This window comes from Enterobacter cloacae complex sp. (assembly GCF_900322725.1).
Lineage (GTDB): Bacteria > Pseudomonadota > Gammaproteobacteria > Enterobacterales > Enterobacteriaceae > Enterobacter > Enterobacter quasihormaechei.
On the sequence record NZ_LT991957.1, the window covers coordinates 458,078 to 570,438 of the forward strand.

The 112,361-nt window shown below is 55.6% G+C and carries 117 protein-coding genes (2 of these 117 running past the window's edge); 48 read left to right on the plus strand and 69 right to left on the minus strand.

Translation table 11 applies throughout. The features are described 5' to 3' along the window. A protein-coding gene (zipA, locus tag DBR02_RS02150) for a cell division protein ZipA (protein ID WP_107533454.1) crosses the window boundary here: on the minus strand, nt 1-466 show its 5' portion. It extends 554 nt beyond the left edge of the window; only the first 466 of its 1,020 coding nucleotides appear in the window; its start codon is at nt 464-466; its stop codon lies beyond the left edge, outside the window. Nucleotides 467-695: 229 nt separating this feature from the next. Between zipA and cysZ the strand changes: the two genes are divergently transcribed. The 5 genes from cysZ (at nt 696) to crr (ending at nt 5,487) form a co-directional block, all read left to right on the plus strand. Beyond that, complete coding sequence (gene cysZ, locus DBR02_RS02155) at nt 696-1,457, plus strand: sulfate transporter CysZ (protein ID WP_107533455.1); 762 nt, start codon at nt 696-698, stop codon at nt 1,455-1,457. Nucleotides 1,458-1,620: 163 nt separating this feature from the next. Next, the gene (cysK, locus tag DBR02_RS02160) at nt 1,621-2,592 is read left to right on the plus strand and encodes a cysteine synthase A (RefSeq protein WP_006811453.1); all 972 of its coding nucleotides are present in this window, start codon (nt 1,621-1,623) and stop codon (nt 2,590-2,592) included. A gap of 317 nt (nt 2,593-2,909) precedes the next feature. Then, nucleotides 2,910-3,167, plus strand: coding sequence for a phosphocarrier protein Hpr (gene ptsH, locus DBR02_RS02175; RefSeq protein WP_000487600.1), 258 nt, complete (start codon nt 2,910-2,912; stop codon nt 3,165-3,167). Between the two features lie 45 nt (nt 3,168-3,212). Beyond that, entirely contained in the window at nt 3,213-4,940 is a 1,728-nt protein-coding gene (ptsI, locus tag DBR02_RS02180) for a phosphoenolpyruvate-protein phosphotransferase PtsI (RefSeq protein ID WP_006811455.1), read from the plus strand. 43 nt (nt 4,941-4,983) lie between these two features. Then, entirely contained in the window at nt 4,984-5,487 is a 504-nt protein-coding gene (gene crr, locus DBR02_RS02185; protein ID WP_022648946.1) for a PTS glucose transporter subunit IIA, read from the plus strand. 44 nt (nt 5,488-5,531) lie between these two features. Here crr and pdxK read toward each other — a convergent pair whose 3' ends face one another. The 10 genes from pdxK to DBR02_RS02240 form a co-directional block, all read right to left on the minus strand. After that, entirely contained in the window at nt 5,532-6,368 is an 837-nt protein-coding gene (gene pdxK / locus DBR02_RS02190) for a pyridoxine/pyridoxal/pyridoxamine kinase (RefSeq protein WP_107533456.1), read from the minus strand. Nucleotides 6,369-6,373: 5 nt separating this feature from the next. Further along, nucleotides 6,374-7,285: a cysteine synthase CysM gene (gene cysM, locus DBR02_RS02195; protein ID WP_107533457.1), complete on the minus strand. Its 912-nt coding sequence runs from the start codon at nt 7,283-7,285 to the stop codon at nt 6,374-6,376. Between the two features lie 113 nt (nt 7,286-7,398). Next, nucleotides 7,399-8,493, minus strand: a complete 1,095-nt coding sequence (gene cysA / locus DBR02_RS02205) for a sulfate/thiosulfate ABC transporter ATP-binding protein CysA (protein WP_063868097.1) — start codon at nt 8,491-8,493, stop codon at nt 7,399-7,401. Continuing rightward, nucleotides 8,483-9,358 (minus strand): sulfate/thiosulfate ABC transporter permease CysW, encoded by an 876-nt coding sequence (cysW, locus tag DBR02_RS02210; RefSeq protein ID WP_063868095.1) that lies wholly within the window; start codon nt 9,356-9,358, stop codon nt 8,483-8,485. The genes cysA and cysW overlap by 11 nt, the downstream gene beginning before the upstream one ends. Beyond that, the gene (gene cysT / locus DBR02_RS02215; protein WP_107533459.1) at nt 9,358-10,191 is read right to left on the minus strand and encodes a sulfate/thiosulfate ABC transporter permease CysT; all 834 of its coding nucleotides are present in this window, start codon (nt 10,189-10,191) and stop codon (nt 9,358-9,360) included. Before cysT ends, cysW begins: the two co-directional genes overlap by 1 nt. Continuing rightward, nucleotides 10,191-11,204 carry a sulfate ABC transporter substrate-binding protein gene (locus DBR02_RS02220; protein ID WP_063450461.1) on the minus strand — a complete coding sequence of 338 codons (1,014 nt, stop codon included), beginning with the start codon at nt 11,202-11,204 and terminating at the stop codon, nt 10,191-10,193. The genes cysT and DBR02_RS02220 overlap by 1 nt, the downstream gene beginning before the upstream one ends. 175 nt (nt 11,205-11,379) lie before the next feature. Further along, the gene (locus DBR02_RS02225) at nt 11,380-12,279 is read right to left on the minus strand and encodes a Dyp-type peroxidase (protein ID WP_063450462.1); all 900 of its coding nucleotides are present in this window, start codon (nt 12,277-12,279) and stop codon (nt 11,380-11,382) included. Between the two features lie 92 nt (nt 12,280-12,371). Beyond that, nucleotides 12,372-12,947: an RpoE-regulated lipoprotein gene (locus DBR02_RS02230; RefSeq protein ID WP_063868091.1), complete on the minus strand. Its 576-nt coding sequence runs from the start codon at nt 12,945-12,947 to the stop codon at nt 12,372-12,374. Nucleotides 12,948-13,009: 62 nt separating this feature from the next. After that, on the minus strand, nt 13,010-13,459 hold the full coding sequence (locus tag DBR02_RS02235) for a DUF2919 domain-containing protein (RefSeq protein ID WP_107533460.1): 450 nt from the start codon (nt 13,457-13,459) through the stop codon (nt 13,010-13,012). Beyond that, nucleotides 13,446-13,871, minus strand: coding sequence for a GNAT family acetyltransferase (locus DBR02_RS02240; RefSeq protein WP_003861292.1), 426 nt, complete (start codon nt 13,869-13,871; stop codon nt 13,446-13,448). The genes DBR02_RS02235 and DBR02_RS02240 overlap by 14 nt, the downstream gene beginning before the upstream one ends. A gap of 212 nt (nt 13,872-14,083) precedes the next feature. Between DBR02_RS02240 and amiA the strand changes: the two genes are divergently transcribed. Both amiA and hemF read left to right on the plus strand, forming a co-directional pair. Beyond that, a complete protein-coding gene (gene amiA, locus DBR02_RS02245; protein ID WP_107533461.1) occupies nt 14,084-14,959 on the plus strand; it encodes an N-acetylmuramoyl-L-alanine amidase AmiA in 876 nt (291 codons plus the stop codon). After that, nucleotides 14,959-15,858: an oxygen-dependent coproporphyrinogen oxidase gene (hemF, locus tag DBR02_RS02250; RefSeq protein ID WP_107533462.1), complete on the plus strand. Its 900-nt coding sequence runs from the start codon at nt 14,959-14,961 to the stop codon at nt 15,856-15,858. Before amiA ends, hemF begins: the two co-directional genes overlap by 1 nt. Nucleotides 15,859-15,917: 59 nt before the next feature. On the opposite strand, the gene maeB is transcribed toward hemF, so the two are convergent. After that, nucleotides 15,918-18,197: an NADP-dependent oxaloacetate-decarboxylating malate dehydrogenase gene (gene maeB / locus DBR02_RS02255; RefSeq protein ID WP_102751463.1), complete on the minus strand. Its 2,280-nt coding sequence runs from the start codon at nt 18,195-18,197 to the stop codon at nt 15,918-15,920. A gap of 286 nt (nt 18,198-18,483) precedes the next feature. Between maeB and tal the strand changes: the two genes are divergently transcribed. Together tal and tkt are read left to right on the plus strand one after the other, a co-directional pair. Then, on the plus strand, nt 18,484-19,434 hold the full coding sequence (gene tal, locus DBR02_RS02260) for a transaldolase (RefSeq protein WP_063868086.1): 951 nt from the start codon (nt 18,484-18,486) through the stop codon (nt 19,432-19,434). 19 nt (nt 19,435-19,453) lie between these two features. Further along, nucleotides 19,454-21,442: a transketolase gene (gene tkt / locus DBR02_RS02265; protein WP_063868084.1), complete on the plus strand. Its 1,989-nt coding sequence runs from the start codon at nt 19,454-19,456 to the stop codon at nt 21,440-21,442. An 81-nt stretch (nt 21,443-21,523) separates the two neighbouring features. On the opposite strand, the gene DBR02_RS02270 is transcribed toward tkt, so the two are convergent. From DBR02_RS02270 to aegA, 3 genes are all read right to left on the minus strand, one after another. After that, complete coding sequence (locus DBR02_RS02270; RefSeq protein ID WP_107533463.1) at nt 21,524-22,567, minus strand: DUF1176 domain-containing protein; 1,044 nt, start codon at nt 22,565-22,567, stop codon at nt 21,524-21,526. Between the two features lie 110 nt (nt 22,568-22,677). Further along, a complete protein-coding gene (nudK, locus tag DBR02_RS02275; RefSeq protein ID WP_107533464.1) occupies nt 22,678-23,268 on the minus strand; it encodes a GDP-mannose pyrophosphatase NudK in 591 nt (196 codons plus the stop codon). A gap of 67 nt (nt 23,269-23,335) precedes the next feature. Then, nucleotides 23,336-25,312 (minus strand): formate-dependent uric acid utilization protein AegA, encoded by a 1,977-nt coding sequence (aegA, locus tag DBR02_RS02280; RefSeq protein WP_107533465.1) that lies wholly within the window; start codon nt 25,310-25,312, stop codon nt 23,336-23,338. A 152-nt stretch (nt 25,313-25,464) separates the two neighbouring features. Between aegA and narQ the strand changes: the two genes are divergently transcribed. Next, nucleotides 25,465-27,159, plus strand: a complete 1,695-nt coding sequence (gene narQ / locus DBR02_RS02290; RefSeq protein WP_107533466.1) for a nitrate/nitrite two-component system sensor histidine kinase NarQ — start codon at nt 25,465-25,467, stop codon at nt 27,157-27,159. A 141-nt stretch (nt 27,160-27,300) separates the two neighbouring features. Continuing rightward, nucleotides 27,301-30,414, plus strand: a complete 3,114-nt coding sequence (acrD, locus tag DBR02_RS02295) for a multidrug efflux RND transporter permease AcrD (RefSeq protein ID WP_063868071.1) — start codon at nt 27,301-27,303, stop codon at nt 30,412-30,414. Between the two features lie 108 nt (nt 30,415-30,522). Here the strand turns inward: acrD and ypfM are convergent, their stop codons facing one another. Continuing rightward, the gene (gene ypfM, locus DBR02_RS02300) at nt 30,523-30,582 is read right to left on the minus strand and encodes a protein YpfM (protein ID WP_102751470.1); all 60 of its coding nucleotides are present in this window, start codon (nt 30,580-30,582) and stop codon (nt 30,523-30,525) included. A 387-nt stretch (nt 30,583-30,969) separates the two neighbouring features. On the opposite strand from ypfM, the gene DBR02_RS02305 reads away from it, so the two are divergent. Genes DBR02_RS02305 through DBR02_RS02315 form a run of 3 tightly spaced genes read left to right on the plus strand, consistent with a single transcriptional unit; the run spans nt 30,970 to nt 32,679 of the window. After that, nucleotides 30,970-31,326 carry an ArsC family reductase gene (locus DBR02_RS02305; RefSeq protein ID WP_107533467.1) on the plus strand — a complete coding sequence of 119 codons (357 nt, stop codon included), beginning with the start codon at nt 30,970-30,972 and terminating at the stop codon, nt 31,324-31,326. 3 nt (nt 31,327-31,329) lie between these two features. Beyond that, a complete protein-coding gene (gene dapE, locus DBR02_RS02310; RefSeq protein ID WP_063450476.1) occupies nt 31,330-32,457 on the plus strand; it encodes a succinyl-diaminopimelate desuccinylase in 1,128 nt (375 codons plus the stop codon). 24 nt (nt 32,458-32,481) lie between these two features. Next, the gene (locus tag DBR02_RS02315; protein WP_000383991.1) at nt 32,482-32,679 is read left to right on the plus strand and encodes a YpfN family protein; all 198 of its coding nucleotides are present in this window, start codon (nt 32,482-32,484) and stop codon (nt 32,677-32,679) included. 64 nt (nt 32,680-32,743) lie between these two features. Here DBR02_RS02315 and ypfH read toward each other — a convergent pair whose 3' ends face one another. The 6 genes from ypfH to dapA form a co-directional block, all read right to left on the minus strand. Beyond that, a complete protein-coding gene (gene ypfH, locus DBR02_RS02320) occupies nt 32,744-33,439 on the minus strand; it encodes an esterase (RefSeq protein ID WP_107533468.1) in 696 nt (231 codons plus the stop codon). Nucleotides 33,440-33,512: 73 nt separating this feature from the next. Then, on the minus strand, nt 33,513-35,459 hold the full coding sequence (locus DBR02_RS02325; RefSeq protein WP_107533469.1) for a tRNA(Met) cytidine acetyltransferase TmcA: 1,947 nt from the start codon (nt 35,457-35,459) through the stop codon (nt 33,513-33,515). Further along, nucleotides 35,459-36,328 carry a KPN_02809 family neutral zinc metallopeptidase gene (gene ypfJ / locus DBR02_RS02330; protein WP_063450479.1) on the minus strand — a complete coding sequence of 290 codons (870 nt, stop codon included), beginning with the start codon at nt 36,326-36,328 and terminating at the stop codon, nt 35,459-35,461. The genes DBR02_RS02325 and ypfJ overlap by 1 nt, the downstream gene beginning before the upstream one ends. 120 nt (nt 36,329-36,448) lie before the next feature. Continuing rightward, a complete protein-coding gene (gene purC / locus DBR02_RS02335) occupies nt 36,449-37,162 on the minus strand; it encodes a phosphoribosylaminoimidazolesuccinocarboxamide synthase (protein WP_107533470.1) in 714 nt (237 codons plus the stop codon). Nucleotides 37,163-37,271: 109 nt separating this feature from the next. Continuing rightward, nucleotides 37,272-38,306 (minus strand): outer membrane protein assembly factor BamC, encoded by a 1,035-nt coding sequence (gene bamC / locus DBR02_RS02340; RefSeq protein ID WP_107533471.1) that lies wholly within the window; start codon nt 38,304-38,306, stop codon nt 37,272-37,274. A 16-nt stretch (nt 38,307-38,322) separates the two neighbouring features. Beyond that, nucleotides 38,323-39,201, minus strand: a complete 879-nt coding sequence (gene dapA / locus DBR02_RS02345; RefSeq protein WP_063450481.1) for a 4-hydroxy-tetrahydrodipicolinate synthase — start codon at nt 39,199-39,201, stop codon at nt 38,323-38,325. A gap of 145 nt (nt 39,202-39,346) precedes the next feature. Here dapA and DBR02_RS02350 point away from each other — a divergent pair, with 145 nt between their 5' ends. After that, nucleotides 39,347-39,916 carry a glycine cleavage system transcriptional repressor gene (locus DBR02_RS02350; protein ID WP_000213743.1) on the plus strand — a complete coding sequence of 190 codons (570 nt, stop codon included), beginning with the start codon at nt 39,347-39,349 and terminating at the stop codon, nt 39,914-39,916. Next, nucleotides 39,916-40,386 (plus strand): thioredoxin-dependent thiol peroxidase, encoded by a 471-nt coding sequence (gene bcp / locus DBR02_RS02355; protein ID WP_045141746.1) that lies wholly within the window; start codon nt 39,916-39,918, stop codon nt 40,384-40,386. The genes DBR02_RS02350 and bcp overlap by 1 nt, the downstream gene beginning before the upstream one ends. An 82-nt stretch (nt 40,387-40,468) precedes the next feature. Here bcp and DBR02_RS02360 read toward each other — a convergent pair whose 3' ends face one another. Then, nucleotides 40,469-41,533 carry an AI-2E family transporter gene (locus tag DBR02_RS02360; protein WP_107533472.1) on the minus strand — a complete coding sequence of 355 codons (1,065 nt, stop codon included), beginning with the start codon at nt 41,531-41,533 and terminating at the stop codon, nt 40,469-40,471. Between the two features lie 220 nt (nt 41,534-41,753). Here DBR02_RS02360 and bepA point away from each other — a divergent pair, with 220 nt between their 5' ends. Further along, a complete protein-coding gene (gene bepA, locus DBR02_RS02365; RefSeq protein WP_063450483.1) occupies nt 41,754-43,217 on the plus strand; it encodes a beta-barrel assembly-enhancing protease in 1,464 nt (487 codons plus the stop codon). Between the two features lie 13 nt (nt 43,218-43,230). Then, the gene (arsC, locus tag DBR02_RS02370; protein ID WP_107533473.1) at nt 43,231-43,587 is read left to right on the plus strand and encodes an arsenate reductase (glutaredoxin); all 357 of its coding nucleotides are present in this window, start codon (nt 43,231-43,233) and stop codon (nt 43,585-43,587) included. Here arsC and DBR02_RS02375 read toward each other — a convergent pair. Then, entirely contained in the window at nt 43,584-44,408 is an 825-nt protein-coding gene (locus DBR02_RS02375; RefSeq protein ID WP_107533474.1) for a helix-turn-helix domain-containing protein, read from the minus strand. The genes arsC and DBR02_RS02375 overlap by 4 nt on opposite strands. Nucleotides 44,409-44,555: 147 nt before the next feature. On the opposite strand from DBR02_RS02375, the gene celB reads away from it, so the two are divergent. Genes celB through DBR02_RS02390 form a run of 3 tightly spaced genes read left to right on the plus strand, consistent with a single transcriptional unit; the run spans nt 44,556 to nt 48,253 of the window. After that, nucleotides 44,556-45,875, plus strand: a complete 1,320-nt coding sequence (gene celB / locus DBR02_RS02380; protein ID WP_107533475.1) for a PTS cellobiose transporter subunit IIC — start codon at nt 44,556-44,558, stop codon at nt 45,873-45,875. Nucleotides 45,876-45,878: 3 nt separating this feature from the next. Further along, on the plus strand, nt 45,879-46,835 hold the full coding sequence (locus tag DBR02_RS02385) for a N(4)-(beta-N-acetylglucosaminyl)-L-asparaginase (RefSeq protein ID WP_107533476.1): 957 nt from the start codon (nt 45,879-45,881) through the stop codon (nt 46,833-46,835). Then, nucleotides 46,835-48,253 carry a leucyl aminopeptidase family protein gene (locus DBR02_RS02390; RefSeq protein WP_107533477.1) on the plus strand — a complete coding sequence of 473 codons (1,419 nt, stop codon included), beginning with the start codon at nt 46,835-46,837 and terminating at the stop codon, nt 48,251-48,253. Before DBR02_RS02385 ends, DBR02_RS02390 begins: the two co-directional genes overlap by 1 nt. A 130-nt stretch (nt 48,254-48,383) precedes the next feature. Here DBR02_RS02390 and DBR02_RS02395 read toward each other — a convergent pair whose 3' ends face one another. The 4 genes from DBR02_RS02395 to DBR02_RS02410 form a co-directional block, all read right to left on the minus strand. Then, complete coding sequence (locus DBR02_RS02395) at nt 48,384-49,085, minus strand: DnaA inactivator Hda (protein WP_211482948.1); 702 nt, start codon at nt 49,083-49,085, stop codon at nt 48,384-48,386. Nucleotides 49,086-49,181: 96 nt separating this feature from the next. Further along, on the minus strand, nt 49,182-50,471 hold the full coding sequence (gene uraA / locus DBR02_RS02400; protein WP_107533478.1) for a uracil permease: 1,290 nt from the start codon (nt 50,469-50,471) through the stop codon (nt 49,182-49,184). Between the two features lie 82 nt (nt 50,472-50,553). Further along, nucleotides 50,554-51,180 carry a uracil phosphoribosyltransferase gene (gene upp / locus DBR02_RS02405; protein WP_040074548.1) on the minus strand — a complete coding sequence of 209 codons (627 nt, stop codon included), beginning with the start codon at nt 51,178-51,180 and terminating at the stop codon, nt 50,554-50,556. Nucleotides 51,181-51,397: 217 nt separating this feature from the next. Beyond that, on the minus strand, nt 51,398-52,828 hold the full coding sequence (locus DBR02_RS02410) for a 6-phospho-beta-glucosidase (RefSeq protein ID WP_107533479.1): 1,431 nt from the start codon (nt 52,826-52,828) through the stop codon (nt 51,398-51,400). A gap of 266 nt (nt 52,829-53,094) precedes the next feature. On the opposite strand from DBR02_RS02410, the gene purM reads away from it, so the two are divergent. The 4 genes from purM to ppx all read left to right on the plus strand — a co-directional run bounded on the left by purM (nt 53,095) and on the right by ppx (nt 58,601). After that, entirely contained in the window at nt 53,095-54,132 is a 1,038-nt protein-coding gene (purM, locus tag DBR02_RS02415) for a phosphoribosylformylglycinamidine cyclo-ligase (RefSeq protein WP_063450491.1), read from the plus strand. Beyond that, nucleotides 54,129-54,770 (plus strand): phosphoribosylglycinamide formyltransferase, encoded by a 642-nt coding sequence (purN, locus tag DBR02_RS02420; RefSeq protein ID WP_107533480.1) that lies wholly within the window; start codon nt 54,129-54,131, stop codon nt 54,768-54,770. Before purM ends, purN begins: the two co-directional genes overlap by 4 nt. A 228-nt stretch (nt 54,771-54,998) precedes the next feature. Next, nucleotides 54,999-57,059 carry a polyphosphate kinase 1 gene (gene ppk1, locus DBR02_RS02425; protein ID WP_006811494.1) on the plus strand — a complete coding sequence of 687 codons (2,061 nt, stop codon included), beginning with the start codon at nt 54,999-55,001 and terminating at the stop codon, nt 57,057-57,059. Between the two features lie 3 nt (nt 57,060-57,062). Then, entirely contained in the window at nt 57,063-58,601 is a 1,539-nt protein-coding gene (gene ppx / locus DBR02_RS02430; protein WP_063868035.1) for an exopolyphosphatase, read from the plus strand. Nucleotides 58,602-58,605: 4 nt separating this feature from the next. Here the strand turns inward: ppx and DBR02_RS02435 are convergent, their stop codons facing one another. Then, on the minus strand, nt 58,606-60,846 hold the full coding sequence (locus tag DBR02_RS02435; protein ID WP_107533481.1) for an EAL domain-containing protein: 2,241 nt from the start codon (nt 60,844-60,846) through the stop codon (nt 58,606-58,608). 366 nt (nt 60,847-61,212) lie between these two features. On the opposite strand from DBR02_RS02435, the gene DBR02_RS02440 reads away from it, so the two are divergent. Then, entirely contained in the window at nt 61,213-61,383 is a 171-nt protein-coding gene (locus DBR02_RS02440) for a YfgG family protein (protein WP_064910267.1), read from the plus strand. 287 nt (nt 61,384-61,670) lie between these two features. On the opposite strand, the gene DBR02_RS02445 is transcribed toward DBR02_RS02440, so the two are convergent. Then, nucleotides 61,671-62,507, minus strand: a complete 837-nt coding sequence (locus tag DBR02_RS02445) for a MipA/OmpV family protein (protein ID WP_107533482.1) — start codon at nt 62,505-62,507, stop codon at nt 61,671-61,673. Nucleotides 62,508-62,710: 203 nt separating this feature from the next. Between DBR02_RS02445 and DBR02_RS02450 the strand changes: the two genes are divergently transcribed. The 3 genes from DBR02_RS02450 (at nt 62,711) to DBR02_RS02460 (ending at nt 65,409) form a co-directional block, all read left to right on the plus strand. Then, complete coding sequence (locus DBR02_RS02450; protein ID WP_107535611.1) at nt 62,711-63,388, plus strand: response regulator; 678 nt, start codon at nt 62,711-62,713, stop codon at nt 63,386-63,388. Beyond that, entirely contained in the window at nt 63,388-64,776 is a 1,389-nt protein-coding gene (locus DBR02_RS02455) for a sensor histidine kinase (protein WP_107533483.1), read from the plus strand. The genes DBR02_RS02450 and DBR02_RS02455 overlap by 1 nt, the downstream gene beginning before the upstream one ends. Nucleotides 64,777-64,929: 153 nt before the next feature. After that, on the plus strand, nt 64,930-65,409 hold the full coding sequence (locus DBR02_RS02460) for an RrF2 family transcriptional regulator (protein ID WP_107533484.1): 480 nt from the start codon (nt 64,930-64,932) through the stop codon (nt 65,407-65,409). Between the two features lie 66 nt (nt 65,410-65,475). On the opposite strand, the gene oqxB is transcribed toward DBR02_RS02460, so the two are convergent. Together oqxB and DBR02_RS02470 are read right to left on the minus strand one after the other, a co-directional pair. Continuing rightward, nucleotides 65,476-68,628, minus strand: a complete 3,153-nt coding sequence (gene oqxB, locus DBR02_RS02465) for a multidrug efflux RND transporter permease subunit OqxB (protein ID WP_063868027.1) — start codon at nt 68,626-68,628, stop codon at nt 65,476-65,478. A 23-nt stretch (nt 68,629-68,651) separates the two neighbouring features. Then, complete coding sequence (locus tag DBR02_RS02470) at nt 68,652-69,827, minus strand: efflux RND transporter periplasmic adaptor subunit (protein ID WP_107533485.1); 1,176 nt, start codon at nt 69,825-69,827, stop codon at nt 68,652-68,654. A 335-nt stretch (nt 69,828-70,162) separates the two neighbouring features. Here DBR02_RS02470 and DBR02_RS02475 point away from each other — a divergent pair, with 335 nt between their 5' ends. Beyond that, on the plus strand, nt 70,163-70,516 hold the full coding sequence (locus DBR02_RS02475) for a helix-turn-helix domain-containing protein (RefSeq protein WP_107533486.1): 354 nt from the start codon (nt 70,163-70,165) through the stop codon (nt 70,514-70,516). A 218-nt stretch (nt 70,517-70,734) separates the two neighbouring features. On the opposite strand, the gene DBR02_RS02480 is transcribed toward DBR02_RS02475, so the two are convergent. The 4 genes from DBR02_RS02480 to DBR02_RS02495 are packed head-to-tail and all read right to left on the minus strand — an operon-like array spanning nt 70,735 to nt 72,514. Beyond that, nucleotides 70,735-71,217 carry a DUF2514 domain-containing protein gene (locus DBR02_RS02480; protein WP_107533487.1) on the minus strand — a complete coding sequence of 161 codons (483 nt, stop codon included), beginning with the start codon at nt 71,215-71,217 and terminating at the stop codon, nt 70,735-70,737. Continuing rightward, nucleotides 71,214-71,840, minus strand: coding sequence for a glycoside hydrolase family 19 protein (locus DBR02_RS02485; RefSeq protein ID WP_107533488.1), 627 nt, complete (start codon nt 71,838-71,840; stop codon nt 71,214-71,216). The genes DBR02_RS02480 and DBR02_RS02485 overlap by 4 nt, the downstream gene beginning before the upstream one ends. Beyond that, nucleotides 71,830-72,123: a phage holin family protein gene (locus DBR02_RS02490; RefSeq protein ID WP_047052275.1), complete on the minus strand. Its 294-nt coding sequence runs from the start codon at nt 72,121-72,123 to the stop codon at nt 71,830-71,832. The genes DBR02_RS02485 and DBR02_RS02490 overlap by 11 nt, the downstream gene beginning before the upstream one ends. Beyond that, nucleotides 72,110-72,514 (minus strand): putative holin, encoded by a 405-nt coding sequence (locus DBR02_RS02495; RefSeq protein WP_077579864.1) that lies wholly within the window; start codon nt 72,512-72,514, stop codon nt 72,110-72,112. Before DBR02_RS02495 ends, DBR02_RS02490 begins: the two co-directional genes overlap by 14 nt. Nucleotides 72,515-72,667: 153 nt before the next feature. Here DBR02_RS02495 and DBR02_RS02500 point away from each other — a divergent pair, with 153 nt between their 5' ends. From DBR02_RS02500 to DBR02_RS02510, 3 genes are read left to right on the plus strand one after another with little or no spacing between them, the layout of a single operon-like run. After that, the gene (locus DBR02_RS02500; protein WP_047052272.1) at nt 72,668-73,030 is read left to right on the plus strand and encodes a GtrA family protein; all 363 of its coding nucleotides are present in this window, start codon (nt 72,668-72,670) and stop codon (nt 73,028-73,030) included. Next, nucleotides 73,027-73,944 carry a glycosyltransferase family 2 protein gene (locus tag DBR02_RS02505; protein WP_107533489.1) on the plus strand — a complete coding sequence of 306 codons (918 nt, stop codon included), beginning with the start codon at nt 73,027-73,029 and terminating at the stop codon, nt 73,942-73,944. Before DBR02_RS02500 ends, DBR02_RS02505 begins: the two co-directional genes overlap by 4 nt. After that, the gene (locus DBR02_RS02510) at nt 73,941-75,398 is read left to right on the plus strand and encodes a glucosyltransferase domain-containing protein (protein ID WP_107533490.1); all 1,458 of its coding nucleotides are present in this window, start codon (nt 73,941-73,943) and stop codon (nt 75,396-75,398) included. Before DBR02_RS02505 ends, DBR02_RS02510 begins: the two co-directional genes overlap by 4 nt. Before the next feature lie 30 nt (nt 75,399-75,428). Here DBR02_RS02510 and DBR02_RS02515 read toward each other — a convergent pair whose 3' ends face one another. Beyond that, on the minus strand, nt 75,429-78,134 hold the full coding sequence (locus DBR02_RS02515) for a right-handed parallel beta-helix repeat-containing protein (RefSeq protein ID WP_059585504.1): 2,706 nt from the start codon (nt 78,132-78,134) through the stop codon (nt 75,429-75,431). Between the two features lie 195 nt (nt 78,135-78,329). Between DBR02_RS02515 and DBR02_RS02520 the strand changes: the two genes are divergently transcribed. Next, nucleotides 78,330-78,590 carry a hypothetical protein gene (locus DBR02_RS02520; RefSeq protein ID WP_032671830.1) on the plus strand — a complete coding sequence of 87 codons (261 nt, stop codon included), beginning with the start codon at nt 78,330-78,332 and terminating at the stop codon, nt 78,588-78,590. Between the two features lie 223 nt (nt 78,591-78,813). On the opposite strand, the gene DBR02_RS02530 is transcribed toward DBR02_RS02520, so the two are convergent. From DBR02_RS02530 to DBR02_RS02600, 15 genes are read right to left on the minus strand one after another with little or no spacing between them, the layout of a single operon-like run. Further along, nucleotides 78,814-81,570 carry a hypothetical protein gene (locus tag DBR02_RS02530; protein ID WP_107533492.1) on the minus strand — a complete coding sequence of 919 codons (2,757 nt, stop codon included), beginning with the start codon at nt 81,568-81,570 and terminating at the stop codon, nt 78,814-78,816. Then, the gene (locus DBR02_RS02535; protein WP_107533493.1) at nt 81,570-83,135 is read right to left on the minus strand and encodes a hypothetical protein; all 1,566 of its coding nucleotides are present in this window, start codon (nt 83,133-83,135) and stop codon (nt 81,570-81,572) included. The genes DBR02_RS02530 and DBR02_RS02535 overlap by 1 nt, the downstream gene beginning before the upstream one ends. After that, the gene (locus DBR02_RS02540) at nt 83,135-85,663 is read right to left on the minus strand and encodes a hypothetical protein (protein ID WP_107533494.1); all 2,529 of its coding nucleotides are present in this window, start codon (nt 85,661-85,663) and stop codon (nt 83,135-83,137) included. Before DBR02_RS02540 ends, DBR02_RS02535 begins: the two co-directional genes overlap by 1 nt. Before the next feature lie 12 nt (nt 85,664-85,675). Further along, on the minus strand, nt 85,676-86,215 hold the full coding sequence (locus DBR02_RS02545) for a virion core protein, T7 gp14 family (RefSeq protein WP_032671835.1): 540 nt from the start codon (nt 86,213-86,215) through the stop codon (nt 85,676-85,678). Then, a complete protein-coding gene (locus DBR02_RS02550; RefSeq protein ID WP_107533495.1) occupies nt 86,215-86,679 on the minus strand; it encodes a hypothetical protein in 465 nt (154 codons plus the stop codon). The genes DBR02_RS02545 and DBR02_RS02550 overlap by 1 nt, the downstream gene beginning before the upstream one ends. Beyond that, nucleotides 86,679-89,156, minus strand: coding sequence for a hypothetical protein (locus DBR02_RS02555; RefSeq protein ID WP_107533496.1), 2,478 nt, complete (start codon nt 89,154-89,156; stop codon nt 86,679-86,681). Before DBR02_RS02555 ends, DBR02_RS02550 begins: the two co-directional genes overlap by 1 nt. After that, on the minus strand, nt 89,156-89,761 hold the full coding sequence (locus DBR02_RS02560; protein ID WP_040117947.1) for a hypothetical protein: 606 nt from the start codon (nt 89,759-89,761) through the stop codon (nt 89,156-89,158). The genes DBR02_RS02555 and DBR02_RS02560 overlap by 1 nt, the downstream gene beginning before the upstream one ends. Continuing rightward, nucleotides 89,761-90,084, minus strand: coding sequence for a capsid staple protein (gp10, locus tag DBR02_RS02565; protein WP_045342894.1), 324 nt, complete (start codon nt 90,082-90,084; stop codon nt 89,761-89,763). The genes DBR02_RS02560 and gp10 overlap by 1 nt, the downstream gene beginning before the upstream one ends. A gap of 51 nt (nt 90,085-90,135) precedes the next feature. After that, on the minus strand, nt 90,136-90,522 hold the full coding sequence (locus DBR02_RS02570) for a hypothetical protein (RefSeq protein ID WP_063921810.1): 387 nt from the start codon (nt 90,520-90,522) through the stop codon (nt 90,136-90,138). A gap of 4 nt (nt 90,523-90,526) precedes the next feature. Continuing rightward, nucleotides 90,527-90,967, minus strand: a complete 441-nt coding sequence (locus DBR02_RS02575) for a Bbp16 family capsid cement protein (RefSeq protein ID WP_032634949.1) — start codon at nt 90,965-90,967, stop codon at nt 90,527-90,529. Between the two features lie 51 nt (nt 90,968-91,018). Continuing rightward, nucleotides 91,019-92,005, minus strand: a complete 987-nt coding sequence (locus tag DBR02_RS02580) for a major capsid protein (protein ID WP_045342886.1) — start codon at nt 92,003-92,005, stop codon at nt 91,019-91,021. Nucleotides 92,006-92,022: 17 nt separating this feature from the next. After that, on the minus strand, nt 92,023-92,721 hold the full coding sequence (locus tag DBR02_RS02585; RefSeq protein WP_063928596.1) for a peptidase: 699 nt from the start codon (nt 92,719-92,721) through the stop codon (nt 92,023-92,025). Between the two features lie 2 nt (nt 92,722-92,723). Beyond that, entirely contained in the window at nt 92,724-93,020 is a 297-nt protein-coding gene (locus DBR02_RS02590) for a Bbp19 family protein (protein WP_032636545.1), read from the minus strand. Next, nucleotides 93,017-94,687, minus strand: coding sequence for a portal protein (locus DBR02_RS02595; protein WP_107533497.1), 1,671 nt, complete (start codon nt 94,685-94,687; stop codon nt 93,017-93,019). Before DBR02_RS02595 ends, DBR02_RS02590 begins: the two co-directional genes overlap by 4 nt. Before the next feature lie 14 nt (nt 94,688-94,701). Continuing rightward, on the minus strand, nt 94,702-94,908 hold the full coding sequence (locus DBR02_RS02600; protein WP_032636549.1) for a hypothetical protein: 207 nt from the start codon (nt 94,906-94,908) through the stop codon (nt 94,702-94,704). A gap of 773 nt (nt 94,909-95,681) precedes the next feature. Between DBR02_RS02600 and DBR02_RS02605 the strand changes: the two genes are divergently transcribed. Both DBR02_RS02605 and DBR02_RS02610 read left to right on the plus strand, forming a co-directional pair. Then, nucleotides 95,682-95,867: a hypothetical protein gene (locus DBR02_RS02605; RefSeq protein WP_107533498.1), complete on the plus strand. Its 186-nt coding sequence runs from the start codon at nt 95,682-95,684 to the stop codon at nt 95,865-95,867. Nucleotides 95,868-95,911: 44 nt separating this feature from the next. After that, nucleotides 95,912-96,214, plus strand: a complete 303-nt coding sequence (locus tag DBR02_RS02610) for a Gp49 family protein (RefSeq protein ID WP_063162238.1) — start codon at nt 95,912-95,914, stop codon at nt 96,212-96,214. A 66-nt stretch (nt 96,215-96,280) separates the two neighbouring features. Here the strand turns inward: DBR02_RS02610 and DBR02_RS02615 are convergent, their stop codons facing one another. From DBR02_RS02615 to DBR02_RS02695, 15 genes are all read right to left on the minus strand, one after another. Further along, nucleotides 96,281-97,756, minus strand: coding sequence for a terminase (locus tag DBR02_RS02615; RefSeq protein WP_107533499.1), 1,476 nt, complete (start codon nt 97,754-97,756; stop codon nt 96,281-96,283). Next, a complete protein-coding gene (locus tag DBR02_RS02620; protein WP_233157679.1) occupies nt 97,753-98,349 on the minus strand; it encodes a terminase small subunit in 597 nt (198 codons plus the stop codon). The genes DBR02_RS02615 and DBR02_RS02620 overlap by 4 nt, the downstream gene beginning before the upstream one ends. Nucleotides 98,350-98,405: 56 nt before the next feature. After that, nucleotides 98,406-98,735, minus strand: a complete 330-nt coding sequence (locus DBR02_RS02625; RefSeq protein ID WP_048982102.1) for a hypothetical protein — start codon at nt 98,733-98,735, stop codon at nt 98,406-98,408. 77 nt (nt 98,736-98,812) lie between these two features. Next, entirely contained in the window at nt 98,813-99,151 is a 339-nt protein-coding gene (locus tag DBR02_RS02630) for a hypothetical protein (RefSeq protein ID WP_048982104.1), read from the minus strand. Beyond that, on the minus strand, nt 99,144-99,413 hold the full coding sequence (locus DBR02_RS02635) for a hypothetical protein (protein WP_048982107.1): 270 nt from the start codon (nt 99,411-99,413) through the stop codon (nt 99,144-99,146). The genes DBR02_RS02630 and DBR02_RS02635 overlap by 8 nt, the downstream gene beginning before the upstream one ends. Before the next feature lie 199 nt (nt 99,414-99,612). Then, nucleotides 99,613-100,338: a hypothetical protein gene (locus tag DBR02_RS02645; protein ID WP_107533501.1), complete on the minus strand. Its 726-nt coding sequence runs from the start codon at nt 100,336-100,338 to the stop codon at nt 99,613-99,615. Next, the gene (locus DBR02_RS02650; RefSeq protein WP_063843640.1) at nt 100,335-100,889 is read right to left on the minus strand and encodes an ead/Ea22-like family protein; all 555 of its coding nucleotides are present in this window, start codon (nt 100,887-100,889) and stop codon (nt 100,335-100,337) included. The genes DBR02_RS02645 and DBR02_RS02650 overlap by 4 nt, the downstream gene beginning before the upstream one ends. Further along, on the minus strand, nt 100,886-101,167 hold the full coding sequence (locus tag DBR02_RS02655) for a hypothetical protein (protein WP_063843641.1): 282 nt from the start codon (nt 101,165-101,167) through the stop codon (nt 100,886-100,888). Before DBR02_RS02655 ends, DBR02_RS02650 begins: the two co-directional genes overlap by 4 nt. Continuing rightward, nucleotides 101,164-101,805 (minus strand): hypothetical protein, encoded by a 642-nt coding sequence (locus DBR02_RS02660; RefSeq protein ID WP_047050268.1) that lies wholly within the window; start codon nt 101,803-101,805, stop codon nt 101,164-101,166. The genes DBR02_RS02655 and DBR02_RS02660 overlap by 4 nt, the downstream gene beginning before the upstream one ends. A 56-nt stretch (nt 101,806-101,861) precedes the next feature. Beyond that, nucleotides 101,862-102,326 carry a crossover junction endodeoxyribonuclease RuvC gene (locus tag DBR02_RS02665; RefSeq protein ID WP_063153767.1) on the minus strand — a complete coding sequence of 155 codons (465 nt, stop codon included), beginning with the start codon at nt 102,324-102,326 and terminating at the stop codon, nt 101,862-101,864. A 128-nt stretch (nt 102,327-102,454) separates the two neighbouring features. Beyond that, nucleotides 102,455-102,718, minus strand: coding sequence for a DUF977 family protein (locus DBR02_RS02670; protein ID WP_045891224.1), 264 nt, complete (start codon nt 102,716-102,718; stop codon nt 102,455-102,457). Between the two features lie 10 nt (nt 102,719-102,728). After that, nucleotides 102,729-103,619, minus strand: a complete 891-nt coding sequence (locus DBR02_RS27225; RefSeq protein ID WP_063153766.1) for a DnaT-like ssDNA-binding domain-containing protein — start codon at nt 103,617-103,619, stop codon at nt 102,729-102,731. 6 nt (nt 103,620-103,625) lie between these two features. Continuing rightward, nucleotides 103,626-103,814: a hypothetical protein gene (locus tag DBR02_RS02685; RefSeq protein ID WP_047050271.1), complete on the minus strand. Its 189-nt coding sequence runs from the start codon at nt 103,812-103,814 to the stop codon at nt 103,626-103,628. Continuing rightward, a complete protein-coding gene (locus DBR02_RS02690) occupies nt 103,811-104,014 on the minus strand; it encodes a hypothetical protein (RefSeq protein WP_047050345.1) in 204 nt (67 codons plus the stop codon). The genes DBR02_RS02685 and DBR02_RS02690 overlap by 4 nt, the downstream gene beginning before the upstream one ends. 147 nt (nt 104,015-104,161) lie before the next feature. Continuing rightward, complete coding sequence (locus tag DBR02_RS02695; RefSeq protein WP_032634928.1) at nt 104,162-104,392, minus strand: hypothetical protein; 231 nt, start codon at nt 104,390-104,392, stop codon at nt 104,162-104,164. Nucleotides 104,393-104,546: 154 nt separating this feature from the next. Here DBR02_RS02695 and DBR02_RS02700 point away from each other — a divergent pair, with 154 nt between their 5' ends. The 12 genes from DBR02_RS02700 (at nt 104,547) to DBR02_RS02750 (ending at nt 110,430) form a co-directional block, all read left to right on the plus strand. Next, the gene (locus DBR02_RS02700; protein WP_047050275.1) at nt 104,547-105,137 is read left to right on the plus strand and encodes a helix-turn-helix transcriptional regulator; all 591 of its coding nucleotides are present in this window, start codon (nt 104,547-104,549) and stop codon (nt 105,135-105,137) included. A 151-nt stretch (nt 105,138-105,288) separates the two neighbouring features. Beyond that, nucleotides 105,289-105,438 (plus strand): hypothetical protein, encoded by a 150-nt coding sequence (locus DBR02_RS26760; RefSeq protein ID WP_162843058.1) that lies wholly within the window; start codon nt 105,289-105,291, stop codon nt 105,436-105,438. After that, a complete protein-coding gene (locus DBR02_RS02705) occupies nt 105,435-106,502 on the plus strand; it encodes a hypothetical protein (protein ID WP_047050277.1) in 1,068 nt (355 codons plus the stop codon). The genes DBR02_RS26760 and DBR02_RS02705 overlap by 4 nt, the downstream gene beginning before the upstream one ends. Before the next feature lie 7 nt (nt 106,503-106,509). Beyond that, nucleotides 106,510-106,809: a hypothetical protein gene (locus tag DBR02_RS02710; RefSeq protein WP_063153764.1), complete on the plus strand. Its 300-nt coding sequence runs from the start codon at nt 106,510-106,512 to the stop codon at nt 106,807-106,809. Beyond that, a complete protein-coding gene (locus DBR02_RS02715) occupies nt 106,806-107,627 on the plus strand; it encodes a PD-(D/E)XK nuclease-like domain-containing protein (protein ID WP_063153763.1) in 822 nt (273 codons plus the stop codon). Before DBR02_RS02710 ends, DBR02_RS02715 begins: the two co-directional genes overlap by 4 nt. Beyond that, nucleotides 107,624-108,565: a RecT family recombinase gene (locus tag DBR02_RS02720; RefSeq protein ID WP_047050283.1), complete on the plus strand. Its 942-nt coding sequence runs from the start codon at nt 107,624-107,626 to the stop codon at nt 108,563-108,565. Before DBR02_RS02715 ends, DBR02_RS02720 begins: the two co-directional genes overlap by 4 nt. Before the next feature lie 49 nt (nt 108,566-108,614). Further along, the gene (locus DBR02_RS02725; RefSeq protein ID WP_107533502.1) at nt 108,615-108,863 is read left to right on the plus strand and encodes a helix-turn-helix transcriptional regulator; all 249 of its coding nucleotides are present in this window, start codon (nt 108,615-108,617) and stop codon (nt 108,861-108,863) included. A gap of 108 nt (nt 108,864-108,971) precedes the next feature. Continuing rightward, entirely contained in the window at nt 108,972-109,271 is a 300-nt protein-coding gene (locus DBR02_RS02730; protein ID WP_040117969.1) for a PerC family transcriptional regulator, read from the plus strand. After that, a complete protein-coding gene (locus DBR02_RS02735) occupies nt 109,264-109,422 on the plus strand; it encodes a DUF1317 family protein (protein ID WP_107533503.1) in 159 nt (52 codons plus the stop codon). The genes DBR02_RS02730 and DBR02_RS02735 overlap by 8 nt, the downstream gene beginning before the upstream one ends. Then, a complete protein-coding gene (locus DBR02_RS02740) occupies nt 109,419-109,610 on the plus strand; it encodes a DUF1382 family protein (protein WP_045891207.1) in 192 nt (63 codons plus the stop codon). Before DBR02_RS02735 ends, DBR02_RS02740 begins: the two co-directional genes overlap by 4 nt. After that, the gene (locus DBR02_RS02745) at nt 109,607-110,254 is read left to right on the plus strand and encodes an MT-A70 family methyltransferase (protein WP_107533504.1); all 648 of its coding nucleotides are present in this window, start codon (nt 109,607-109,609) and stop codon (nt 110,252-110,254) included. The genes DBR02_RS02740 and DBR02_RS02745 overlap by 4 nt, the downstream gene beginning before the upstream one ends. After that, nucleotides 110,251-110,430, plus strand: coding sequence for a hypothetical protein (locus tag DBR02_RS02750; protein ID WP_063149221.1), 180 nt, complete (start codon nt 110,251-110,253; stop codon nt 110,428-110,430). Before DBR02_RS02745 ends, DBR02_RS02750 begins: the two co-directional genes overlap by 4 nt. On the opposite strand, the gene DBR02_RS02755 is transcribed toward DBR02_RS02750, so the two are convergent. Next, nucleotides 110,427-111,680, minus strand: coding sequence for a tyrosine-type recombinase/integrase (locus DBR02_RS02755; protein ID WP_107533505.1), 1,254 nt, complete (start codon nt 111,678-111,680; stop codon nt 110,427-110,429). The genes DBR02_RS02750 and DBR02_RS02755 overlap by 4 nt on opposite strands. Nucleotides 111,681-111,997: 317 nt before the next feature. Beyond that, nucleotides 111,998-112,361, minus strand: partial view of a DUF2514 domain-containing protein gene (locus DBR02_RS02760; protein WP_107533487.1) — the 3' portion only. The gene runs 119 nt beyond the window's last position; only the last 364 of its 483 coding nucleotides appear in the window; its start codon lies beyond the right edge, outside the window; its stop codon occupies nt 111,998-112,000.

Here is a 112,361-nt window from a genome sequence, read left to right on the forward strand (position 1 = left end):
GCTGTGGCTGCTGAGCCGGCTGCGGCTGTTGCACTGGCTGAGCAGGCTGATGCACAGGTTGCGGCTGTACAGGCTGTGGCGCAACGGGCTGCGGTTGCACAGGCTGCTGCGGCGGATGACGCACAGGTTCTTCCACTGGCGGCGGCGCTGGCTGGCGCGGCTGGGCAGAGGCATACGGTGGTTGATACTGGTGCTGCGGAGCGCGGGGAGCTTCATGCTCTCCATGCGCTGCGCCGGGCGCAGTATTGACCCGATGAACACGAACTTCACCCACGCCGTCGTCGTCAAGGCCGTCGACGTCGTCTTCAACGTCATCGTCGTCACGACTGGACTTCATGCGCTTCAGTGGACGATCGCGAAACATAGAGGAACGCTCTTTACGGCTGGTCCAGAAACCATGTACCAGTAAAGCGATTATGGCGATCGCGCCAACAATGATTAATATCAGACGCAAATCCTGCATCATTATATTCTCTGTTGTTCTAACACCTTGCCACCACGGCAAACATTTACTCACTAAGAGTATTTGCCGTTTACGTCAAGTGCAAGTGTATGCAGAGCATTCACAGCATAAAGATGAACTAAATCGTGCTTTTTGCTGGTTTTTCGAACATTTCCGAACTGGTCATTGGCCCGTAACTGGATAATATAGGCGGGCAATTCCACTGGTTGTGTAAAAAGGAGTACAGCCTGGTATGGTTTCAACATCTTCTTCTACCCCACGTAGCGGGGTCTGGTATTTTTCACAGGGCTGGAAACTGGTCTCCCTGCCGGGCATTCGACGCTTCGTTATTTTGCCGCTGCTGATCAACATTCTTCTGATGGGGGGCGCGTTCTGGTGGCTGTTCACCAGGCTGGAAAGCTGGATCCCTTCCCTGATGAGCTATGTGCCGGACTGGTTACAGTGGCTTGACTACCTGCTCTGGCCGATAGCGGTCATCTCCGTGCTGCTGGTATTCGGCTATTTCTTTTCGACGATAGCAAACTGGATAGCCGCGCCGTTCAACGGTCTGCTGGCCGAACAGCTGGAAGCGCGCCTGACCGGTGCGACCCCGCCTGACACGGGCGTACTGGGGATCATGAAGGATATCCCGCGCATCATGAAGCGCGAATGGCAGAAATTTGCCTGGTACCTGCCGCGCGCGATTGTGCTGCTTATCCTTTATTTCATCCCTGGTATCGGCCAGACGGTGGCCCCCGTACTGTGGTTCCTGTTCAGCGCCTGGATGCTCGCCATCCAGTACTGCGACTACCCGTTCGATAACCACAAGGTGCCGTTTAAAGAGATGCGCACCGCCCTGCGCACTCAGAAGGTTGCCAATATGCAGTTCGGCGCGCTCACCAGCCTGTTCACCATGATTCCTTTCCTGAATCTGTTCATTATGCCCGTTGCCGTTTGCGGCGCGACGGCGATGTGGGTGGACTGCTACCGTGCTAAGCACGCGTTATGGAAGTAATGCAAAAATGTGTAAAAGAGGGGTGGCTTATGCCGCCCCTTATTCCATACTGATCCCCATTATTTCCTTGCAGCATATAGATATGCGATTTCCTTACTTCCCCATACTTATTCAACAGGTATGCTGGGTCGGTATCCCAATTTCATACAGTTAAGGACAGGCCATGAGTAAGATTTATGAAGACAACTCGCTGACTATCGGTCATACGCCCCTGGTTCGACTGAACCGTATCGGTAATGGACGCATTCTGGCGAAGGTCGAATCTCGTAACCCAAGCTTCAGCGTGAAATGCCGTATCGGTGCAAATATGATTTGGGATGCTGAAAAACGTGGCGTGTTGAAGCCGGGCGTCGAGCTGGTGGAACCGACCAGCGGTAACACCGGTATTGCCCTGGCCTACGTTGCGGCGGCGCGCGGCTATAAGCTGACGCTGACCATGCCTGAAACCATGAGCATTGAACGTCGCAAGCTGCTGAAAGCGCTGGGTGCGAATCTGGTCCTGACCGAAGGCGCGAAAGGCATGAAGGGTGCGATTCAGAAAGCGGAAGAAATCGTCGCCAGCGATCCGGCAAAATATCTGCTGCTTCAGCAGTTCAGCAATCCGGCCAACCCGGAAATTCATGAGAAAACCACCGGTCCGGAAATCTGGGAAGATACCGACGGCCAGGTTGATGTCTTTATCTCCGGCGTAGGTACCGGCGGTACGCTGACCGGCGTGTCTCGCTATATTAAAGGCACGAAAGGTAAAAAAGATCTGATTACCGTTGCCGTCGAGCCAACCGACTCACCGGTTATCGCTCAGGCGCTGGCGGGAGAAGAAATTAAGCCAGGCCCACACAAAATTCAGGGCATCGGCGCAGGCTTTATTCCAGGCAACCTGGATCTGAAGCTGATCGACAAAGTGGTTGCCATTACCAATGAAGAAGCCATCTCCACGGCGCGTCGCCTGATGGACGAGGAAGGCATTCTGGCGGGTATCTCTTCCGGCGCGGCGGTTGCGGCTGCCCTCAAACTTCTGGAAGATGAAACCTTTACCAATAAGAATATTGTGGTTATCCTGCCTTCTTCGGGTGAGCGTTACTTGAGCACCGCACTGTTTGCCGATCTCTTCACGGAGAAAGAACTGCAACAGTGATGCCAGTATGTTAAAAACGCGTAAAAAAGCACCTTTTCAGGTGCTTTTTTGTGGCCTGCTTCAAACTTTTACCCCTCCTGGCATTGCTTCACCCCGTTGGGTCTGGTATTTAAACCAGCAATTATTTTGATGCGCGAAATTAATCAGTGAACGAAATAGCGCTGCTGAATCGATTTTATGATTTGGTTCAAGTCTTGCTTTCACTGCATAATGTTTAATGACGATTGAAACGTCAGCGCTAACAATACAGGCTAAAGTTAAGTCGCCAGGCTAGACTTTAGTTCCACAACACTAAACCTATAAGTTGGGGAAATACAATGTTCCAGCAAGAAGTTACCATTACCGCTCCGAACGGTCTGCACACCCGCCCTGCTGCTCAGTTTGTTAAAGAAGCGAAAGGCTTCACTTCTGAAATCACTGTGACTTCCAACGGCAAAAGCGCTAGCGCAAAAAGCCTGTTCAAACTGCAAACTCTGGGCCTGACTCAGGGTACCGTTGTTACCATTTCTGCGGAAGGTGAAGACGAGCAGAAAGCAGTTGAGCATCTGGTTAAGCTGATGGCTGAACTCGAGTAAGTTTACCGGGTTCTTTTCAATATCAGTCACAAGTAAGGTAGGGTTATGATTTCAGGCATTTTAGCATCCCCGGGTATCGCTTTCGGCAAAGCACTGCTGCTGAAAGAAGACGAAATCGTCATTGACCGGAAAAAAATTTCTGCCGACAAGGTTGATCAGGAAGTTGAACGTTTTCTGAGCGGTCGTGCCAAGGCATCTGCGCAACTGGAAGCGATTAAAACTAAAGCTGGTGAAACTTTCGGTGAAGAAAAAGAAGCCATCTTCGAAGGGCACATTATGCTGCTCGAAGATGAGGAGCTGGAGCAGGAAATCATAGCCCTGATTAAAGATAAAGGCATGACGGCCGACGCGGCTGCGCATGAAGTTATCGAAGGTCAGGCTTCTGCCCTGGAAGAGCTGGACGATGAATACCTGAAAGAGCGTGCGGCTGACGTACGTGACATCGGTAAGCGCCTGCTGCGCAACATCCTGGGTCTGGCCATTATCGATCTGAGCGCGATTCAGGACGAAGTGATCCTGGTTGCCGCTGACCTGACCCCGTCTGAAACCGCACAGCTGAACCTGAACAAGGTGCTGGGTTTCATTACCGATGCAGGTGGCCGTACTTCCCACACCTCAATCATGGCGCGTTCTCTGGAACTGCCAGCTATCGTGGGTACCGGTAGCGTCACCTCGCAGGTGAAAAACGACGACTATCTGATTCTGGATGCCGTAAACAACGTGGTTTACGTCAACCCAACTAACGATGTGATCGAGCAGCTGCGTTCCGTTCAGGAGCAGGTTGCAACCGAGAAAGCAGAACTCGCTAAACTGAAAGACCTGCCGGCCATCACGCTGGACGGCCATCAGGTTGAAGTGTGCGCTAACATCGGTACCGTACGCGACGTTGACGGCGCTGAGCGCAACGGTGCGGAAGGTGTAGGTCTGTATCGTACTGAATTCCTGTTCATGGACCGCGACGCACTGCCAACTGAAGAAGAGCAGTTTGCCGCGTACAAAGCGGTTGCCGAAGCGTGTGGCTCACAGGCCGTAATCGTTCGCACCATGGACATCGGCGGCGACAAAGAGCTGCCGTACATGAACTTCCCGAAAGAAGAGAACCCGTTCCTGGGCTGGCGTGCCGTGCGTATCGCCATGGATCGCAAAGAGATCCTGCGTGACCAGGTTCGCGCAATCCTTCGTGCTTCCGCTTTCGGTAAACTGCGCATCATGTTCCCGATGATCATCTCTGTTGAAGAAGTGCGTGCACTGAAGAAAGAGATTGAAATCTACAAGCAGGAACTGCGTGACGAAGGTAAAGCGTTTGACGAGTCAATCGAGATTGGCGTGATGGTGGAAACACCGGCAGCCGCGACCATTGCGCGTCATTTAGCCAAAGAAGTTGATTTCTTTAGTATCGGTACCAATGATTTAACGCAGTACACCCTGGCAGTTGACCGTGGTAATGATATGATTTCACATCTCTACCAGCCAATGTCGCCGTCTGTACTGAATTTGATCAAGCAAGTTATTGATGCTTCTCATGCAGAAGGTAAATGGACTGGCATGTGTGGTGAGCTTGCAGGCGACGAACGTGCTACACTTCTGTTGCTGGGTATGGGTCTGGACGAATTCTCTATGAGCGCCATTTCCATCCCGCGCATCAAGAAGATTATCCGTAACACGAACTTCGAAGATGCGAAGGTATTAGCAGAGCAGGCTCTTGCTCAACCGACAACGGACGAGTTAATGACGCTGGTTAACAAGTTCATTGAAGAAAAAACAATCTGCTAATCCACGAGATGCGGCCCAAATTACTGCTTAGGAGATAAGTCTAATGGGTTTATTTAGTAAACTGTTCGGTGACAAAAGCAATAGCGACTCCGGAACTATTGAGATTGTTGCTCCGCTCTCCGGCGAGATCGTCAACATCGAAGACGTGCCGGATGTAGTGTTTGCTGAGAAAATCGTTGGTGATGGCATTGCTATCAAACCAACTGGCAACAAAATGGTTGCTCCAGTTGACGGTACCATTGGTAAGATTTTTGAAACCAACCATGCGTTCTCTATCGAATCTGATAGCGGTATCGAACTGTTCGTTCACTTCGGTATCGACACCGTTGAACTGAAAGGCGAAGGCTTCAAACGTATCGCGGAAGAAGGCCAGCGTGTGAAAGTTGGCGACCCGGTGATTGAATTCGATCTGCCACTGCTGGAAGAAAAAGCGAAGTCTACCCTGACTCCGGTTGTTATCTCCAACATGGACGAAATCAAAGAGCTGATCAAACTGTCTGGCAGCGTTACCGTGGGTGAAACCCCGGTTATCCGCATCAAGAAGTAATTCTTGCCGCACGGTAAAATGGCGCCTTCGGGCGCCATTTTTGTTTATGCAGGCAGAATAAGCTCGTCGTAGCCTTTCGACTGCGTGTAGATCATCACGTCAGTCACTCTGTCACCCGCCATGCGAATGGCGTCAGCCACGGTTTTCCCCCCGACGATACCGCTCACCAGCTCCGAACAAAACAGATCGCCCGTCCCTTTCAGGTCCGTCTCTACGCGCGGGTGCGCGCTTACGGTAACGCCCTCTTCGCTGACCAGCACCACGTGGATATTCTGCGGATCGTCAGCCACTGGCGCGCTGGTAATGGCTACCCACTTCAGCGTGTCGGAGAGCAGCCCCTGCGCGGCGGCGATGGCGCTCTCTGGCGTACGGCACGATTTACCGCTCAACACTTCCAGCTCATACACATTGGGCGTAATGCCCTGGGCCAGCGGCAGCAGGTGCTCACGGTAGGCTTCAGGAATTTCAGGTTTCACGTACATCCCGCTGTCGACATCCCCGATTACCGGGTCAACCAGCACCAGCAAATCGGGATGCTGTACCTTTATCGCTTTTAGCCACTGCGCCAACAGCACGATCTGGCTGGCGCTGCCCATATAGCCGGTCGTGACCGCTTTTAGCTCGCGCAGGATCTCCCGCTCTTCCAGCGCCTTAAGGTAGCCGCTGAACCACTCATCCGGGATGACACCGCCGTAGAAGGTATCGTAGTGCGGCGTATTGCTGAACAGCACCGTTGGCACGGCGGTAACGTTCAGCCGGTGGGTGCGAATATTCGGCACCGCGATGCTGTTGCCTACGCTGCCGTACACCACCTGCGACTGTACGGCGACAATATCGGTTTGCTGCGCCCGGGTATTATCCCGGAATAAAATCATCTCCATGACGCTTAGATCCCCGCCCCCTGCGAATAACTCTCTTCACCAAAGACGCCGGTAGACAGGTAACGATCGCCGCGATCGCAAATAATCGCAACCACCACCGCTTCCGGCGTGGAATTGGCCACCCGGATCGCACCCGCTACGGCACCGCCAGAGCTGACGCCGCAGAAGATGCCTTCACGCACGGCCAGCTCACGCATGGTATTTTCCGCCTCGCGCTGATGAATATCCAGCACCTGGTCCACAAGCTGTGCATTAAAGATGCCCGGCATATACTCCGCGGGCCAGCGGCGTATGCCCGGGATACTGCTTCCCTCTTCCGGTTGCAGGCCGACAATCGTCACCGGGCTTGCCTGCTCGCGCAGAAAGCGTGACACACCGGTGATCGTGCCCGTGGTGCCCATGCTGGAGACAAAGTGGGTGATACGCCCGTCGGTTTGCTGCCAGATTTCCGGGCCGGTGGTGGTGTAGTGCGCGTACGGGTTGTCCGGGTTATTGAACTGGTCGAGCAGCTTGCCTTCCCCGCGCCCGGCCATCGCCAGCGCCAGGTCGCGCGCTCCTTCCATCCCCTGCTCTTTGCTCACCAGAATCAGCTCGGCCCCGTAGGCGCGCATGGCGGCCCGGCGCTCCTGGCTCATGTTGTCCGGCATCAGCAGCTTCATGCGATAACCCTTCAGCGCGGCAATCATCGCCAGTGCGATACCGGTATTACCGCTGGTGGCTTCAATTAATACGTCGCCGGGCTTTATCTCGCCGCGCTTTTCGGCCTGGACAATCATCGACAGCGCCGCCCGATCTTTTACCGAGCCTGCCGGGTTATTGCCTTCAAGTTTGACCCAGATTTCGCTGCCGTTGTCTGGCACCATGCGCTGAAGTTTAACCAGAGGGGTGTTGCCGATGGTGTTTTCTAATGTATTCATGATCGCTGTCCAATAAAAAGCCCGGTGGCGCGCAGCGATCCGGGCCTACAGACGTCATATTGTAGGCCGGGTAAGCGCAGCGCCACCCGGCAAAACTACGTAATCCTAACCTATCAGGCTGACTCCGCCAGAGCAATATCCTCGCGCGTCTCGATGCGCTCGTTGCCGTGATAAATGCGCGCGTGTTGCAGCCCCACAAACAGGCGTTCCCCCCGGTGTGGCGGCTCGTCGTCACGCATAACCACGGTCAGCGGCTCGGTATACCAGCCCAGCGGCTGAACGACCAACTGGGTGTAGTGACCTTTAGGGCTCGCTTCCAGCACCTGCACCGGGAGCGGTGAATCCAGGCTGGTACGGCGGCTGACGTCCACTTCCCACGGACGCAGGAACAGATCGACCGGCCCCTGATGCGCCGGGGTGTAGCCCAGCGGCCAGCGGTGCGCGCCAACGTGGAACTGACCGCCGCGAATGGTGCCCTGAAGACGGTTCACCTCGCCCATAAACTCCAGCACGAAGCGGGTCGCCGGTTCACGCCAGAGCTGCTCTGGCTCGTCAACCTGCTCAATGTTGCCCTGACTCATCACCACCACGCGGTCGGCGACTTCCATCGCCTCTTCCTGATCGTGGGTCACGAAAACGCTGGTGAACTGGAGCTCTTCATGCAGCTGACGCAGCCAGCGGCGCAGCTCTTTTCGCACCTGCGCATCCAGCGCGCCGAACGGTTCATCCAGCAGCAAAATTTGCGGCTCAACGGCCAACGCGCGCGCCAGCGCCACGCGCTGCTTCTGTCCACCTGAAAGCTGGGCCGGGAAACGGTCCGCCAGGTGAGCCAGCTGCACCATCTCCAGCAGTTTGGTCACTTTCGCTTTGATGGTGGCCGCATTCGGACGCTCACGACGCGGCAGCACGGTCAGGCCAAACGCGATGTTGTCGAATACCGTCATGTGGCGGAACAGGGCGTAATGCTGGAACACAAAGCCCACCTTACGGTCGCGGGCATGCAGGCGGCTAACGTCCGTACCGTGGAAGCGGATATGTCCGCTGGTCTGATGTTCAAGCCCGGCGATAATACGCAGCAGCGTGGTTTTACCGGAGCCAGACGGCCCCAGCAGCGCCACCATTTGTCCGGAAGGGATATCCAGCGAGATATCATTCAGCACCTGGGTGCGACCAAAAGACTTCTTAATATTGGCAATCTCAATGCTCATGATTTCCCTCCTGATGCTGACGTTTTTCCTGATTCTCTAAACGCCACTGCACCACACTCTTCAAAAACAGGGTCAAAATCGCCATCAGCGTCAGCAACGCTGCGGCAGTAAAGGAACCGACGGTGTTGTAGTCCTGTTCCAGTAATTCAATCTGTAGCGGCAGCGACAGGGTTTCGCCGCGAATCGAGCCGGATACCACCGACACCGCGCCAAACTCTCCAATCGCACGGGCGTTGGTCAGCACCACGCCGTAAAGCAGCGCCCAGCGGATATTCGGCAGCGTCACGCGGCGGAACATCTGCCAGCCGGAGGCGCCCAGCAGCACGGCCGCTTCATCCTCATGGCTGCCCTGGCTTAACATCACCGGCACCAGCTCGCGCACCACGAACGGACAGGTCACAAAGACCGTCACCAGCACCATGCCCGGCCAGGCGAACATAATTTGCAGGTCGTGTTCATCCAGCCAGCCGCCCAGCGGGCCGTTAGAGCCGTAAAACAGCAGATAGACCAGACCGGCCACCACCGGCGACACCGCAAACGGGATATCCAGCAGGGTCAGCAGCAGCTGACGCCCCGGGAAGTTAAAGCGGGTCACCAGCCAGGCCAGCAATACGCCAAACACCAGATTCACCGGAACGGTGATCAGGGCAATCATCACCGTCAGCCAGATGGCGTTGAGCATGTCCGGATCGGCCAGGTTTTGCAGCGCGGGCATAATCCCTTTGCTGAAGGCCTGAACGAAGATGTACACCATCGGCACAACGAGAATGAAGGCAGAGACCAGCACGCCCGTACCAATCAGAAACCATTTGCCCCAGTTGATGCGGGGCGCGTCATAGCGCTTCAATTGCGTAACTTCCGCCATCAGTGACCTACCACACGTCGACCAAAGCGACTTTGCAGAGTGTTAATCGAGAACAGCAGCAGCAGCGACGCGGCAAGGATCACCGAGGCAATCGCGCTCGCGGCCGGATAATCAAACTCCTGCAAACGGACAAAAATCATCAGCGAGGTCACTTCGGTTTTCCACGCGATGTTCCCGGCGATAAAAATGACCGCGCCAAATTCACCGAGGCTGCGGGTAAACGAGAGCGCAACACCCGCCAGCAGGGCCGGAGAAAGTTCCGGCAGCACAACCTTACGGAAACTCTGCCAGCGCGTGGCCCCCAGCGTTTCCGCGGCCTCTTCGTATTCGGGGCCTAATTCTTCCAGCACCGGCTGCACGGTACGCACCACAAACGGGATGCTGGTAAAGGCCATCGCCACCGCGATACCGAGCCAGGTATAGGTCACTTTGATATCAAACTTCGCCAGCCATTCGCCGTAGAAGCCGTTTACGGAGAACAGCGACGCCAGCGTCAAGCCGGCCACCGCCGTCGGCAGCGCAAACGGCAGATCCATCAGCGCGTCGAGCAGCGTACGGCCCGGGAAGCGATAGCGGGTTAAGATCCACGCCATCAGCAGGCCAAACACACCGTTGAAAATCGAGGCCACGAACGCCGACAGCAGCGTGACCTTGTAGGCCGCCACCACCTGCGGGTTAGTGACCACTTCCCAGTACTGGGACCAGCTCATCTCAGAGAGCTGCACCACCAGCGCGCTGAGCGGCAACAGTAAAATCAGACAGACGAACAGCAGGCTGGTCCCGAGGCTTAAGGTAAAGCCCGGCAGCACGCGTCTGGAGGAGACTGCAAACATTACTTACGCCCCGCCGCCAGCAGTTTGTCTAACTCACCGCCGCTGGCAAAATGGGTTTTCATCACCTCAGGCCAGGCGCCGAAATGGTCTTCCACGCGGAACAGCGCGGTCTGCGGGAATTTATCCTTCAGCTTGTTCATCACGTCCGGATTGTTGACGCGGTAGTAATAGTCAGTAATCACCGTCTGCGCCTGCGGGCTGTACAGATAGTTGAGATAGGCTTTTGCGGCCTTTTCGGTGCCGTTAGCCTTAACGTTTTTATCCACCCACGCCACCGGGAACTCGGCCAGAATATTTGTTTTCGGGATAATGACCTCAAACCCCTGCGCTTCATACTGCTTACGGATGTTGTTCACTTCGGATTCGAAGCTGATCAGCACGTCGCCCAGCCCGCGCTCGGCGAAGGTGGTGGTTGCGCCACGGCCGCCGGTATCAAACACCTCGACGTTTTTCAGGAACTGGGTCATAAACTGTTCGGTTTTCGCTTTATCGTTACCGTCAGCTTTGTCCGCCGCGCCCCACGCTGCCAGGTAGGTATAACGCGCGTTGCCGGAGGTTTTCGGGTTCGGGAAGATCAGCTTTACGTCAGAACGCACCAGGTCGTTCCAGTCGTGAATGTTTTTCGGGTTGCCCTTGCGCACCAGGAAGCCCATGGTGGAGTAGAACGGTGAGCTGTTGTTCGGCAGGCGGCTTTGCCAGTCCGCCGGGATCAGCTTGCCTCTGTCGTGCAGGATCTGCACGTCCGTCACCTGGTTATAGGTCACCACATCCGCCTTAAGCCCCTGCAAAATGGCCAGCGCCTGTTTGGACGAGCCGGCGTGAGACTGTTTGATGGTCAGCTTGTCGCCGTTGTTCTCTTTCGCCCACTGCTGTTCGAAGGCGGGATTAAGGGCGGCAAACAGCTCGCGCGAAACATCATAAGAACTGTTCAGTAACTCAGTTGCCTGCGCCTGCGCCACCAGCAGTAAGCCTGCCAGTGCCAGCGATCCTTTTTTCAGTACAGTTACGGCCATAGCGCGCCCTTATAAATGTGATGACTATCTTATAGTCATAATATTTATAACGGAGTCTAAAGGAGTAACGGTTTTATATACCGTTTGGTGATTTGGAAGCAGAAAAGGGAATAAGGGTGCGGGAGAAATTGCCGGGTGGCGCTAACGCTTACCCGGCCTATATGTGGAGTGCGTTTTACAGCGCCAGCAGGCGCTCAACGGACGGCGCAAAGTAGTAACCGCCGGTGACCGGGCGGGTGAAGCGCAGCATGGCGTCGCGCTTGCCGTCGGTATCGCCAAACATGCTCAGCAGCTGCTGTTCAATGTTGTAGAGGCGCGCGCAGTAGGCGCAGAAGTACAGGCCGTGCGTACCGCTCGCGGTACCGTATGGCAGGCTCTGGCGAACAATCTTCAGCCCCTTACCGTCTTCTTTAAGATCAACGCGGGTCAGGTGGGACGTCACCGGACGCGCATCGCCATCAATCTCTTCATTAGCGTCTTTGGTGCGGCCAATCATCATCTCCTGGTCATGCACGCTCATGCGGTTAAGCTGCTTGAGGTTGTGCTCCCAGCGCTGGACAAACACATAGCTGCCGCCCGCGTCCACGCCGTCCTTGATAACAGCCACGTCACGACGCGTCTCTTCCCCGGCCGGGTTTTCGGTACCGTCGACGAAGCCGCTTAAATCGCGCTCTTCCACCCAGCGGAAACCGTGGATTTCTTCCTGCACGTTAATGCTGTCACCAAAAGCCTCAATTGCTGCCTGAGCGACGGAGAAGTTCACGTCGTGGCGCAGGGAGAGAATGTGGATCAGCACGTCGTACTGGGTGGCTGGCGCGAGACCTTTACCATAAGGAATGAAGTCCTTCAGCTCTTCCGCGCCTTCGCCGCCGCTCAGCTGACGCCAGACGGTGTTGCCGAAGGCCACTACCGCGCCCAGATGGGCTTCCGGGAATTTGGCCTGGAAGGTGGCCAGTTTATCAACGAAAATTTTGCTGGCCCCGCGCAGGGCATCCACGTCCCCGTTGACGTTGGCTTCAATCCAAATCGCCGCGCGGCAATGTTCTGGCAAAATGCCACTCTGAACCTGAGACATCGCTCCTCCTGAAAAAAAGATGCCACGACAGCGTGGCATTGATGGCGGCTATTATACCCGGATTTCAGCGAGGCGGTTTGCTCAGGCGCAAATTACTGCTTCCAGATAATTTTGCTCACTTTCCACTTTTTCAGGGTGTCGTCAGACGGCATTAACCCTTCCGGACCGTTCCAGGTGCCGCTGAAAACGTAGCTGATGTGCTGACTGCCTTCGGCCTTACACTCAACCGCGACGCTGTCGTCCGACGGCGCGCTGGCGCAGTGGCCAAACGCTTTCTGATAGAGTTCGCCAAACGGCGTTCCCACCTTCACGCCACCCGAGGCTGGAATAGCTTCATCCATCACCGCGATGCGGTTTACCGTGCCTTTATCGCCGTTAATGACCATCGCCACCTTGTCGTCTTTCAACGCTTCGAAATAACGCACGATGTTGCCGTTCTCGGTTTTCATGCCGCTGCGCAGGCGATAATCACCGCCGATGGCATCCTGAATGGCGTCCTGATCCAGTGCCGTCGAGGCGGTGATGTTGCCCACGCCCTGCTCGGTCACTTCCATTGAGGAGCCAAACCAGTTCCACGGATAGGCCGCAGACCAGTTGATGGAGGAGAGCGTGGAACAGCCGGTTAACGCCAGCGGGAGAGCGCATAAAAGTAAACGCAGCGATTTCATTGAGACGTCCTTACGTAGTAAATAACGCTTGTTGGAGTGCGGTATCGGCAAAAAGTGCCGTGTTAATCTGACTCTTGCGTAAAACAGGCGCGTAGACGGGGGTTAGTGAGTAACCACAGCAGCGCGACAATATCCGCTACCACCAGCGCAATTCCGATACCGGAAAGCGGCTCGCCGTACAGCCAGAGCACGGGTTGCCAGACCAGGAGCACAACCTGCGCCAGGATCAGCAGCCAGCGAAGCGCGCGCCAGACGCGGGGAATAGCCTGCCGCCGTCCGCTGCACAGAAACGCCAGGACCGCCGGTACGCCGGGCAGCAACCCCAGCCAGAACGCATCGTGATCGGGATAAAAGAGATTCAGTAACGTATCGCCCTGCCCGCGCGACGCGCCAGCCATCACGAACAGCACCCAGGTTCTGGCCTGCAACAGCAGAACGCACCAGAACAAAAAAGGCAGACGCAGACGACCGTGAACATCATAGTCGCCGGGGTGGAACTCAGTACTCTTCATCTTCGATCAGGCGCTTACCCAGCGTCAGCACGTCCGCGTGCTCGTAGCCCAGACGTTCATACATGCCCAGCACCACGTCGTTATCTTCCCGGACCATAATCTGGATTTTCGGGCAGCCACGGGCGATCAGCTTCTTTTCCAGACGGTTAAGCAGCGCATTGGCGATGCCGCGCGCGCGATATTCCGGGTGTACGCCCAGATAGTAGGCCGACCCGCGGTGGCCGTCATATCCGCCCATCACCGTCCCGACTACCTCGCCGTTGACCTCCGCGACCAGAAACAGACTGACGTCGTGATTCACCTTGCGTTCGATATCCATTTCCGGATCGTTCCACGGACGCAGCAGATCGCAGCGCTCCCAAAGGGTGATCACCTCTTCGAAATCTTCCTGGCGAAAAACGCGTATCTCCATGGTATTAACCGCCTTTTCGGGTTTAAAAACAGTGATTATGGCGTGAACGCCGCGTTTAGCCAATAACCAGCGATAATCGTCTAAAAATTTGGCATAATGTCACTTTGTCACGTATTGAAATGAAAAGTAAAACAATTCTCAATAAGGACTGTCGTAACGGTAAACACGATACGATATAACACCAGGACCTCATTTTTTAGTATTCAGGCCGCATGAGCACATTCAAACCATTAAAAGCACTCACATCGCGTCGTCAGGTTCTCAAAGCGGGGCTGGCGGCCTTAATGTTAACGGGCATCGCAAAGCAGGCTCAGGCAAAAGAAGAGAGCACGCTTAAAACCAGTAACGGACACAGCAAGCCGAAAACCAAAAAAGCCGGCGCAAAGCGTCTGGTCATGCTCGATCCGGGCCACGGCGGGATCGACACCGGCGCCATTGGCCGAAACGGTTCGAAAGAAAAACACGTCGTGCTGGCAATTGCAAAAAATGTGCGCGCAATTTTACGCAGCAACGGTATTGACGCCCGCCTGACGCGCACGGGCGACACGTTTATTCCGCTGTACGACCGCGTGGAAATTGCCCACAAGCACGGCGCCGACCTGTTTATGTCCATTCACGCGGATGGCTTCACAAACCCTTCCGCTGCCGGCGCGTCGGTGTTTGCGCTCTCCAACCGCGGCGCCAGTAGCGCCATGGCGAAATACCTTTCCGACCGCGAAAACCGCGCGGATGAAGTGGCCGGGAAAAAAGCGACCGACAAAGATCATCTGTTGCAGCAGGTGCTGTTCGACCTTGTGCAGACGGACACCATCAAAAACAGCCTGACGCTCGGCTCGCATATCCTCAAGCGGATCAAGCCCGTGCACCGTCTGCACAGTAAAAGCACCGAGCAGGCCGCGTTTGTGGTGCTGAAATCCCCGTCCATTCCGTCCGTGCTGGTTGAAACCTCGTTCATTACCAACCCGGAAGAAGAGCGCCTGCTCGGCACTAAGGCGTTTCGTCAAAAGATCGCGAACGCCATCGCCTCCGGGGTGATCAGTTATTTCAACTGGTTCGATAACCAAAAAGCGCACTCCAGGAAACGTTGATGAAACCCAATGCACAGCTGGTCAAAACCTTCCTGATGCAGTTGCAGGATGAAATTTGCCAGAAACTGACCGCCGCAGACGGCGGTGAATTTCAGGAAGACGCCTGGCAGCGCGACGCGGGCGGCGGCGGGCGCAGCCGCGTGCTGCGTAACGGCGGCATTTTTGAACAGGCCGGCGTCAACTTCTCTCATGTACACGGTGAGGCAATGCCGGCATCCGCTACGGCGCATCGGGCAGAGCTCGCGGGGCGCAGCTTCGAGGCGATGGGCGTCTCGCTGGTGATGCATCCGCATAACCCGTTTGTGCCGACCAGTCACGCCAACGTGCGCTTTTTCATCGCGGAAAAACCGGGAGCCGATCCGGTCTGGTGGTTTGGCGGCGGTTTTGACATGACTCCCTATTACGGCTTTGAAGAGGACGCCGTGCACTGGCACACCACCGCGCGCGACCTCTGCCTGCCGTTTGGCGAAGACGTTTACCCGAAATACAAAAAGTGGTGCGATGACTATTTCTATCTGAAGCACCGCGACGAGCAGCGCGGCATCGGCGGGCTGTTTTTTGACGATCTGAATACCCCGGATTTTGATACCGCGTTCAGCTTTATGCGCGCGGTGGGTGAAGGCTTTACCGACGCCTATCTGCCGATTGTCGAACGCCGCAAAAATACCGATTACGGGGTGCGCGAACGTGAGTTCCAGCTTTACCGCCGCGGGCGCTACGTAGAGTTCAACCTGGTGTGGGATCGCGGGACGCTGTTTGGCCTGCAAACCGGTGGACGCACGGAGTCCATTCTGATGTCGATGCCGCCGCTGGTGCGCTGGGAATACAGCTACGCGCCAAAAGAAGGCAGCCCGGAGGCTGCCTTGAGTGAGTTCCTTAAAGTACGCGACTGGATTTAACTGCCGGATGGCGCTGCGCTTATTCGGCCTACTCGTAGGTCGGGTAAGCAAACGTGTCCTTACAGCGGCTGCGTCTGCGCCTCAACCACCGCCAGCGCCACCATGTTCACGATACGACGCACGGAGGCAATCGGCGTTAACACATGCACCGGTTTTGACACCCCCATCAGTACCGGCCCTACGGTCACCCCTTCAGAACTCGATACGCGCAGCAGGTTGTAGCTGATACGCGCCGCTTCCACGTTCGGCATAATCAGCACGTTCGCCGAGCCTTTCAGCGGGCTGTCCGGCATGCGCTCGTTACGAATGCTCTCCACCAGCGCGGCATCGCCGTGCATCTCGCCGTCAATCATCAGCTCCGGCGCGCGTTCGCGCACCAGCTCCAGCGTCTGGCGCATCTTGCACGCCGCAGCGGATTTGGATGATCCGAAGTTAGAGTGCGACAGCAGCGCCACTTTTGGTTCGATACCAAAGCGGCGCACGGTTTCCGCCGCCATCACGGTGATCTCCGCCAGTTCGTCCGGGGTTGGATCGTCGTTAACGTAGGTATCGGCGATAAAGGTGTTACCGCTCGGCAGCAGCAGCGCGTTCATAGCTCCGGCAGTATGGACGCCCTCGCGATAGCCGAAGATCTCCTGCACCACGCTGAAATGCTCGTGATATTCACCGATGGTGCCGCAGATCAGCGCATCCGCCTCACCGCGGTGAACCATGATCGCGCCGATCACCGTGGTATTGCTGATCACCGCCCGCTGCGCCTGCTCCTGGGTGATCCCGCGACGCTTCATGATCGAATAGTATTCGTTCCAGTACTCTTTGAAGCGCGGATCGGATTCGTTGTTAACGATCTCAAAGTCCACGCCCGGCTTAATTTGCAGGCCCAGCTTCTGAATACGCATCTCGATCACGCTCGGACGACCAATCAGGATCGGTTTCGCCAGCCCTAAGGTGATGAGCTCCTGCGTGGCGTGCAGCACGCGCGCCTCCTCCCCTTCCGCCAGCACCACGCGCTTCGCGTCGGCGCGCGCCTGGGAGAAGATCGGCTTCATAAACAGGTTGGTTTTGTAGACGAACTCGGTGAGCTTATCGACGTAGGCATCGAAATCGTCAATAGGACGCGTCGCTACGCCGGAGTCCATCGCCGCTTTGGCCACCGCTGGCGCGATCTTCACGATCAGACGCGGGTCAAACGGTTTTGGAATGATGTAGTCCGGGCCGAAGCTCAGATCCTGATCGCCATAGGCGGAGGCGACCACTTCGCTCTGTTCGGCGTGCGCCAGCTCCGCGATGGCGTGAACGGCGGCCAGCTTCATCTCTTCGTTGATTGCCGTGGCGCCCACGTCCAGCGCGCCGCGGAAGATGAACGGGAAGCAGAGCACGTTGTTCACCTGGTTCGGATAGTCCGAACGGCCGGTGCAGATGATGGCGTCTTCACGCACCGCCTTCGCCAGCGGCGGCAGAATTTCCGGTTCCGGGTTCGCCAGCGCCAGGATCATTGGCGCGCGCGCCATCTTCTGCACCATCTCCTGGGTCAGCACTTTCGGGCCTGAACAGCCGAGGAAGATATCCGCGCCGTCAATCACCTCCTCCAGCGTACGCTTGCCGTCGTCTTCAACCGCGTAGGCCGCCTTGGTTTCCGCCATGTTCGGCTCGCGGTCTTTGTAGATCACGCCCTTGGAGTCGCAAACCACGATGTTGTGTTTCTGCATCCCCAGCGCCACCAGCAGGTTCATACAGGCGATGGCCGCCGCGCCCGCACCGGAGACCACCATGCGCACGTCGGAGAGATTTTTCTCCACCACGCGCAGGCCGTTCAGAATGGCGGCGGTGCTGATAATCGCCGTCCCGTGCTGGTCGTCATGGAACACGGGAATGTTCATACGCTCGCGCAGCTTCTGCTCGATATAGAAACATTCCGGCGCTTTGATGTCTTCCAGGTTAATGCCGCCGAAGGTCGGCTCCAGCGCGGCCACCACGTTGATGAATTTATCGGGATCGAGTTCGTCCACTTCGATATCGAACACGTCGATACCGGCGAATTTCTTAAACAGTACGCCCTTCCCTTCCATCACCGGTTTACCGGCCAGGGCACCAATGTTGCCCAGGCCCAGCACCGCCGTCCCGTTAGAGATAACGGCGACAAGGTTGCCGCGCGCGGTATATTTATAGGCCGCCAGCGGATCTTTTTCGATCTCCAGACACGGCGCAGCCACGCCCGGCGAGTAGGCCAGCGCCAGATCGCGCTGCGTCGCCAGCGGCTTGGTAGGGGAAACCTGGATTTTACCCGGAACAGGAAACTCGTGAAAATCGAGAGCGCTTTGTTTTAACTGATCATCCATCTTGTTATTCCTTTCACGTTTCGGTCAAAAAGGGTGATGTTGACGGTCCTGTGCACACCCTGGTGTGCCGCATAGTATCGCCGCAGGCAGGCTCCTAAACTTTGAAGGCTGCCAAACTCTCACCATTGCAGAATAAAAATTGTTATCAATTTATAACAGCCATGTTACCCGTCTCAGAGGGCAATGCCTCCCCCGTCTGCTATGCTTTTTTGTTAAGTCCATCATGATTTTCTCAGAAGTGTGAACTAACGCACTCGACTAACTCTTTTATTTCCAAGGAGTAATTATGAACCAGCTAGACGGCATCAAACAATTTACCACCGTGGTTGCAGACAGCGGCGACATCGAGTCGATTCGTCACTATCAGCCGGAAGACGCGACCACCAACCCCTCGCTGCTGCTCAAGGCGGCGGGGCTTGCGCACTTTAGTCATCTGATTGATGACGCCCTTGCCTACGGCAAACAGCGCGGGAAAACGCAGGAGCAGCAGGTCGCCGAAGCCAGCGACAAGCTGGCGGTCAATATCGGTGCGGAAATTCTTAAAAGCATTCCGGGACGCGTCTCCACCGAAGTGGACGCCCGGCTCTCGTTCGACCAGGAAAAGAGCATTAACAAGGCTCGCCGCCTGGTGGAGCTCTATCAGGAGCAGGGAATCGATAAGTCGCGCATTCTGATTAAGCTCGCGTCCACCTGGGAAGGTATCCGCGCGGCAGAAGTGCTGGAAAAAGAGGGGATCCACTGCAACCTGACGCTGCTGTTCTCGTTTGCCCAGGCGCGTGCCTGTGCCGAAGCGGGCGTGTTCCTGATCTCCCCGTTTGTCGGACGTATCTACGACTGGTATCAGGCGAAACAGCCGATGGATCCGTACGTGGTGGACGAAGATCCGGGCGTGAAATCGGTGCGTAATATCTACGACTATTACAAGCAGCACCGCTATGAAACCATCGTGATGGGGGCCAGCTTCCGCCGCACCGAGCAGATCCTCGCGCTCGCGGGCTGCGACCGCCTGACCATCTCCCCTGACCTGCTGAAAAAGCTACAGGAGAGCGATGAAACGGTGATCCGCAAGCTGGTGCCAACCTCTACCGTGCTGCCAAAACCGAAAGCCATGACCGAAGCGGAATTCCGTTGGGAGCACAATCAGGATCCAATGGCCGTGGAAAAACTGGCGGATGGCATCCGTCAGTTCGCCGTCGACCAGCGCAAACTCGAAGATCTTCTTGCCGCCAAACTTTAACCTTGCCACGGAGTGAACTATGTCCCGTAAAGAGCTCGCCAACGCCATTCGCGCCCTCAGCATGGATGCCGTACAAAAAGCCAATTCCGGCCACCCTGGCGCCCCCATGGGGATGGCTGATATCGCTGAAGTGCTGTGGAACGACTTTCTGAAGCACAACCCCACTGACCCGACCTGGTATGACCGGGACCGTTTTATTCTCTCCAACGGTCACGCCTCAATGCTGCTCTACAGCCTGCTGCACCTTTCCGGCTACGACCTGCCGCTTGAGGAGTTAAAAAACTTCCGCCAGCTGCACTCCAAAACGCCGGGCCACCCGGAGATTGGCTACACGCCGGGCGTTGAAACGACCACCGGCCCGCTGGGCCAGGGGCTGGCGAACGCCGTCGGCCTGGCAATTGCCGAACGTACGCTGGCCGCGCAGTTCAACCAGCCCGACCATGAGATTGTCGATCACTACACCTACGTCTTTATGGGCGACGGCTGTCTGATGGAGGGGATCTCCCACGAGGTCTGCTCGCTGGCGGGCACGCTGGGGCTGGGCAAGCTGATTGGCTTCTACGATCACAACGGCATCTCCATTGACGGAGAAACCGAGGGCTGGTTTACCGACGACACGGCGAAGCGCTTCGAGGCCTATCACTGGCACGTGGTTCACGAGATCGACGGCCACGATCCGGAAGCGGTGAAAAAAGCGATTCAGGAAGCGCAAAGCGTCAAGGATAAACCGTCCCTGATTATTTGCCGCACCACCATCGGCTTCGGCTCGCCGAACAAGGCGGGCAAAGAAGAGGCGCACGGCGCGGCGCTGGGTGAAGAGGAAGTGGCGCTGACCCGTCAGAAACTCGGCTGGAAACACCCGGCCTTTGAGATCCCAAAAGAGATCTACAGAGCCTGGGATGCGCGCGAGGACGGTGAGAAAGCGCAGCACGCGTGGAACGAAAAATTTGCCGCCTACAAAAAAGCGCACCCGGAGCTGGCCGCCGAGTTTACCCGCCGCATGAGCGGCGGCCTGCCGGAGGACTGGGAGGAAAAAACCCAGGCCCTGATTGAGAACCTGCAATCCAACCCGGCGAAAATCGCCACCCGTAAGGCGTCGCAGAATACGCTGAACGCCATTGGTCCGATCCTGCCCGAACTGCTGGGCGGCTCGGCGGACCTGGCGCCAAGCAACCTCACCATCTGGTCCGGCTCTAAATCCCTGAAGGAAGACATTGCCGGGAACTACATCCACTATGGCGTGCGCGAGTTCGGGATGACCGCTATTGCCAACGGCATCGCCCACCACGGCGGCTTCGTGCCGTACACCGCCACCTTCCTGATGTTTGTCGAATATGCCCGTAACGCGGCGCGTATGGCGGCACTGATGAAAGCACGGCAGATCATGGTGTATACCCACGACTCCATCGGGCTGGGTGAAGATGGCCCGACGCACCAGGCGGTAGAGCAGCTGGCGAGCCTGCGGTTAACGCCAAACTTCAGCACCTGGCGTCCGTGCGATCAGGTTGAAGCGGCTGTGGGCTGGAAGCTGGCCGTTGAGCGCCATAACGGCCCTACGGCGCTGATCCTGTCGCGCCAGAACCTGGCGCAGATTGAGCGCACGCCAGAGCAGGTGAAAAATATCGCCCGCGGTGGATACATTCTGAAAGACAGCGGCGGCAAGCCGGACGTGATCCTGATTGCCACCGGTTCCGAAGTGGAAATCACCGTGAAAGCGGCGGAGAAGCTGACCGCCGAAGGTCACGCGGTGCGCGTCGTTTCTCTGCCTTCAACGGATATCTTTGATGCGCAGGATGAGGCGTACCGGGAATCGGTGCTGCCTTCGAACGTTGCAGCGCGCGTGGCGGTGGAGGCGGGTATTGCCGACTACTGGTATAAGTACGTGGGGCTGAAAGGGGCGATTGTGGGCATGCGGGGCTACGGCGAGTCCGCCCCTGCCGATAAGCTGTTCCCGTACTTCGGCTTTACCGTTGAGAACGTAGTGGAGAAGGCGCTGAGCGTGCTGTAGTGCGATCTGCGTTGCCGGGTGGCGGCTGCCTACAAATCGCCAAAACGTAGGCCGGGTGAGCGACAGCGCCACCCGGTAAAACTACCTCGTGATCCACAGCGTGGGCCAGGCATCTGGCCCATTCCAGTTATCACAGCTTGGCTCTTCCGCGTAGCGCACCAGGCGGAAACGCTGGCCGTTAAAACGCCAGCGGGTCTGGATCCCACAGTCGCCAATCCCGCGTCCCAGCGCCAGCGTCGTCAGCTCGCGCGTTTTTTCATCGAAGCTGGCATTCATCAGCTCCATGTCGCTACTCTGGCTGGACGGGGTAAACGGCAGGCGCAATTTCACGCTCCTGGCCGCAAAGGGTTTTTTACGCGACACCAGCCACGCCAGATCGACGGTATTGTACGCCCCCGCCTCACAGCTGATGATCATCAGCGCTTTGTCATCGGTCAACGCGGTAACGCGCACTTCGCGTCGGTTCGGATCGAGGGAGCACTGGCTGTGGTTCATGCGCCAGGTACCGTAATCCAGCAGATCGTTCAGTTCGCGATGGGTCAGCGGCGTTGGCGTCGGGTTCACCACGGCCACCTTTTTTAAGGCGGGTGCAGGCGGCACACTCAGCGGTGGACTGTCCCCTTTTTTAATCCATGCCGTTTCGCTGCCGACGCGTTTTTGCTGGGCGTCGATAAACAGCAGCGCCGCTTTCAGACCGGCCAGGGAGATCGTCTGCTTCCCGCCGCGCAGGGTCAGCGCCTGACCTTCCTGAATGGTTTTGAGAAACGTGGTGATGGTGCCCGTATCGTCTGTTTTAAGGTGCCAGGGGGTTAACTGCCAGTGCTTCGACGTGAGCGTAAGCGGAACATTGTCGAGCAGCAGGCGCGGGGCGATGTCAGGCTCTTTCACCGGAGGCGCAGAAAGCCCGCCGAGATCGATGCGCAGGCTGGCGTCCGTTTTGGCTCCCGCGCTGCGGCTCAGCGTCATGACCAGACCGCGATGCTCGCCGGTGTTTCGCGCCACGCAGAAATTCTGGTTGTTGCAGGTAACCTGCCAGTCAGAAAAAGACTGCTGCGCAGGTGCAGCCCACGCCAGAGGCGCAGGAAGCACGCAAATGAAGAAGAGAAGAAAAACGCAGTAGCGCATGAATGGCACAGCCCCGGAAAACGAAAAGGTCAATCTGGGGCGTATCTTCGTGCCCTGGACGGGCTGGCTCAATCGGATTTATCGGATAGATTTATCTGAAATACAACTTATCACGCTTGCGGCGCAGCGCTCATCAGCCCGCTGGTTTGCAGATACTGCAACAGGATCACCGCTTTACCGTCGCGGATCTCGCCGCGTTTCACCATGTCGACAGCCTGAGCAAAAGGCATTTCCAGGACTTCAATGTCTTCGTCATCCACGCCGCCGCCCCGGTGCGTGCGCTGGGCATCGGTGTATTCCGCAATGAAGAAGTGGACCAGCTCGGTGACGCCGCCAGGGGACATAAAAAGCTCAAAGACTTTTTGCACCGCACCCACTTCAAAACCCGTCTCCTCAATGGCCTCTTTGCGGATACACACTTCCGGCTCATCGTCATCAAGCAGGCCTGCGCAGGTTTCAATCAGACGTCCGTCCGCGTTGCCATTGACCCACGTAGCGATGCGAAACTGGCGGATCAGCACCACGCTCTGCTTTTCACGGTTATACAGCAGAATGGTTGCCCCGTTGCCCCGGTCGTAGACTTCGCGTTTGTGGCGAATAACGTCCCCGTTTTTGCGGGTCAGATCGTAAGTGATGTTACGCAGGACAAAGTAATTTTCAGAAAGGATTTTGTCTTTAATAACGCTAATGTTCAGGGACATACGGGCTCCACGGCAAAATGAGTCTGTTTATACTACGCCGTGAAGCCCGCTTTGTCGCCCGTCGGCGTTAATGCATGCTGCGCGGCGGCACGCCAAGCCAGTCCATGATCCCCTGTGCGGCGTGGCGCCCTTCCGCCATCGCGGTGACCACCAGATCCGCACCGCGCACCGCATCGCCGCCGGCAAAAATCTGCGGATTCGAGGTCTGGTAGCGATAACGGCTCTCCACGGACGCCCTGATACGCCCCCGATCGTCGGTGTCGACGCCCTGTGCCTGAAGCCACGGCATGGCGTGCGGAGTAAACCCGAACGCCATGATCACCGCATCAGCAGGCATCACAAACTCGCTGCCCGCCACCGGAACAGGACGCCGCCGCCCCTGCGCGTCCGGCTCGCCCAGCGCGGTGCGCAGCATTCGAACGCCGTTGACCTTGCCGTCGACATCCAGCGTAAGCTCAACCGGCTGAACGTTAAATTCAAACGCCGCGCCCTCTTCTTTCGCGTTTTTAACCTCTTTTTTGGAGCCCGGCATGTTGGCCTCGTCCCGCCGATAGGCGCAGGTCACCTTCGCCGCGCCGTGTCGAAGCGCGGTACGCACGCAGTCCATCGCCGTATCGCCCCCGCCCAGCACCACCACGTTCAATCCCTGGGTGTCGATAAACGGCGCGTCAGCGACGGGCTCAAGACCCATTACGTTCCGCGTGTTCGCCACTAAAAACGGCAGCGCGTCATACACGCCCGGCGCGTCCTCATGGGGAATACCGGCTTTCATGGAGCGATAGGTCCCGACGCCGAGGAAAATGGCATCGTAGTCGTTTTGCAGCTGTGCCATCGACACGTCTTTCCCCAGTTCGCAGTTCAGCTCGAAGCGGATACCCATCGCGCTGAATATCTCTCTGCGCCGCGCTAACAGGGATTTATCCAGCTTGAAGGCCGGAATACCGAAGGTGAGCAAGCCGCCGATTTCCGGATGACGGTCGTAGACCGTGACCTCGACGCCGCAGCGCACCAGTACGTCGGCGCAGGCCAGCCCTGCCGGACCGGCACCGACGATGGCGACGCGCTGACCGACCGGCATAACGTGGCTGACGTCCGGCATCCAGCCCGTCGCCAGCGCCCGATCCGAAATATACCGTTCGATATTGCCAATGGTCACCGCACCCGACGCATCCCGCAGGGTGCAGGCGCCTTCACATAATCGATCCTGGGGACAGACGCGCCCGGTAATTTCCGGTAAACAGTTAGTCTGATGAGAAAGCTCGGCCGCGCCGACGATGTCCCCCGCCCTGACCCGTTCAATCCACTGCGGAATGTGGTTATGCAGCGGGCAGGTCCACTCGCAAATGCTGTGCTCGCCGCATTTCAGGCACCGGGATGCCTCGCGGTGCGCCTGTTCCGGGCGAAACGGCAGGGAGATCTCGTTAAAATGGCGGGCGCGCGCGTCGGGGCTGAGCTTGTCCGGTTCACCGCGCGCCGGGGTATTTTGCCTCTGCTGCCGTTTGGTTTGCGGGCATTCTGCCTGAACCGCTTCGCTGTGCCACGGCTGCGCGTCCAGCCTTGCACTGCGCTCGCGGCGCGACTTCGCCAGGTTATCCAGCACCGCCGGGGTAGCCAGCGTGAGCACGTTTGCCGGGCAGTTTTCGACGCAGGCCGGACCCTGCGGCCTTTCCAGGCAGAGGTCGCATTTATGCGCCGAGGCCTTCACGCGGTCGTTCTCCAGCGGGGTGACCAGCATGTCCATCGTGCCAAACGGACAGGCCACCACGCAGGCTTTACAGCCAATGCATTTTTGTTGATTCACCTGTACGCTGTCGCTGTGTTGCGTGATGGCGCCGTTCGGGCAGCTTTGCGCGCAAGGCGCGTTTTCGCAGTGGTGACAGGTGACGGGGCTAGTGCGGGTAGCGGAGGTAAGGACCGTAATGCGGGGATGAAAATGGCGTTCGCTCAGTACGTGCTGTTCCCCGTTGTGCGCCATCACACAGGCGACTTCGCAGGCGCGACAACCGATACACTCCTGACCGTTGACCATAATAAAACGATTCATAACTACACCTGTTTTTGGTTCAATAACCTTATTCTTTCTATTGTTATCGTATTTACCCACAGCGGCATGGCGACGCAATGTTCAAATGCCCAGGAAGCCGAACTATTTCCAGTGAACCTGTGGCAGATCAATTTTATTCAGGAAGCTGATGAGTGACCGTTAAACGCCCCGTTTCGGGAAGCCTGGCTCGGGCTTTCTTTTCGATGATTGTATTGTCCGTGTTAATCAGCGCCATTGCGCTGGTCACGCTCGCCAGCAGCCAGCGCGACGCCGAGGCGATTAACATCGCCGGATCGCTGCGCATGCAGAGCTACCGCCTGGGCTACGAGATGCAGCGCGCCAGCCCGTCGCTGGCAGAACACCGTGCGGTCTGGCAGAAAACCCTGAGCGCACCTGCGTTGCAGAAGTTAAACCGCTGGTATGTGCCGGAGGACGTCAAGCAGCGTTACCGGCAGCTCCACCTTGCCTGGCAGGAGATGGATAAGCGCATCGCCAGCGGCGACACCGGGTGGTATCAGAACCACATTGAGGATTTTGTTGGCCGGATAGATGCCTTTGTGCTGGCGCTTCAGCACTACACCGAACATAAAATTCAGCTGGTCATTTTCATGTCGCTGACCGGCGGGCTGGGCATTTTGCTGCTGGCGCTATTAACCCTGCGGCGGATCCGGCGTCAGGTGGTGCTGCCGCTGAATAATCTGGTGGCGGCGAGCGAGCGTATCGAACAGGGACAATTCGATACCCCCGCGCCGGATACCGCGCTGCCCAACGAACTGGGCCAGCTTTCCCGTGCCTTCAACCATATGTCGGCGGAACTGCACACCCTGTATCGATCGCTTGAGCAGTCCGTTGCCGAAAAAACCCGCCATCTGAATGAAGCGCATCAGCAACTCGACATGCTGTTCAAATGCTCGCAGGCGCTGAATACCGGGCAGATAGACAGCCACTGCTTCCGACATATGTTGCAGATTGTGCATGAATATACGCAGATGAATTATCTGCAATTGCGCACCAGCGACGACTGGCGGCTGTGCGAAGGGCAGGAAACACCGGGCGAGAAGATGCACACGTTACCGGTGTTAATGCAGGATACCCTGTACGGCGAACTGCGCTGGCAAAGCACGACGGGCGATGTGCCCCTGCCGCTAATGGAAAGCGTGGCGACGATGCTGGGCCGGGGGCTCTATTTCAATCAGGCGCAGAAGCATTATCAGCAGCTGCTGCTGATGGAGGAGCGCGCCACCATCGCCCGCGAGCTGCACGATTCGCTGGCGCAGGTGCTCTCTTATTTGCGTATTCAGCTTACGCTTCTGAAGCATGCCGTGCCGGGCGACAATGCTCCCGCACAGACCATCATTACGGATTTCTCCCGCGAGCTGAATAACGCCTGGCATCAGCTACGCGAACTGCTCACCACCTTCCGTCTGACGCTCAATCACGCCAATCTTCCTGCCGCGCTACAGGAGTCTCTTGACGGGCTGCAAAGCCAGACCAGGGCGAAACTGGTGCTTGACTGCCGCCTCTCGTCACTGGCGCTGGACGCGCAAAAACAGGTGCACCTCTTACAGATTGTGCGTGAGGCGGTGCTGAATGCGATTAAACATGCCGACGCGAGCGAGATCGTCGTCAGCTGCGTCACCGCTGCGGACGGCACGCACACGGTCACTATCCGCGACAACGGTATTGGCATCGGCGACGCCAGTGAACCGCCGGGGCACTACGGGCTGAATATCATGCGCGAACGCGCGGGACGACTCGGCGGGACGCTGGGCTTTTCCCAGCCGCCGCAGGGCGGTACGCAGGTCAGCGTAACGTTCCGGACGCCTGCGGATCGGGCTGAAAAATAGCGAGAAAGCAGGCGCGCTGAAAAAAGCGCATGATAATTTACATTATCTCCTTTATTTCTCCACGTTTGGCCTGTGCCTTCCCGCTACAGTGTTGCGGGCAATATACAATAATGACGTGCTGCATAACGAGGTCACTTTTCCATGGCGAATTTTTTCATCGATCGCCCCATTTTTGCCTGGGTGCTTGCAATCCTGTTGTGTCTGACGGGTGTCCTGGCGATTACATCACTTCCCGTTGAGCAATACCCCGACCTCGCGCCCCCCAACGTGCGTATCACGGCGAACTACCCTGGCGCCTCGGCGCAGACGCTGGAAAATACCGTCACGCAGGTTATCGAGCAGAACATGACGGGTCTCGATAACCTGATGTACATGTCCTCGCAGAGCAGCGCCACGGGCCAGGCGACGGTCACCCTGAGCTTTACGGCGGGCACGGATCCGGATGAAGCGGTACAGCAGGTGCAAAACCAGCTGCAATCCGCCCTGCGCAAACTGCCTCAGGCGGTGCAGAACCAGGGCGTTACCGTGCGTAAAACCGGTGACACCAATATTTTGACCATCGCGTTCGTCTCAACCGACGGCTCGATGGATAAACAGGACATCGCGGACTACGTCGCCAGTAATATCCAGGATCCGCTCAGCCGCATCAACGGCGTGGGCGATATCGACGCCTACGGCTCGCAGTATTCCATGCGCATCTGGCTGGATCCCAACAAGCTGAACAGCGTGCAGATGACCGCCAAGGATGTCACCGACGCTATCGAATCGCAGAACGCACAGATTGCCGTGGGGCAGCTGGGCGGTACGCCGTCCGTGGATAACCAGGCGCTTAACGCCACCATCAACTCCCAGTCGCTGCTCCAGACGCCCGAACAATTCCGCAATATCACGCTGCGCGTGAATCAGGACGGGTCGGAAGTGCGTCTGGGTGATGTCGCCACCGTGGAAATGGGGGCGGAAAAATATGACTACCTGAGCCGCTTTAACGGCAATGCCGCGTCCGGATTAGGGGTGAAGCTGGCCTCCGGTGCCAACGAAATGGCGACCGCGCAGCTGGTATTAGATCGTCTGGACGAGCTGTCGCACTACTTCCCGCACGGCCTGGAGTATAAAGTCGCCTACGAAACCACCTCGTTCGTTAAGGCCTCTATCGAAGACGTGGTGAAAACCCTGCTCGAAGCCATCGCGCTGGTGTTCCTCGTGATGTACCTGTTCCTGCAAAACTTTCGCGCCACGCTGATCCCCACCATTGCGGTGCCGGTGGTGCTGCTGGGAACCTTTGCGGTGCTGTATGCCTTTGGCTACAGCATCAACACCCTGACCATGTTCGCCATGGTGCTGGCCATCGGCCTGCTGGTGGATGATGCCATCGTGGTGGTGGAAAACGTCGAGCGCATTATGAGCGAGGAAGGGCTTTCGCCCCGCGAGGCCACGCGCAAGTCGATGGGGCAAATTCAGGGTGCGCTGGTCGGTATCGCCATGGTGCTGTCGGCGGTATTTATCCCGATGGCTTTTTTTGGCGGCACCACGGGCGCGATTTATCGCCAGTTCTCGATCACCATCGTCTCCGCGATGGTGCTCTCGGTGCTGGTGGCGATGATCCTCACCCCTGCCCTTTGCGCGACGCTGCTCAAGCCGCTGCACAAGGGTGAGCATCACGGTCAAAAAGGCTTTTTCGGCTGGTTTAACCGCATGTTCAACCGTAATGCGGCGCGCTATGAAGCGGGCGTGGGCAAGGTGCTGCACCGCAGCATGCGCTGGATGGTGGTGTATGTCCTGCTGCTTGGCGGCATGGTCTTCTTATTCCTGCGGCTGCCCACCTCCTTCCTGCCGCTGGAAGATCGCGGCATGTTTATCACCTCCGTGCAGTTACCGAGCGGCTCGACCCAACAGCAAACCCTGAAGGTGGTGGAAAAGGTTGAGAACTACTTCCATACCCAGGAAAAAGATAACGTGGTCTCCGTTTTCTCTACCGTCGGCTCTGGCCCTGGCGGTAACGGGCAAAACGTGGCGCGCATGTTTGTGCGTCTGAAAGACTGGGATCAGCGCGACAGCGAAACCGGCTCCTCCTTTGCCATCATTGAACGCGCCACCAAAGCGTTCAACAAAATCAAGGAAGCGCGCGTTTTCGCCAGCAGCCCGCCCGCCATCAGCGGTCTGGGCAGTTCAGCCGGGTTTGATATGGAGCTTCAGGACCACGCGGGAGCCGGGCACGATGCGTTAATGGCGGCTCGCGATAAACTGCTGGAGCTGGCCGGGAACGATCCGCAGCTTACGCGCGTTCGCCATAACGGTCTGGATGACAGCCCTCAGCTACAGGTGGATATTGACCAGCGTAAAGCGCAGGCGCTGGGCGTATCCATCGACGACATTAACGACACCCTGCAAACGGCATGGGGCTCAAGCTACGTAAATGACTTTATGGATCGTGGCCGCGTGAAGAAGGTCTACGTTCAGTCCGCCGCCAAATACCGCATGCTACCGGACGATATCAACCGCTGGTATGTGCGCAATAACACCGGCGGCATGGTGCCGTTCTCGGCGTTCGCAACGTCGCGCTGGGAGACCGGATCGCCGCGTCTGGAGCGCTATAACGGCTATTCGGCGCTGGAGATTGTCGGGGAAGCCGCGCCGGGCGTCAGTACCGGTACTGCAATGGACATTATGGAAAAGCTGGTTCAGCAATTGCCGACCGGCTTTGGCCTGGAGTGGACGGCGATGTCCTACCAGGAACGGCTTTCCGGTGCGCAGGCGCCTGCCCTGTATGCTCTTTCGCTGCTGGTGGTCTTCCTCTGCCTGGCGGCACTGTATGAGAGCTGGTCAGTGCCGTTCTCGGTGATGCTGGTGGTGCCGCTCGGGGTTATCGGCGCGCTGCTGGCCACCTGGATGCGCGGCCTGGAAAACGATGTCTATTTCCAGGTCGGGCTCCTCACCGTTATCGGATTGTCGGCGAAAAACGCCATTCTGATCGTTGAATTTGCCAACGAGATGAACGCCAAAGGCCACGAGCTGATGGCCGCCACGCTGCACGCCTGCCGTCAGCGCCTGCGCCCGATCCTGATGACGTCTCTGGCGTTTGTGTTCGGCGTCCTGCCGATGGCCACCAGCTCCGGCGCAGGCTCCAGCAGCCAGCACGCGGTGGGAACGGGCGTCATGGGGGGAATGATTTCCGCGACGATTCTGGCGATCTATTTCGTCCCGCTGTTCTTCGTGCTGGTACGCCGCCGTTTCCCGCTGAAGGATAAGCCGGAATAACCCGTTGAAATAAAAAAGGCGGCTTTATCGGCCGCCTTTTTATTGTGTGATGTTTTCACACTATGGTTATTTTAGTTAATTAAGTGCTCTTGCAATTTTGACCGGAATTTATTTACGAAGCATGCCTTCGATAAAATCTTTCCAGTTCCCCATTTCACGTTCAATCATAACAACCTCTCTTATTATTATGCGCATTCTACGAAAACGTATCATCATTGTGAAGCCACTTTATCCGATTGCTGTGATTGCGCCCCGCTATGTGGGTGGGTTTAAGATCACTATGAGCGTTGCCGGATAAATTTTATGTGACCTACAGCAATATTTTGAAATAGTCAGAAAAATGACAGCATTTTAAATTTCCCTCTGAGTTTATTGGTTATTTAAACAGGATGGACAACTATGCTTAAAAGATGAAAGACTATTCAGCTTACAGCTGTTCGTTGAATTATGGAGAATTGTAAATCACGAAAAATTCCGAATGTGGTATATTCCACTTAAGGATATATCTTCGAAAATATTGAACATTTAATCCACAAAAGAACAAAAGGATTCACCATGGTTGTGATGTACGGCATTAAGAATTGCGACACGATCAAAAAAGCCCGCCGCTGGCTGGAAGCCCACAGCATTGACTATCGCTTCCACGATTACCGTGCCGACGGGCTTGACCCGGCGTTTCTCCATTCCGCCATCAACGAGCTGGGCTGGGAAGCGCTGCTGAATACGCGCGGAACCACCTGGCGTAAGCTGGATGAATCTCTCCGGGCCACGATCGACGACGCCGACAGTGCCGCCAAACTGATGCTTGAAATGCCGGCAATCATCAAACGCCCATTGCTCTGCAAGCCAGGTCAGCCTATGCTGCTGGGTTTCAGTGAAACCCTTTATTCAGATTTTTTCGTTGAGGTGTAGTCTATGTCATGCCCGGTCATTGAGCTGACTCAGCAGCTTATTCGCCGTCCTTCCCTTAGCCCGGACGACGCAGGTTGTCAGGCACTAATGATTGAGCGCCTGCGTGCCATCGGTTTTACCGTGGAACCCATGGATTTTGGCGATACGCAGAACTTCTGGGCCTGGCGCGGTCAGGGGGAGACGCTGGCGTTTGCCGGACATACCGACGTGGTTCCTGCGGGTGACGCAGACCGCTGGATCAACCCGCCTTTTGAACCGACCATCCGCGACGGTATGCTGTTTGGACGCGGCGCGGCGGACATGAAAGGTTCACTGGCCGCGATGGTCGTGGCGGCAGAGCGCTTCGTTGCCCAGCATCCAAATCATAAAAACCGTCTTGCGTTTCTCATCACCTCTGATGAAGAAGCCAGCGCCCACAACGGCACCGTGAAGGTCGTTGAGGCGCTGATGGCGCGCAACGAACGCCTGGACTACTGCCTGGTGGGCGAACCGTCCAGCACCGAAGTGGTGGGCGACGTAGTGAAAAATGGCCGCCGTGGCTCCCTGACCTGTAACTTGACCCTACATGGCGTGCAGGGCCACGTTGCCTATCCTCACCTGGCGGATAACCCGGTACACCGCGCAGCGCCGATGCTGAACGAGCTGGTGGGCATTGAGTGGGACAAAGGTAACGAATTCTTCCCGCCAACCAGCATGCAGATTGCCAACATCAAGGCCGGCACCGGCAGCAACAACGTCATTCCCGGCGATCTCTTCGTCCAGTTTAACTTCCGCTTCAGCACCGAGCTGACCGACGAAACGATCAAAGCACGCGTGGTTGCGCTGCTGGAGAAATATCAGCTGCGCTATACCATTGACTGGTGGCTTTCCGGGCAGCCGTTCCTGACGCAGCGCGGTAAACTGGTGGATGCGGTGGTGAACGCCATTGCGCACTATAATGAGATTAAGCCACAGCTGCTGACAACGGGCGGCACGTCTGACGGACGCTTTATCGCCCGCATGGGTGCACAGGTTGTCGAACTGGGCCCGGTTAACGCGACGATTCACAAAATCAACGAGTGTGTGAACGCAGCGGATTTACAACTGCTGGCCCGCATGTATCAACGTATTATGGAGCAGCTCGTCGCCTGACGGGTGCTTACAGAGGATTAGCGAATGGACTGGCTTTCAAAGTACTGGTGGATTCTGGTGTTGGTGTTTCTGGTAGGCGTGCTGCTTAACGTGATCAAAGATCTCAAGCGCGTTGACCATAAAAAGTTCCTTGCCAATAAGCCGGATCTTCCGCCACATCGTGATTTTAACGACAAGTGGGACGATGAAGACGACTGGCCGAAGAAGGACCAGAAGAAGTAATTGTGCACACCCCTCACCCTGACCCTCTCCCCAAAGGGGAGAGATGCTGGGGGTGAGGAGCAACTCACATAAACTCTACAATATCATCATCATTCGGCTTACCGCCGCTGAGCGCTTCATCAAAGTAGTGCTTCGGTACGGTATAGCGCAGATGATCGAGCGCAAACTGCATGCTGCGATCGTCAATGGCATGCCCCAGATCGTCCACGATATCCAGCGTCACATCCCCGCCTTCACGCATCAGCGCGTCCTGGGCTGCAACCGCATGCGAAAGCTCAATCACCCGGTCTTCACCCCCGTGGATCAGATGGATCGTGGTCTGCGTCGTCGCGCTTTGCGGCAGCGTCGCGAAGCGGCCGTTAAAGGCAATCACGCGGGACGCCAGCCCCGGCTGCGCTTTTACGCTCTCAAGGGACATGATCGACCCCTGCGAAAAGCCAATCAGCGCCGTCGCGTCGGCACCCACGCCGCTCTGCTGCTGCCAGTAGCGTACGGTGTCGATAAACGCAGGCATGGCGGCATCAACGCGCGCCTGACGGCTCTCTTCCGTCACGCCCTCAACGGAGAACCACTGCCGTCCGTTCGGGCCGCACGGCTCCACGCCACCGATGCTGACGATCAGCGCCTGCGGGAAAACGGGTGCAAACCAGCTGCCTATCTGTCCCATGTTGACGGCATTGTCGCCCACGCCATGAAACAGAAGCAGTAACTGTTTAGCCGGTGTGTCCGGGCTTTGCACAACAAAATGGTCATGTTTCATGGCGATCTCCTTAATTGATAAGCAGGATTTTACGCCTCTGCGGGGTAATGACCATGCCACTTTACTGAAGAAGTCATTGAAAAATTTGCCATTGCAAAATGTCGGCTTTCAGCTGCTGGCTGCGCGGATAATCAAGCCTTTCAAGCGCTTGTGCGGTTTCTTCGCGTAATTTTGCCAGCAGCGCTTTCCGTCCTACGTCGTGTGTATGCCCTGCCATTTTTCCGCGCAGCGCTGGAAGCGGCATCTCCACGGCTGACAACAACCGGGTCAGTGCCGCTACCGAGGTCGAAAACGCCCGGTGCGCAAAGGCAAATCCCGCCAGCTCCAGCCAGTCGTCACTATTAAGGGTAGCTTCCCACGCATCCGTCACCGGGATCTTTTCGCCGTTCCAGGCCGACAGGACGCGCATATCACGACATAAACGTTGATGTGCCTGCTCGCAGAGCTGATGCCCCGCCTCGCTTAGCGGCAGCAGCGCCATCGCCGTATAGCACCCGCTGCTCGCCTCCCGATGGCTGCCCATTCGCACCAGCACAAAACCGCACTGCTGCCAGAAGCGCCACAGCTCGTCGGTAAAGCCGAAGCTGACCGAGAGATAATCTTCTCCGCTGGCGCCGCGGATCAGCCGCTGGCCGATGCCTTCCCGCTGGCGATGGGGATGAACCGCAATGCGGCTGACGCGTCGCCCCTGAAGCGTCGCCGCGAGGGGCGATCCGCCGTGCGCCGCCAGCGACTGCGCCACCAGATTTCCACGCGGCCGACGAAAGCCCGCCCATACCGCGCGGCTCAGTTCAGGGGATAATCCCCCCTCCTCCACCAGCCAGAGCGCGCCCGCGATGTCGGCACCCGCGTGCGCAACGGCAAAGTGCTGGCCGGGGGCGTCCATCATCCGGCGTAAATCGAGGGGTGAGGTGCGATAATGCGCGGCGCACAGCAGTTCGTATACGCTTGCCACACGCGCCGGATCGCTCTCCCACGCGCGTGGCTCCAGCGACCTTAAACATACTTCGCCTTCCGGTTTGCGGTCGATAAGCGCATCGTCAAACAGCAGCGCGTTCGCCACAATCCGCTCAAGCGAACAACCGGCAGCCCAGCGAACGGGCGTTGATAAGGTATAACGCCGCAGCCCGCTGAACCGGGCGCAGAATTTAAGCAGAAATCCCCTGCCCGTTCCTTCATAGCCCTGTACCGTTGTGGTCAACAGCACGCGAGGAAATCGCGACACCAGCTTCTCGAGCAGCGGGCCGGGAACAGCGGCCGCCTCATCGACAATCAGCCAGTCGGCCTGCAACGTGGAGGCCAGCAATGCATCCGGAGCCATAAAGTGAAAATGTTCGCCAGCAAAACGCGCGATGACGTCCGTCGCCCCTTTGGCCGGTGCCGTCACCACCGCATTCCCGCGTATGCCGTTGAGCAACATGCCTGCCAGCGCTGACTTTCCGCGCCCGCGCGGTGCCGTAACGGCGGCCACGCCTGCAGGCATCGTCAGAAGGGCGTCGAGGATCTCAGCCTGCTCGCGCTGCGGTTCACCGCTGGCGGGCTGCCAGGCGGGGACATCTGGCGCAACGGGAAGGTGCAGGGAATGGTGCTGCTGCCAGACGATAGCGTCCGAATCGGCGGCAAGCGTCCGGCAAAAATGGTGAACAAAATGCGGGGTGGCGATCGGCTCTGCGCTGTCGCTCCAGCGCAGAGAATCCCTGTCGGGCCTGTCGGCCCAGACGGCGAACGGCGGCACCAGCAGCACCAGAAGGCTCCCGGCGCGCAGCGTCCCGCTGAGGGCGGCGAAGGCCGAGACGTCAAACCCGTCTCGCGCGTCAAAAACGGCGTGCAGGTATTCACGTCCCAGCAGGCCGCTGAGGGACTTAGACGGGTTCTCCTCCAGCCACAGCCAGTCTCCCGGTAACGTGTCGCGCAGGGTAGTCGCCTGGCTCAACGTCCACGCTTCATCGCCGCTGAGCACCACCAGCCGGCGGTGCCCGGTACGCTGAAGCTGACTAACCAGCGCTTCAAACCCCAGCATCACATTGCTTTGCCGAAGGTATCACACTGTGACGGGTTGCCGCTGTCGAAGCCACGCTTAAACCAGCTGTAGCGCTGTTCGGAGGTGCCGTGGGTAAAGCTGTCCGGCACAACGCGCCCCTGGCTCTGCTGCTGCAAGCGATCGTCCCCAATCGCCTGGGCGGCATTCAGGGCCTCTTCCAGATCGCCTGTTTCCAGCACGCCCTGCTGCTGCATGCTGTGTCCCCAGACGCCAGCGAAACAGTCCGCCTGAAGCTCCATGCGCACGGAAAGGTGATTCACCTCCGCCTGAGACGCATTCTGCTGCATCTGACGCACCTTAGGCTCAATGCCGAGGAGCTTCTGCACATGGTGGCCAACTTCATGCGCGATCACGTAGCCCTGGGCAAAATCGCCGTCGGCGCCCAGCTTGCTTTTCATGTCGTCATAGAAGGAGAGATCGATATAGACGGTGCTGTCCGCCGGGCAGTAGAACGGCCCCATCACGGACTGTCCGGTGCCGCAGCCTGTGCGGGTTGCGCCCCGGTACATTACCAGTTTTGGCGGCTGATAGGTCCGCCCCATTTTCTCGAACTGCTGACCCCAGGTATCTTCGGTCGTCGCGAGAATAACGGAAGTAAATTTCGCCGCTTCATCTTCATTCGGGCTGATGGAGCGCTGCGAATACTGCTGCTGTTGCCCGGTTTCACCGGTCATTAAACCGGTCAGGTCGACGCCGTAGTAGCCCGCCACCAGCACCACGACCAGCAGAATAATACCGCCCTTGCCGCTGGGTAACCGGAAACCTGGCCCGCCCATAGACGGACCACCGCCACCACTGCTGCGTCTGTCTTCTACGTTGTCACTTTCACGACGCCCTTGCCAGCGCATAAACACCTCGAACTATTCCATTTATAATAGCTATGATCGTAGGCGGTTAATGAAAGGATTACCATAGTAAACAAGGATAAGACGCCAAAGGATGCAAACATCCTTTGGCAAATGCGCGTATTAGTCGAGCTTAACGCCTAAACGGTGAGCAACCGCTTCGTACGCTTCGACCACCCCACCCAGGCTCTGGCGGAAACGGTCTTTGTCCATTTTATCCAGCGTCTCTTTGTCCCACAGACGGCTGCCGTCCGGAGAGAATTCGTCGCCCAGCACCACTTCGCCTTTGTACAGACCGAACTCCAGCTTGAAATCGACCAGGATCAGGCCCGCGTCATCAAACAGCTTTTTCAGCACGTCGTTGGCTTTGTAGGTCAGTTCCTGCATGCGCGCCAGGTTCTCTTTGCTTACCCAGCCGAAGGTTTCGCAGTAGGATTCGTTGACCATCGGGTCGTGCATGGCATCGTTTTTCAGGAACAAATCGAACAGCGGTGGATTCAGTTCAATACCCTCTTCAATGCCCAGACGCTTCACCAGGGAGCCTGCGGCACGGTTACGGATAACGCACTCTACCGGCACCATATTCAGTTTTTTTACCAGACATTCCGTATCGGACAGCAACGCTTCCATCTGAGTCGGGATACCGGCTTCGGCCAGCTTGGTCATAATGAAGTGGTTGAACTTGTTGTTCACCATGCCTTTACGATCGAACTGCTCAATGCGCGCGCCGTCTCCTGCTGACGTATCATTGCGGAACTCGAGCACCAACAGATCCGGGTTTTCCGTGCTGTATACGGTTTTCGCTTTGCCACGATACAACTCAGCTTGCTTCTGCATCTTCATTACTCCTGGTGTGATGATTTGTATTCAAAACTGGGCATATTATGCCACGCACACGTTTGCGTAGCACGAAAATAAAAAGGGCTGGATTATCCAGCCCTCGCTATTATTTGCTGAATGCGGCCTGGAAGGCAGCGACCAGCGCATCGTTTTGCGACTGGGTCAGCGTGTGTCCTTTCGGATCGATAAATTGCAAGCTGCTGCGGTTATCGAGGTCGCCGACCTGGATTTTGTAGTCACCGGAAGGCAGCTGCGGATCGCTTGCCCCCAGTTCCTGCCAGGCGCTATCGGACAGCGGCCTATAGGTCGCTGTGATGCTGCCCGTTGAACGGGTGCTGTCGGTCACCTTCATACCCACTTTTTCAAGCGTAGCCGGCAAACGCTGCCAGGTCTGGTTAAACGGCGCACGCACCACCAGCATTGGCAGACCGGTATCATCGGCACCGCTGTGCACGTCAAACGTTGAACCGTTACGGTTCTGCGCGGCGTTAGCGGCATCGGTGGCGTTCTTATCCAGACCCGCTGCAATCACGTTCAGCATTTCGGTGCTGTAGCGCTGCAAGGCAGCCGGATCGGCAATCGGTTTGCCCGCCTGCTCAAGATTTAACAGCTTAACGGTAACCGCCTGCTGATAACCCTGCGGCTTAACGGAGACTTGATAACGACCGCGATACTGCTGATCTTCATCGAGACGGTTCCACTCAATCCAGTCGGTGGTTAAGGTCTGACTGGCGTCGTCGCGTTTATCAATCGTGTAATTTTTCGACTGAATTACGCTCACCACCTGCGGCCACAGCGTGGTGCCGCGTGCGCTTTCCACCAGCAGAGAGGCCGTATCACCGGTAAACTGAGTACGCGCGCCACTTACCAGCGCCAGAGGCTGAGCCGGCGGACGAATATCGAGCGCTTTACCCACCAGACCGCTACCGTTCGTGACCGGAATATTATAATCACCGTTCTGGATCGGCAGGATCATGCCGGCAGGCGCGTGAAGTTCAGCAAGCGGCGGCGAATCCAGATAGGATTCATCACCGCTCACCTGGCGCTTGTAGCGCGAGTCTGAACTACAGGCAGCGAGGAGCATAACAAGCGAAACACCCGCAACCTTCGCCAGGCGCGACTTCTGTACTGAATAAGCCATCAAATCTCCCTAAACTTTACAGCAGACCGGCATGCTTCAGCGCGCCAGCGACAATTTCACGACCGTGGTCGGTAATAGGTGTCATTGGCAGACGCAGCGTGTCGGTTGCTACAAGCCCCAACTCCTTACATGCCCATTTCACTGGGATCGGATTGGGTTCGACAAATAATTTATTGTGCAACGGCATCAGACGCTGATTAATCACGCGAGCTTCATCAAAGTGACCGGCTGCGGCCAGCTTGCACATGTCAGCCATATCGCGCGCCGCAACGTTCGCCGTCACGGAAATCACGCCATTTCCACCGAGCTGCATAAAGTCCAGCGCGGTCGCATCGTCACCGCTCAACAGGATAAAGTCGTCTGAAACCAGCTCTTTGATCTGATGAACGCGGCTTAAGTTCCCTGTCGCCTCTTTAATCCCGATAATATTTTTTACTTTCGAGAGACGGCCAACGGTTTCCGGCAGCATATCGCAACCGGTACGAGACGGCACATTATACAGAATTTGTGGCAAGTCAGTATGTTCGGCGATGGCTTTGAAATGCTGGAACAAACCTTCCTGAGTAGGACGGTTGTAGTAAGGCGTGACCGTCAGACAGCCAACAACGCCGCTGTCGTTAAAACGCTGGGTCAGGCTAATGGCCTCAGCCGTTGCGTTTGCGCCCGTACCCGCGATGACCGGAATACGCCCGTCAGCCAGCTCAAGGGTCAGCATCACAACGTCGCCGTGCTCGTCGTGGCTCAGCGTTGCGGATTCACCGGTAGTCCCTACCGAAACGATCGCCGAGGTTCCATTGGCGACATGGTAATCAATGAGCTTCTTCATGCTTGACCGGCAGACATTACCTTTTTCATCCATCGGTGTAACAAGCGCGACAATACTTCCCGTGAACATGAGCCATCCTCTGTGCGAACAAGAGCCTCAATGTTACGTTTGGAACTGTAATAAAAGCAAGCGACCTGAGGCTCTCAGGCGGTTGTATGCATGTTTTTTTTATGCTTTCCTTAGGAAGACTTAACCACGCAAAGGAAGAACAGGTTTGACAACCTCATCACAACATTACCTGGTTATCACTGCGCTGGGTGCTGACAGGCCGGGTATCGTGAATACCATCACTCGCCACGTGAGCAGCTGCGGCTGCAATATCGAAGACAGCCGGCTGGCTATGCTGGGTGAAGAGTTCACGTTCATTATGCTGCTTTCCGGAACATGGAATGCCATTACCCTCATCGAATCTACCCTGCCGCTGAAGGGCGCAGAGCTGGATTTACTGATTGTGATGAAGCGCACCACCGCGCGCCCGCGTCCGGCTCTGCCTGCCACGGTCTGGGTACAGGTTGAAGTGCCTGATTCACCTCATCTGATTGAACGTTTTACGGCGCTGTTTGACAGCCATCAGATGAACATTGCCGAACTGGTTTCCCGCACGCAGCCGGGTGATGAGAACGCCATCCCGACGCTGTTTATTCAAATTACCGCCCACAGCCCTGCCTCGCAGGATGCGTCAAATATCGAGCAAGCATTCAAAGCCCTCTGTACAGAATTACACGCGCAAGGCAGTATAAGCGTCGTCGATTATTCGCAGCACGAACAGGATGGAGTTGAGTAATGAACCCACTGAAAGCCGGTGATATCGCACCGAAATTTAGCTTACCGGATCAAGACGGCGAGCAAGTAAATTTGACCGACTTCCAGGGACAGCGTGTTCTGGTCTATTTCTACCCGAAAGCCATGACGCCGGGCTGTACCGTACAGGCCTGCGGTTTACGCGATAACATGGATGAGTTGAAGAAAGTCGGTGTGGAAGTGCTGGGCATCAGCACCGATAAGCCAGAAAAGCTGTCACGCTTTGCGGAAAAAGAGCTGCTGAACTTCACGCTGCTTTCCGATGAAGACCACCAGGTTTGCGAGCAGTTTGGCGTCTGGGGTGAGAAGTCCTTTATGGGCAAAACCTACGACGGGATCCACCGCATCAGCTTCCTGATTGGCGCTGACGGTAAAGTTGAGCACGTGTTTGACGACTTTAAAACCAGTAATCACCACGACGTGGTGTTGAACTGGCTGAAAGAAAGTGCCTGAAAGTGAGTGTCGGGTGGCGGCTTCGCCTTACCCGACCTACAAGAATAAGTAGGCCGGGTAAGCGCAGCGCCGCCCGGCAAAACTACTTCTCTTCCACCGCCGGCACATCCGGCCATGCGTGGACCACGGCTTTAATCAGCGTCGCCAGCGGTATGGCAAAGAACACGCCCCAGAAACCCCACAGCCCGCCGAAAATCACCACCGACAGAATAATCACCAGCGGATGCAGGTTAACAGCTTCTGAGAACAGCACCGGCACCAGCAGGTTACCGTCCAGCCCCTGAATGATCAGGTATACCGCGAAGCAGCTCCAGAACTCCGTGCCCAGACCAAACTGGAACAGCGCGACGCCGACGACCGGAATGGTCACCACAAACGCGCCGATATACGGGATCAGAACCGAGAATCCAACAAGCACCGCCAGCAGCAGCGAATAATTCAGCCCAAAGATCACAAAGCCAACCCAGGTCGCCACGCCCACCACGATCATCTCCAGCACCTTGCCGCGAATGTAGTTGGTGATCTGCTGGTTCATCTCCTGCCAGACCTGCCCGGCCAGGCCGCGATTGCGCGGCAGCACGCGGCGTACCGCGTTCAGCATCTGCTCTTTATCTTTGACCAGGAAGAACACCATCAGCGGCACGAGGACCAGATAGACGGCCAGGGTCAGCAGCCCTACCAGCGAGGCCAGCGAGTACTTCACCACCGAATCACCCATGGTCATGATGCGGGCGCGCATATTTTCGGCCATCGCATCAATGATCCCGGCGTCCATCAGCGCGGGATAGCGGCGCGGCAGCGTGGCGGCAAAATCAGACAGTTTATTCAGCATGCCGGGCATATCGCGGATCAAATATATCCCCTGTTGCCAGGCGATGGGCATGACCACGAAGGACATCAGCAGCAGTATACCGACAAACAGCACCAGCACGATGCTGGTCGCCCAGCGGCGGGAACAGCCGATATGTTCCAGACGCGCGGTGGGCCACTCCAGCAGATACGCCAGCACGATCGCCGCAAGCAGCGGTGCCAGCAGGCCGCTAAAGAAGAACAGGATACCGAATCCGGCAACCAGAATAACCAGTAAAGCAATGGCTTCCGGATCGCTAAACCGACGCCGATACCACTGCATTAACATTTCGAGCATACAACCCTTCCCTGAATCGAATGGCGGGAGTGAGACGGTGAATTGTATCTAACTGTCACAAAAAAGACTTTCCTTTTTGTTTCACTGTCAGGTTTCGCAAAACCCTGATGAATGGGATTTTCTTCATCTCTTAACACGGCTACACTCGCAGGGCAGCGGAGATGAACGTTATGCGGGTTCATCGGTCAAATTAGCACATCCAACATACAGGACAGTGGTTATGTTCAGGCAGTTGAGAAAAACACTGGTTGCGACACTGATTGCCGCCGTGACGGTCGGCCAGGTGTTGCCCGCTTTCGCTGACTCGTCCGATTCATTGCCGGACATGGGCACCACGGCAGGAAGCACGCTTTCCATCGGGCAGGAGATGCAGATGGGGGATTATTACGTACGCCAGCTGCGCGGCAGTGCTCCGCTGATCAACGACCCTTTGCTGGTCCAGTACATCAACGGTCTGGGGATGCGGCTGGTGGCACATGCGGACTCGGTAAAAACGCCCTTCCACTTCTTCTTAATCAATAACGACGAAATCAACGCCTTCGCCTTCTTTGGCGGGAACGTGGTGCTGCATTCGGCGTTATTCCGTTATTCCGATAACGAAAGCCAGCTGGCGTCAGTCATGGCGCACGAAATTTCGCACGTTACCCAGCGCCATCTGGCGCGTGCGATGGAAGACCAGAAGCGTAACGCCCCGCTGACCTGGGTGGGCGCGCTGGGCTCTATTCTGCTGGCGATGGCCAGCCCGCAGGCTGGGATGGCGGCCCTCACCGGGACGTTGGCGGGAACGCGTCAGGGGATGATCAGCTTTACCCAGCAGAATGAGCAGGAGGCAGACCGCATCGGCATTCAGGTTTTACAGCGTGCAGGCTTTGACCCGCAGGCCATGCCGAGCTTCCTGGAAAAACTGCTCGACCAGGCACGCTACTCGTCGCGTCCCCCTGAAATTCTGTTGACCCACCCGCTGCCGGAAAGCCGCCTCTCGGATGCGCGTAACCGTGCCAACCAGATGCGTCCGGTGGTCGTGCAGTCCTCGCAGGATTTCTACATGGCAAAAGTGAGAACGCTTGGCATGTACAACTCCGGGCGTAATCAGCTCACCAGCGATCTGCTGGACGCGCTGGCGAAAGGCAACGTGCGCGAGAAAAACGCGGCGCAGTATGGTCAGGCGCTCCAGGCTATGGAGGCCAGCAAATATGATGAAGCGCGTAAAGCGCTACAGCCGCTTCTGGCGGCGGCCCCAAATAACCCGTGGTATCTCGACCTCGCCACCGATATCGATCTGGGACAGAAAAAAGCGACCGATGCGATTAATCGCCTGAAAGGGGCGAAAGATCTTCGTAACAATCCGGTATTGCAGCTTAACCTGGCGAACGCTTACTTACAGGGTGGACAGCCCGGTGAGGCGGTGACCATTCTGAACCGCTACACCTTTAACAATAAAGATGACCAGAACGGCTGGGAGCTGCTCGCCCAGGCGCAGGGGCAACTGGGTAACCGCGATCAGGAGCTGGCCGCGCGTGCGGAAGGTCTGGCGCTGGCGGGCCGCCTCGACCAGGCCATTTCCCTGTTGAGCAGCGCCAGTTCACAGGTGAAACTCGGCAGCCTGCAACAGGCCCGTTACGACGCGCGAATCGACCAGCTGCGCGGCCTGCAACAACGCTTTAAGCCGTACGAGAAGATGTAATAAAGGAGAAGTCATGACAGACGCGGTAAAAATTTATCATAACCCTCGCTGCTCCAAGAGCCGCGACACCCTCAGCCTGCTGAAGTCTAACGGCATCGAACCGGAAGTGGTGCTGTATCTGGAGACGCCGCCGGATGCGGAGACGATCCGTCAGCTGCTTAAGATGCTCGATATGAGCAGCGCGCGCGAGCTGATGCGTCAGAAAGAAGATCTGTATAAATCGCTCAATCTGAACGATACACATCTCACTGAAGAGCGGCTTATTCAGGCAATGGTCGATAACCCAAAGCTGATTGAGCGTCCGATTGTAGTGGCGAACGGCAAGGCGCGTATCGGTCGTCCGCCTGAAAACGTGCTCGAGATCGTCTAATCGTTACGCCGCAGCGCTTCCAGAAACGCCTGCGGCGTACGCTCTCCCAGCTTTTTCTGCGCTTTCCCCCGGTTGTAATACTCACACAGTTGAATCAACAGCTCTCCCATCGGTTCACTGTTCACCCGTGGAATGATGTCGCGTAACGGCAGCGCCACCAGTACGGCGCGGATTTGCTGCGGATGCGCTTTCACGCTAACGCTGTGCACCGGCAGCGTCACCGCCAGCCCAAAAGTCTCAACAGATTGAATATCTGCCGGACACGCTTCCAGCACCTCATTCGCCCAGTGGGTTAACAACTGCGGGGAAACGCCGGCATAAAGCCGGGCGTAGCACCAGCCGCTGACGGGTTCACGCGCCCAGAGCAGGTGTTGCTCGCCACCGTCGTCCATATGCAGCGACAGCGGCTGATGATGCAGGAGTAGTTTCTGCGGCATGATGCCGGCCTTCAGCGCCTTTTTGCCCTGCAACAACGCCCCCTTTTGTTTTACCGAAGCCGGCTTGAGGTAGCGGTTCAGGGTCGCGCGGGAAACGGCGATCCCGAGCCCGTCATTCACCAACAGCAGCAGCTCATCCAGCGGCGCACCGGTGATATCCCGCAGGGCATTTATCAGTGCCGCCTGTTCCTGTCTCAACGCTTTGTGTATCACTTTGGGCGTAGTGTGGTTATCCGATACCTGGTCGCGGTTGCGCCAGCGCCTGACGGTGGTGACCGAGATCCCCAGCTCAGTGGCCAGCTCTCTGTCGCTTTTATCGGACTGCTGAAGGTAGCGACGGATACGCGGCGTGGTCGTGGCGTTGGCATGCAGTTTGATTTCCATCGCGTCTCTCTCCGCAACTAATCTCATGAGATTTATTATGCAGCAGCGAATGCTTTGTGACCGATTTCACCTTTCGTTCGCCGCGCTTCACTGATAATCCACAGACATAACATAAACCACACCCCTCAATCTTGTACGGAGTTCACAATGAACAATGTCCTGGGATTTCTTGAAGCAAAACTGATGCCGCTGGCGGCGAAAACAGCCCAGCAGCGCCATCTTGGGGCCATCCGTGGGGCCTACGTTTCATTCATGCCGTTTATCATCGTCGGCTCCATCCTGCTGGTGATCTCCTCTTTCCCTAACCAGGCCTATCAGCAGTTTATGTCTCAGGCCTTTGGTGACAGCTGGAGCGCGATTATTGAGATCCCGTTCAACGCGGTGTTCTCGACCATGTCGCTGTTTATCAGCTTCCTGGTGGCCTACCGTCTGGCGGAACACTACGGCGAGGACCGCATCTCCTGCGGCATCCTGGCGCTGGTCGCGTTTCTGATCCTGACGCCTTTTATCAAAGTGGCGGAAAACGGTGGTATTACCGTGATGCCGGTGGAGTGGATCGGCAGCAAAGGGCTGTTCGTGGCGATGATCGGTTCCCTGCTGTGGACGGAACTGTTCTGTTGGCTGAAGCGCAAAAAGCTGGTCATCAAAATGCCGGACGGCGTGCCCCCGGCGGTACAGGAGTCGTTCGCGGCGCTGATCCCGGCCCTGCTGGTGATGATTCTGGTGCTTATCATCCGCATCATCTTCGAAAACACCCATTACAGCACCATCCACCAGTTTATTTATGAAGTGGTTGCTACCCCGGTGCGCCACTACGGCACCTCCTATTTCGGTGCGCTGATGACGGTATTCAGCATCACCATTCTGTGGTCAGTGGGCATTAACTCCGGTTCGATGATCAACGGCATTATTCGCCCGCTGTGGATGGAGAACCAGACCGATAATATCGCCGCGATCCAGGCGGGAACGACGCCGCCGCACATTATCACGGAACAGTTTTTCGACATGATCTGGATGGGCGGCGCGGGGGCCACGCTCTCATTGGTGATCGCGATGCTGATTTTCGCCCGCAGCAAAAACATGCGCGAAGTGGCGCGCCTCGGCGCAGGGGCATCGGTGTTTAACATCAACGAGCCGATCCTGTTTGGCCTGCCGGTGATCATGAACCCCATCATGCTTATCCCGTTCAACCTGGTGCCGCTGGTGCTGGTCACCGTGCAGTATGTGGCGATGAAGGTTGGCGCGGTCGCCGTCACCACCGGGGTGTTTATCCCCTGGACGCTGCCGCCGGTTATCAGCGGTTTTATCGTCACCGGCCACCTGAGCGGCAGCGTGATGCAGCTGATCAACCTGCTGATTGGCGCCATGCTGTACCTGCCTTTCATGTGTATCGTGGATAAACAGTACCGCGCCGCGGAACTGACCCCGGTGACGCAAACCGACACCACCCTTGCAAAACAGGAGTAAAGCATGTGGGGAATTATCGCAACCTGGCGAATGGCGCTTGAAGGGGTAACGGAGTCTGCGTCTGCCCTGGCGGCGGGAAAACCGGTCGCTGCGGCGGTGGTTGATGCCGTCGCCGCCGTCGAAGACTTTCCGCTGTATAAATCCGTCGGCTACGGCGGGCTGCCTACCGAAAACGGTGAGGTGGAGCTGGACGCGGCGTATATGGACGGCGACACGCTGGCGTTCGGCGCGGTGGGGAATCTGGTGGATATCGCCAACCCGGTGCGCGTGGCGCATGCGCTCAGCCGTCAGCGCTACAACAGCCTGCTGGTCGGCCAGGGCGCGCGCGAGTGGGCACTGAGCCAGGGCTTTACCGACAAAACCATGCTCACGGATCGCGCCATGCAGCACTACCGTAAGCGCTGCCGTGAGACGCTGGATAAGGGGTTAAGCCCCTACGACGGGCACGACACCGTCGGCGTTATCGGTCTCGATAAACAGGGCTCAATGAGCGTTGCCACCTCCACCAGCGGCCTGTTCATGAAAAAACGCGGTCGCCTCGGGGACTCGCCGATTATCGGCTCCGGCTTTTACTGCGACAGCGAAACCGGGGCGGCCACCGCCACGGGTGTGGGTGAAGATCTGATGAAAGGCTGCACCAGCTACGAAATCGTTCGCCGAATGGCGCAGGGCATGACGCCGCAGCAGGCGGCGGATTCGGTCGTCTTTGAACTGGAAGACAGGCTGATGTCGCGCTTTGGCCGCGCGGGCGATCTCTCCGTGGTGTGCATGAACAACAGAGGCGAGTTTGGCGCCGCAACCAACATCAAAACCTTCTCGTTTGTGGTGGCGACGGCCCGCCAGCCGCTCACGGTTTTTCGTACCGAACGCCTGCGGGAGAAAACGCATTATCACGCGGTAGACGAGGCGTGGATGCAGGCCTATGCCGCACGGATCCGCGCGCCCATTGAGGAGTCATGATGATTACATATCAGTTTATCAGCGCGCTTGCGGACGCGAAGCCGAACAGCCATTTGATTGCGCGCTCGGCCAGTTCTCTCTTACCGGAAAGCGCGCTTGTCGATGAAATGCGCGACTCTGACGGCATCGCGGACACCCGCTTTGGCTGCGCGCCGTTTGCCCGTATCACCCTGCTGCCGGATGGGCTCTGGCATGACGCCCTGACCGAAGGGCTGCTCGCTGCCCTGCGGCCGCTGCTTGCCGCCCCCGCCAGCGCCGATATCGTGCTGGACGTGACGGATATCGACGAGGTGGTGCTGGCGCAGGTGCTGCGATTTCTCTTTAACCAGGCGCACAGGCTGAGCGATCTGAAGCTCAAGAAAACGGACGACGCGGTGCGTCTTACGTGCATCACCGCCCTCTGCCTGCCGGAACAGCGGGCGAAGCTGGAGACGATCTTCCGCCAGCAGCAGGCTATTGCCCTCGGAATGGTCGCGGCGCGGCGGCTGGCGGATATCCCGTCTGACCGCTGTACGCCGCAGTTTGTGGTCGAAGAGGCGCAAAAACTGTGTGCCGCCTACCCTGCCCTGCGCTGCGAGGTGCTGAACGAAAAGGATATTGTTGAGCAGGGTCTTGGGCTGCTGCACGCGGTTGGCAAAGGGGCGGCCTGCCCGCCGCGTCTGCTCGCTGTCCACTATAACGGTGTCTCTGACGGCCCGGTACGCTGCTATGTCGGTAAAGGCATAACCTTTGACACCGGCGGCCTGTGGCTGAAGGAAGGCGCGGGCATGTACACCATGAAATATGACATGTGCGGCGCGGCTAACGTGCTCGGGCTGATGCTGACCGTTGCGGAGCTGAAATTGCCCGTACGCATCATGGGCGTGCTGGCGCTGGCGGAAAACGCCATCGGCCCGGAGGCGATGCAGCCCGGCACGGTGGCAACGGCCTGCAACGGCATCACCGTTGAAATTAATAATACCGATGCCGAGGGCCGGCTGGTGCTGGCAGACGCCATCGCCTGGGCCAGCCAGCGGCACCCGCAGGCCCGCTATATCATTGATATGGCAACGTTAACGGGCGCGGTGGTGAAAGCGCTGGGATATGAGCTGAGCGGATTAATGACGCAGGATGAACCGCTGCGCGAAGCATTGACGGGAGCGGGTAAGCGGAGCGGTGACGAGGTATGGTCCCTGCCGCTGGATGCGCGGCTGAAAAAGCAGACCGACAGCGCCATCGCCGATCTGTGCAATACGCCGACCAACAATGCGGCGATCAGTGCGTCGGCGGCGTGGCTGCTGCACCACTTCTGCCCGCCGACGATCCCGTGGGCGCATCTGGATATCAGCGGAACGGCGCTATGGCGGGAGAACGGCAGGAGCGTGGCGTCGGGAAGGCCGATTTCACTGCTGGTGGAGCACTTGGTGGGGGATCTTTAGCCGGGTGGCGGCTGCGCCTTACCCGGCCTATGGCTTTGATTTTTTTGCCCGGTGGCGGCTACGCCTTACCGGGCCTACGAAAACCACTCTCCTTGTAGGCCGGGTAAGGCGTCGCCGCCACCCGACATAACTACAGCTTAAGAATATCTTTCACAAACGGAATGGTCAGCTTGCGCTGGGCGGTAATGGACGCGCGATCGAGCTGATCGAGCGTGTCAAAGAGCGTACGCATCTCGCGATCCAGCCGCTTCAGCAGGAAACGGCCCACGTCTTCCGGCAGTTCGAAGCCGCGCAGTCTTGCCCGCAGCTGAAGCGCCTGGAGTTTGTCCTCATCCGACAGCGGTTGCAGCTTGTAGATTTGCCCCCAGTCCAGACGAGACGCCAGATCCGGCAGCCCAAGATTAAGCTGACGCGGTGGACGATCGCCGGTGATCAGCAGCCGGGTTTTGCCCGACTCCAGAATGCGGTTATAGAGGTTAAAGATTGCCATTTCCCACGGCTCATCCCCCGCCACGCATTCAATATTATCGATGCAGACCAGGGAGAGATGTTCCATGCCCTCAAGCACTTCAGGCACAAACCAGGTACGTTTATCCAGCGGCACGTAGCCGACCGCATCGCCGCGCGCCGAAAGCTCGGCACAGGCCGCATGCAGCAGGTGGCTGCGCCCCGCGCCTTCGCGTGACCAGATATAGATGTATCCGCTGTGTTCCTGGCGCAGCACGTTTTGCAGTGCAGCCAGTAAAGAGGGGTTATCACCCGGCCAGAAACTCGCGAAAGTTTCATCGTCAGGGAGATAAAGTGGCAGAGAGAGCTGTGCCGGTCCGTTCAGAAATACCTCAACCAGAGATCTTACATAAAATCGGAATGGAGTTTAACACGGAACCTGCAAGGAGAGAACCGGGCGATCCGTCGCCCGGCATGACGATCAATGAGGCGCTTTTTCGCTTTCGTCCGCGTCCAGGACCACCTCTTCCGGGCGGATCACCGAGATCAGCTTGAAAATCAGGCTGAGGCCGACGCCCACGATGGTCGCCAGCGCCATACCCTTCAGCTCCGCTGCGCCGATGTGCACCTTCGCACCGCTCACCCCGATAATCAGGATAACGGAGGTCAGGATCAGGTTCTGCGCTTTGCTGTAATCCACTTTGGATTCAATCAGCACGCGAATACCGGAGGCACCGATCACCCCGTACAGCAGCAGCGAGACGCCGCCCATCACCGGCACCGGGATAATCTGGATCGCTGCCGCCAGTTTACCGACGCAGGAGAGCAGAATGGCGATGATCGCCGCGCCGCCAATAACCCAGGTGCTGTAGACGCGGGTGATCGCCATTACGCCGATGTTCTCGCCGTAGGTGGTGTTTGGCGTGGAGCCGAAGAAGCCGGAGATGATGGTGGAGAAACCGTTGGCAAACATGGAGCGATGCAGGCCCGGGTCGCGGATCAGGTCGCGCTTCACGATGTTCGCCGTCACCACCAGGTGGCCGACGTGCTCGGCAATTACCACCAGCGCGGCAGGCAGAATGGTGAAGATTGCAAACCATTCGAAGCGTGGGGTGTAGAAGGTTGGCAGCGCGAACCAGTGCGCCTCGGAAATCGGCGTAGTATCCACAACGCCCATCACGAAGGAGAGCGCGTAGCCCGCCAGCACGCCGATCAGGATCGGGATAATCGCCATAAAGCCGCGGAACAGCACGGAGCCGAACACCGTCACGCCCAGCGTCACCAGCGAGATAATAATGGTTTTAGAATCCGGTGACTGACCATCCGCCGGCAGCAGGCCGGCCATGTTCGCCGCCACGCCAGCAAGCTCCAGGCCGATGACGGCAACGATAGCGCCCATCGCCGCAGGCGGGAACATCACGTCCAGCCAGCCGGTGCCTGCTTTCTTCACGATGAAGGAGACCAGGCAGAACAGGACGCCGCACATGATAAAGCCGCCCAGCGCGACCTCATAACCCAGCGGCAACAGCAGCAGTACCGGAGAAATAAAGGCGAAGCTCGACCCGAGATAGGCCGGAATTTTGCCTTTACAGATAAAGAGGTAAAGCAGCGTACCGACGCCGTTGAACAGCAGCACGGTAGCCGGGTTAATGTGAAACAGGATTGGCACCAGCACGGTTGCGCCAAACATGGCGAACAGGTGCTGCAAACTAAGCGGGATTGTCTGTAAAAGCGGCGGTCTTTCACTCACCCCGATAGCACGGCGCGTCATAGTGTTTTCCTCTGAGTGTTATTGTTGGTTTTTATTCAAAAAAAAGCCGACTATCAAAGTCGGCTTCTTTATCGTTATTCGATTATTTAGTACCAAAAATCTTATCGCCGGCATCGCCAAGTCCCGGGATGATGTACCCGTGCTCGTTCAGTCCCTGGTCGACAGACGCGGTATACAGTTCAACGTCCGGGTGCGCTTTTTCCAGCGCCGCAATACCTTCCGGCGCTGCAACCAGGACCAGCACCTTAATGCTGCTGCATCCGGCTTTTTTCAGCAGGTCGATGGTGGCGATCATCGAACCACCGGTCGCCAGCATCGGGTCAACCACCAGCGCCATACGCTCGTCGATGTTAGAGACCAGCTTCTGGAAGTACGGGACCGGCTCAAGGGTCTCTTCGTCACGGTAGATACCCACCACGCTGATACGCGCGCTTGGCACGTGCTCCAGTACGCCTTCCATCATGCCCAGACCCGCACGCAGGATTGGCACCACGGTAATTTTTTTACCTTTGATCTGCTCAACCTGTACCGGACCGTTCCAGCCTTCGATGGTCACTTTTTCCGTTTCCAGATCGGAGGTTGCTTCGTAGGTCAGCAGGCTGCCCACTTCAGAAGCCAGTTCGCGAAAACGCTTCGTGCTGATGTCATGCTCACGCATCAGGCCCAACTTGTGTTTAACGAGTGGGTGTTTCACTTCCACAATCTTCATTCTCTTTCTCCTCTGAGGTGGCATCCGCAAAAAAATCGCGGGATTATACCGCTTTTTTCCGATTGCGCCATACCCAACTTGCTTGACGTATATCAATCAAAAACAAAAAAGCCGGAGGCAGGGCTCCGGCTTGGGTGCGGGATCTTGCCCGGTGGCGCTGCGCTTACGCGGGCCTACGTGTATTGTAGGTCGGGTAAGCGTGAGCGCCACCCGACAATTAGAGGTTATCGCCGTTGCTGGCAATCACCTGCTTATACCAGTCGAACGACTTCTTCTTGCTGCGGTTCAGCGTGCCGTTCCCTTCGTTATCTTTATCGACAAAGATAAAGCCGTAGCGTTTTTTCATTTCACCCGTTCCGGCAGAGACCAGGTCGATACAGCCCCACGGGGTATAGCCCATCAGATCCACGCCATCTTCCACCACCGCTTTTTTCATCTCGCGGATGTGTGCAGACAGATAATCAATGCGGTACTGGTCGTTTACCGTGCCGTCGCTCTCCTGCACGTCGATCGCGCCAAAGCCGTTTTCAACAATGAACAGCGGGAGCTGATAGTGATCCCAGAACCAGTTCAGAGAGTAGCGCAGCCCGACAGGGTCAATCTGCCAGCCCCAGTCGGATTTCTGCACGTACGGGTTAGAGACCAGACTCTTGCTCTCGTCGTAATCCAGCGCCGGGTTATCTGCCGTCGCTTTGGTGGCGAAAGACATGTAGTAGCTGAACCCGATGTAATCCACGCAGCCCTGCGTCAGCGCGGCCTTATCTTCTTCGGTGATATCCAGCGCGAAGCCGCGACGTTCAAAGTAGTTGAGCAGATGCTGCGGATACTTGCCGCGCACGTGCACGTCGGTGAACCAGTAGCGGCGATGCATGGCGTTCATCGCCATCATCATGTCGTCCGGCGCGCAGGTCAGCGGGTAGATGGGACACATGGCAATCATGCAGCCGATTTGCAGCGACGGGTTGATCTCGCGGCCCGCCTTCACCGCCAGGGCGCTGGCCACCAGCTCATAGTGCGCCGCCTGGAACATGACCGGCTCGCGGTCTTCACCCGGCGCATATTTCAGCCCGGAGTTGGTGAACGGCGCAAAGTCTTCGTGGAAGTTTGCCTGGTTGTTGATCTCGTTAAAGGTCATCCAGTACTTCACCTTGTGCTGGTAACGCTCAAAAACGACCTTCGCGAAGCGCACGAAGAAGTCGATCAGCTTACGGTTGCGCCAGCCGCCGTATTCCGTTACCAGGTGGAAAGGCATCTCGAAGTGGGAAAGCGTGATAACCGGTTCGATGCCGTACTTCAGGCACTCGTCAAACAGGTCATCGTAGAATTTGAGTCCTGCTTCGTTCGGCTCCAGCTCGTCGCCTTTCGGGAAGATACGCGTCCAGGCGATGGAGGTGCGGAAGCATTTGAACCCCATCTCGGCAAAGAGTTTGATGTCTTCTTTATAACGGTGGTAGAAATCGATGGCTTCGTGGTTTGGGTAATTTTTCCCCTCCAGCACGCCGTTGGTGATTTCACGCGGCACGCCGTGGGCGCCCGCGGTCATGACGTCGGCAACGCTTACCCCCTTGCCGCCCTCTTTCCAGCCGCCTTCAAGCTGGTGCGCCGCAACGGCTCCACCCCACAGAAAACCTGCTTTAAATCCAGACATTTGCTTTCCCTCATTCTGCGTTATTTTCTGCAAAAACAGTTACAGAAACCGGTTTCAGTTTGATGATGTGCAAAGGGGAAAGCCGTTGCAAGCAGATCGCAGAAACCGGTTTCATTTTCGTGAACAGAGTCAAGTTTGTCGCCCTTTACAGGCCTTTGAGAAAAAAAGATCTTCGCGCCGAGAATAGGCTCGCAAACGTTTGCCTGGACTGTTAGAATTGCGCCGATTTTTCTTACTAGCTATGCAATCGCGTGGGGACTTGAGCCGTGACCAACAAAACTTCTCTCAGCTACAAAGATGCCGGTGTTGATATTGACGCAGGTAATGCGCTGGTTGACCGAATCAAAGGTGTGGTGAAAAAAACCCGCCGCCCGGAAGTGATGGGTGGCCTGGGTGGATTCGGCGCACTGTGCGCGCTGCCGCAAAAATATCGTGAACCTGTGCTGGTCTCGGGTACGGATGGTGTAGGGACAAAACTGCGTCTGGCGATGGATCTTAAGCGACACGATACGATCGGTATCGATCTGGTGGCGATGTGCGTCAACGACCTGGTGGTACAGGGCGCTGAGCCGCTGTTCTTCCTGGATTACTACGCGACCGGCAAGCTGGACGTGGACACCGCAGCCAGCGTCATTAACGGCATCGCCGAAGGCTGTCTGCAATCCGGCTGTGCGCTGGTCGGCGGTGAAACCGCTGAAATGCCCGGCATGTATCACGGTGAAGATTATGACGTCGCAGGCTTCTGCGTTGGCGTGGTAGAAAAATCAGAAATTATCGACGGCAGCAAAGTGGCTGACGGCGATGTGCTGGTTGCGCTGGCCTCCAGCGGCCCGCACTCTAACGGCTACTCTCTGGTACGTAAAATCCTCGAAGTGAGCGGTTGCGACCCGCTGACCACCGAGCTGGACGGCAAACCGCTGGCCGATCACCTGCTGGCCCCGACCCGCATCTACGTGAAAAACGTACTGGCGCTGATTGAGAACGTCGACGTTCACGCTATCGCTCACCTGACCGGCGGCGGCTTCTGGGAAAATATTCCGCGCGTGCTGCCGGACAATACCCAGGCGGTAATCGACGCCTCCTCATGGCAGTGGCCGTCCGTCTTCAACTGGCTGCAAACCGCCGGCAACGTGAGCTCGCACGAAATGTACCGCACCTTTAACTGCGGCGTGGGCATGGTTATCGCCCTGCCGGCAAGCGAAGCGGATAAAGCGGTTAAGCTGCTGACAGAAAAAGGTGAAAACGCGTGGAAAATCGGTACGATTAAAGCGTCCGATTCCGAACAGCGTGTGGTCATTGAATGAAAAACATCGTGGTGCTTATTTCCGGCAACGGAAGCAATTTGCAGGCAATCATAGATGCCTGCAAACAGAAGAAAATCAATGGCACCATTCGGGCAGTATTCAGCAACAAGGCCGATGCATTCGGCCTTGAGCGCGCGCGGGAAGCCAATATCCCCGCGCACGCGCTGGAAGCCAGTCAGTTCGCGGGCCGTGAAGCGTTTGACCGCGAACTGGTGCAGGAAATTGACGCCTACGCACCCGACGTCGTGGTGCTGGCAGGCTACATGCGCATCCTGAGTCAGGCTTTTGTTGAACACTACGCCGGTCGGCTGCTCAATATTCACCCTTCCCTGCTGCCAAAATATCCCGGCCTGCACACCCATCGTCAGGTGCTGGAGAACGGCGATGAGGAGCACGGTACCTCCGTGCATTTCGTCACCGACGAGCTGGACGGCGGTCCGGTGATTTTGCAGGCGAAAGTACCGGTCTTTGACGGCGACAATGAAGACGACGTGACCGAACGCGTACAGACGCAGGAGCACGCCATTTATCCCCTGGTGGTAAGCTGGTTTGTCGATGGACGCCTGGAGATGCGCAACGGCGCAGCCTGGCTGGACGGCGTGAAGTTGCCCCCGCAGGGTTATGCGGCCGAAGAGTAGTCTGTTTGAATTGCCCGGCGGCGCTTCGCTTTCACGGGCCTACGCTCCCGTAGGTCGTGGTAAGCGCAGCGCCACCCGATCCCCCTCCCCCAACCCTCTAAAATCCCCAACAAAAAAAATAACTGTCATACTTTTCTGGCACTGTTGGACATATCGTGGAAATGCTCGCCATAATAAGGACGAGACGGATTTACCACGTCCTGTGATTGAACTGGAGTGTGAGCTGTAATGGGTCAGGAAAAGTTATACATTGAGAAAGAGCTAAGCTGGTTAGCATTCAACGAACGTGTACTTCAGGAAGCGGCCGATAAAAGCAACCCGCTGATTGAGCGCATGCGTTTTTTAGGCATCTATTCCAACAATCTGGATGAGTTCTATAAGGTTCGCTTTGCCGAACTGAAGCGCCGAATCATCATCAGTGAAGAACAGGGCTTAAACTCCCACTCGCGGCATCTGCTTGGAAAAATCCAGTCTCGCGTCATGAAAGCCGATCAGGAATTTGATGGCCTCTATAACGAGCTGCTGCTGGAAATGGCACGCAATCAAATCTTCCTGATCAACGAACGTCAGCTCTCCGCGAATCAGCAAAACTGGCTTCGCCACTATTTCAAACATTATTTGCGCCAGCACATCACCCCGATTTTGATCAACCGTGAAACCGATCTGGTGCAGTTCCTGAAAGATGATTACACCTATCTGGCAGTGGAAATCATTCGCGGTGAGACCATCAACTATGCGCTGCTGGAAATTCCGTCCGATAAGGTTCCGCGCTTTGTGAACCTGCCGCCGGAAACGCCGCGTCGACGTAAACCAATGATTCTGCTGGATAACATCCTGCGTTACTGCCTTGACGATATCTTCAAGGGCTTCTTCGATTACGACGCGCTAAACGCCTACTCAATGAAGATGACCCGTGACGCTGAGTACGATCTGGTGCACGAGATGGAAGCCAGCCTGATGGAGCTGATGTCCTCCAGCCTCAAGCAGCGCCTGACCGCAGAGCCGGTGCGTTTTGTTTATCAGCGCGATATGCCGGACGCGATGGTGGAAATGCTGCGCGATAAGCTGACCATCTCCCGCTACGATTCCATTATCCCCGGCGGGCGTTACCACAACTTTAAAGATTTCATCGGCTTCCCGAACGTGGGCAAAGCCAACCTGGTGAACAAGCCGTTGCCGCGCCTGCGCCATATCTGGTTCGATAAGTTCCGTAACGGGTTCGACGCCATCCGCGAGCGCGATGTGCTGCTCTACTATCCGTATCACACCTTTGAACACGTGCTGGAGCTGCTGCGTCAGGCCTCGTTCGATCCGAACGTGCTGGCGATTAAAATCAACATCTATCGCGTGGCGAAAGATTCCCGCATCATCGACGCGATGATCCACGCGGCGCACAACGGCAAGAAAGTGACCGTGGTGGTTGAGCTACAGGCACGCTTCGACGAAGAGGCCAACATCCACTGGGCGCGCCGACTGACGGAAGCGGGCGTGCACGTCATCTTCTCCGCGCCGGGACTGAAAATTCACGCCAAGCTGTTCCTGATTTCCCGTAAAGAAGGCGACGACGTGGTGCGTTATGCCCATATCGGCACCGGTAACTTCAACGAGAAAACCGCGCGTATTTACACCGACTACTCGCTGCTGACGGCCGATGCGCGCATTACCAACGAAGTGCGTCGGGTGTTTAACTTCATTGAGAACCCGTACCGCCCAGTTAGCTTCGACTACCTGCTGGTGTCCCCGCAGAACTCGCGCCGCCTGCTGTACGATATGATCGACAAAGAGATTGCCAACGCGCAGAACGGGTTGTCGTCCGGCATCACGCTTAAGCTCAACAACCTGGTGGACAAAGGCCTGGTGGACCGCCTGTACGCGGCCTCCAGCTCCGGCGTGCCGGTTAATCTGCTCATTCGCGGCATGTGCTCGCTCATCCCCGAACTGGAAGGCATCAGCGACAACATTCGCGTGATCAGCATTGTGGATCGCTATCTTGAACACGATCGCGTCTATATTTTCGATAATGCCGGTGATAAGCGCGTATATCTCTCTTCCGCCGACTGGATGACGCGTAATATTGATTACCGTATTGAAGTGGCGGCGCCGCTGCTGGATCCCCGCCTTAAGCAGCGTATTCTGGACATTATCGAGATCCTGTTCAGCGATACGGTGAAAGCACGTTATATCGACAAAGAACTCAGTAATCGCTATGTACCGCGCGGCAATCGCCGAAAAGTCCGGTCGCAGCTGGCGATTTACGATTACATCAAATCACTTGAGCAACCCGATTAACCTATGCCAATAAACGATAATACCCCCCGCCCGCAGGAGTTCGCTGCGGTCGATCTTGGCTCAAACAGTTTCCATATGGTCATCGCCCGCGAGGTGGATGGCGCGATGCAGATCATCGGTCGCCTGAAACAGCGCGTGCATCTGGCCGATGGTCTTGATGCGCGTAACATGCTGAGCGAAGAGGCAATGGAGCGCGGGCTAAACTGCCTGTCGCTGTTCGCAGAACGTCTGCAAGGCTTTTCGCCCTCCAGCGTCTGCATCGTCGGGACGCATACGCTACGCCAGGCGCTGAACGCGCCGGAGTTTCTGAAGCGCGCGGAAAAGGTCATCCCCTACCCGATTGAGATCATCTCCGGTAACGAAGAAGCACGCCTGATTTTTATGGGCGTGGAGCATACCCAACCGGAAAAAGGCCGCAAGCTGGTGATTGATATCGGCGGCGGCTCAACTGAACTGGTGATTGGCGAAGACTTCGAGCCGCGCCTGGTGGAAAGCCGCCGTATGGGCTGCGTCAGCTTCGCGCAGATGTATTTCCCGGGCGGCGTAATCACCCGCGAAAACTTCCAGCGCGCGCGCATGGCCGCCGTGCAAAAACTGGAAAACCTGGCCTGGCAGTACCGTATTCAGGGCTGGAACGTGGCGCTCGGGGCATCGGGTTCGATTAAAGCCGCCCACGAAGTGCTGCTGGCGATGGGTGAAAAAGACGGGTTTATTACGCCTGAGCGCCTGGTAAAACTCACCGAAGAGGTGCTTAAGCATAAGAGCTTCGACGCCCTGAGTCTGCCGGGCCTGTCCGACGAACGTAAAGCGGTGTTCGTCCCGGGGCTGGCGATCCTGTGCGGCGTGTTTGACGCGCTGGCGATCAAAGAGCTGCGCCTCTCTGACGGCGCCCTGCGCGAAGGCGTGCTGTATGAGATGGAGGGCCGCTTCCGTCATCAGGATATTCGCAGCCGCACCGCACAGAGCCTGGCGAACCAGTACAACATCGACCGCGAGCAGGCGAAACGGGTTCTGGAAACCACGGTTCAGATGTACGAGCAGTGGGAGGAGCAGAATCCGAAGCTGGCGCACCCGCAGCTCGCCGCGCTGTTAAAATGGGCCGCGATGCTGCACGAGGTGGGGCTGAACATCAACCACAGCGGGATGCATCGTCATTCAGCCTATATTCTGCAAAACAGCGATCTGCCTGGCTTCAACCAGGAGCAGCAAACCATGATGGCGACGCTGGTGCGCTATCACCGCAAAGCCATTAAGCTCGACGATCTGCCGCGCTTTACGCTGTTCAAGAAAAAGCAGTTCCTGCCGCTGATTCAGCTGTTGCGCCTTGGCGTGCTGCTTAATAACCAGCGTCAGGCAACCACCACGCCGCCGACGCTGAAGCTGAAAACGGACGACCACCACTGGACGCTGAGCTTCCCGCACGACTGGTTCAGCCAGAACGCGCTGGTTCTGCTGGATCTGGAAAAAGAGCAGCAGTACTGGGAAGCGGTCACCGGCTGGCTGTTGAAGATTGAAGAAGAGAGCTCAGAGGCAGCCGCGTAACGGCTCAGGTGCTTTCCTGAGGAGGCTGCGTTTCGAGCAGTGTTTCAAGCTCCACCGGCAGCCCAATCAGATAGCCCTGCACATAATCGATACCTAGCGCGTGTACCGCGCTACGTATCTCTTCTGTTTCCACGTATTCCGCCACCACCAGCATTTTCTTCATCCGGGCCAGATGGCAAATGGAGGCCACAATCTGGTAATCCAGACTGTTGCTGACAATATTACGAATAAAGCCGCCGTCGATTTTGAGGATGTCGGCATCCACGCTTTTTAACCGCGCGTAGCTGGCGTAGCCGGTGCCAAAATCATCAATGGCGATCCGTATCCCCATTTTTTGTAATTTCCTGAGGTTGGTTTCCGCCCGATCCGCATGACCAAAGGCGCTGCTTTCGGTCACCTCAAAAATCAGCTGCCACGCTTCAACGGCATATTTGGCTAACAGGCGGCTCACCTCAAGCGGGAACTGAGCCCGGTAGACGGTAGACGGCGCAAGGTTGATCGCAAAGCGTTGGCCCGGCAGACGCTGACGGTGCTGCGCCAGGAAACTCAACGTACGCTCGAGTACCCATAAATCCACACGCGACGATAAGCCAAACTCCTGTGCTATGGGCAGGAACTGCTCGGGAAAGATCAGCGCACCGTTATCGTCGCGCATCCGCAGCAACACCTCGTGGTAACGATCGCCGCGCAGCCCGCGAACCGGCTGAACCAGCAGGGTAAAGGCATCCTGCTCCAGCGCGGCCTGCAAACGACTCATCATCGCCACCTTATCTTTCAGGCTACGCTGCAAGTGAACGGCCCCGCGCTGCTGAAGATTTTCCGGGTGGTTGGTGGAGAGGGAGAGGTCGGCCACGATGCCCAGTTCTCCCAGCACCAGATAGAGATGATTGACGGGAGAACGTACATAGCAGTAGCTCACGCCGACCTGAGGCTGTACCGGCATACCATCCCAGATAAAAACGAACTGCTTGATATGCTCGTCCAGCGTCTCAATACGCTGCTGATGCGACTCCGCATCCAGACGCACCGCCATGTCATACCCGGTGAGGTGATAGACGCGCTCATTTGGCTGAAGGGTGCCATTTATCCATTGCGCCAGCTGCTGTTTATACTGGATGCGCAGCAGTACGCCGTAATTACGCCCCAGCACTTCCAGCTCGGGCACGCGCAGTAAGCAGAGCGCCGACCAGGGGTTACTGGCCAGCTCGCGCGACAGCGCCCGCAGATTCGGCATATGCACAACCGGATCGAGAAACGCCTGTCTGCGGGAACGAATATTAATGGCGCGCTGGCGTGTCGCCAGCATCGACATGTAGATGACGATAAATGAAAAGACCAGATAGCTGGAGGAGGTAATCGCCAGCTGAATGTCATAGCCCTGATGCTGCGGAATATAGTGATAATAATAGTGAATCGACACCAGCAGGACCGGCGTCCAGATAATCGACATCAGCTTGTAACCGAAGCGCATCGCGCCCCAGAGCATTACGGGCATCAGCAGAGACAAGGTATAGTTTGTACTGAAAATAGAGCTGTTGATGTTCATGGGCAGCAGCAGCATGCCCAGCAGCCCGCCCAGCGCTAAAAACCACGCCACAAACTCTACGACGGTAACCTTTTTGTCTATTTGCACGCGAATCTGGGATATCAGCCCTTTGACGTAGCGCGGATGGCGAATCAGACGGATCAGCAAATAGCTGAGCGGCACGCCCGTCAGCCCGCTCACCAGCAGCGCCTGATAGTTAATGAGCGTGCGGATGTTGAAAGGATTTAACCCTGCCAGGCTCTGGCGGCTTTCGTACACGCCGAGATACACCGCAAACTGAAACAGTATCAAAAAGAGCGTTGCGGGGCAGAAAACCTGCCAGAAAATACGCTGTCCCATCAGGCGCACGTCGCCGTACGCGGTCATATTGCGTCGGGGCGCAAACACGCGATAACCACTCCAGCTGAGCACCAGGGGAACGATAAAATGCAGAATGCCGGCCACGGTTTCATACAGGCCAACAGAAGGGTAATAGCGTAAAAACAGCGACACCACGATGCCGGGGAGCGCCTCCATGCCGAAGAACAGCATCAGCGTCAGCAGAAAAGAGAGCGGTAAATAATAGAGCGCAACGATACCCTCGCCCAGCTGCGTTAAGGTATTTGCCACGCTCAGCACCGGGAGTAACACCACGGGTAAAATAAGAGGAAGTGCCCACCAGCGGTCTTTATTTTGCTTCAGGATGTGCTGAATATTCATAGATGCTCGTTTACAACCCTTGCGCTCCAGAGGGTAAGTGAAGACAGGCATCCAACCTGACGTATAAGTTGCCTGGAAAATTCCTGGCAAGCAGTGGAGGAAGGATTTTAAATACCAAAGGCGGGATTCCGTTGACCTAAATCAAATTAAATTATCTGAATAAATCTTTCTTACGTTTTTTTTGAATATTTTTCCTGTAATTATCAAGGCGATAAATAAATGCGTTGTTTTTAATAACATAAATTAATGTAAGCATTGACGGTATTTTACATTCTGGCGAATTGACCCTGACTTGCGGCTGTGCCTTAATAGCCGCATCGCCCAAAAGGGTATACTCAGGAAAATAAAGTGAGTCAGGCTACGCGTATGCGAAAACGACATCGATTCAACACCCGGATGACCCGCATCATACTGCTCATCAGCTTCATGTTTTTCTTTGGCCGCTTTGTTTATTCCTCCATCGGCGCCTGGTATCACCATCAGGACAAAATTCAGTCGCAGCAGTCAGGTCTTGTGGTAGATACGCCCGAGCGCTAACGCTTGTTCGTTCCCGGCAGACAAACTGTATCGCACTGTATCCCGAGCGCCAGGCTGACAAACTGGTACAAAAAGCCCGCAAAAGCAAACATCCCCGATACATAAAAATGGTCTTCTGTATCCCTCGCCATAATAAACTGATGAGGAGAGACACAGATGATTCGCCGATATTTCCTGCTTCCTGTATTTGCGCTGACGTCATTTGCTGGCGCACGGAGCGTTTGCCGACGGCAGCAGCTGAAGCGAGTATGTGGTCAGCAAAAAGCCCCCTCCCCCTCGCTTAACCATCAGAAGCTATATGCCACCTTCAGGCTTCCCGTAGGGGACGTTTTTCGCTGAACAATTGGGCTATCGCCTGCATCACCCGTCAACTGCGTAACGCCAGCTGCGGCAAGCAGGCTCCAGCGAGAGGTGAGCTTATGGGTCCAGTCCAGGTTCAGCGAATACGCATATATTCCGGAACTGGCTTCATGTCGGGCAAATCCCGACGCGGCCGACTGGTCGGCGCTGACGCCGTAGTACGTTTGCATGTACTTGCTGGAACCCCAACTGCCGGTCAGCGCCAGCGTTACCGTATTTTTTGGAGATGTATAAAGCGGGCTGGCAATGCCGAAATGCACAGCTTCCCCGTTGTCTCTCTCCGAAACCGGAACCTCAGCCTGCATCTGCACGTTAAGCCAGTCGGTCACCTTGTATTCCAGCCCGGGCACAACGATAGCTGAGCCTTTAACGTCACTCATTCCCCGCAGGTAGTCGCTGCCGGAGGCGATCGAATCGCTGCTTACATCGCGATCCTTACGTCCTGCGCGATAGCTCAGCGCAGCGTTGTAGTTCAGGTTGCCAAAGCTGTTGCCGTAGCCGATCCCCCGCGTGGTGCTGACAAAGAAACCATTCGCCATAGCGTAATCAACCACCTGAGCCGCCGTGACGCGGCTCTTATCCGAACCGGAATAGCGTGGCGCAACGTCGACGCCGCCCCCCAGGGTTAATACATTACCCTGAGGCTGATCAGCCGCCAGCGCCGGGGCGGCCAGTAACGCCAGGACGGCCCCCGGCAGGATGCTTTTCATGCTGCGACCGATGCGTGAACGGGGGAAACTATGACGCAGTTTGATGTTTCTCATTAAAGAAGCCCTTTTGATTCAGATAATTACGATACAAGCGGTGTTAAACGCCAGAACGAACATTCTGAATACCCACCCTGAGGTTCTAATGAGCCGTAAATGAAGAAATGCTGAAGCACGTGAACGTGCTGTAAACACTGAATAATTCCTGTTACCGTTTTTTCTTCAGTTGTTCTTCATTCTCTGTTGATACAGTGACCAATGTGAAAATTCTCCTCATTGAAGACGACCTGGATCTCGGCAATGGCGTACGTATCGCCCTTGCAGATCAGGGATTTGATGTTATATGGGTACGCCGCAAAGAGGATGCGCTGCATCAGCTTGCGCTCTGCGTGCCGGAACTTATTTTGCTCGACCTGGGGCTGCCCGATGGCGATGGCATGAGCCTGATGACGCGCGTGCGTCAACAGCTTAAGGGCGTCCCCGTCATCATCCTGACGGCGCGGGGCACGCTACAGGACCGCCTGTGCGGGCTGGATGCAGGTGCAGACGACTATCTGGTCAAACCTTTTGTTCTCGCCGAGCTGCTGGCGCGCGTACGGGCCCTTGCGCGGCGTAGCTATGGCTTTGAAAATGAAGCAATAGAAATTCGCGGTTTATCGCTTCATGTGCCGACGCGCCGCGTGACTGTAAGCGCACGTCACGTTGAGCTGACGGCCAGTGAATATGCGCTGCTTGAAACCTTAATGCTGCGTGCCGACCGCGTGCTTACGCGGCGGTATCTGGAAGAAAGAATATTCGGCACAAAAGAAAACCTCAGCAACGCGCTCGACGTGCATATGGGAAACCTCCGGCGAAAGATTGGCGAGGGCTTTGTGCGAACGGTGCGCGGCGTTGGGTACGTCATTGATACCGTACCGGTTCAGAAGGCGGCAGGCTGATGCGTAAATTTTGGTATCACCTCAGGCTCCCTACGCTGGTCAGGCGAATGATGGTCGCCCAGATGCTGCTGCTTACGCTGCTGTGGTGTCTTTTTTTAACCTTCATTTTGCTTGAGGACCTGCGCAGCCCGCCGATCCTCACGGGCAGTGAGACTTACGAAACCGTTTTTTCCCTTGTCGAGAGCATGGACGATCGCCCGCAGGCGCGTGATGTTGTGCTGGCAGCGTTCAGCAAGGCGCTGCGGGAGGGATATGGCGGCGGCGAAGATCCGGAGCTGTCCATCAACCTCATTGTTCGCAAGCATAATGAGGTTATTTATTCATCGCCTGGCGCGCCAACGGAGGTGAAAAATAGCCATCTGGGGGAAATGCAGCGTGTCGAGACTGAGGACCACGCCTGGACGAGCCGTACGCTCAAATCCGCGCACTCCGACGTGGAGGTCACCCTCTTCACCCCGGCCGGGAGCTGGAATTTCTTTATCTACCTGAACTCGCGCGGCTACTACGTCATGCCGCTGATGATATGCATCCCTTTTCTTCTGTTTCCCGCGTGGCTGTCAATCCGCATCGCGATGCGCCCCTGGAACAGGGTGGTGAATGAAATTTCATTACGTACGCCGGACGATCTCTCTCCTTTAAAGTCCGTCCCGAGGCACAGGGAGCTTCGCCAGACGGTGGACGCGATTAATGACTTTCTCGCCAGGGTGCGGGAAAGCGCCGAAAGGGAGAGAATTTTTATTGCCGATGCCGCACACGAGCTGCGAACGCCTCTGGCCGCGATGCGGATCAACGTCGAGGCGTTGCAGTCCTGGGTCACCAGCGAAAGCCAGCAGGAGCTGCTTGCAGGCATTGTTCGCAGCAATAGCCGTGCTGCTCGTCTCGTCAATCAGCTTCTGCTGATGCAGCACAGCGAAGCGCACATCGACACGGTTATGGAGCCTGTGCCGCTGACAACGCTTATTCAGGAGCGCATGGCTGCCCTGGAGCCGCTGGCGTCGGCGCGCAGTATTGAGCTTGAGTTTTTCGCCGACGATGAAATCCGGGTCGCAGGCATCCGGGAACGGCTGGTGTCACTGATCGACAATTTGATCGAAAATGCCGTGAAGTACAGCCCCGAGGGGGGACGCATAGAGGTGCGGCTACAATCGAGAGAGACATCCGCTCAGCTGCGCGTCTCGGATGCGGGGCCCGGCATTCCGGTTGAACTGCGGGAGCGGGTGTTCGACAGGTTTTTCCGCGATCCCAATCAGATCCAGAGCGGGAGTGGCTTAGGGCTTGCCATCGTCAAAGCCGTTACGCAGCAGCACAACGGCAGGGTCAACCTGAGCACGTCAGCAGAAGGTGGCCTGTTGGTGACCGTTGACTTCCCGACCCCCGCGTTCGCATGAACGGAAACGCGGCGCTCCTCAACGGCTGCGTTATTTTGCGGATGCCGCAGATTGCTTCAATAAGATTACCGTATTTGTTATATTGTTACTTATTGATTATTCACCTCTGCGGTGCCAAAAAGAACAAGATTCACCGCGACCCAGGACAGAAAAATGCTAGATTACCGCTTCCCGACAGCTTTGCAGATGGTTCTCAGCGTAGCGATGGCGGAGCAATCGGGTGAACGTTCGACGAGTGCAATCCTGGCCTACGGCCTGGAGGCGAATCCGAGCTTTATCCGCAAGTTAATGGTTCCGCTCGCTCGCGACGGCATTATCGTCTCCACGCTTGGCCGCAACGGCTCTATTCACCTTGGCCGCCCGGCAGAAGAGATTACCCTGCGTGATATTTACCTCTCCGTCACGGAAGATAAAAAGCTGTGGGCGTCCCGTCCTGACGTCCCGGCCCGCTGCGTGGTCAGCGCCAACGCCTGCTGGTATTTCAAATCCATTGCTGATGAAGCGGAGCAGGCTTCGCTGGAGGTTTTAGCGCGCCATACCGTCGCCAGCGCGCTGGAAGAGGTAAAAAAAGCCGACACCAGCGGGTGCGATCCGGTGCCGGAAATCTGTACGCAGCATAAAAAAACGCCTTAATCCTTTACGGACGGCGAAAAAAAACCGCCTTCACTGTGAAGACGGTTTTTTATTATCTGCTACGTCCTACGCAGGCAGCACCTCTCTTTCCGCTTTGCCGCGCGTCACGAACTTACGCAGCGTGACGTAAAAGACCGGCGTCAGGAACAGACCAAACAGCGTGACGCCCAGCATACCGGAGAACACGGTGATCCCGGTGACGCCGCGCACTTCGGCACCCGCGCCGTGGCCGAGAATGAGAGGGATCGTCCCGGCAATAAAGGCGATTGAGGTCATCACAATCGGACGTAAACGCAGGCGGCACGCTTCCAGCGCGGCTTCCATAATGCCTTTGCCCTGCATTTCCAGCTCGCGGGCAAACTCTACGATAAGAATCGCATTCTTACAGGCCAGTCCCATCAGCACCACCAGACCCACCTGCACGAAGACGTTGTTATCGCCCCCGGTCAGCCAGACGCCAAACAGCGCGGAGAGCATGGTCATCGGCACAATGAGGATCACCGCCAGCGGCAGCGTCCAGCTCTCATACAGCGCCGCCAGCACCAGGAACGCCAGCAGTACCGCGACCGGGAAGACGATCAGCGCCGTGTTGCCCTGCGTAGCCTGCTGGAAGCTCAGGTCCGTCCATTCAATATTCATTCCGTTCGGCAGGATCTGCTTAGACATGGCGTCCAGCTGCGTCATGGCCTGCGCGGACGAGAGCACGCGAGGATCGGCATCGCCAATCAGATCCGCCGCCGGGTAACCATTGTAGCGGATCACCGGGTCCGGCCCGTAGGTGGTGCTGATATTCACCATGCTGCCGATCGGCACCATTTCGCCGAGGTTATTGCGGGTACGTAAATTCGCAATATCTTCCACGCTGTCGCGGAACTGCCCGTCGGCCTGCGCCATCACGCGCCAGGTGCGGCCAAACTGGTTAAAGTCGTTTACGTATGACGAGCCCAGATAGGTTTGCAGCGTACCGAACAGATCGGTGAGCGACACGCCCTGCGCTTTCGCCTTATCCCGGTCGACCTGCACGTCCAGCTGCGGAACGTTAGCCTGATAGGTTGAGATGGGGAAATGCATCCCCGGCGTCTGCATAATTGCGCCGGACATGGTGTTCACCGCATTTTGCAGCGCGCCATAGCCCAGACCTGCGCGATCCTGAATGTACAAGGAATAGCCCGATCCCTGTCCCAGCCCCAGAATCGGCGGCGGCAGAATCGAGAAGCCGAAGCCCTGCTGTATTTGCGCAATTTTCGCGTTGATCTCCGCGTTAATTTCCGCCGCAGAGTGTTTACGCTGGTCGAATGGCTTCAGGCCAAAAAATACCGTCCCGGTGTTCGGCGTATTGGTGAACTGGAGCGCATTCAGGCCAGGAAACGCGACCGCATAATCCACGCCTTCGGTATTCATACCGATTTCGCTCATTTTGCGGATCACCGCATCGGTACGCGCCAGCGACGAGCCTTCCGGCATTTTCACGCCGCCGATCAGGTACAGCTTATCCTGCGTCGGAATAAACCCGCCGGGTACGGCTTTAAACATCACGCCCGCGGCACAAAGCAGCAGCAGATAAACCGCAAACACCGCCCCGCGTCGGCCAAGCGTTTTGCCCACCAGCCCCTGATAGCCGGTTGAGCTGCGGTGGAAAAAGCGGTTAAACGGACGGAAGATCCAGCCAAACAGACGATCGATAAGCCGGGTCGGGAAATCTTTCGGCGCGCCGTGCGGCTTCAACAGCAGCGCGGCCAGCGCTGGCGAGAGCGTCAGCGAGTTGATCGCGGAGATCACCGTTGAAATGGCTATCGTTACCGCAAACTGCTTGTAGAACTGGCCGGTAACGCCAGAGAGGAATGCCATCGGCACAAACACCGCGCACAGCACCAGCGCTATGGCGATAATCGGCCCGGACACTTCCCGCATCGCCTGATGCGCTGCCGCAAGCGGGGCGAGCCCCTCTTCAATATTTCGCTCGACGTTCTCCACCACCACGATGGCATCGTCCACCACGATACCAATCGCCAGCACCAGTCCGAATAAACTCAGGGTATTAAGTGAAAAGCCCAGCAGATAGAGAATACTGAACGTCCCCACGACGGATACCGGCACCGCGATCAGCGGGATGATCGACGCCCGCCAGGTTTGCAGGAACAGGATCACTACCAGTACGACCAGCACCACCGCTTCCAGCAGCGTCTGCACCACCGCGCGGATCGAATCGCGGACGAAAACGGTCGGGTCGTAAGGCGCCGCCCATTTCATATCGTCCGGAAAACGGGTGGAGAGTTCGTCCATTTTCGCACGCACCGCGTTAGACAGATCGATGGCATTTGCCCCGGGAGACTGGAAGATACCAATCCCGACCGCGTCTTTATTGTTGAGCTGCGAACGCAGCGCATAGCTGCCGGAACCCATCTCGATGCGCGCCACGTCGCGCAGGCGGACGACCGTCCCATCCTGCGTTGTTTTCAGGACAATATTGCCAAACTCTTCTTCGGTATGCAGCCGGCCCTGAGCGTTAATGGAGATCAGGAAATCGCTCTCTTTCGGCAGCGGCTCGGCACCAAGCTGCCCGGCGGACACCTGCACGTTCTGCTCCTGCATCGCCGTCACCACGTCTGAGGCCGTCAGCCCGCGCGCCGCCACCTTGTTTGGGTCCAGCCAGACGCGCATCGCGTATTCGCCCGAGCCGAAAATCTGAATCTGCCCCACGCCGGGCAGGCGCGCCAGCTCGTCCTTCACCTTCAGCGTGGCGTAGTTACGCATGTACAATGAATCGTACTTACCGCCTGGCGAAAACAAATGCACTACCAGCGTCAGCGTCGGGGACTGTTTCTGAGTGGTGATGCCCAAACGCCGCACATCTTCCGGCAGACGCGCCTCAGCCTGCGCTACCCGGTTTTGCACCTGAACCTGCGCCTGATCCGGGTCGGTACCTGGACGGAAGGTGACGGTGGTCACCAGCACGCCGTCGGAACCCGCAACGGACTTCATGTACATCATGTTTTCAACGCCGTTGATCGCCTCTTCCAGCGGCGTTGCCACGGTCTCGGCAATCACCTTCGGGTTGGCGCCCGGATACTCCGCGCGTACCTGCACGCTTGGCGGGACGACGTCAGGATATTCGCTCACCGGCAGCAGCGGGATGGCGATTAATCCGGTGATAAAAATCAGAATCGACAGTACGGCGGCAAAAATCGGCCTGTCGATGAAAAAACGGGAAAAGTCCATGGGTTGGATTCTCAGGTAAGGGATCAGTTGAGTGCGGTGCTGGCGGTCATGGAAACGGTTTTCGCGTTAACCGGCATACCCGGCATAAACACTTTTTGTAAACCATCGACGATGACTTTATCCCCAGGATTCAGTCCCTGCTGTACGATGCGTAAACCGTCGGCCAGACGCCCGGGCGTGATATCGCGACGCTGCGCTTTTCCCTCTTTATCAACGACATAAACATATTTACGATCCTGATCGGTCAGCACCGCTTTATCGTCAACAAGCGTGGCTTGAAATTCCGCGCTGCCCGGCAGGCGCACGCGGGCAAAAAGACCCGGCGTGAACTGACGCTGCGCGTTATCTAACAGGGCGCGCATGCGGATCGTTCCTGTACTCGGCGTGAGCTGATTATCAAGAAAATCCACTTTGCCCTGGTGGGGATAACCCTCCTCACCGGTCAGGCCGATCTCCACCGGCAGCGCCGTATGATGACTGGACGCCCCCTGCCCGCTGCGGGCAAGGTTTTGATAGTGAAGGTAGGTTGACTCGTCCACGTCGAAGTAGACGTAAACCGTCTTCTGCGAGACCAGGGTGGTGAGCACGCTGGCGCTGTCGCCGGCGGTGACCAGATTACCGCTGGTGATCAGTGCACGGCTGGCGCGGCCATCGATGGGCGCGGTCACTTTGGTGAAGTCCAGGTTAAGCTGCGCGGCATCAACCGCCGCCTGCGCTGCGCGAATGTCGGCCTGCGCCTGAGTGGCGGCCGAACGACGCTGCTCCCACTCTTCACGGGAAACCACGTTAGTGTTGACCAGTTTATCGGTCCGGTTAGCCTCGCTTCGCGCCAGGCTGGCCTGCGTTTTGGCTCTCGCCAGCGCCGCCTGCGCCTGTTCCAGCGCGGCGCGATAGGTTCGGTCGTCAATCGTGAACAGCACCTCGCCCTTTTTCACCTCCTGGCCGTCGGTGTAATTCACTTTATCAATGTAGCCGGAGACGCGCGGGCGCAGCTGGACGCTTTCCACCGCCTCAATGCGACCGTTAAAGCTGTCCCACTGGCTAATGGATTTCACAACCACGTCAGCGGCGCTGACGGCGGGCGCCTGCGGCGCAGCATTTTGCGCGACGCTGTCATCGCACCCGACCAGCAGCGCGGAGAGTAATATCACCCCCATCGCGCTCAGATGAAAGTTACCCCAGGTTTTTTGCAGGCTCATTATTTTTATTCCGGTTATTGTAGCCGCCGGGCAAGACGCAGCGGGAGGCGCCGCGCCACTTCCTTTGTCCGGGCTGGCTGAAGGCCATTTGTGTCGTTCATCGCCACAAAACTGTAACAGTTGCGAATACACTATCGCGGCGATTGTAGGAAGGCGCTTAATTAAGTGCAAGAATAATTGTTGCACTTTATGTGCTATTTGCGGTGAAGGTGAATAACCTGTTTTTAGAAGGGATTTAAATGTAACAATAATACTTGCAATTAATGCAAAAACGGGCCACCTTTAAATGCAACAAACAAAGATGCTTTTTGATGCGTGGCGTAGGGGGAAGCAAGATGAACACGGGTGCATTCATTCACGATTTACTCGACTGGATCGACAACAACCTTGATAGCCGTCTGGACATTGAAACCGTCTCCAGGCGAGCCGGGTATTCGAAATGGCATCTCCAGCGGATCTTCAAAGAACATACCGGCTCCCCTCTCGCCGAATATATTCGCGCGCAAAAGCTGCAAAAATCGGTTGAGCGCCTGGCCCACAGCGATGAACCGATTCTGAACGTGGCGATCGCGCTCGGCTTTGACTCCCAGCAGTCCTTCAACCGCAGCTTTAAACGTCAGTACGGTCAGGCGCCAGGCGCATGGCGGCGCAGTATCGGCTGCCGTGGATCGCGGCAGATGAGCCAGTAGTTCACGTTCCAGTCGGGTAAAAAAACCCTCTGTTTAAACAGAGGGTTTTAAATACTTTTACCTGTTTATGAGAAAACAGGTTGGGTTACTGGCTTATTCCCACTCAATTATTTACGGCGTGCATAACCAATTGACTGATAACAACTTTCCGTAACATGATTTTCACCGTACCGTTTTATATACCGTCACCGGAAATCAGTACCATGAAAAATTCCATGTCACCTGGTCAGCGAATCGTACTGCTTTTCACAGACTCGTCCGGCTTCAGCGGCCCGGTCAGCGTACTCTGCCAGTTGTCGGTTTCGCTCGAGAGATTTGCTGAGCACGTCGGCAAGCAAAACTCCGGTGTCTGCGGCTGACGTCCCAGCGCCGACAGTGGCGTTATACTGCCTGAGCTGCTCACGGATGGCAACGAGCTGTTGCTGCAACCGGCCAGCGCGAGCGGCAGCATCAAGAGCATCATTGCGCGCCTGGTCGATCCTCTGCTGCGCTTCACGTTCATTGGTAGCTTTCTCCTGCTCGTCCTGCTGACGAGCTTTATCATCTTCGGCTTTGCGATCTGCCTTTGCCTGCGCATACCCGGCATCGTACTGGTGGCTGCCGTGTACATTCCAAGAAACCACTCCGACGATGACCAGAGCAGCAAGCATCAACACGATAAGCAACTGTTTCCAGTACGCTTTGACGAATGCCCAGATCATAAAAGTACCTTGCTGGCGGTGATGTACCGCGCGCGCCGGTCGTCGATACCGTTCTGCCCGCCATTGATGATCTGCGTGACGCGCACCAGGTCGCCAGTGTACTTCATGCAGCCTTTGGTTGCGAAGAACCACGCCGCACTGCGGGCCGCATATTCGTCCTGCGCCAGCAGTTCAGGCTGGCTAACCAGCTCAATTTTGAGCCCGTTGCCACAGTCGCGGTAGTTGTTCAGGCCGGTGATCTGGATAAGCCCGCGCCCGCGATAGAACCAGCCGTCAGTCGGGCCATTGTTCCCATTACGTTTGCTGTATACCAGGTTGGCGATCGCACGCTGGCGCTCCAGCGGTAACGATGGCTCACCAGCACGGCGGCCCAGCGCGTTGGCCTGGCCCTGAGTGAGACGCCCGGCACGGACGAATCCTGCCAGCCCGGTTACGCTGTAGTTGAAGTTCTCCTGAAGCCGTGTGAACCCTGTCGATTCATGGCCCACCTGCGCGATAAACATCGCCTGGTGCGCTGGCGCTTCAATGCCAAACTCTTTCATGGCCGCAGTGATATGCAGATACCAACGCGTGGCCAAAACGTCGCTGATGCCAGCTGCACGCTGGAATTGTTTAATGTCCATGCTGGGACCTCGTTATCTTGAAAATTTGCACCACGTTCCCTTTTGTCTTGATGAGAGCAGCCAGGAACACAGCTTTAATGATGACTTCTGACCAGTCGGCGCTGACGTAGTACCCATAGAACGTCCGTATAGGTACGCTGGCTGCCACAACGATCAGCAGATAGGCGAGCCAGCCGCCCCACCAGCGATGGCGTGACCCGTCACGGCGGAACAGAAGGACTCGGATAGCAATGCCGCCGCAGATAGCGGCATTCAGGATGAGAAGCAGTTCAGGACCGGTCATCGTCTTTTCTCCCCGGGATCAGGTCGCGTGGATTTCCAGAACGGTGATACAGCCAGGTACCGATACCAACAGCAACGATTGAAGAAACAAACGCCCCTGCTGAGTAAGCAACCCCTTTCTCAAACATATCTGTGGTGATGCCAGGGAAAGCGGATGCAAAGCCTATGAGAAGTGTTGCTGTCGGTTTGTAGAAGAGAAGGCCGCAGAAGAAGCTGAGGAACGCCAGAAGTAACCGCCGCTTTATGGGATACTCCACCGCTGAGGTAACAAAAATTACCGCACCAGCAAGCGCCCCTAAAGCCACCTCCGGCGGCACACCCGCGACCACAGACATTAGCGCGCTCAGGCTAAGCCCCTGATTCAGCGATTCCGTGGTTAACGAGTGCGACATAGTGACCACCGTTTAATGTGCATAAAGAACCCCCTTAGTTGGTGAGTTCATCATACACAATAAACCATATGTGGTTTAAAAAACCTCAGACAACTCTTAACGAAATTACCCAAAAGGTGATAAAGTAAGGTTTTATATTTTTCGGGCGTAAAAGTGCTTAAGTTATTCGCAAAGTACACATCGATTGGCGTCATTAACACGCTCATTCACTGGGTTGTGTTCGCTATTTGCATATATGCATTTCACACAGGGCAGGCACTTGGTAACTTCGCTGGGTTCGTCGTGGCAGTGTCATTCAGCTTCTTTGCAAATGCCAGATTCACTTTCAAGTCTTCCACCACAACCATGCGCTACATGCTTTACGTTGGATTTATGGGCTCGCTGAGCGCTGCTGTTGGTTGGGCTGCTGATAGGTCCGGAATGGCTCCGATCGTGACCCTTATTCTTTTCTCCGCCATCAGCCTGGTGTGCGGATTTATTTATTCAAAGTTCATTGTCTTTAGGGATGCGAAATGAAAATTTCTCTGGTCGTTCCCGTCTTCAACGAAGAAGACGCAATACCGATTTTTTATAAAACGGTTCGGGAATTTGAAGGGCTTCAGCAGCATGAGGTCGAGATAGTATTCATAAATGACGGCAGCAAAGACGCGACAGAATCAATTATAAACGCGCTTGCTGTTTCAGATCCGCTTGTGGTGCCGCTGTCGTTCACTCGCAACTTTGGAAAAGAGCCAGCTCTATTTGCCGGGCTTGATCGTGCCACCGGAGAAGCGATTATCCCGATTGACGTCGACCTTCAAGACCCCATCGAAGTTATTCCTCACCTGATTGAGAAGTGGCAGGCCGGCGCTGATATGGTTCTGGCTAAACGCTCTGATCGCTCTACAGATGGACGACTGAAGCGCATGACCGCTGAGTGGTTCTATAAGCTGCACAACAAAATCAGCAATCCAAAGATCGAAGAAAACGTTGGCGATTTCCGCCTGATGTCTCGTGAGGTAGTGGAAAACATTAAGCTCATGCCAGAGCGTAACCTCTTTATGAAGGGCGTATTAAGCTGGGTCGGTGGCCGCACTGATGTCGTGGAATATGCCAGGGCAGAGCGCGTGGCGGGTAACACGAAGTTTAACGGCTGGAAGTTGTGGAACCTTGCTCTTGAGGGGATCACCAGTTTCTCTACCTTCCCCCTGCGGATGTGGACTTACATCGGCCTGTTCGTCGCCGGTGCTGCATTCCTGTATGGCGCGTGGATGATTTTGGATACCATCTTTTTTGGGAATGCTGTCCGCGGATATCCTTCCCTGCTTGTTTCAATACTTTTCTTGGGAGGAATACAGTTGATAGGAATTGGAGTCCTCGGTGAGTACATTGGCAGGATTTACGTAGAAGTGAAGAATAGACCTCGTTACGTGCTGAAGGGAAGAAAATGATAAGAAATCTTAAAAATGATAAGTCTATATTTTTAATATCGCTGGCTCTATCATTTGTATATATATTGCCATTTATCATTAATAACAACTATGTTGTAGATGATTGGCTTAGGACTGATACCGGAGTTACTGCTTGGGAGGGTAACGGGAGGCCTCTTTCCTCTGTCATAATGGCTGCGATTAGCATGTTTGGCGGAGGTTTAAATTTCTTTGGGGATGGTGTTTTATATGATGTTTTCCCGCTTACCATTATATTATGCGCTTTTGTGATGATCTTTTGCGGGTATCTTATCTCTGTTGAGCTAAGCCTGAAATCCCCAATTGCTAAAGCAGCATGCATGTTACTACCACTGACTTCAACTTTATTCATTGGTAATATTTATTTCAGGTTTGACTCTTTAATAATGTCATTATCCTGTCTCGGGGCTATTTTACAGGCAAGGATGAGCGCAGAGAGAAGTATTGTCTGCTGGATTAGTTCGGTGGCGATTGGGTTTATTTCAATATCAATATACCAGGCATCTATACCATTCGTTTTATCTTACCTTGCATTAATGTGCTTTATGAGGTTCTGCAATGAAAATAAAAATGATGTTATTAACTTAATCTTAAAGGTATTTTCATCTCTTTTCTTTTCGTTCTTGCTTTATAAATTAATGATGCTGGTATTCTTTGATGGAGATTCCTATACCTCCGGATACACGGACACTCACTCTGAGTTAATACCACTTTCAGTTGATGGATTAAAGATATTTGTAAATAACTTCTCATTGTTTATAAATATGCTTTTCAAGGTTACTGCATTTGCCCCTAGTATTATTTTGTTAACATTGATAATTGTTATGTTGGTAATCTCATCAATAGAAAGAAATAAAACTACTGCATTTTCAGTGCTTGTATTTGTAGCAATAATAGTTCTCGGATTTGCTCCTTATCTAGTTTTGAAAAGCCCTATAGTAGAACCTAGAGTGATGATAGCCGCTGGATTATCATTTTGTGCACTACTAAAGGGTGCGGAAATGATGAGTAAATTAGGTGCTTTATCAAAATCATTGATTGTGGTAATTATTACATTCAATTTTAGCCAAGCATATGGAGTATCGAATGCTTTCAAAATCTATCAGCGTATAGACAGAGTGGTCGCTCAGAATATTGCCTACGACCTAATTGAATGTGGTTATAAAACAGGTGATAAGATAGTAATTTCTGGCTTCCCTTCTTATCCAGATTCTGTCAAGAGAATATACGATGCTATTCCGGTATCGCAATATCTAGTAGGTTCTGCCTTTGCAAACTACAGGTTCAAGTATAGCCTTATGAAACAGTATGGCATATCATCACCTATACCAAAAGATGAAAGGTTTAAAGGAGATGGAGAGATTATAAAAAACAATAGCCTTATTAAATTAATTAAATACGAAGATGGATACAGAATATATATAAATAGAATGTAAAATAACGCCCCCTTAGAGGGGCGTTATTATTTATAGCACTGAGTCATATTGAACCAGAGGTTTAAGACTGATGGTTACATCTGTTTGATTTGTTATCGCTGGAATAACAACACCAGATGGTCCGACCGCAATGTTAGCGATAACACCTGTCGTAGATGACCTCACAACATCTGTCGATGTGCCAGTAGTGCCTGTGTTAGCTAGTTGTACCTGCCTTGCTCCAAATGCATCTCCAGATCCTGCAATGGTTGCCTGCCAAACCCCTCTAAATAAGCTGGCTGGAATTGAAGTAGACGCCGATCCTGCTGGAATAGATATTCTTGTATTGTCGTAGAAAATTATGTCTGAGGCTGACATTGTGCTACGAGAACCAATGCTTAATGCTTGGTTTCCAGAAAATGATATATATGTCCTACCATCCAAAACAAACGATGATAGCAAACCCGCCTGGTTTAATGTGTTTAAATCAACAATGTTTCCATGAGCGATGATTGATTTGGGAATTCCAGAAATTTTATACCCAATTACACGATAGTTAAGCGACAGGTTGTTCAGTTGCTTAACGCTGTTTCCCACCAAACGTATGCGCTGACCTCTGTAAACTTTGTTAGTCCCCGCTCCAGCATTCACAGCTATGCCCTCAGTCGTATTGTTGACTGTGTTGCACTTCATGACAACACTATTGTGGCTGATATCAATATCCTGGAAAACGGCGTAGTTGTCGTCACCAGCACCTGTGCTTATTGCTACCCCATCGTATGCACGGAGTTCACAGTAGTTATTGTGTATCTTGACAAAAGGGTCTGGGTATGTGGCTTGCGTGGCTTCGCCACCACCACCAACATCAATGCATCGTGTATACTTAGCACCGATCAGTAGGCCTGTAGTTTCACTGGCAGGTACATCACGGGAACGGACATAGTTATCAGCGACAATCAGGTTATATGGTTCATAGTTGGGTGCCCAACCTGGTCCACACTTAGCGTAGATACCTACAACCCCATGCTCAAGGCAATGGTTGTTTGCGATGATAGCCTGGCCTCCACCATGGAAGTCAATACACTTGCGGCGGCAGTTACGAATCATATTCTCAGTAATTGTTACATTACGGATTCTTCGGTTTCGACCATGTGTGATACCGTAGCCTGGGTCGTAACTTGCGTTCAGTACATCATCCCCATCAGGGTGACCGATGTCTTCGATGTTATTCGCCATGTAGTTCAGGCGATATCCAGAGAGGACGTAGATGCCTGCACTGTAGCACTTGCGAATACGTGTATTAATAACCATCACGCCATCAGGTACATCTGCATCTGTGGTGTAATCACTTGCACCATAGGCTGCTGCTGTGTTACGGATGCCAATACCTACCGCACCAAAGTTAAACCCAGAGATGTCACAGTCATTGATAAGAATACCACGGCATGCACGTTGAACCTTCACACCGCAAGCCCAGCTACCGATGTTGCCGCCAAGGAACTTGCCCCACGTGTTCTGCCAACCTGAAGCTTGGCTGCCGTCTGCATTGTATTTAGGGAATTGACCTGTAACACCAGCGTATGCTCCGCCAGTATATGCGCTGGTATCAAGGGCATTATTTGGTGCAAGAACTAGAGCAGAATCGTACCCGAATCTGGCTTCTCCTTTCTCTGCATACCCAGTTGTGGTATCAATTGCAGGGAAGATTCCCGGACCCTTGATAGTTAAATCAACAGTAACATGCTCACAGGCTATGAGGCTTAACGCATCAAGGCCATGCGTCTTAACCAGCAATGTTCCATTGTGAATTTTGATACCCTTCTTTCCAACCAATGCAAGGCATGGGCTATAGTTATAAGTACCGTCAGAAAAGTCGGCTTCATTTGGATATTGAATAGCTAGGGCATAATTCTTACTTATTAGAAATGTGCCACCAGCAAGATCAAGATCACCATCAGTTTCGTCTATAAATTTTTGAAGTGCTAATGTGTCATCATCTTCACCATTGCCTATTGCTTCAAAATCGAAAGGACTTTTCCGCTCATTAAGTTTATCTTCTACAGTGCGATCGCCGTAACCAATCTTTGATGAGCCTGTTGGCTTCGCCAGCTCAATAAGAACGTCTGATGCTGATCCTGATGGTGGAAGAACAGGGAATGGATTGCCTGCACTATCAAAGGCGACAATTTTATTAGCCCTTGTAGCTGCATCTGGCAATGAAGGTATTGCCTCAGGAACGCGTAACGTGCGATTTAGATTGTTGTTTGCCAGCGTATCAACATAGTTTTTGGTGGCCGCATCTTGCGGGTCTCTCGGATCGCGTAAATTGCGAATGTAGTTGTTCAGCGCGTCATACCAGTTCGCGATGCTCGATGGCTTGCGAAGAGCCAGGCGGAACAAGCTGTATGCCTGCTGGATCAGCATAGTCAGCTTGTCAAAGGCATCTTCATGTACCTCAGCGAAGAACTTGCCCTGGTTGCGCAGGTCGGTTTCCTGCGTCGGCTCCAGTTCTCTGGCAATGGAAATCTTCCAGCCATTTGTCAACGGAGTGGTGAGAACCACATTACCGCCGCTGTATCCTCCTGCGTTCGTAACCGTATAGTCAGTATCCAGAACCAGGACTGTGATGTTTTCGTTGAGATCTACAACTGATACAGCAAGATCTGTTTTTTTGAATATGCGGAACGTGTACGGGAAGGATGTCGTAACGCCGTTCCCCGTGTAATCGTTATGGTCAACTACGGTTGATACCGTCATGGCCTGTCTCCAGTTAAGCAGCGCCCGGCGCGCGTGCATCATCTGGACAGTTTATTACCTAGCAAACCTTATATGAATTGAATGAATAACAATCAGGAAAGTTATTACCTTTTAGGTAAATGGCAATTCGTGCTGGATAGTATTTCGAACATTTGCTACTGTACATATATACAGTGAATGCATGGAGATTATCAGATGCAACGTCAGTATCATCACCCGCTGGAAAAAGGATTTGCCGAACGAATACACACGCCGGGAGGCGTCCGCTCCCTTGTTGAAGATTCTCACCTGATGACGTTGCTGCGCCAGCTTGGTGAGGATGGGTTTAACGTTGATGGTCCGATGGCTGAGTTGACTGCTCTGGTTAACTATGTCACCAGCTCGCAGATGTCCATGAAAGATCTGCAAATGCATCTTGATTACTGCGTGGAAAAACTGAAGCAGGAAACGACATAAAGTAAAGGCCGCATGCGCGGCCTCGTGACATGTCACAGTAAAGGAAGTTTAAAGATTATTGCGGCAATGATGACGAAGGTCGAGAAGTAAACGACCTTCGCCGACCACTCTCCTAACCACTTTTTCCTGATGGCAATTACAGTCACCCACAAATAGGCAGTACCGCATACAACTACGGAAGCAAACCAGAACAACATCAATCCAATACTGACTAAGATGTCCATCATTGGCCCACCGCCTTCCCGAGATCTGGAGCGCGCCGCGGTGTTGTTTCGCCGGGCTCCCACCAACTCGTTGTGTTAAATTCCCGCTGCGCGCGGTCCCTTACCCGATCGTTGTACCCAGGGTTCGCCATCTCCTGAAGCTGTTGCAGGATCAGGTGATTGGTAATGGCTTTTGCATACCAGAGGTTTGCGAACGGGGTGATCATTCGAGCCGTCTTAAGCGCGTCGGCACCGAATGAAGTTTCTTCCCCCTGCAATGCCTTCTGCGGGTTAGTGATCAGCAGTTTAGTTAACTGTTCTGCAAAGCTGAGCACTGGTCCGCCGATGGTAGCCGCGATACTGGAACCATATTGCGTATGGTCCTGGAAAAGGAAATCGCCGTAGATACCGAATGACCCACCTTTCAGAAGAGCCTGTACCCATGTAGTTGGCTTCGTCATATCCAGTGGATCATTACCGGTCAACAGGCTATTCATCTGGTTTGCAAACATCCCGGCCAGAGTCGTGCCTGCAATGTATGAAGCGAGGAATTTAAGAGCTGGTACCGTGTCCAGATCATTAGCCCGGTTTACCAGCTGGCGGAACCCAGCGAATGGCGTTGTCTTAAAGAGCATGAAACTCTTGATCAGCTGTCCGGCATCGTCTCGGGCATAGGTGTCAAGGCCGGTAGCGGTCGTTACGGCGCTGGTCATCTCGCCGTGCGTGATACCAAGAAGTTTCTGAGCGGCCTCGGCTCTGGCGTTACGTACCATGCGCGTGATGGTCTGCTCTGCTTCTGCGTCGAACGCCTCTTTCATTTTCTTCAGGCGCTCTGGTGGCATATCGCCAAGCGCGGCCAGCGCTGCATCACTACCTGCACGCACCTGCGCGATACGGTCAGCCATGATGTCGGCGATCACTTCATCAGGCACGGCGTAGATCGCATCAGGAGTCATACCCATGTGACCGGAGGTAGTCATTGGCTGTAGGTCTGCCGCTGCCATGATCGCCCAGTCTTCATTGCTCCAGCCTTTGTTAGCAAGGATGGTTTTATCTGACCCTTTTACGTCATCCAGAGTCTTAAATTTGCGGGTCAGTTCGCCAATGTTTTTATACATCAGCAGGCCAAAAGCCGCCTTGTTGGCGCGGTCCATGGCGATCAGACCTGACCATTTCAACGTTTTTTCTGCGAACCAGCCGGTGATTCCGCGCGACAGGTCAAAGCCGCCCATCTTCGATACGACAGCAGCATGCGAGTCCACAAGCAGGCCGAGCTCGGCATTGGCCTTTTTGGCATCACCGCTGAACAGGTTGCGAATGGTGTTTGCAGACAGGCGCATGCCGTCTCGGGTAAAGCCAAGAGCCTGGGCATTGGCGCGCATGATCGCCTGGTCGCTGGTTGCGGTCAGTACGCTGGTGCCGAGCATGGCGCTGGTCATCAGGTTGCGCAGGCCGCCAACCGCCGACGTGAATACGCTCGATGTGGCCGCACCGTTAAGCCCCGCCATTGAGTTAAACATGCGCTCAACCATCTTGCGCTCATCGTTCATCTTGCCGACTTCCTTTCCGCCGGTTACTGCACGCTGATATACGCGGTCCAGAACCAGCGAAAAGTTGCGGGTTGCGTCCGGGCCGAATGCTTTAACGACACCCAGATCGCGGGAGGAGGATTGCAGGTGCGACATCATTACGCCCACCACCGGCTGCTGCGTATAACGCTCCATGTAGGCGAAGTGCGACTGCGCATCCTTGAACGCCATCACCCTGCTCTGGGAACCGCGATTCTTTATCCCGCCGGTGCCCATGAACGCGCCCGGGTCGATTTTGTTGGCGCCATCGGTGGCCTTCGTTTCAAAGATCGCTTCCAGCGCCTGGCGATACTCGATGTCATTCATCGGGCTGCCGTCTGGATTAACGTAGTTGCTGCGATCCTGCGTGTTGTAAACGTCGTCCACCCATGCCTGGCGGGCAAACTCAATCGGAGGCTGACGGCCTGACAGTCGCGCTTTGGCCTGTTCTGCCACCGGCAATGATGCCAGCCATTCATCTCGCCCGGCGTTGCGAATAAAATCAGCGTCGTCCACATACGGCAGATGCCAGTCTTCTCGCAGGCCGATATCGAAACCGTTGTCGTTCATTTCCTGCCGGGCCCGGCTGGTGACGTCATTCCATACCTGGGCGATTTTTTTCGCCTGCGGGTTCCCGGTGTCCTCGCCATATAACTCTTTCAGGATCTGGAGCTGTGCAGACTTTGCCGCCTGCTGGTCGAACAGACTGCGGAAACGCTGCTCACCGAGTGCTTTGCTCTGCTCGAAGAATTTACGGACGTCATCACCGGCTTTGAGCAGTTCAGCACTGAGCTGGCGTGACCAGTCCTGATATGCTCCGGTTGCCAGTTCCTCGGCCGAGGTCACGGCAATATCCTTACCGTCAGTTGTGCGCCGTCCTGCGAAGATAAACTGCTGCAAATTGGCGGGTGTTTGCTGCTCTGGCGGGATATTAGCGTCGAGGGTATCTGTCACCCTGCTGATGGCGATCGCGTTCTGAGCGACGCGCTGACGCTTCTTATAAACGTCATGCACAACGCGCTGTCGCACAAGATCAGCGGCCTCCATGTACGTCTGCGCATCAGGGATGCCAGTCTTGCCTTCCCTGGCATTTTTTTTATGTACCTGGCGCACGGCCTCTTTGATACGGTCCTCAATACCTTTCAGCTCGTCAGCCTTTGGCTGGCGGCCCAGGGTCTGCGCAATGGCTTCAACACATGCCTGTTTCATTATGGATTCCTCAGGAAGCACGCGGCGGCGACTGAATAAACTTTCGATTCGTTCTGCACGGTCTGGATTTGTTCATCAAATTCAGCCAGAACATCGGAGAGTTTCGCCGGTTGCCCGGTGTCGGGGTGCGTAATTGTCAGGTCCGGATTAGTGGTCGCCATATCGCGCGCCGCCATCAGGTCGTAACTGTTGGATGAAATAGCCTGTCCGGTATCGGGATCCACACTGACCTGCCCGCCAGTTTCGTCTGCTGCCGTGAATGCGCTTTCGGCACGCGGAGCAGGAGCCTCTCCAGCCAGTTCTGACGGCGTTTCATACCTGACACCATTCTCTTCGAAAACCTGCTGCATTGCATGGTACTGCTCGCTTGCAGATTCCAGCATGCCAGGCCGGGCCGGACCATCCAGCCCGCGCGCCATCATACCGACGTTAACAGGCTGGCCGTCATTCAGCTGTCGATACGCTTCGTCCATGGCTGCCACATGGCTGTTGATGCTCTCGTTGCTGGCATGCAGCACCGGGGAGGATTCCAGATCGTAATAGAGCCCCTCATTCAGAGTGTGGGCGGCATCGATATCGCTTGGCTTAATAGCAGGAATATCTGTCGTGGCGGCAGGCTCTGTCACTGGTGACTGAGAATCCGAGCGAACCGGTGATCCTGGCGCGTCTGTCACTGGCGCTACTTCGGCCACAGGCGATGGCTCTGCGCTTGCATCAGGTGCGCTCTGCACTTCCGCCGCCGGGATCGGCGCTTCAGTATCTGCTGGAGGCGGCACGTCAGCATTTCGCGCGGCAAGGTGATGGGCACCACCAAAGGCGCCACCCAGCACTGCATCCACCAGAATCGCCTGGCCGTCGAATACCCGGTACTGTTTCGCCATCTCGGTGTAGCCTTTCTCCTCCAGTGTTTCGCCGACGGAGTAACGGTTCAGGCCACCGAACCCGGTGTTTATTGCCACACCTGAGGCAATGCGCGTTGCCAGAGTGGTGCCGATGGCAGCAGGTAAGGCCATGCCCGCTGCGTTGAAAAGGCTCTGCTGAGTTGCCAGGTTGCGCGCCGTCGACTCGTCTACACCCTTCCCTTTGAAATCCTGATAGGACTGTTCATACGTAGAGCTGAATGCCGTAGCTGCGCCGACCGCGGGGCCGCCGACAATGGTCGCACCAATGGCCGGCACGAACTGACCGAGGCCATAAAGAACCTCAGCAGCGGTGCCCTGGCTACCAACATCCGGCTTCACATACCCGCGAGCATCCTGCAACTGTTTGCCAATCGTGTCGTATGTTTCATTCAGCGCTTTATCGGCATCAGGAAACATCACACGGAAGATATTGACCGTTGGCGCCACGTCTGCGGTGAATGCCGGATCGCTGATCAGGCGTTTACTGAATCCGACGGCAGACTGTGCAAGGCCGAGAGTGCCCTCAGCCACGCCGCGCACCGGTGCGGCGATTGAACCCTGGAAGAATGTCGGCTCATAGTCTTCTGGTCGTGCCGGATTGGCCGCTGCTTTATCGTCGGTCCACGCCTGGCCTTCCGGAGCCAGAGAAAATACATCAGACATTATTCGACCCTCACAACGATAGCTTCATTGGTTTTCGGATCCGTCGCCCAGCGCCCGCTGCCGCTTACCAGTCGATACTGGTTGTTGCCAATGTTGACTGGCGTGAAGTTTGATGCGGAGTTTACGTTCAGACCGGCATCTTTCAGCGCCTGCTGTGCAGATGCGGTGTAGCGGTCCTTGAAGGTGGATTTATCCATGCCGAACGGCATTACCACATCGCCACCATTAAAGCCCTTGTACACGCCCCCTGTGGCGTATTGCGCCGCCTTTTCCACTACGTCGGAGTTGGCTGCATCAGTGCGCGTCATGGAGGCATCACCTGACTGATAAGCGATCCCGGCGTAAGCTGCCTTGAAAAGGTTATAACTGAGCTGGCGCGCCTGCGCGTTATTGGCGAATGCATTACCCACCTGATCGTCGAATGCTCGTTTCAGCTTATCTTCGCTCGGCAACTGCACCGGGGTTATACCAGCATCTTTCATTGCCTTCGTTGGATTGAGCAACTGATCGCCAGCGAGGATCACCTTCGATACGTCGTACTTATTCATGGTCGGCTTGTAGCCAATGAACTGACTGTATGCGATCGATGGTTTTTTGTTGTCGTACTGGTTATCCGGCGTCCCCAGCAGCAGCGCGGAATATGCAGTTGCTGCGTTGTTAGGCGCAATGGCAGACGCGACCTGGCGCATTGCCGGAGCGGACAGCGTTTCCCCCATGCTCTGTAACAGGCTGATTGTCTGGTTTACGTCTTTGGTACCGCGTACCTGTTCAGACAGTGCCGCAGCCTCCTCACTGGACAGAATAGGCGCATTGATGCCCAGCGCGCGCAGGCTTTCCTGTGAAGAGAAACGGTTAGCAACCTCAGCTGTGATGTCGTTAGGGTTGTTGCTGGCGATCGGCTTATAGGCTCCAATCTCCACCGCGGCGTTGAACGGGTTGTTCTGCCTCTGGCTGATCACCTTTGAGGCCGCCGCCGATACCTGATCGAATAATTCAGCGCGGGATGCATATCCCTCGCCTGTTTCCTCGGTTCCTGGCTTCAGCTGATTGACGTAGGCTGTGATGCTGCTCGTCGGCATGTTGCGGAATGAGCCAATGTACTGCCCGGCGATCTGCGTATTCCGAAACTCGGTATAGCGGAGATTACCTTCCCGCACCCCATAGGCAACCAGGAAGTCGGTCTGCGTTGGTGCATCAGGGAAATCAACACCGCGCATGTATGCCGCGCTGGCATCGCGAACCCGACTGTCGATACTGGTGCGATATTCCGCCTGCTGCTGCTTGCGAATTTGGTCAGCCTGGCGAAGGAAGGTTGCCTGCGCTTCAGGAGATGCAGCGTCGAATGCAGCATTGCCGGTATATCGCTTGGTGCTGGTCGGAAGCTGTGACAGGCCAATAGCTGCACTGACACCGGTGGCGAGCTGCTGGTCGCTGTATGGCTGGCTCCCGTTCTCATGCTGGATGATTGCAGCACATAGAGCCTTCAGCGTGTCAGGGTTTGATGCGTCAAGCTGCTGATCCGCAGTTACGCCGAGCTGTGCACATACTGCCTGAATGTAAGCATCGGTGTTGTTATTGTCAGATGGCGGCGCCCAGCGGTTGATAATGTCACTGACGGTATCGATGCCCTGGCGCTGATAAGACAGCAGGTTGCGGCCCAGCGCGCGAATGCCATGCTCCGGAGTTTCGAATTTAGCAAATCGACCATCATCACCGGTCTGCCCAACCCACGGATTAGTTTTGCTGTACTCGAGGTTTCCGGGGTTGTTATTGCGAATGCCGCGAGCGCTGTCGCCTGAACCGCCTTCCGATACCGCACGACGTGATCCAACAGCCGTGTCGCTCAGCTCACCATTGCTCTGAATGAACTCGATAGAGTTGTTAGCAGACCACTGAGAGAGAGCCGTATCAGCGACCTTCTCTTTAAATTCGGTCTTTTTCGCCTGAATCTGCTCGGCACTCCAGCCATGCGCGGCGCCATAGGTTTCGATCTGCTGAAAGGTCTGCTGGTTGTACAGCACGTAGTTGGCGTTATCGCCGTACGCAGATGCTGCCAGTTTCCCGTTGTTCGCCAGCGTCGCCTGGAACTGTCCTTCTTCATAGGCGTTAAGCTGGCTGATCTCGTGGCGTCCGGCCTGCGTCGTGAACTGAATGCGCTGCTGCTGTGCTTGCTGAAGGAACCCGGCACGGGCACCTTCTGGCAGGGTCATGGCGATCTGCTCTGCCTGGGAATCAAACTGTTGGGTGTACTCCTGGCCCTTACCCAGTGCATTCTTACCCTGAAGATTCAGCAGACCGGTATCGGGATTCGTCAGCAGATCACTCGATACCTGACTCAGTTGCAGCGATGCATCTTGCGCCTGGGCGACATCCGCCCTCTGCTTGGCCTGCGCGAACATGTCGATCGCCTTTGGCGCGACCTGAGAAATGACGTCGCCGACATTCGGCTGTTCGAACGCCTGAAATCCAGGAGACTGGAATCCGCGGCTTTCAACCTGGCGCCCGCTGACTGTTGGTACTGTTGGCATTTCGATATCTCCTTATCGACCGGTTGGCGTGCCGACGGCTGCGCTGATAGGTGCGGCCTTCTGTGAGAATGGCGACCACGTCCCACCAGCCATTTGATAGGCTCCGTAAGCCTGTAGCGGCGTTGTGAGCAGCGTTGTCATCGCCCCCATATTCCCCTGCTTACGCGCGGATACCGCCTGGGCGTCATAGTTGGCGGACTGCACCTGATAGCCGTAAGCCTCGCGCTGGGCGTTGTTAACGGTCGTCAGAGCATCCAGCGTGCCGAACTGAGCGGTATCTCCGAAGATATCCAGAGCATTACCGGTTGAGAGGTCTGCCCCGGTGGCCCCCATGGTTGCAGCCTGGGTGCCGGCTGCCTGGCGATTACGGCGGCGCACTTCCTCGGCCTGGGCATTGCCACGGTTAATCGAGTCCTGCGCCTGAGCTTCTGCCACATCCGCATTCTGCTCAGCAACAGCGGCAGAATATTTCCCTGTCTCATACTGGTTGTAAGCTGACAGCGCGCCTGCTGCGAGAGTCGCACCGGCTAAGATTGTGGTGGGTTCGCACATTATTTTTTCTCCATGTGGAAGCGATGAAACAGAAGACCGTGAGCGCCGTACGGCTGTGGTTCTTCAATGGTGAATCCCAGCCAGTGCAGCCAGATACGCGCTGTGTGGTTGCGGGCATCTACATAGTTTTCAAGATACGGGTAAACAGCCAGCATTGCATTGACCACTTTCCCGCAGCGGCGCAGGAAAGTGCGTTGGTATTTCTCCAGCGCATCGGTGCCCACCAGCCACGGGATACCGTTGCCGCCGATCATTGATGCCGGGGCCACGCCGAAGATGGTCACCCCTTCCCCGTTGATAAGCCCGGCGCAGGCGAAAGTTGACGTGCGCAGACCGGTTTCCAGAACGCGGCGCGGGCTCCATCCGTTTGTCGCCATAAATTCATCAACGTCAGCCTGGCGGACATGCGGGAGCATAGCTTCGATATGTTCCTGGGTTGCCGGTACGATCTGAGCTTTAATCATCAGAATCCCCCGACCGTCATGCGCGGCAGGACCGCCAGAACAGAAAGCGGCAGTGGGTCGAGCTGGCGCACCTTAACGCGTCCGTTCTTATCCCAGTTGCTGTCGAGCTTCACTTCCACCTTCCCGGTAGCGTCATCAACCGGATCGTCGTAGAACTCAAACTCACGCTGAGGATACTCGTACCATTCTCCGCCCGGAGTGGTTGCCCAGATGCCGCGGCTGGCGTTGACCACCATCGTCACAGTGGGGATCACCTGCTTTTTATCCAGCAGCGTTTCCTGCCCGTTGATATTGATGTCCAGCGTTTCGAATTCAGCGGTGATCGGCAGCCCGATATGCACCACTGCGCCCGGTGATTCCAGCGTGACAGCACCACCGGTTACGGTTTTCTGTGGCTCTACGCTGGCATCGGAGAGGATGTTGACTGTCTGGCCTTCGAGGTGTGACAGACCGCTGAAAGTCTGGCGGGCCATCTGCCAGTTAGTTGTGGCCGCAGTGCGCAGTACCGCGGGTACGTTACGGTTGAAGCGCACAACCACGGCGGTATTACTCGTTACGGAGATAATGTCGCCACGCAATTCTTTCGCCACCACTTCGCCGGTATCAGGATCCGTTTCTGAGTACGGGAACTGGATCTGAGCGCCAACGTCAGTGCCCACGAAATACGCCCCGCCGCTTATCGTCACCGGGTAGTCAACCTGATAGCTCCAGTCACCACTGCCGCCGCTGATGGTCATAGTACGTGTTGAGGTATTGCGTCCGTCATAGCTCAGTCCGCAATCGACAAAGAACGCATCTTCATCACTGGTAAACAGGCGGCTGGACAGGCGCTCTATGTAACGTTTCGTCTGTCCGTTGATGGTGCGGTTAACCACGAAGTAAACAGCGTCCTCGCTTCCTTCGCTGATGGAGCAGGTGCTTTCGTACTTTCCAGTGCTGGACTGCGGTGCCCAGGCAAATACCTGTTGGTCGCGCAGATAGGTCAGCACCAGCAGTTTGCCGTCATCGCGGATGCAGAACGCGCTGCTGTACGGCACGATGCAGAATGACCAGTCGACAATGCTGCGCTTCTGGAACAGGTGGTTTGCCAGTATGGTCAGGTCAGTGCCCTGGTATCCGTCCACGTCGAAGGAGTAAGCCAGATCACGGACCACGCTCCCCTTCTCCTGGATGAACAGCGCGATGTTTGCCACCGCGATCGGCGGCACATTGCTGGAGCCGTTGTTTCCCTGCGAGCTGAACGAAAACGCCGACGGCGTGAGGACCTTATTCTGGTCTCCGGATATCGTATATTCCCCGCCGGATGTCAGCGCGACCAGGTTGCCGACGTCGATAAGATGGCGTATCTCATTCACCTGTCGCCCGGCGTAGGTGTAGATGATGCGATCGTCATCCTGAATAGGGTTATTCTTGCCGAAGTCTTTATAGTCACCGGTCCGGCTCGCCCAGATCGTTTGTGGGTACGCGGTGGACGCGGCGAAATACAGGCGCTGCTGATAGTAAACAACCGTGCTCGGGTAGCCGTTGACACTGTTCCATGCGTACCGTGCCCACTTGTAGCTGCCATTAGCCGATCCGACAACCTGCGACGGGATATAGCTCACCACCGTAGCAGTGGCTGTCAGGCCGTCGCTGGCTACGGCTGTAATGCGCGCAATGCCGAAACCGCTGTGCAGGTATTCCCACTGGATTCCGGTATCACTATCCCCGGTTCCGCCCCATCCATCCCAGGACATGCCTTCCGTGTGAGAAGGCCGCAGGGCCCCGGTCTTGCCGGAAGTATTGGCACGGTAGTAGTTGCTGTCGGCGCGGCGTACATCGTTGATAGCGGTGGTCTTGCTGGTCTCCCATACGGGAACGGAATCAACCGCAGGCTGTTCGAGGTAAAACAATTTACCTACCTGCTCAGATCCGAATATGGCGGAGCTTGCCGTCAGCGTAATAGTACCGGTGCTGGCGCTGGCGTATACCTTCACTGACTCGTCAACGTTGATATCTTCGAACGGTCCGTTTTTGGTGGTGACATCAACGATCTGCCAGTTGTCGTGCGCGTAACGGCGCAACTCCTTCGGCGGATAGGCCGGGTGAACCAGCGTAAGCACGTCTGCGCTCTGCGTGAATTTGATGCGGAACAGGTCAGTCTCAGCATACGGCATCGCCAGTTCGTAGATCACATTGCTGCTGTTCAGCACATACGCGCCGTTTTTGATGACGCGCATATAGTTGTGCCCGAACTCCAGCGCATAAGTCTGGACGGTCGAGAACTGGAAAGGGATAAGGCGGCATTTTCGCGTCGGATATTTGGCTTCGCCGACGAAGCGCGTGCCCGGGCGATTCTCCACCCCGCCATACTGACGGACAATAAAGTTGTCGCACTTGCGCAGCGCCACCTGATACTTCGACATATCGATGCGCCCGTACAGCGACGGGCCAATTTCACCGCCGGCAAAGCTCGGCTGAATCCAACTGAAAGCCATTATGACAACCTCGCTGCGGTGAACTCATCAACTGGCGGCTGCGGCTCCTGGGATTCGTTCTGGCTGTGCGAGCCAGCGCTCAGGATGACGCTGCGGTACATGGTCAGTGCGTTGTTACCGAGATCTGCGCTGCCGGTCAGCGGCATATTGATGGCGGCGGCCAGACGCCAGGACAGCGCTTCCATGAAGATTGCATCGAACATGTTCACGTCGGTGACGCGCGCGATATACTTCAGCCATGCCTGAGGCTGATCGGTGTAGATCAGCTTTCCGGTGCCGTCGGTATCAGCCCCAACCTCATAGTTGATGCGCATGGCCGCCGTGGGATTACGTATGCCGGGCACCATAATTTCGGTGATGCGCAGGCAGTCAGTCGGATACTGGTAGGAATAAGCCCAGTCCGGCGGCGGATTGTTGGTATCGGCCAGCGCCAGGCGTTTGGTGGCAAAGTTCCAGTCGAAGTCCGCCAGCGCAGCATCGCGGCAGGAATCGAAATGCAGGGAGCACTGCCCGGCTTCTTTGCTGGCCTCGGTCAGGCTGTTAATGCTGCGGCTGTTCCCGATATTGCTCAGCGCGCGGTTACAGATCTCGATAACGGAGGCCATTAATCATCCTCCCCGCCGTAGAGAGTTTGGGCGGCAGTTTTGGGCTGCTCACCAGATACCGGGCTGAGTGCCATGTCAGTAATCTGCAAGCTGGCGTTATGCTGCATGCCATCTTCCGTTTCTCGGGTAGAGGTGGAACGAATTATGGCTTTCGCGGTGATCATCACTTCAGTACCAGCGGATTGTGGCGTTGCCTTGAGCTTGGCGAGCGTCTCGTTGTTCAGCTCAATGCAAAGGCCCCATGGATAATCATCGCGAGTCTGGGTTTTACCATCCTCATCCTGATAGGTGTCAGTTCCAGTTTTGAGGTTTACCAGTTCCATAGCGGACTCCTGCAATAAAGGGGCCGAAGCCCCTTGTTTTATTAGCGAGGCTTAGACGCCCAGTTTTTGCCGTTCTTCCGCAATACGCTCTTTGATCGTTTCAACATTCATGTTGCCAGGTTTCTTGTTGAAAAGTTCTTCGTACTGCTGGCGTAGCGCGGCTTCATCTTCACTGAAGGTATTGGCATCTTTACCGCCGGTATCTTCCTGGCCATCATCTTCATCCTGTGGTTCAGGCTGAGAGTCAACCGGCACGATTCCGCGCTTCTTATCTGCCTTCTTATCTGCCTTCTTCTTTGCCGCCTTCGCCGCTGCGTTGATCGGCTCCAGCGCAGATCCTGGCTCGCCGTCATATTCAATTTCTGAGCCTTCAGGCCAGAGGTTGTTATGAATATGGGATAAGCGCAGGACGCGGTATTTTGCTTTTTCCATTGCCATCACCTTAGCCAGTCACTTTGGAACGGATCGGGTAATAAGGAGTGTTGTTGTCAACATCCAGATTAATGCCCGAGGTGAACGCGCCAGCAGTCAGCGGACCGGTGCCGACTGAATAGTTAACGCGCAGATAACGCTGGACGCCCGCCGGAACTTTGGTTGAGAACAGGCGTTTGCCAACTGTCAGTGCAGACAGCGCCAGAGCACCGCTGTCGTAGATAGTGGTCCAGGTGGAGTTGTCAGGGCTGGTCTGCAACTGAACGTTGAGGGTCGCAGCACCAGCAGCGGTTGCAGTGGTGTCAACGGTTGCCCAGAACTCCAGCGGATAACCAACGCCGATATCGCGGCGGGTGCCGTCGATAGGGCCGAGGTCAATCACGTCCGTAGAAGCAGCAGAAGCTGTAACCGCCTGCTTCTCGGAGAACATCAACAGTTTGTCGAGGATCATTTTCTTTCTCCATTTATGGGCCGGTTAAGGCCCATCAGTTAATGACAGGCGTTAAACAACGCGCGCTTCTGTTTCGAGAATCGCATCGGTTTCACGGATTGGGATGCCACGGAACGTGGTCCAGAATTCGCCTTCAGTCTCTTTTACGGACAGAGCCAGAGAGGCTTTATCCAGAGATTGCAGATCCAGCGCCTGGGCAACGGTACGGTTCATGTAGAACACCGCGCGGCCCATTTTCAGGTTAGGGACGCGGTGCAGCGCTTTAACCATCAGGCTGACGATATTTGCAGCTGAACCTGGTACTGACAGATCGCTCACATCGATGTTGGCGATGCGCACAACGTAGCGCCAGTCACGGAGAGCCAGGCCGTTATCCCACTTATAATGGGTGCGGTAACCCTGGTATTTGCCGCCATTGGCATCGGTAAGCGTCTGCTCGCCGAGGTTCTGAGTCTGCAAACCAGCCTTCTGCCCTTTAGGGAAGATGCCGTGCACAGTGTTTTCACCCCAGACCACCAGCCAGATAGAGGTGTTATCTGTACCGGTGCCGCCAGCATCAATGATGTTCTGGCCGTTGCCTGCGGATTTGCTGGAGTAGCGGGATGACAGGCCCATGAACTGCTGCGGATTCACACTGGTGTCGCCGTAGAACAGGGTCTGAGCCATCTGCTGGTTCATTCCTTCGAGGAATGCACGATCTTCAGACAGGCGGAATTCAGCAGTGTTACCGTTAAGATCTGCCAGTGACTTATCTACTTCCGCATAAGCCTCCAGCATGCCGACAGTGTCAGTGACCTGTACGGTAGTTGATTTTGTCGGTTGCACACCGTAGTTCAGCAAACGCCAGGTAGGCTGCGGGAGCCCCGAGCGAACGGTGGTACGGTGACCAGTTGGAAGGTTACCCTCTACGAACATCATATCCGTCAGGATTTCGTTGGTCTGGGAAAGAAGTTCGACAATCTTATCGACCTTTCCGTTTGGATCAGTACGCTTAGCCCAGTCAGCCAGCGTCAGCGCATTTACGCCTTTAACAGCCATGGTTATATCCTCTCTTATTAGCCATAAAGCACTTCGGCCGCACTACGCTGGCCTTGATTACTGCCATCGACCATGCCGTCTTCCGACATGGCTTTACCGATCTTCACGAACGTTTTAACCAGGTCTGGATGGTTACCAAGCCCGGTAGCGTTCAGATATTCTTTCAGTTCCGGCGTGCCGAACTGGTCGAGTGCACGCTGCGCAGCACTGAGGTTTGCGGTCAGTTTGTCGCCGCCGATCTCCTTGTCTGCCTTCACGGTCTCTGCCCAGCCTTCGGTCTGCTTCTGCCAGGCTTCTGCCTGACGCTGCTGCACACCGGCCAGAATTTTTGGATATGCGTCCACCAGCTTTTGCGCCTGCTCGTTGGTCAGGTTCAGATCACGGGCAACGGGTTCGAAGTCCTTCAGCGCTTCGGTATCCAGCTCTACGCCTTCACCAGCGGTAAATTCGTATTTCTCCGGCGCACCTTCCTGCTTCTGCTTTTCGTCATCCGACTCCTCCGCTGGCTTTTCACCATCAGCGGGTTTGTCTTCCTGAGGCTTGTCACCTTCAGCGCCAGACTGTGGCTTATCGCCTTCTGGTTTCGCTGGCTCGCCTGCAGGTGCTGGAGCATCGGCAGCAGGTGCAGATTGCTCAGACGGTGCAGGTGCAGTGCCACCATCAGCAGGTTGCTCATTGCAAAGACGGCGATGCAGCAAACGTTCAAATAAATTCATGGTTACTCCTGTTCACTGGCCTCTGCGGCCATCTTCAGATACTGATCGGGGCAGTGCGTCATGACGCGCTGGAATAGCTCCAGAGCCAGATTGCGCTGCCCTTCGTTGAAAGCCATTGCCAGGGCATCCATCGGCGGTATGGCGGCGAATACGCGCCCACTCTCCAGCACTCTCCACACGACGCGGCGGCCCTGTTCGCTATCCATGACGAACTTGATGTCGTCCTTTTCGCGCTGCTCCAGATCGTGCTTCTTCCGCTCGTTCTGAATGCGCAGTTCTTCTTCGTCAAAGTCAGTCATTGCTGCGCCGCTCCTGCTGCGTTAGTGATTGCTGTCAGTGCGCTTGGATCTGCGGTTTGCGTATCGCTGAGCGTCTTCGCGCCCTGCGCTACGGCCTGACCCATTGCCAGCGCCTGAGCTGCCTGCTGTTGCTTGGCGCGCTCTTCACGAATGCCCTGCACCTGCTCCTGCGGAACGATGACGGTTGGCGATACGCCGGACATTTCGGAGAACGCGTCAATTGCCTGATCCACGTCGAGCTTGTCGAGCGCTTCAGGTTTGAACTGTGCGAGCTGGCCGATAAACCCAACGGTCTGCGACAGGCTGGTGAGCCCGATAGATTTCTGCGCCTGCGCCATAACGGAGATGTATTCGATGCGCAGCGGCATGCCCTGCATAACGTCAGGAGGTGGCGGAAGCATGTTCTTGCGCGCCATGATGGAGAACACGCGGTCGATAAGCGGATTGAGCGCTTCGTCGTTCAGGCGTTCCAGCACCGGGCCGAGCATCAGCAGTTTCTCTTCTTTCATCTCGATCACTGCTTCCACCGGCATTGAGCGGGTGTTGATGTTTTGCAGCATCATGAAGAGGTCGACAAAGTAGGCGCTGTTGATGGTCTGGCGGGTATCCTGAATGTCGGCCAGCAGGTCGGCGGTATTCGGATTTACCAGGTACGCAGGTTTGAAACCGTCCTGACCGCTCAGCACATCGAGATAGGTCACGTCACCAGGCAGCAGAGAAACGCGCTGATTTTTCAGCGACGCCGGCGCGACCATCGGCGGGTTAGTGGCTTTGTCGATCAGCTGAGCTTTACGTTTCTGCTCAACCTGAAGCGCTTTAACCTGTCCGAGTGCCAGCATGCCAGGGCAGGAGGATGCGTAAACGTCCTCGCCGTTAACTTCCCAGCGCGGCGCCAGAATCGGGAATTCATCGAAGCCGGATTCACGCAGCAGCTTGTCGGAGTCGCCTCCTGTCTCGAAATAGACAGAACGATACGGCTTGTTCTTGCTGTCCATCCTCCCGCTGTCGCGGTTGATGTTTGGCGTGATGCAGTGGTTTACTTCGATCCAGTTTTCATACGAGCCGCTTTCCCACTGGCTCTTCACGGACGCGCTGACATTGTCCAGGCCAAACTCTTGCACGAGCTGGCGCACGGTCATGGAGAACTGACGGAAGGATGTGTCGACGCTGCCACGCGGGCTGTTAGCCAGGTAGTAGCTGCCAATCGGGAATGGCATTGTGCGGATCACGTCCTGGTCATCTTCCAGAACAGCCATAGCGGCAGTACCGAAAGTACCCAGACTGGCGTACATGACGGGCAGAGACTGATAAAGATTCGACTTGTTGAACACTTCGTTCATGCGGCGCTGCACGACTTCCAGCCAGACCTTAACCGGGCCGTAATCCATCATGTCAGGGTCAGGCGTTGCCAGCTTGAACCACGGGCGCGCAGGGCTGGTGATGCCGGACATCATGCCGCTGGCGAGAATGCGCTGAGCGAGTGAACCGGTAGGGTCAACAATTTTGGTGTTGCGGCGATCGTCACGGTTAACATCAGACGTCAGGAAGCGGGAACCGCGCGGATTGATAAAGTCGCTCAGGTCGCGCCAGTGCGGCTCGAACGATGTGCGCTCATTCTTCAGCTGTGCGAGCTGCTTCAGCAGCCGCTCTTTTTCGGTTTCCACCATCTCTGCGCGCTCCGTTACTGACCGAGCAGCGTTTTACCGCTGGTATTGGCGGCGGAAGTGTCGCCCTGGGCACCGGTGAGCATGGTCGAGTTACGACCGGCGGCAGCACGGCGGCGGCGCTCTTCATCATCGCGCGCACTGACCACAGCGGCGTCCTGCTCCTGAGGTGCGGCCTGAACTTCTGGTGCCGCTGGCACTGATGGCTTGCTGCCGATACACATAGCGATAACCTCACACACGATTAAATTATTACCAATTTAACCATATACGGATTATTTTACGTAGTGTATTGACATAATGGACTGCAATTATTACCCTTCAGGTAACACAACATGAAAGCGCACTTTGATATTGGTTCTGTGAGGTCTTGTCGCTAAATCAAAACTGGTGAGTGCGCTTCCAGGTGTGAGCAGTACGGCATCTGGCACATGTGTCGTAGCGGTCCGGCGGGGTTCCTTGGTGTTCCTTATCCCCGAGCGGGTTCCCGGAATGTGCAAGTCAGTGTTATCGGTATGCACGACATGACGACTCACCATCGTGGCGATACGGTGTGACACCTCGGAAGAGACGAGGATACAACGATGAGAGCATTGGGGTGACCGGTTAATCCCGTGACGCTAACCGATACAGGCGCAGTGCTCTCAATGTTGTGGTGAATGCGCAGGCTGATGCGCGAATTTAGCGTCGACAGTTTCTATCTCCTTCCGGACTCGAGCGGAAAAACTGACTGACTAAGGGTGGAGAATGCCGGAGATCAGCACCGGCCACCACAACCCAATCACGCCTTAGGACCGTGATACGGCAGTACCAGGCAATGCGTGTAGCTTTGGCGGTGGCAGTTGCTCCCACTTCTGACCACCGCCCTTTTTACAGCAGAACGCCATTCCGATGACGTTGCGCTGTAAACCCTGCATCACCCGCCAAGGAAGGCACTCCGTAGTCCTTTGCTTCCAGTTAGCCCGGTTCGTCCGGGCATTTTTTTAAGGTGAAAATCATGAATCAGACAGTCGTTAATGTTCAGAAACAATCTCCTGCCGAAGAGATCCGCCGCGAGAATCTCTATCACACCAAATTGCAATGCCTGGCTGAAGTGCTTAGTAAAAGAGCTGTACTTGATGAGCGAGGTGCTGTTCAGGATGCCAAAGCCATCAACGCCGCATTCGATAAAATTACTTTCTGAGGTAAGCAACCATGGTATCAACAGCATCCCCAGCACCATCCTGCATGGCTATTGAGCAGGAAATTCAGGCCAAAGGCTTAACCGCGCCGCGCGTTACGCGAGACGACATGATCGCAAACATTGCTCACACTGAAATCGTTAAGCACGTTTCTGTTACCGGGCAGGTTCTGCGCTGGGCGATCATTACGACAAAGAATGGCTTTGCGGTTACCGGAAAGCCATCATGTGCAGTCTCAGCTGAAAACGACAATGAGGCGATCGGTAAACAGATTGCTCTGACGAATGCAGAGAACGAGCTGTGGCCGCTAATGGGTTACGCTTTGAAAGAGAAGTTGAGCCAACAGTGAAAGACGAATTCGACGGCTTTTAATGCCGTGACATGTCACAATCAGCCCGCCGATGCGCGGGCTTTGTTATTTCCACGGGTCGTAATCTGTGACCGCTTTCCCCTGCTGGTTCTCCTGCCCGGGAATGCGCAGGCGTTTCGTAACAGGGAAAGCAAACGTCAGCAGCAGCGCGTCACCTTTGCCCGGAGAGCGGCCTAAGCGCTCTTTTATATCTTCCTTCGGCTCAATGACGATCTTGCCGTCTACCCTGACTTTGTACTCTGCCGCAGACAGGTCGTCCGCCGTCTCCTGGTCGTCCAGCGCACCGCCGAGCTTCAGCCACGTCTTGCAGCTGTTGAACATCTCGCCGCGCTTGTTGAGCATCTGCGGGTCAGTAGAGCCGCCGCCGAACGGAATTAACTGCCACGTCCGGCCCCAGCCGTCACCGATTGACTTCAGCCCGGTACCGTAGCCAAAGTCGATAAACACCGCATCAGCCTGGTACTGATCTTCAAAGTCGGCGATACGCTTCGCCATAATCAGATCGTCAGTGGTCTTGTTGCCGGTCCATAGCACTTTGCTGTGCAGACCCTGACGCAGGTATATCACCGCGTCATCCACGCCGGAATAAGCCGGGTCGACGCCGATAATCACCGGAGCGTGCGCCACCTGCCCGGCGGTCACCACGCGCTTCATCGCCTCGTCAGTGAGCCCTGTCGGGATAAACTGGAGTTCGGACGCGTCAGGGAAGATCCCACGCACACGGACCTTCACGAAGTCGCTGTCCTCGCCGTAGTCGTCCACCCATTTCTGGAGTTGCTGTTTGTTCGTGCCTTCTACGGTACGGCTGTCAATCTGCGCACACTTCCAGCGGTGTTTATATTTTCGGAAGCATTCGCGGAAACGGCCAGTGTTACGCGTCGGGTTCCCGAACGCCACCCAGATGATTTCAGTGTCTTCGTCCGTCAGCGCGCCCTCTGCTACCTCCCACACCAGATCTGCAATGTTGGATGCTTCGTCGAATACCACGATGATGCGCTTGCGCTCGTTGTGCAGGCCAGCGAACGCTTCGGTGTTGTGCTCAGACCACGGGATTGCGTCAGCGCGCCAGCGTTTATCGTGGCCCGGATCGTTGCTGTACATCGCCGTGGCGGTGCAGGTGAACCACTCTTTCGTGATAGCCAGATTCGACCACTTTATGATTTCCGGCCAGGTCTTGGTGCGGAGCTGGTTGTCGGTGTTGGCGGTCACCACCACCTTGCAGTCCTCGCAGGTATCCATTCCCCATTTAATCAGCATCGAAATGAATGCAGATTTCCCCACGCCATGACCTGATGCGCGGGCGATCATGATAGGCTGGTAACGAGTGGTTGGGTTCTGAAGGTGATCCCGTATCTCGCGGAATCCCTCCGCTTGCCACTTACGCGGCCCGGTGGCGTGCGCCAGCTCTGTGCCATCTTCGCCCCACGGGAACGCATAAAGCGCATAGCCCAGCGGGTCATACGTGAACGAGGCAATATCCTCGACGAGCTGCTCTTCTGGCGACATGGCTGCTGCTGTCATTCTTCACCACCAGCCTGTTTCTTAACGCGAGCCCGAGCCTTGGCCATCTTGTCTGCTATGGTCATTCTTACGTCGATTTCCAGGCGCTCTTTGAACGCGTTGACGTCGACGTGCTTACCAATCAGCTCGAGGTTCTTCACCTTGTCCGGCCATTTGATTTTTTTGAGGATGGTCTCTATCGAATCCTCTTTCATGTTCATGATGGTTGAGGACAGGTCGAACCCGCTGAGCGTGGTACGCCAGATTTTAGGCCAATCGCGGATCGGTTTCAGGCTGCCGTCATCGTTCAGGATATCCAGCACATCCATCTGGTCGATCTCCACCAGGCGCATGAGGACGTAATCAGCGCTGACGCGGTTTCGCTTGTTGCGCTCCTCCATCAGTTCGGCGATTCGTTTCTGGATTCTTTCGTCGCGCATCATCACGCTGGCTTTGACCGCCGCCGTATTAGGCGAATACCCTGCGTCTATCGCTGCCTGAGACTGGTTTTCTGGTGTCTTAATGTAGGACTGGCAGTAAGCCTCCTGCATCGCTGTAAGAGGCTTATATTGCGTTGATTTGCGTTTGTGGGTTTTTGGTGTCGCGGGCATCATTACCACCTGAGTAATTTTATTACCATTCAGGTAATACTATCACGCCCGCGCAGATGTTACATGACTGGTATCGGATCGTCTTCCTGGCTGCCGGCACGGTTGAGGAAATGTGTAACCACTCCCAGCACCGTTGTGTCGTCCAGCGCTTCACCTTCGATTGACTCACCCTCCGGAACGATAAGCGCCCGCCCCTGCACGATGGCGAACTCAGTGCGGCCGCAATACGATATCAGCACGGTATCACCCGGATGTGGTTTAGTTGCGACGTTGATGATTGCGTATCCAGCCGACGTCTCAACGGTGCGGCAGTTGCCGTCGTAGCCGCACATGCTGGTGATGGTAAGGCGGGATTCTGCGTAGTCTTTTGCCGGAGATGGAAAGCCCATAATGGAACCTCACATAAAAATACTGTACATTTAAACAGTATAATCATGTGAGGATTTAGTCAATACGCCGTGACAGGTCACACCGCAAGTTTCGTTTCATGCCAGCCCTGCGTTACCCAGCAAGCCGAATCACCGGCGCACGGGCAGGACTTCACCGGCAGGCTGTCGCCACATTTGCCGCACTGGTTGGCGCTGATAGCTTTGATGCGACCGCGTACCCGGGCATCATCCTGGCGGATCAGCAGAGCAATGTACTCGCTCATTTCGTATGGCTCACGGCCCGGGCGACGCTCCGCGCAGTTACGCGCCAGCATCTCCATTTCCTGCTCGTCGAGCACCAGCTCCAGCTTGCGTTCACCAGCTTCCGCCTGGCGAGCGCGCTGCGCTGCCTTGCGTTCTGCTGCGGTTTTAGCCATTGCCTTTCTCCTTTTTCGCCAACTTCAGCATCGCATCACCATAGCGTTCGATTCCCATCGCAAACGCGCCCTTCACGTTAATTCCCTGGATGATATCCGCCGGCACCACCACCGGCATCGGCACGCGGATGACCAGCCTGCGGAGTTCGGCTATTTCGTCGGCCTGCTCCATGACTCTGGAGTACAAGTCAGAGGCTTCGCCTTTCCACCATGCCACGTCGGCTTTAAGGCGGCGCAGGCGTCGCTGTTTGAGTTTGCTCACGACTTCACCTCATCCTTCGGCGCTGACGTTTCAAAGACCAGATCATTCCCACCGCATGCAGGGCATTTGACGTTCTCAATCAAGTTACCTTTCACGAATTCCGTGTGCTTGCACTGCTGGCAAGTCATCTTCATTTCAGAGTGGAATGAGTAAGCGGTTTCGCTGTTTGATATGTTATTGCCGTAAATTTTTAAGCCCATCACTTCACCTCCTGCTGCGGTGCTGCTGGATATGCACTGCCTTCCTGACCTGGATCGTTGCTTCCGGTGCATGCATTCCTGTGGTCATTGGCGCGCGGGCAGCGTTTGTTGCCACAGTCAGGGCAGACGACAAATCGCATATCAGTAAGCGTTATTGGTCGGCATGTTCGGCACCAGCAGTCTGGAGCGTTGAGAGCATCACGCTCGGCAAATATTTTCTCAGCGTCGATTTCAATGCCAGAGTTGCGAATGGTTTCCACAGCATCCCGCAACTTGTAAGCCGTCGTTACAGGTTCGGCACCCTGAAGCATGGCGGCGCGGTAGACATCAGGGCGAGATAACATGGAGACGTTATTCCATGTTTTCACATCGATCAGATTAAACGCATCATCCGGCAATACATCCTCAAGATGATTCAGAAGCACATTGACTTCATCAGGCACAGACACCGGAACTGGCGGGGCGGTGTAAACAACACTTTCAATCCAGTGCGCGCCATCCTCATTGCAATTGCACTTCGACTCTAATGGCTCGTCCAAACCCTCTGCGCCACACGCGCTACAGGTAAAAAGTTTGCGGCCCCTTGCTTCGAGCGATGCCAGCGCCAGTTTCATCGCCGCCAGAGACATCGCAGCATCTTCGTTTACGATGCCAGGCACAGCATCTCGCTCTTCTTCGAGCTCCGCGATGGTCTTCAGTAGCCATTCTTTGGTAAGAGTGTTCATGATGCCTCTCCTTTACCGACTGCGGCGCGGTCGATTATTTTTATGAACTCAGCAGCGCCAACATCACCAAGACCAGCGTACTCGCTGATGAACTTCCTCGCCGATGCGATGATTCCGCACTGGTCAGCAATCCGTTTCTCTGCGGCTTCAGCCCTGGCTTCCTGTCTATGCGCCTCCGTCCATCCAGCATTGGAATGTGCCGCCGTTGCTTTCAGATCGTCGATCTGCTTGTCTTTGGCTTCCAGCTCATCCAGCAGCGCCATCACAGTGGCGGGATTGGCTGAGGCGATGAATTCAGCGTTGCACTTAGCCGTTTCATCCCATGCCATGTGGTAATCATGATCCCATTCAGTGTGGATGCACGCAGCAGTTGAATTGGTCATGTCGAGCAATGATTCGTGACCAACATACACCGCATATGAGTGGTAGCCAGAAACCCTATCTTCGCCCTCGCCATATTCGCCGTCAGTCTCGACAACATCAGACCACCACTCGCCTTTTGTCGCCTTCTCCGCCGCTTCACGAAGCGCCTTTTTGTCGATGTTGCTCATTGGGCGGCCTCCGGTCTTTTTCTTGCGCTGAAGCGAGGTACATGTTCCATTTCAACCGCAAATACACCTACGCTCTCGCCGTCAACGAACAGCTCGATATCCAACGGCCAGTCAGATTCCCAGCCGTCATGGTTGTCGAAATAATCAAGGGCGGCATCCTGAGACAAGCATTCCAATTCCCACTTAGAAGTGAGCTCATCGATGTGTCGAGGATCGAGAAAATATGCATCCTCAGGAAACGTGCCTGCATCGCTAACTACGTACTGGATTACGCTCATGACTGCACCCCTTTGCGAAGCTGGGCGGCTATGTCTTCGAGTACGCCATCAGCGAACGAGCGGTCGAAATCATCCACTGGCGCACCAGCCATAAACTCTGTTGACGTCAGGATCATCCGCGCGATATCTGCCGCGTTCTTTGCTGTGTCGTCGATAAAACCAGCATCCCATGCGGCCAGCATCCTGTTAGCAACAAAGTGAGCGCCTTCCTTGTGGGCCTGCGCCCGCACTTCAGCCAGGCATTTGCGGAATTCAGCAACGTATTGTTCGACACTCATTCCCCAGGTTAACGGGCATTCTTCGACGGTTTCGCCTTCGTATTCTTCATCAGGGACTTCTTTGGTAAAGAATTCGCGCTCGATGGCATGGAGCGTGTCAGCGAAGCGGCGTAGGTTTCTCTGACCTTCCGTGATAGAAAATTCAGGAGCCTCGCAGCCAGCGCCCATCTGCTGATATACGGCGGTTTTGAAGGCCTTCAGCCCCGCATTCTCCGCAGCCAGCGCATTACTACGAGCCAGTTGCACATCCAGATGCGTAGCCAGATCGCTTATCAACTGCGATACAGCACCGCCTGATGATTTAAGTTGTGCGGCCTTGTCATGACCGCGCTTTACCAACTCACTCACATTGCATTCCATCTTTACCCCCGCTTACCCGTATAAGTTATTGATTACGTTGATATCAAAAAGGATGGTTATTTAACGCCTATCCCGAACCTTGCGATTAACAGCGCATCCGCGATGGCCTGGCCTTTCGCTTTGGCATCCAGCGCCCTGAGTTCCGGGTAAAGCTGAATGGCCCGGCTACGCGCTGCGTCCTTGTCGCTGCCGATAAGCCCGGCTGACTTCTTCCAGGCCTGCGGCGTTACCAGCGTGTACGGAATGTTGAGCCCCTGGAGGATCCCCTCCGCTACACCAGCTGCATGCCCGAACGTGAACATGCTCGCCGTTCCCTGTCCTGGCATGGCTCCGACCTGCTCAAGGTACGCATGAGTGATTCCGTACTGCCGAAGCCATGCAGATACCGCTGCGCCGTTCACCCTGGACTTTGTGCCGACCTTGATGGTTGGCATTGCCAGGTGGTCGATGTAGCCGCCCTGCTCAGTTACGAGAACCAGCGCGCCGCTGCATCCCGGGTCAATCCCTAAAACTGCCGTCATGATTTACCCCTTAGGTAATTTAAATCCACATTAGAGTTAAAATCAATAGCTATGCGCATATTTTGTTACCTGCAAGGTAATTATGCAGGCGTAAAAAAATGCGCTGCCGCGCCGGTGCTACTGCTTTGCTACTTCCCTTTCCCGTATTGCCTTGAAAACCTTTCCATATCGAAATCAATCGTGGCCCTGTAATCCCTGAACAGGCCGCATTTCCCGTGACGTATTACCTCTCCGCTCCTCTCTGCATCTCTGAAATATTTCTCTACAGTGTTGAGGTGGAGGCCGAGGATTTCTGCTGCCTGCCGGGTAGTTATCCTGCCGCGCTCTTTTGCAGCGGTGATTATCCGCCTGACGGCTGTCTTACGTTCTGAGTACGTGTTTGGTCTTGCCATGGAAACCTCACTATGTGGCCTGGTAGCCCCTGAACCCCTCCGGAATGGTCTTGTCCGGCTCCGGAACGTCGTTGATATCCCTTCGCTGCTGCTGGGCGACTGGCCTTGCCCTGGACTGCTGCACGCTTCTCGCCAGCTTCTGTTGCCACTGGTCGTGGTGGAATGCCTTGCCCTCCGCTTTCCAGTACGTGATGAAGTCTGCCAGCTCGAACGGTGTGATCTCCGTCTTCAGAGCTATGCCCCACAGCGCAGCGCGCTGGATGAACTGTGGATCTGGCTTCCAGTTGTCGTGCATCTGGAATTTTCCAAACTCACCCATTCCGCCAGGCGCAATGTAGCCATTCAGCATCGCGTTGTTCGCATCCGGATCTGGTTCACCGCCAACAGCAGAGTTATCCACAGGTGAATTTTGCTCGCTCCCTGTGTGGGGTTTATCTTTTATATCTTCTCTTCTCTTTATCTCTTCTTTATCTGTCGTGACATTTCGTGACTTGTCGTGACATTGCCGTGACTCATTGCTTTCTTGTTGTCGCATCCGCTGCCTTTCACGCTGCTCTCTTTTTCTCTGAGTTGCTGATTTTGCTCCTGTTTCATCATTGCCACGGTCCTCCTTTTTAGGCTGTCTCCGCTCCCACCCTGTAAGGTATGTTCCATCCAAAACACGGCCCTGCATGGCGTTAATAACAGCGTCTATGTCACACTCAGTCACGTCAAAATGTGACGCTAAGTCCTCGTTCGTGACATCAGCGTGACCTCGCGTGACATTTTGTGACCCGCTAACAAGAAGGTGGACATAAACGGCCTGAACGAGAGCTATCGGTTGACCGGATATTCTCGCTATGGTTCTCCACTTCGGGTCATTAGGCATATCATGCCAAAGACGTAGCCATTGATTAGCCATATGAACCTACTCTTTCTCGAGATCAGTGATTCCACAAAGGCGCAACCCAGCGAAGCAACCAGTATTAACCATGTCGCAGTACATTGTCTGATCTGAAATGTTCAGCCGGTGCCACATAATGAGCATCGCCTTTTCTTCTTCTGACTCTGCTTCAATGCATAATTGAGCACTGGAACCGGAGAAAAAAATCTTCATGCTGCCTCCCGCGCCTTTCTGGCTGCCTTTAATTTATCTGAACGCAACTGCTGCTGGCGTCGAGCCCGCTCGTTGTTGCACTTAACGCATTCACCACTGAGGGTGTAGCGCTCACTGTCATGCCCGTGAATGCACTTCTTGCCGGTGTAGAACCTGGCGAGGCCCATTTCGAGAGCTTCACGCTGAGTTAATCGCTTCATTTGCACCTCTCTTTGAAATTTATCTTTGGTAATTTTGTGCGATGGCCGAAAAAAGATCAACCATATTTGGATCATTATTACCTGAGAGGACTGAATAGATATGAAAAGACCGCCAGAAGGCGGCCTGATGGGGGTTTGAAGGAGGTTTTATTCGTAGAAGAAGATAGCCAGTTCCGGCTTTGTTCTGACCCAGCCGCGTTGTTTGCATGCCTTAAATAACCCATTCATCAATGTCTTACCGGGCATTTTACGACGGCCTGTCAGATGAGTCTGGATGTAGTGGCTGGTCGTTCCGGCCTCGTCAGCAAAGGCATTTCGCTCATCAGGAGTGAGTTGCAACCAGTGTTTTTTGAAGTCGAATTTTTCGTTCTCGCTCATAGCTATTGCCTGATATTAATTTCAGATAACAAATATTCACCCAGAAGGTAATAAAAATCAAGGTTTGTTACCTGTGAGGTGCATTTACCTGTGAGGTAAATTCGCTTTTAATTGAACCACTAACTAATTCATATATGAGGCGATTCACCAGAGCATGAAAAGTATTCAGGATATCCGCAGGCAGAATATTAACGATATCATCGACCGTGACTTTAACGGGGTGCAGACTCGTCTGGCGGAAAAACTGGGAACTCAGGCAAACCTGGTGAACCGCTGGGCCCGCGGGCAGAAGGTTGTTGGCGACACGGTGGCGCGCAAGATTGAGAAGGCAGCGAACAAGCCGTCGAACTGGCTGGACGTCGACCACTCATTATCTGCTGTTGCAATCCCCCAGGAGGAGATCACCGCCTCCGATATCGGCCAGTTGGCGGCGCATAACCTCGAAGCGTGGATGCAGAACAACCGCGACCTGTCCTCCCAGGGTAAGCTGTCGAAGGCGTCCGGCGTTGCCCAGGCGACAATCAACCGCATGCTGAACAATGAGGTTAGCGTTTCCATCTCCACCCTGGAGGCGATCGCCAGCGCGTTCGGGCGCCGGGGATATGAGCTGCTCATCCATCCTCGCGACCCGGCGACCATCCATTACGACCGGGCCCGCTACGCATTGTTACCTGAGAGCGAGAAAAGTAAGATCGAGAGCTACGTCGATTTCGTGATTGTTCAGAACGGTAAAACGCAAGAATAACTTTATAAATTTCAGATACTAAGCCGCCATTGAGCGGCTTTTTTATTGCCCTTAGAATTACCTTACGGGTAATTTTTTATAATCATACCTATTGACTTCAAACCACATAAGGATAATTATTACCTCAACGGTAACACTGAGGTAACGAATTATGCAGTGGAAAATCATCAACGGCTGGTACTGCGTTACGGCGTGCGGGCTGATGAGCACCAAGTGCCGCACTCTGCATGAGGCCATCAACTGGGCGTTTGTCACCAAGATGGCAGTCAAAACTGAAATGGATATGGGGGTGAGCAAGTGAGTGAATTAGCAATCATCGAAATCGCGCCGGACCTGGCGCCAAGCATTTACGTTGAAAACGGTCTGGATAAGTTCCTTGAACAGATCCGTGATGGCGTTAACGAGGTTCCTGACCTGAGCACAGCCAAAGGCCGCGCCCGTATCGCATCCCTCGCCGCCCAGGTATCACGCAGCAAGACGGCAGTTGAAAAGCCAGGCCGTGATTACCTGAAGCGCCTGAAGGAGCAACCAAAAGTGGTCGAAGCAGAACTGCGACGCTTCGTGACCGAATGCGATCAGCTTCGCGACGAAGTTCGCCGCCCACTTACCGAATGGGAAGACGCTGAAAAGGCACGCACCGAAGCATTGCAGCAGCGCCTTGTGGATTTGCGCGCACTGGCTGAAGTGATCGACACCACCGGAAATTACCTGCCATCCACTGATATTCAGGCTCGCATTCTGGAGGCTAAATCCGTGGTGCTGGATGACAGCTGGCAGGAGCGTGCAGCAGAGGCGGGAGTGGCTAAAGACTCAACCATTCAGCAACTGGAAGCGTCGCTGGTAGTAGCGCAAAAGCGCGAGCACGAAGCGGCTGAGCTGGAACGCCTGCGCAAAGAGGCAGAGGAAAAAGCACGTCTAGAACGTGAAGAAGCTATACGCCGCGAAGCAGCAGAACAGGCTAAGCGTGATGCAGAAGCAAAAGCACAGGCCGAGATTGATGCTTCTGCACGCCGTGAAGCTGAAGCCAAGGCTGCAACTGAACGCGCAGAGCGCGAAAAAATTGAAGCCCAGCAGAAAGCAGAGCGTGAAGCAAAAGCCGCTGCGGAAAAAGCTGAGCAGGAAAAGAACGACGCTATCGCAGCGGAGCGCCGCCGTCAGGAAGAAGCGGAAGCAGTTCGACTGGCAGAACAGAAACGCATCGCCGATGAAGAAGCGCGCCGCGCAGCTGACAAAGAGCATCGCCGCACCATCAATCGTCAGGCTATTGCAGACCTGATTGAAAGTGGTCTTCCGCAGGAAATGGCTGAGAAAGCGCTGATAGCCATCGCCAGCGGGAAGGTTTCTGCAATCTCTATCAAGTACTGAGGTGCGTATGAACATCCAGCAGATTAATAACCTGAAAAAAATCATGACCAGCATCGACAGCGACTACCAGCTGAGTCAGTTGCACTACGCGCGCCAGGTGGAGCTGATCGACGCTATCAAGTTCCACCAGCTGCAAAAGCCTTTCTATGAGCTGGAACGCAAAGGCGTGCGCACCGAAATTCTTGAAGAACTGATGATGAGCACGGAATTCGAAGAGGCTCTCGCAGCTTACCAGGCCGCGATGACCAGCATCATCGCGAAGTGGGATCTGGCTGACCAGCTGGACACGGCGAGGACTGCGGCATGATGCCAGGAATTTACTTCGACATCAGCAACGAGGATTACCACGCCGGCGACGGCGTGAGTAAGTCGCAGCTGGATATGGTGGCGTTGAGCCCGGCCCTGTTGCCGTGGCAGAAATCCGCGCCGGTCGACACAGAAAAGCTGAAAGCGCTTGACATGGGTACCGCCCTGCACTGCCTGCTGCTGGAGCCGGAAGAATTCGATAAGCGTTTTATCGTGGCGCCGCAGTTCAACCTGAGAACCAATCAGGGGAAAGCAGATCAGGAAGCCTTCCTTAAAGATGTTGAGAACATGGGCATGACGGTGATGGATGCCGAACAGGGCCGCAAGCTGAAACTTATGCGCGACAGCGCGATGGCACACCCGGCTGCGCGCTGGCTGCTTGAAGCGGAAGGATTCTGCGAAGCATCGCACTACTGGACGGATCCGGAAACCGGAGAGCTGTGCCGCATTCGCCCGGATAAGCGCCTGAAGTATCACCCGGTCCTGCTGGACGTGAAGAAGGTTGCAGACATGGAGCGCTTCGCACGCCACGTCGAGGAATTCCGGTACCACGTTCAGGACGCCATGTACCGCGAAGGCGCACAGCAGACCACCGGAGAGCCGCACGGATTCTTCTTCCTGGCTGTGAGCGAAACCATCGACTGCGGGCGCTACCCGGTTCGTGTGTTTGAACTGGATGCGCCGGACGTAGATGCCGGGCACGCACTGTTCCGCCGGGATCTGAATACCTACCACCAGTGCCGGGAGTCTGGCGAATGGGGTGGATTTGAAATTATTAAACGCCCTGAGTGGGCACGCAAACAGGATATGCACGTATGAGCAACGACATCGCAAACATCAACGCACCAGTAGACACAGCAATCGCTGGAACTGCTGCAACAATTTTCAGCCCTGAGGGTTTGAACCAACTGATGAAGTTCGCCGAAGTAATGGCGCAAAGCCGTGTGACGGTACCGGCTCACCTCGCCGGGAAGCCAGCTGATTGCATGGCTGTAGCAATGCAGGCTGCGCAGTGGGGAATGAACCCATTCGCCGTTGCGCAGAAAACCCATGTTGTGAGCGGCACGCTCGGCTATGAAGCCCAGTTAGTAAACGCGGTTATCTCAACCATGTCTCCAACCAAAGATCGCATCAACTATGAGTGGTTCGGGCCGTGGGAACGCGTGATCGGAAAGTTTGTTGAGAAAACATCCAAAAACGGCAACCCGTATATCGCACCTGGATGGACCCTTAAAGACGAAGAAGGCTGCGGTGTTCGCGTATGGGCAACTATGAAGGGTGAGGATCATCCTCGAGTTCTCGAGTTAATGCTGTCTCAGGCACAGGTAAGAAACTCCACGCTTTGGGCTAGCGATCCGAAACAACAACTCGCATACCTGGCGACAAAGCGCTGGTCACGCCTGCATTGCCCAGACGTCATCATGGGCGTGTACACCCCTGACGAATTGCAGGAAACGGCACCGCGCGTTGAACGCGATATCACGCCGACACCTGCAACCGCGACCGGCATGAACAAGCTGATCAACTCCAAGCCTGAGCAAAAGCAGGAAGAGAAACCAAAGAGCAGCGATGACCGCGATCCAGAAGAGATTCTGTGCGCTTTCACTGACGCAGCGATGAACTACAACACCCTGAAGGATCTGGATAACGCCTACAAATACGTCGCCAAAAAGCTCGCTAACGATGATGAACGCCTGGCTAAAGCTACTGATGTGTACACCATCCGTCGCGATGAGCTGAACGAAGTCCCTATGTAATCACCACCGTGGCGCCACGGCGCCACACCTGCAACCAGGAGAGATAGTTATGAAAGGTGCATTGAGTAAGAAAAAACTCCTTGAGGTGGTGCCACTGTCATGGAGCACGATTGACCGCCTTGAACAGGCTGGCGAATTCCCGTCCCGTTTCTGGATCACCGATCGCCGCTGCGCGTGGGACCAGAGCGAAGTTGAAGCCTGGCTGGATAAACGTAAGGCGGCAAGTCCGGCGACGTTCACCGGAAAAAAGCCGCCAGTTGACCGCCGCGTTTATCGCCCGGTGAGTGCGGCAGCATGACGGCGCTGAAGAAGCATATCGGCAGATGGTCAGATGTATACCTGTATCTGGCCGTGGTCGCCTACCTGATGTGGCTGGCGGCGGTAATCAGTTGAGAGGATCCTGGGAATGAGAAAATTAACCCGCCTTGAAAAATATCACATGAACAAAGCATCGCAGCGCGGAACTGAAAAAGTTGTGGCAGTAACGCCGGAAGCAATGGAGATCGAAAGCCGGGCCATCGAGCGCGAGCGCCGCGGGCACTACAGAATCGCAGCCCGTCTCTGGCTCCAGTGCCTGGACGCTGCCGTCGGTGAAGTTGAGCGCGCCCGCATCGCGGTGCGCCGCCAGCAGTGCATCACCAAAGGGAACCGCACCCCGCATCTGGACTACAGCGGGATCGGATGTCGCGGGGTGGTGTATGACTAATCCGCACGACGGAATAACCGTGGGCAGTGTCACGCTGCCCTATTCCATCATTCGCCGTGGATGGGTAGCACCGAACGGCGACGTTATCAGAAACCCATTAAAGGCTCAGCGCCTGGCTGAGCTGATGAACAGCAAGAAGGTGGCGGCATGAACAAAGCAGCACCAGCAGATTTAAGAAAGTGCCTTGAGGCTGCAAATATGCTCGCCTCGTTCGGCATCCGATTTGTTCCAATGCCAGCAGCCACAGACGCGGAATACGCAATGCTGTCCGCAATGTTTATGGATAAGCTGGAGTCTCTTGCTGTAGAAGCTGAGAAGTCGGAAGGCGGTGCAGCATGACCGGAAAATACACTCTTATCTACGCAGATCCGCCGTGGGTATACCGCGACAAAGCAGCAGACGGCGAGCGTGGCGCCGGATTCAAGTATCCGGTTATGAACGTGCTGGACATCTGCCGCCTGCCTGTGTGGGATTTGGCTGCCGATGATTGCCTTCTGGCTATGTGGTGGGTTCCAACACAGCCGATTGAAGCGTTGAAGGTAATCGAGGCGTGGGGCTTCCGCCTCATGACCATGAAGGGTTTCACCTGGCACAAGACGAACAAGCATAAAGGCACCAGCGCGATCGGCATGGGCCACATGACCCGGGCGAACAGCGAAGACTGTCTGTTTGCGGTGCGCGGGAAACTCCCGGCGCGAATGGACGCTTCGATCTGCCAGCATGTCACGGCGCCGCGCCTGGAGAACTCGCGCAAGCCGGACGTGATCAGAGAGAAACTGGTGCAACTGCTTGGCGATGTGCCGCGCATTGAGCTTTTCGCCCGCCAGTCGTCACATGGCTTTGACGTATGGGGAAACCAGTGCGAAGGTCCGGCGGTGCAACTGCAACCCGGATACGCGCTGGATATAGCCGGTTTGACGCGGGCATTTGAACATGCTCCGTTGACATCAACAGACAACCAGGGCCGGGAGCGTGCAGCATGACTATATCTGACCATGCGGATTTAATCCGTCAACTCGAAGAGTGCCGCGCCGTGATACATCAAAAAACAGCACAGGTGAAATGGTTACAAACTGAAAATAGCCATTTGCATAAGAAGTGTGAAGAGTTGCAAATGGCTGTAGAAATACAGAGGGAGTTTATTAGATCGCGAAATTAACAGATCTGGTTCATCCACCTCTCAAATTTAGACGGGGAGAACGGCACCAGATCGGTGTGCTCCCCGTTAATCCAGGCATCAACCATATCCGCCCACTGCTGCAACATATAGGCACGCTGCCGGGCATACTCCGCTTTGTTATAAACCGCCCGGACTCCTTTCTGCTCGTGCGCCTGTGCCTTCTCTATCCAGTCTGATGGATAATCCGCTTCGTGCAGCAGCGTGCTGGCCGTCCGGCGCAGGTCATGCACAGTGAAATCATGTATTTTCTCGCCGTCTTTGTTTATGGCCTGCACGGTCCGGTCTATCAGCGAGTTCAGCGCGGCATTCGATAATGGCTTGCGGAAGTTGTAGCGCCCGGGCACCAGGTATTCACTGCCACCAGCGCACATTTGCAGGCCGACCAGCAGATCCTGCGCCTGCTTCGGCAGGTAAATCACATGCGCGCGCCTTGCCTTCATTCGGTCGGCGGGGATCGTCCATGTCCAGTTCCTGAAATCGATCTCTGCCCACGTCGCGTAGGTAAATTCGCCTTTTCGCACAAGCGTCAGCAGTACCAGCTTCAGCGCCATCTTCATGGTGCCCATCGCACCGACGTCATCCAGCGCACGGAAGAATATTCCAATTTCCTCAGGCGACAGCGTGCGCTCACGCGGCTTAAACATGGCGATCGATGATGGCTTAATGTCGGCAGCAGGATTGAACAGACCATGCCCGCGGTCGTTGGCGTACCGGTATACGCTGCTGATTATCTCCCTGACCTGAATCGCCGTCGCCCGTCCGCCACGCTCGACGATACGATCGCAAAGGTCGCGCACCATCCTGGTGGTTATCTCAGTCATCATTTTGTTTCCGAGCGCCGGGAGGATATCCCTGTCGATCACTGCCTGCTTCATGGCGCGGGTGCTGTCTGCCAGGGTGACGTGTTTCATGTAGGTGTCGGTATATACCGCGAATGTTTCGGCCCCGGCGATTTGCCTGATACCGTCACGTTTTGCCGCAGCAGGCGACTGGCCTGCCTTCAGCAGCTTTTTGGCGGCAATGAGTTCCTCGCGCGCTTCCGCCAGGCTGATACCGTCACGACCGTACTGGCCGATCACCAGCGTTTCCCGTCGGCCGTTGATGCGGTAGTCGTAGCGGAACGAGACAGAGCCTGACGTAAGCACGGCGACATACAGCCCGTCACGGTCGGAAACCTTATACAGTTTCTCCTGCGGCTTGAGGTTTTTCAGTTTGGTATCGGTAAGCACAGTTCACCCGTAATGCATCCATATTTTTGTCGGTATGAGAGTATACCTTTCGGGTAATACCGTCACCTGTACCGTCGAAAAATGTGGTGTAGAGTGAATAGATATGAGTAGATATAAACAAAAACCCTCTGCAATTACAGAGGGCTAGAGATGATATTGAATAGATATGATGTGCTATGAACTAGCTATACATCATTCCCACTCAATTATTTACGGCGTGCATAACCAATTGACTGATAACAACTTTCCGTAACATGATTTTCACCGTACCGTTTTATATACCGTCACCGGAAATCAGTACCATGAAAAATTCCATGTCACCTGGTCAGCGAATCGTACTGCTTTTCACAGACTCGTCCGGCTTCAGCGGCCCGGTCAGCGTACTCTGCCAGTTGTCGGTTTCGCTCGAGAGATTTGCTGAGCACGTCGGCAAGCAAAACTCCGGTGTCTGCGGCTGACGTCCCAGCGCCGACAGTGGCGTTATACTGCCTGAGCTGCTCACGGATGGCAACGAGCTGTTGCTGCAACCGGCCAGCGCGAGCGGCAGCATCAAGAGCATCATTGCGCGCCTGGTCGATCCTCTGCTGCGCTTCACGTTCATTGGTAGCTTTCTCCTGCTCGTCCTGCTGACGAGCTTTATCATCTTCGGCTTTGCGATCTGCCTTTGCCTGCGCATACCCG

Coding starts and splice junctions, on each gene's coding strand:
- DBR02_RS02745 (WP_107533504.1), top strand. CDS start 109,607: ATGACCGGAAAATACACTCTTATCTACGCAGATCCGCCGTGGGTATAC.
- DBR02_RS02410 (WP_107533479.1), bottom strand. CDS start 52,828: ATGTCTGGATTTAAAGCAGGTTTTCTGTGGGGTGGAGCCGTTGCGGCG.
- nudK (WP_107533464.1), bottom strand. CDS start 23,268: ATGTCCCTGAACATTAGCGTTATTAAAGACAAAATCCTTTCTGAAAAT.
- bamC (WP_107533471.1), bottom strand. CDS start 38,306: ATGGCTTATTCAGTACAGAAGTCGCGCCTGGCGAAGGTTGCGGGTGTT.
- DBR02_RS02655 (WP_063843641.1), bottom strand. CDS start 101,167: ATGAGCGTAATCCAGTACGTAGTTAGCGATGCAGGCACGTTTCCTGAG.
- pdxK (WP_107533456.1), bottom strand. CDS start 6,368: ATGGAGATGATTTTATTCCGGGATAATACCCGGGCGCAGCAAACCGAT.
- DBR02_RS02720 (WP_047050283.1), top strand. CDS start 107,624: ATGAGCAACGACATCGCAAACATCAACGCACCAGTAGACACAGCAATC.
- DBR02_RS02685 (WP_047050271.1), bottom strand. CDS start 103,814: ATGAAGATTTTTTTCTCCGGTTCCAGTGCTCAATTATGCATTGAAGCA.
- DBR02_RS02665 (WP_063153767.1), bottom strand. CDS start 102,326: ATGACGGCAGTTTTAGGGATTGACCCGGGATGCAGCGGCGCGCTGGTT.
- DBR02_RS02360 (WP_107533472.1), bottom strand. CDS start 41,533: ATGCTCGAAATGTTAATGCAGTGGTATCGGCGTCGGTTTAGCGATCCG.
- DBR02_RS02230 (WP_063868091.1), bottom strand. CDS start 12,947: ATGAAATCGCTGCGTTTACTTTTATGCGCTCTCCCGCTGGCGTTAACC.
- acrD (WP_063868071.1), top strand. CDS start 27,301: ATGGCGAATTTTTTCATCGATCGCCCCATTTTTGCCTGGGTGCTTGCA.
- DBR02_RS02455 (WP_107533483.1), top strand. CDS start 63,388: ATGCGTAAATTTTGGTATCACCTCAGGCTCCCTACGCTGGTCAGGCGA.
- DBR02_RS02670 (WP_045891224.1), bottom strand. CDS start 102,718: ATGGCAAGACCAAACACGTACTCAGAACGTAAGACAGCCGTCAGGCGG.
- DBR02_RS02535 (WP_107533493.1), bottom strand. CDS start 83,135: ATGTCTGATGTATTTTCTCTGGCTCCGGAAGGCCAGGCGTGGACCGAC.
- tal (WP_063868086.1), top strand. CDS start 18,484: ATGAACCAGCTAGACGGCATCAAACAATTTACCACCGTGGTTGCAGAC.
- DBR02_RS02715 (WP_063153763.1), top strand. CDS start 106,806: ATGATGCCAGGAATTTACTTCGACATCAGCAACGAGGATTACCACGCC.
- DBR02_RS02390 (WP_107533477.1), top strand. CDS start 46,835: ATGATTACATATCAGTTTATCAGCGCGCTTGCGGACGCGAAGCCGAAC.
- DBR02_RS02710 (WP_063153764.1), top strand. CDS start 106,510: ATGAACATCCAGCAGATTAATAACCTGAAAAAAATCATGACCAGCATC.
- arsC (WP_107533473.1), top strand. CDS start 43,231: ATGACAGACGCGGTAAAAATTTATCATAACCCTCGCTGCTCCAAGAGC.
- DBR02_RS02325 (WP_107533469.1), bottom strand. CDS start 35,459: ATGCTGGGGTTTGAAGCGCTGGTTAGTCAGCTTCAGCGTACCGGGCAC.
- cysA (WP_063868097.1), bottom strand. CDS start 8,493: ATGAGCATTGAGATTGCCAATATTAAGAAGTCTTTTGGTCGCACCCAG.
- DBR02_RS02470 (WP_107533485.1), bottom strand. CDS start 69,827: ATGAGCCTGCAAAAAACCTGGGGTAACTTTCATCTGAGCGCGATGGGG.
- DBR02_RS02740 (WP_045891207.1), top strand. CDS start 109,419: ATGAACAAAGCAGCACCAGCAGATTTAAGAAAGTGCCTTGAGGCTGCA.
- ypfJ (WP_063450479.1), bottom strand. CDS start 36,328: ATGCGCTGGCAAGGGCGTCGTGAAAGTGACAACGTAGAAGACAGACGC.
- DBR02_RS02435 (WP_107533481.1), bottom strand. CDS start 60,846: ATGAATATTCAGCACATCCTGAAGCAAAATAAAGACCGCTGGTGGGCA.
- DBR02_RS02440 (WP_064910267.1), top strand. CDS start 61,213: ATGCGAAAACGACATCGATTCAACACCCGGATGACCCGCATCATACTG.
- DBR02_RS02235 (WP_107533460.1), bottom strand. CDS start 13,459: ATGAAGAGTACTGAGTTCCACCCCGGCGACTATGATGTTCACGGTCGT.
- DBR02_RS02510 (WP_107533490.1), top strand. CDS start 73,941: ATGATAAGAAATCTTAAAAATGATAAGTCTATATTTTTAATATCGCTG.
- DBR02_RS02600 (WP_032636549.1), bottom strand. CDS start 94,908: ATGTGTATCGGCAGCAAGCCATCAGTGCCAGCGGCACCAGAAGTTCAG.
- DBR02_RS02590 (WP_032636545.1), bottom strand. CDS start 93,020: ATGACTGACTTTGACGAAGAAGAACTGCGCATTCAGAACGAGCGGAAG.
- DBR02_RS02545 (WP_032671835.1), bottom strand. CDS start 86,215: ATGTGCGAACCCACCACAATCTTAGCCGGTGCGACTCTCGCAGCAGGC.
- dapE (WP_063450476.1), top strand. CDS start 31,330: ATGTCATGCCCGGTCATTGAGCTGACTCAGCAGCTTATTCGCCGTCCT.
- DBR02_RS02460 (WP_107533484.1), top strand. CDS start 64,930: ATGCTAGATTACCGCTTCCCGACAGCTTTGCAGATGGTTCTCAGCGTA.
- DBR02_RS02580 (WP_045342886.1), bottom strand. CDS start 92,005: ATGGCTGTTAAAGGCGTAAATGCGCTGACGCTGGCTGACTGGGCTAAG.
- purC (WP_107533470.1), bottom strand. CDS start 37,162: ATGCAGAAGCAAGCTGAGTTGTATCGTGGCAAAGCGAAAACCGTATAC.
- DBR02_RS02550 (WP_107533495.1), bottom strand. CDS start 86,679: ATGATTAAAGCTCAGATCGTACCGGCAACCCAGGAACATATCGAAGCT.
- DBR02_RS02570 (WP_063921810.1), bottom strand. CDS start 90,522: ATGGCAATGGAAAAAGCAAAATACCGCGTCCTGCGCTTATCCCATATT.
- DBR02_RS02315 (WP_000383991.1), top strand. CDS start 32,482: ATGGACTGGCTTTCAAAGTACTGGTGGATTCTGGTGTTGGTGTTTCTG.
- DBR02_RS02615 (WP_107533499.1), bottom strand. CDS start 97,756: ATGACAGCAGCAGCCATGTCGCCAGAAGAGCAGCTCGTCGAGGATATT.
- DBR02_RS26760 (WP_162843058.1), top strand. CDS start 105,289: ATGCAGTGGAAAATCATCAACGGCTGGTACTGCGTTACGGCGTGCGGG.
- DBR02_RS02485 (WP_107533488.1), bottom strand. CDS start 71,840: ATGGACATTAAACAATTCCAGCGTGCAGCTGGCATCAGCGACGTTTTG.
- DBR02_RS02220 (WP_063450461.1), bottom strand. CDS start 11,204: ATGGCCGTAACTGTACTGAAAAAAGGATCGCTGGCACTGGCAGGCTTA.
- ppx (WP_063868035.1), top strand. CDS start 57,063: ATGCCAATAAACGATAATACCCCCCGCCCGCAGGAGTTCGCTGCGGTC.
- cysZ (WP_107533455.1), top strand. CDS start 696: ATGGTTTCAACATCTTCTTCTACCCCACGTAGCGGGGTCTGGTATTTT.
- ptsH (WP_000487600.1), top strand. CDS start 2,910: ATGTTCCAGCAAGAAGTTACCATTACCGCTCCGAACGGTCTGCACACC.
- DBR02_RS02645 (WP_107533501.1), bottom strand. CDS start 100,338: ATGAACACTCTTACCAAAGAATGGCTACTGAAGACCATCGCGGAGCTC.
- oqxB (WP_063868027.1), bottom strand. CDS start 68,628: ATGGACTTTTCCCGTTTTTTCATCGACAGGCCGATTTTTGCCGCCGTA.
- amiA (WP_107533461.1), top strand. CDS start 14,084: ATGAGCACATTCAAACCATTAAAAGCACTCACATCGCGTCGTCAGGTT.
- DBR02_RS02490 (WP_047052275.1), bottom strand. CDS start 72,123: ATGACCGGTCCTGAACTGCTTCTCATCCTGAATGCCGCTATCTGCGGC.
- aegA (WP_107533465.1), bottom strand. CDS start 25,312: ATGAATCGTTTTATTATGGTCAACGGTCAGGAGTGTATCGGTTGTCGC.
- DBR02_RS02750 (WP_063149221.1), top strand. CDS start 110,251: ATGACTATATCTGACCATGCGGATTTAATCCGTCAACTCGAAGAGTGC.
- ppk1 (WP_006811494.1), top strand. CDS start 54,999: ATGGGTCAGGAAAAGTTATACATTGAGAAAGAGCTAAGCTGGTTAGCA.
- bepA (WP_063450483.1), top strand. CDS start 41,754: ATGTTCAGGCAGTTGAGAAAAACACTGGTTGCGACACTGATTGCCGCC.
- DBR02_RS02725 (WP_107533502.1), top strand. CDS start 108,615: ATGAAAGGTGCATTGAGTAAGAAAAAACTCCTTGAGGTGGTGCCACTG.
- DBR02_RS02445 (WP_107533482.1), bottom strand. CDS start 62,507: ATGAGAAACATCAAACTGCGTCATAGTTTCCCCCGTTCACGCATCGGT.
- DBR02_RS02530 (WP_107533492.1), bottom strand. CDS start 81,570: ATGAAACAGGCATGTGTTGAAGCCATTGCGCAGACCCTGGGCCGCCAG.
- gp10 (WP_045342894.1), bottom strand. CDS start 90,084: ATGGAACTGGTAAACCTCAAAACTGGAACTGACACCTATCAGGATGAG.
- DBR02_RS02695 (WP_032634928.1), bottom strand. CDS start 104,392: ATGAGCGAGAACGAAAAATTCGACTTCAAAAAACACTGGTTGCAACTC.
- DBR02_RS02630 (WP_048982104.1), bottom strand. CDS start 99,151: ATGGCTAAAACCGCAGCAGAACGCAAGGCAGCGCAGCGCGCTCGCCAG.
- DBR02_RS02540 (WP_107533494.1), bottom strand. CDS start 85,663: ATGCCAACAGTACCAACAGTCAGCGGGCGCCAGGTTGAAAGCCGCGGA.
- DBR02_RS02650 (WP_063843640.1), bottom strand. CDS start 100,889: ATGAGCAACATCGACAAAAAGGCGCTTCGTGAAGCGGCGGAGAAGGCG.
- DBR02_RS02585 (WP_063928596.1), bottom strand. CDS start 92,721: ATGAATTTATTTGAACGTTTGCTGCATCGCCGTCTTTGCAATGAGCAA.
- upp (WP_040074548.1), bottom strand. CDS start 51,180: ATGAAGATTGTGGAAGTGAAACACCCACTCGTTAAACACAAGTTGGGC.
- DBR02_RS02625 (WP_048982102.1), bottom strand. CDS start 98,735: ATGGGCTTTCCATCTCCGGCAAAAGACTACGCAGAATCCCGCCTTACC.
- DBR02_RS02505 (WP_107533489.1), top strand. CDS start 73,027: ATGAAAATTTCTCTGGTCGTTCCCGTCTTCAACGAAGAAGACGCAATA.
- DBR02_RS02515 (WP_059585504.1), bottom strand. CDS start 78,134: ATGACGGTATCAACCGTAGTTGACCATAACGATTACACGGGGAACGGC.
- maeB (WP_102751463.1), bottom strand. CDS start 18,197: ATGGATGATCAGTTAAAACAAAGCGCTCTCGATTTTCACGAGTTTCCT.
- cysW (WP_063868095.1), bottom strand. CDS start 9,358: ATGGCGGAAGTTACGCAATTGAAGCGCTATGACGCGCCCCGCATCAAC.
- DBR02_RS02480 (WP_107533487.1), bottom strand. CDS start 71,217: ATGATCTGGGCATTCGTCAAAGCGTACTGGAAACAGTTGCTTATCGTG.
- DBR02_RS02605 (WP_107533498.1), top strand. CDS start 95,682: ATGAATCAGACAGTCGTTAATGTTCAGAAACAATCTCCTGCCGAAGAG.
- DBR02_RS02270 (WP_107533463.1), bottom strand. CDS start 22,567: ATGCGCTACTGCGTTTTTCTTCTCTTCTTCATTTGCGTGCTTCCTGCG.
- hemF (WP_107533462.1), top strand. CDS start 14,959: ATGAAACCCAATGCACAGCTGGTCAAAACCTTCCTGATGCAGTTGCAG.
- DBR02_RS02520 (WP_032671830.1), top strand. CDS start 78,330: ATGCAACGTCAGTATCATCACCCGCTGGAAAAAGGATTTGCCGAACGA.
- DBR02_RS02475 (WP_107533486.1), top strand. CDS start 70,163: ATGAACACGGGTGCATTCATTCACGATTTACTCGACTGGATCGACAAC.
- uraA (WP_107533478.1), bottom strand. CDS start 50,471: ATGACGCGCCGTGCTATCGGGGTGAGTGAAAGACCGCCGCTTTTACAG.
- tkt (WP_063868084.1), top strand. CDS start 19,454: ATGTCCCGTAAAGAGCTCGCCAACGCCATTCGCGCCCTCAGCATGGAT.
- DBR02_RS02240 (WP_003861292.1), bottom strand. CDS start 13,871: ATGGAGATACGCGTTTTTCGCCAGGAAGATTTCGAAGAGGTGATCACC.
- celB (WP_107533475.1), top strand. CDS start 44,556: ATGAACAATGTCCTGGGATTTCTTGAAGCAAAACTGATGCCGCTGGCG.
- cysT (WP_107533459.1), bottom strand. CDS start 10,191: ATGTTTGCAGTCTCCTCCAGACGCGTGCTGCCGGGCTTTACCTTAAGC.
- bcp (WP_045141746.1), top strand. CDS start 39,916: ATGAACCCACTGAAAGCCGGTGATATCGCACCGAAATTTAGCTTACCG.
- crr (WP_022648946.1), top strand. CDS start 4,984: ATGGGTTTATTTAGTAAACTGTTCGGTGACAAAAGCAATAGCGACTCC.
- DBR02_RS02660 (WP_047050268.1), bottom strand. CDS start 101,805: ATGGAATGCAATGTGAGTGAGTTGGTAAAGCGCGGTCATGACAAGGCC.
- ypfH (WP_107533468.1), bottom strand. CDS start 33,439: ATGAAACATGACCATTTTGTTGTGCAAAGCCCGGACACACCGGCTAAA.
- DBR02_RS02700 (WP_047050275.1), top strand. CDS start 104,547: ATGAAAAGTATTCAGGATATCCGCAGGCAGAATATTAACGATATCATC.
- ptsI (WP_006811455.1), top strand. CDS start 3,213: ATGATTTCAGGCATTTTAGCATCCCCGGGTATCGCTTTCGGCAAAGCA.
- DBR02_RS02575 (WP_032634949.1), bottom strand. CDS start 90,967: ATGATCCTCGACAAACTGTTGATGTTCTCCGAGAAGCAGGCGGTTACA.
- DBR02_RS02610 (WP_063162238.1), top strand. CDS start 95,912: ATGGCTATTGAGCAGGAAATTCAGGCCAAAGGCTTAACCGCGCCGCGC.
- DBR02_RS02555 (WP_107533496.1), bottom strand. CDS start 89,156: ATGGCTTTCAGTTGGATTCAGCCGAGCTTTGCCGGCGGTGAAATTGGC.
- DBR02_RS02730 (WP_040117969.1), top strand. CDS start 108,972: ATGAGAAAATTAACCCGCCTTGAAAAATATCACATGAACAAAGCATCG.
- DBR02_RS02690 (WP_047050345.1), bottom strand. CDS start 104,014: ATGAAGCGATTAACTCAGCGTGAAGCTCTCGAAATGGGCCTCGCCAGG.
- DBR02_RS02595 (WP_107533497.1), bottom strand. CDS start 94,687: ATGGTGGAAACCGAAAAAGAGCGGCTGCTGAAGCAGCTCGCACAGCTG.
- DBR02_RS02305 (WP_107533467.1), top strand. CDS start 30,970: ATGGTTGTGATGTACGGCATTAAGAATTGCGACACGATCAAAAAAGCC.
- dapA (WP_063450481.1), bottom strand. CDS start 39,201: ATGTTCACGGGAAGTATTGTCGCGCTTGTTACACCGATGGATGAAAAA.
- purN (WP_107533480.1), top strand. CDS start 54,129: ATGAAAAACATCGTGGTGCTTATTTCCGGCAACGGAAGCAATTTGCAG.
- DBR02_RS02385 (WP_107533476.1), top strand. CDS start 45,879: ATGTGGGGAATTATCGCAACCTGGCGAATGGCGCTTGAAGGGGTAACG.
- DBR02_RS27225 (WP_063153766.1), bottom strand. CDS start 103,619: ATGGCTAATCAATGGCTACGTCTTTGGCATGATATGCCTAATGACCCG.
- DBR02_RS02735 (WP_107533503.1), top strand. CDS start 109,264: ATGACTAATCCGCACGACGGAATAACCGTGGGCAGTGTCACGCTGCCC.
- cysM (WP_107533457.1), bottom strand. CDS start 7,285: ATGAATACATTAGAAAACACCATCGGCAACACCCCTCTGGTTAAACTT.
- cysK (WP_006811453.1), top strand. CDS start 1,621: ATGAGTAAGATTTATGAAGACAACTCGCTGACTATCGGTCATACGCCC.
- DBR02_RS02560 (WP_040117947.1), bottom strand. CDS start 89,761: ATGGCCTCCGTTATCGAGATCTGTAACCGCGCGCTGAGCAATATCGGG.
- DBR02_RS02225 (WP_063450462.1), bottom strand. CDS start 12,279: ATGTCTCAGGTTCAGAGTGGCATTTTGCCAGAACATTGCCGCGCGGCG.
- DBR02_RS02620 (WP_233157679.1), bottom strand. CDS start 98,349: ATGATGCCCGCGACACCAAAAACCCACAAACGCAAATCAACGCAATAT.
- DBR02_RS02495 (WP_077579864.1), bottom strand. CDS start 72,514: ATGTCGCACTCGTTAACCACGGAATCGCTGAATCAGGGGCTTAGCCTG.
- DBR02_RS02375 (WP_107533474.1), bottom strand. CDS start 44,408: ATGGAAATCAAACTGCATGCCAACGCCACGACCACGCCGCGTATCCGT.